Here is a 114,370-nt window from a genome sequence, read left to right as displayed (position 1 = left end):
TTCGTTAATAACAAATAAATTAGTTGCCGTACTTTGAAGTAGCAAGCTTAACACCAGGACCCATTGTTGATGTAACAGCAACAGACTTGATGTACTGACCCTTAGCAGCAGCAGGCTTAGCCTTAACAACTGCATCCATAAGAGTTTCTAGGTTTTCAGATAGCTTATCTGTACCAAAGCTCTTCTTACCGATTGGGCAGTGGATAATGTTTGTCTTATCTAGACGATATTCAATCTTACCAGCCTTAGCTTCCTTGATTGCCTTAGCAATGTCAGGAGTAACTGTACCGGCCTTTGGGTTTGGCATTAAGCCACGAGGACCTAGGATTCTACCTAGACGACCAACTAGACCCATACAATCAGGTGTAGTAACAAGAACATCGAAATCCATCCAATTTTCCTGCTGGATCTTCTGTGTCATATCTTCTGCACCAACAAAGTCTGCACCTGCATCCTTAGCTAGCTGTTCGTTTTCACCCTTACAGATAGCAAGAACTCTAACGTCCTTACCTGTACCGTTTGGAAGAACAACTGCACCACGAACCTGCTGATCAGCGTGACGAGAGTCAACACCTAGTCTAACATGAAGTTCGATTGTTTCGTCAAACTTTGCTTTTGCAGTCTGTAAACAAAGGTCAAGAGCTTCCTTTGTATCATATTGTTTATTTTTGTCGATAAGCTTTGCGCTATCAACATAATTCTTACCGTGTTTCATTTAAATCCTCCATCATTAGGTGGTCAAACGGATATTCCTCCCACCCGGAATAAATTATTCTTCTACTGTAACGCCCATGCTTCTGCAAGTACCTTCGATCATGCTCATAGCAGTTTCGATTGTTGCAGCGTTAAGGTCAGGCATCTTCTGTTCAGCGATTGCCTTAACCTGTTCTTTCTTAATTGTACCAACCTTCTTCTTGTTAGGTTCGCCTGAACCACTGTTTAGATTGATAGCCTTCTTAATAAGAACAGCAGCTGGTGGAGTTTTTGTTACGAATGTAAAGCTGTGGTCTGCATATACTGTAATAACTACAGGGATGATTAGACCAGCATCCTTCTGAGTTCTTTCGTTAAATTCCTTTGTAAATGCTACGATGTTAACACCGTGCTGACCTAGAGCAGGACCAACTGGTGGAGCCGGTGTAGCTTTGCCGGCAGGAATCTGAAGCTTAATGTAGCCGATTACCTTCTGTGCCATAATAAATTTCCTCCTAATTCGTGGTTTATAGTGGGCTTTAGCCCTCCCACTGGGGACACAAAATCCCTCTTATATAAAAAGTAGATTACTAATTATATACTCAGTCTTCTGTTACTGGTTCAACCTGACCTAAATCAAGTTCAACCGGAGTTTCCTTACCAAACATTGATACGATAACTCTTACATAGTCCTTATCAACATCCATTTCTTCTACAGTACCCACAAAATCTTCAAGTGGACCATAAGTGATTCTAACCTCATCACCAACTGAGTAAGAAACTTCAACTGTTTTCTTTTCTACACCCATACGATAAACTTCTTCATCTGAAAGAGGAATTGGTTTACTTGATGGACCGACAAAACCTGTACAACCTCTAATGTTGCGGACTACATACCAAGTTTCATCTGTGTAAATCATCTTTATGAAAACATATCCGGGATAAAGCTTATGCTCTGTTTCCTTCTGTTTGCCATTTACTTCTTCAACAACAGTTTCTGTTGGAACTTTTACATCGTGAATCATATCCTGAAGTCCACGGTTCTCAACAGTTGTTTCTAGAGTTGAGGCAACTTTGTTTTCATATCCTGAATAAGTATGAACAACATACCACTTTGCTTCTGGCATACTAAACCTTCTTTCTCAAAGTTATGCCTTAAGTGTTGGCAGTTTCCATTACAAGATCAAGCAATGCATAAAGACCTCTGTCTACACCAAAGATAACAAGTCCACAAAGAATGATTACGACAAGAACAATGCCGAAATTTCTTGTTGTGTGCTGCCATGTTGGCCAACTAATCTTTTTACATTCCCCGATACAAGCTCGGAAGTAAGAGATGATTCGTGAAAAGACATTTTTCTTCTTCTTTGTAGCTTTCTTAGAAGCCTTGTTCTTTTCAGCCATAACTATCCTCCGATTACTTTGTTTCCTTGTGCAGAGTATGCTTCTTGCAGAATCTGCAGTACTTGTTCATTTCAAGTCTGTCAGGATTGTTTTTCTTGTTTTTCATTGTGTTGTAATTACGCTGTTTGCACTCTGTGCAGGCCATTGTTACTTTTACTCTCATTAACGGCACCTCCCGATTATTCCTATTAGAATAATATAGCCTCCCTCATTGGGGCACAAAAAATAAACCCCTATTCGAGGTAATTAAGATTATATCATATGGCTGTCAATCAGTCAACCTTTTTGTAAAACTTTTTTTACTATTTTGTGATATATTGCAATTTTTTTGCTTTTGCTATATTACTTTACAACATTCTACATAAAGTTTTCCCTATTCTATCACACTTTCTCCTATTTTGCAAATTATTATTTTAATATTTTAATAAAAAATAAAGGATAGAGAATACCCTATCCTTTAGTCAATTACTTTTATTTTAGAAAAAAGTATGCTATTATAAGAAGAAAGATTATTTAATAATCTCACCGTATACTTCTCCAAATGCCATTGCTGCGTTACTTTCGTCAGTATCAATGTGCATTGCCGGAGCATAGTTTTCAGAAACACGAACAACAACTTCATCAAAAGTTAGTGAGCGTTCTGTGCCTTCAATTTTAACAGAAACAATCTGCTTATCCTCTACGCCACATTCCTTAGCGTTTTCAGGAGTAAAGTGAATGTGTCTTTTTGCAGCGATAACACCTTCAGAAATTTCATATTCACCTGCAGGACCAACTAACTTACAACCCGGTGTACCTTCGATACAGCCTGATTCTCTAACAGGAGCTGCGATACCTAGCTTTCTGGCATCTGTAAGTGAAACTTCAACCTGAGTAGCCTTTCTTGTAGGGCCTAGGATTGACATTTTCATTTCACCACGAGGACCAACAACAGTTACCTTTTCAACACAAGCAAACTGACCAGGCTGTGATAAATCTTTCTTGTTTGTTAATGTTGCACCCTTACCAAATAAAGCTTCTAAAGCTTCATCAGAAACATGAACATGGTGTGCAGATGTTTCTACTAATACCTTCATAATATATACCACCAATCAAAAATATTTGGGAATTTTATTTCCGTAATCATATTACACCCATTCGACAAAATTTTCAATATTTTAACGGAATTTTAGGAGAGAAAAATGATAGATAATTGGAATGAATTAAAAGAACAATGTTTAAACTGTAGAAAATGTGGTCTTTGTGAGACAAGAACCAATGTTGTATTTGGTGTTGGCAATCCAAATGCAGAAGTTATGTTTATCGGTGAAGGTCCGGGAGAAAACGAGGACCTACAAGGTGAACCTTTTGTTGGTCGTGGTGGAAAGTTACTTGATAAGATGCTTTATTCAGTTGACCTTTCAAGAGAAGAAAACATTTATATTGCAAATATTGTAAAATGTCGTCCACCAAAAAACAGAGACCCAAAACCTGAAGAACAAGTTGCTTGTACTGACTGGCTAAGAAATCAATACAAACTTATTAACCCAAAAATTATTGTTTGTCTTGGCAGAATTGCATCAGCAAAAATTATTAAACCTGACATTAAAATCACTAAAGAACATGGTCTTTTCTTTAAGAAAGGTGAGGTTCTAATGATGCCTATGTTACATCCTGCTGCTGTACTTCGTGACCCTAGAAAAAGACCGGAGGCTTTCAGAGATTTCCAAATTCTCAGAGAAAAGATTAAGGAAATCTGTACCGATACATATAAGAATATTGATGAAGAATAATTTTCTTATTGTAATTTATAATCTTGCTTGTGCTAATCTAAAAACAATTTAACAAATTAGGTTTTTTCAATTTTGTCTGTGGGTTAAGGTAAATTTGTTTTTTAGCTTTTATTGTGGTTTAAGAAAAGTTTATTTTTTATTTAATATAAAGAAAAATTTACAAAAATATCATACCTTATACCATCTTTAAAGTGTGGCTAACAGGTGTAGGGTCTTTCAACAAAAGTTTTTTACAAAAAACTTTTGCATAAGTTCACATTAGCAAATCAAACTTCGCCTATGGCTCGTTTTCTTTGATGTTCACTTAATTGATGTCCCGTTACAAACTAGCCTTTATATAGATACTTTGCCCTATATGGTAAGTTATAATTTTTAGTTTCTACATAGGACTAAGTTACATAAAACATTTTACTATTAAACGGGCGAACAATGTTCGCCCCTACAACCGTAAGCCAAAATACGATATAAAAATCGGTATTTTTTATGCTACAAACATTGTTGTAATATGAATTGTGCAACCACAAAATTTACATTTTATACAAGGACATAGTTTACACTTTTTATAATTTACAACATCCCCACAAACCCTAATTTATGGAATTACCTTAACACACAAAAGAATTTTTAAAAACAATTATATGGATATTAAAATCAAACAACTAGACAAAGTAATCAACAATTAATAATACAAAACAAAAAGGACTGATGGATAACAAATATCTTTCAGTCCTTTTATTCTTCTTTGATTTTTCTTTTTTTGATTGCTGATGTAATAACGAATGCAAGTGCTAAAAGTAACACAACCGAAGCTACAATTGCAATAACTGCAAATCCCATTTCTTTTGATAAACTGCTTTCATCATTAACATTAACTTTAGCCGGTTTCTGGTCACTAGGAGGAGTTTTTTCGTATACAACAGAATCGAACTCACTGTTATCTTTCCATTCTGCTATAGCACAATACTTACCGGGACTAACCGGATTACTCTGGGTCTCCCCATTACACACAACAATGTCACCAATACAACTTGAATCAAAATAAAGGTCATAAGTTTGGTTGCCAATATTATCACTAAAGATAACAGCATAAGTTCTGCCTTTCTTTAAGCCACCCTCTAGTTCATTACTGGCTTTTAACTTATCCAAGTCATAGTACCAAACATCATCTTTATATTTTTCGCACTTTTCACTTTTGGCTTGCCAGTTAAAAAACTCACCACCACCGGCTTCCCAAATGTGACAATATAATATTTGACCATTACCCCAAGCATTTTTGCCGGTTGTTGGCACTTTAAAATATATTACACTTTTATTTTTAATTGGTTCTGTCTTTTCTTCTTTTGCAGAAGCAAATGTAGTTAAACTAAAGATAGAAGAAAAAACTAACAGTGTCATCAGCAAACACCCAACAATTTTTTTCATCTTTACCTCAATATTACCAATACATCATACACCTATTATATCCTACTACAATAAATTATTATAACCATATACTTTAAGTTATAAAGCAAAATATATTAATTAATTATAAATAATTTATGAACAGGAACAAAAAAGTGGTAGATTAAAAATAACCTACCACTATCATTGTATAGAGTATTATGCCCAATTTAGTGTATCGTTATATACATTAATATAGTCTTGTGCACTTCTATCCCATGAGTTATCACTCATCATTGCACGCCACATTAACTGATGCCAACCCCAATCATCCTTGATACCGGCAAGTGCTCTCTTAACTGCATTGCACATATCAGCAATGTCATAGTTCTTAAATGTAAAGCCATTACCATAGTTATCAGCTGAGTCAAATACGGAGTCTTTTAGACCACCAACTTCACGAACAACAGGAATTGTACCGTAACGAAGAGCAATCATCTGTGATAGACCACAAGGTTCTTGCTTTGAAGGCATTAGGAAAATATCAGAACCGGAATAAATCTTTCTTGCTAATTCAGGAACAAAGCCATGGCAGAAAGAAACTCTGCCAGGATAATCCCAAGCTAACTGATTGAAGAAATCCTCATATTCCTGGTCACCTGAACCAAGAATAACAAACTGCATATTTTCTGTATTTAGTAGGTCACGAATACCACCACGAACAAGGTCAAGACCTTTGTGGCTAACCAGACGAGTAACCATAGAAACAATAGGAACATCCCATCTCTGTTCAAGGTTAAGTCTTTCCTGTAACTTCTGCTTACAAATGCCCTTACCTGACATATCATCCTTAGTATAGTTAGCATATAGCTGATAGTCAGTTGCAGGGTCATAAGATGCACAGTCAATACCGTTAAGAATACCACAAAGTTTCCAATGGTTTCTATTTAGTGATGCTTCCAAACCATAAGCAAACCAAGGGTCTTTGATTTCTGCTGCATAAGAAGGTGAAACTGTTGTAACTCTTGTTGAGCATTCAATAGCACCCTTCATCATATTTAGATTACCATCCATTTCGATAATCTTAGTTTCTGTTGGAGGAACACCAACACATTCTGTGTTAACTTCCCAACCATACTTACCTTGATACTGAATGTTATGGATAGTAAATACACTCTTAATGTTGTAGTACCATGGGTTCTTACTATAGAATAGATAGTAATAAACAGGTACAAGAGCTGTCTGCCAGTCGTTACAATGAATAATGTCTGGGTGGAAATCAATGTATGGTAACATTTCCATAATAGCACGAGAGAAGAAAGCAAATCTTTCTGCATCATCGTAATAACCGTATAGATTATCTCTGTTAAAGTAATATTCATTGTCAATAAAGTAATATGTACAACCGTTCCACTGTGCCCAGAAAAGACCACAATACTGGCTTCTCCAACCTACAGGAACCCAAAAGTTAGTAATGTACTGTAACTGACATCTTAGGTCATATGGCATTGAGCCATATAGAGGAACAACAATTCTGCAGTCCTGACCCTTTCTATTTAAAGTATGTGGTAAACTACCTGCCACATCAGCAAGACCACCACTACCACAAAACGGATTAGCTTCACTTGCACAATATAAAATTCTCATCTCAATTACCTCCTATTAAGATTATATTATAAGTATAACATATACTGAGAAAAATACAAGACTAAGAAATAACTGAGCCTTTTTCAATATATACCGGATAGTTAGGTGCACCCATTAGTTGTTCACCCTCAGCAATGTTACAGTCCTTATCAATAATAACATTATTGATTGTAGCATTGTCACCGATTACGCTATCCTGCATAATAATAGAGTTCTTAACCTTAGTATTCTGACCTATGTAAACACCCTTTGAGATAATACAGTTTTCAACTTCACCATTAATAATACAACCTTGAGCAATTAAGCTACCCTTAACTGAACAATCAAAGCCATATCTTGATGGTCTGTCATCTCTAACCTTAGTGTAGATAGGTCTTTCTGGATTGAACAAATCTGCTCTTACTTCAGGATTCATTAAATCCATAGAAATATTGTAGTAATCCTGCATTGAGCAAATTGTCTTTAAGAAACCTTTATGTTCATAACCACAAACCTTGTATTTTTCTAAATCAAAGTTTAGGAATAACTTTCTATAGTCAATGTTATTTGTACTTACACATTGCTTAACAATAGACATAAGTAGGTCTTTTTTAATTAAGATAGAACCGGAAATTAAGTTACATTCACCGGTAACAGGTGGATTAATCTGTAATTTTTTAATTCTCTTATCATCATCAATTTCAGCAACCATAGGATAAGACTTGTTGTTGTTAATATCCTGATACTGATAACAGAATGTAACATCAGCACCTGTCTGTGTGTGTTGATAATACATCTTTTGATAGTCAATATTTGCAATAAAGTTTGTGCTACAAATCAAAACTTCTTGTTCTGAACCATGTTCAATATAACCATGAAGGCTATCCAAAGTTTCCAGCACATTATCAAAACTTTTGCCACTAAAAGGTGGTAAAATTGTAAGTCCACTTTTTCTCTTTGATAAATCCCAAGCATTACCGTTACCCACATGGTCCATAAGGCTGAAGTAATGAGATGATGCAACAATACCAACATTGTTAATACCGGCATTGCTCATATTAGAAAGTGGAAAATCAATTAGTCTGTATTTCCCCCCAAAAGGTACACTAGCCATAGTTCTCTTGTTAGTTAGCTGACTAATACAACCCTCATTAGTGTTTGAGAAAATAAGACCAAGAACATTGTTACTTCTATTCATTATTCTGCCTCCAAATCTTCACCAATCATAGCTGCAGGTGGAACAACAACATTGTCACCAATATGTAGGTCATCACCGATAACTGCAATCCCCCATTTATCCTTATCTTCTGCATCTTCAGGGTTGCCACCGATTACTGCGTTACAACCGATTACAGTATTTTCAGATACAATAGAATATTTAATATCGGCATTAGCCTTAACAACTGTATTAGGCATAATAATAGAATAATCTACCTTAGCACCCTTTTCAATCTTAACACCGGGGAATAGGATTGAATTCTCAACTTCACCCTCAACAATACAACCATCAGAAATGTTAGAATTCTTGATAGTAGCAGTTTCAGATACATAGTGAGGTGGGAACATAGGATTTTTACTGTAAATATCTCTTAAGTCCAGCTTTAGGTTAGGGTCTAGAAGATCCATATTAGCATCCCAAAGTGACTCAACAGTACCTACATCTTTCCAGTAACCCTCAAATGGATAAGCAAACATTCTTTCACCGGCATTTAACATTGCAGGTAGAACATCCTTACCAAAGTCGTTACTGCTGTTTTCATTTTCAGCATCTTCAATTAAATATTTTCTTAGTTCTTTCCAACTAAATACATAAATACCCATTGAGGCATTTGTACTCTTTGGATGAGCAGGTTTTTCTTCAAATTCATAAATAGAACCATCTTCGTTAGTATTTAGAATACCAAAACGAGATGCCTCTTCAAGAGAAACATCAATAACTGCAATAGTACAAGCAGCATCGTGTTCTTTGTGGAACTTAATCATATCTGCGTAATCCATCTTATAAATATGGTCACCGGAAAGTACCACAACATACTCAGGGTTATACCTATCAATATAGCTTATATTCTGATAAATTGCATTAGCAGTACCAGAATACCATTCAGAGCCTTTCTTAGATTCATAAGGGCTAAGACAAGTAACCCCAGAATTCATACCATCAAGTTCCCATGGTTGACCATTGCCAATATATTCGTTAAGTACAAGTGGCTGATACTGTGTCAAAACACCAACAGCCTCAATACCTGAATTTGCACAGTTGGACAATGGGAAATCAATGATTCTGTATTTTCCTCCGAAAGGAACGGCAGGTTTAGCAATCTTCTTAGTTAGTACACCAAGACGAGAGCCTTGTCCACCGGCAAGAAGCATAGCTACTACTTCTTTCTTTGGTAACATCATAATTCCTCCAGTACATTAATTTCTAAACGGAAAAAGCCGTACAATATTTATTTTAACATTTAGGTTATGTCGTAAATTATCAAATTGTATTGAACCTATTATACTTTTCTTTCTCATTTTTATTAACCTTAACTATATTATATTACAAAAATTTCATTTTTGCTATTGATTTTATACATAACAAATTCTTCAATTTTTGTGCAATATAACATATACAATAATAATATATTTTTATATTTTCGTCAAGTAAATGAATTCATTATATAAAATAAACTATTTAAAAGGCAAAAATCCCATTACAATGGGATTTTTATATATTTTATTATTTTATTTTCTGGGAGTGTCACCTCTAGAGATTTCAATACTGTAACCAAAATTTTTCAAAGATTTTTCAAGTTCCTTAACCATCTCTCCCGATTCTTTACCTGTACTTAATTTGCCATCATATAAAGTGTAATTTTCCTTAGCAAATTGTGGAGATAAATTCGGCATTACAACATTTCCACCATACAAAATTCCAAGGATTCTACCTTTAGGGTCAATTGTACTAAGTGCAGTTGTTGATGGAAGTAACACATCATTAATCATAAGTCTGATTATCCCTAAAGTTCTTAAAGTCAACTTTAAGTCACCAATAGGTTTATCCCTAAAGTCAGTATCCTTATGTGGTACAAATGGTCCTATGCCAATCATATGTGGCATAAATTTCTGAAAAAATCTAAGGTCAAGAATAATATCATCAACAGTTTGATAAGGTGAGCCTATCATAATTCCACAACCTACTTGATAGCCGATTTCTTTCAGATTATATAAACATTGAATTCTATTTTCCAAACTCATTTCTTGTGGATGAAGTTTTCCATAATGTAATGGGTTTGAGGTTTCTTCTCTCAGTAAAAACCTGTCAGCACCTGCATCATAATATTTCTTGTAACTTTCATAACTTCTTTCACCTATTGACAAAGTTACTGCACAATCACCAAAGTTACTTTTTATTTCACTTACAATACTACAAATGTCATCATCAGAATAGTGAAAATCTTCACCACCTTGCAAAACAAAAGTCCTAAAGCCCAGCTCATAACCTTTTTTGCAACAATCAAGTATCTGTTCTTTTGTCAGTCTATATCTGCAAATATTTTTGTTACTTCTTCTGATTCCACAGTAATAACAATCATTCTTACAGTAGTTGCTGACTTCAATTAAACCTCTGATATACACATTTTTCCCAAATACTTTATCCCTAACTTTTTGTGCATACTTTTGCAAAGTTTTATCAACTTCACTGTCAGTAGTTAAAAGAATTTCTTTCAGTTCACTATCTGATAAGTTATGTTCTTTATATAATTTTTCTACCAAATTAACTGTACTCATATTTTTCACCTAAGAATATTTTACAGACAGTTTAAGAGAAAATCAACACCTTTCACAAAAGGAAATAGGCTATCCGTAAAGGATAGCCAAAGAAGGTATAATTTTAAGGTATTTTTGTAGATTATTATTTTTATATCAAACTAATGATGCACCAAGTGCTTTACAATTTGCAATAGCATCATCATCCGGTGCATCATTACAAATTACACTTTCTGTTGCAAGAACTGCACCGTCAGAAGTACAAGTTTCTTCCCAGTTACGCATCCATTCACCATCGCCCCAACCATATGAGCCGAATAAAGCGATTTTCTTACCATTTAGTGCTGATTCACAACCATTAAACATAGGTTCAAATTCTTCATCTTCAAGAACTTCAGCACCCATTGCAGGACAACCAAAAGCAATAGCATCAAAGTCATTGACCATATCACCGTTAAAGCTGTCAGCAGTATAAAGTGTTGCGTTACCACCATTTTCATTTACACCATCAGCTACTGCATTTGCCATAGCTTCTGTGTTACCTGTACCACTCCAGTACACAACTGCAATCTTACTCATTTATATCTCTTCCTTTCTAAGCTGAAACAGTAAGTTTTTCAAGTGAAAAACCTTGTTTCCATTTTAAGTAATAAATACGAGAGCATTTCTTAAATTTTGCAAATTTTTTCAAAGCTTCTTTCTCATCACCATAAACTTTCCAACAACCTGTACACTTTGAACAAGCACCCTTGTTGCAAATAAAACCGTAAACATCCTCAGGGGGATAACCGAGGAAAAGTCCGATTTCGTGGGGAAATTCTCTAGAAGTTTTTACTCTCCTCTTTAACTGAGCAATACAACTTTCAACATCAATACTGTTGTACCCTTGCATTCTAAGCAAAAACTCAGCATAAGGAGTTGATAAGTCACTTTTTAACTTATTTTTGCGATACAAGTATAGCAATGCTCTGTTGTTAGAATAGTTCAGCAGAATAAGTTTTATTCCTTTTTTAGAAAGTATCTTGTTGTATGTATTTACAAAATTTACGGCTTCCTTTTCACTACTGCAAGCGCAATTAAAAAGGTTGCCTGTTTTTAGTCCGGCTAATGTTGGTGAGCAATGCTTGACTAATAAATCCTCTGACATATTTATCATTCCTTTATTAAGGAAATTTTATAGTTAGCATTTGCTAACTATAAAGTAAAAATAAAAGTTTTTCATAAGAAAAACTTGAAAGCAAAATCATAATTTAGAGGGCTATGGTTTCCCATAGCACCTCTAAACTTAGGAACAGCTGTATGCAGAACTGTTCCTTTAAGGAGAAAAGAGTTTGCTGAACAATTAATTGGCATTTTAATTATTCGGCGAAGTTAGTTTTGTTGTCACATTTTCAGCAAGAAGTATACACCAAAAAAATAAATAGAGTTCACATGGGTTTGTTGTGACAACAAAGTAAAAACATAATGTAATAATGTTTCTGTACTTAGTTAGCTTTCGCTAACCACAACTATATATTACTCTATCCTTCCCTTTATGTCAATAAAAATTATATTAATTTTTTCTTTTGTAAGTTTGTACAAACAATGCAGTTAGCCTACACTAACTACTTGTGCATTTTGTTTTTTCTTGTACATTATAATTGTTTTTTTCAGTTTTGATTTTAGATAAAGATAAATTAGATAATTATATTTTTATATTTTGTTTGTATGTTAAGTATGGTTAGTTAAATTAGATTTTTTCAATTTTTCTGCTAAAAAAGGTGAAAATGATAAATTAGGGTTTGTCTTTTAAGTTTTGATTGTGGATAAAGGTGAATTTGTTTTTTAACCTTTATTGTGGTTAGAGAAAAGTATATTTTTATATAAAGGAAAATTCACAAAATATCATACCTATTATTATAACAATAGTGTGGCTAACAGTTGTAGGGCCTTTCAACAAAAGTTTTTTAAAAAACTTTTACATAAGTTCACATTAGTAAATCAATTTCGCCTATGGTTCGTTTTCTTTGATGTTCACTTAACTGTTGGACCGAGCAAATCAGCCTCTATATTGGCATATTGCCCTATGTAGTAAGTTATAATTTTTAGTTTCTACATAGGACTAATTTACATAAAACATTTTACTATTAAACGGGCGAACACTGTTCGCCCCTACTGTGTAACTCATAATTTTTCTTATATTTTATAGTTAGAGATATAGGAACGATTTTGAGTTACAGTTGTAGGGTCTTTCAACAAAAGTTTTTAAATTAAAAACTTTTACATAAATTCACATTAGCAAATCAACTTCGCCTATGGCTCGTTTACTTTGATGTTCACTTAATTGGTGGACCGTTAAAACTATTCTAAATAAAGGTATTATGCCCTATGTAGATATTTTCAATTTATAACCTGTAAACAGAACGATAATCCCATAGACATCACACTTTTTAACGGCTGAGCATAACAAAAAAGGCTTGTCATAAAGACAAGCCTTTCAAAGTATCAATGAAATTATAGTAATTCGATGATAGCCATTTCTGCAGCGTCACCACGACGAGGACCAATCTTAGTGATTCTTGTGTAACCACCATTCTTGTCTGCATACTTAGGAGCAATCTCTGTGAATAGCTTATGAGTAACTGATTCCTTAGTTACAAAACCCATAACCATTCTCTTATTGTGAAGATTGTCTTCCTTAGCTACTGTGATCATCTTTTCTGCCATTGAAGAAACATCCTTTGCACGAGCAAGAGTTGTTTCGATTTTACCATTTTCAAATAGGTATGTTACCATAGCTCTTAGCATTGCCATTCTGCTATCTGTAGCTCTACCTAGCTTTCTTGTTCTTGGCATTTATATCACTCCTTTACCCTAAATATTGGAATTATAAGTGTCTTTATTATTCGTCTTCGTCACGAAGTCCGAAACCTAAGCTTTCAAGCTTCTGAATTACTTCTTCAAGTGACTTACGACCAAGGTTTCTAACCTTCATCATATCGTCTTCACTCTTAGAAATAAGATCCTCAACAGTGTTGATTCCTGCACGCTTTAAGCAGTTGAATGAACGAACTGATAGGTCAAGTTCTTCAATAGTCATTTCAAGAACTTTTTCCTTACCCTTGTCGTCTTTCTCTACCATAATCTCAGTTGTTGAACCCTTGTCTGATAGGTCAACAAATAGATTTAGGTGTTCTGTTAGAACCTTAGCAGCTAGAGAAACTGCTTCCTGTGCATTGATTACACCGTTTGTCCAAACATCAAGGGTTAACTTGTCGTAGTCAGTAATCTGACCAACACGAGTGTTGTCAACAGTGTAATTTACTTTTAATACTGGTGTGTAAATAGAGTCAACAGGAAGTACACCAATAACATTGTTACCGGCAAGTTGCTTGTTCTTTTCGCCGGGAACATAGCCTCTGCCTCTGTCTAGTGTAATTTCCATATTAAGTGTTGCACCCTCACCAAGTGTTGCAATGTGAAGGTCCGGAGTTAGGACCTCAACATCGCTATCTGCCTTAATGTTGCTTGCTTTAACTTCACAAGGACCTGTTGCAGAAATTTCTACAGTCTTAGGACCATTGTCGTTTAGCTTACAAACAAGGCTTTTCATATTAAGAACAATCTCAGTAACATCTTCTTTAACTCCAGGAATTGTAGAAAATTCATGAAGCACACCGTCAATCTTAATTGACTGAACAGCTACACCCTCAAGGGATGAAAGAAGAACTCTTCTTAAACTATTACCTAGTGTGTTGCCGAAACCTCTTTCTAGTGGTTCAACAACAAATCTGCCGAATTTGCCGTCAGAAGATAGGTCTTCAACTTCAATTCTTGGCTTTTCAATTTCGATCATGAAATAACCTCCTAAACATATATGCACACATATATGTGCCTGTTTCTAATAACCTACGGATGCGTGGATTACTTGGAGTACAATTCGACGATTAGATGTTCTTCTACCTGATAGTCAATATCATCTCTTTCAGGCATTGCGATAACCTTACCGCCAAGTAGGTCAGCATCTTTTTCTAACCACTTAGGTGAAACCATTGACTTTGTTTCGCCTTCTGCAATTTCCTTAAATCTTGCCTTTGAACGGCTGCTATCCTTAACCTTGATTACGTCACCCGGTTTAGTCATATATGAAGGAATGTTTACCTTCTGACCGTTTACTGTAAAGTGAGCGTGGTTTACAAGCTGTCTAGCTTCTCTTCTTGAAGAAGCTAGACCTAGTCTAAATACAACATTATCAAGTCTGCGTTCGATAGTTGTTAGTAGGACTGTACCAGTCTTACCTTCCTTCTTAGCTGCCTGGTCGTAGTAACGACGGAACTGCTTTTCCATAATGCCGTAAATAAATTTAACTTTCTGCTTTTCGTTAAGCTGTAAGCAATATTCGCTCTTCTTTCTTCTCATATTGCCGTTAGAGTTTCTGTTAGTAGTCTTCTTGTTGTAACCCATAACAGAAGGTTCGATACCAAGCTTCTTACAACGCTTAGCGATTGGCTGCATATTCTTTGCCATAACTATTCCTCCTTCTATCTACTATACACGTCTTCTCTTTGGAGGACGGCATCCATTATGTGGGATTGGTGTAACATCTTTGATCATTGTTACTTCAAGACCTGCTGACTGTAAAGCTCTGATTGCAGCTTCACGACCCTGGCCAGGTCCTTTAACATAAACTTCTACGGATTTCATACCGTGTTCCATTGCAGCCTTAGCTGCTGTTTCAGCTGCTGACTGAGCTGCGAATGGTGTAGATTTTCTAGAACCTCTGAAACCTAGTTCACCAGCACTAGCCCAAGATACAGCGTTGCCCTGTGTATCAGAAATAGTAACAATAGTATTGTTAAATGTTGACTGGATATGAGCTGCGCCTTTTTCGATATTCTTTCTATCACGGCGACGGCGTACAGTCTTCTTAGTTGCTGCCATTGCTTAATCCTCCTTACTTCTTCTTGTTTGCCATTGTCTTACGTGGACCCTTACGAGTTCTTGCATTTGTCTTAGAACGCTGTCCTCTTACTGGAAGACCCTTTCTATGACGAACGCCACGATAACAACCAATTTCAATAAGTCTCTTAATGTCAAAAGCAATGTCACGACGAAGGTCGCCTTCAACAATACAATGCTTATCAATATATTCTCTTAACTTTGAAACATCTTCTTCAGTTAAGTCTCTTACTCTTGTATCAGGATTAACACCTGTTGCTGCAATAATGTCTGTTGCAGTCTTTCTACCAATACCATAGATATAAGTTAAACCGATTTCAACTCTTTTGTCTCTTGGTAAGTCAACACCTGCTATACGAGCCATTGTGCACCTCCATAAAATTTAAAAGTTTTTACTAATTAACCCTGACGCTGTTTATGCTTTGGGTTTTCACAGATTACCATGATTTTACCATGTCTTTTGATGATTTTGCACTTATCGCAAATTTTCTTTACTGAAGGTCTGACTTTCATTAAGTATCATTCCTTTCTTAAATTCTTGTATTTAATGAATTACTTTGTTCTCCAAGTAATTCTTCCTCTTGTCAGGTCGTATGGAGACATCTCCACTGTAACCTTATCACCCGGTAGAATACGAATGTAGTTCATTCTTAATTTACCTGAAATAACAGCCAAAATAACATGACCGTTCTGTAGTTCAACCTTAAACTGAGCATTTGGTAAAGCTTCAGTTACTGTACCTTCTACTTCTATAACATCTTGCTTAGACATTATAAACCTCCGAACTCTTTAATACTGTTTTTTATTTGTGGATTAGTTTTATAAGTTTTTGCACATCCATTTGTATGCTGTAAGTGAATCAACTTCTTTTTCTTAGGTTTCTCCACTTTTCTTCTTTTGCCGTTGGCAATGTAAGCATAACTACCATCAATACCAACTACAACGAACAAATCGTCTTTATCACGACCTGCCTTTGCTTTTACGATTGATCCTTCTTTAATCATCCTTACCTCACTTTAAGTCAGGAATTGTTAAAATCTCAGGACCATCGGAAGTAATGGCAATGGAATGCTCAAAATGAGCAGCAAGGCTACCGTCACAAGTAACTGTTGTCCACTCGTCAGGCATAACCTTTACCTTATAGTCACCTGCACAAACCATAGGTTCGATTGCAATAGTCATACCGGGAATTAGTCTTACGCCTCTTCCGGCAGTACCATAGTTAGGTACACTAGGGTCTTCATGTAGTTTCGCACCTACTCCGTGGCCGACAAAATCTCGTACAACCGAGTAACTGCGATCTTCGACATACTTCTGAACAGCTGAGCCAATATCGCCAACACGATTACCGGCCTTTGCTTGTTTGATACCTTCATACAAGCTTTCCTCTGTAGCCTTTAGAAGTGCCTCAGCTTCAGCACTAACCTTGCCACATTTAAAAGTGTAAGCATTGTCACCGTGGAAACCGTCAATAAAAGCACCAACGTCAACACTAACAATGTCACCCTCTTTAAGGATCTGTTTCTTGCTAGGTATGCCATGGATAACCACATTATTTACTGATATACATGCACTTGCAGGAAATCCACCATATCCGAGAAAGGAAGGGGTAGCCCCCTCTTTCTCGATATACTTGCGGACGATAGTATCAATTTCAAGTGTTGAAACACCCGGTTCAACTGCTTTTCCTGCTACTACTAAAGCATTAGCAGAAATTCTGCAAGCCTCTTTCATCTGTTGAAGTTCTCGTGATGATTTGATAACTACCATTCTAAAACCTTCTTACTTAAGTACTTCAAGTACTAGCTTTGTAGTACCGTCAATAGAGTCTGGACAGTCAATAAGCTTTAGCTTACCCTGTGCTTCGTAATAATCCTTAAGTGGTTCTGTTTCCTTATGATATGTTTCAAGACGAGTCTTTACTGTATCAATGTGGTCGTCCTTACGCTGAATAAGGGCACCTGTGCAAACATCACAAACACCTTCGATTTTTGAAGGCTTGTTGATTGTGTGATAAGTCTTACCACACTTTTCACAGACACGGCGTCCGGACATTCTGTTAATGATAATGTCGTCACTAACTTCTAGATCAATTACTAGGTCAATTTCAACACCCATAGAGTCCAGAGCCTCGGCCTGAGGAATAGTTCTTGGGAAACCATCTAGGATAAAGCCGTTCTTGCAATCGTCCTTTGAAAGTCTTTCCTTTACAATGCCGATTACAACTTCATCAGGTACTAAAGCACCTGATTCCATATAAGACTTAGCTTTAAGTCCCATCTCAGTACCGTTTTTCAGCGCTTCTCTTATCATATCTCCTGTGGAGATTGTTGGAATATTTAATTCTTTGCTGATGATTTCAGCTTGTGTGCCTTTACCGGCACCAGGAGCACCTAAAAATATTAACTTCATTTTTTTCTCCGTTTATTAATCAAGGAAACCCTTATAATGACGCATCATCATTTGGGATTCAAGTTGTTTTGATGTTTCAAGAGCAACACCTACGATGATGATAACTGATGTACCACCCATTGAAAGTCCTGTCATACCTGTTGCAGCTGTGTAAATTAGTGGAACAAGTGCGATAAGAGCTAGGAACATAGCACCGATTAGTGTAATTCTTGAAAGAATCTTTTGAATAAACTCAACTGTTGGCTGACCAGGTCTGATACCTGGAATTGTACCATTATTCTGCTTTAGATTATTGGCCATTTCAATAGGATTATACTGAATAGCTGTGTAGAAATAAGCAAAAGCTAGAATAAAGATGAAGTATAGTACCATATATAGCCAACCTTCAGTGCTGAACGCATTGAAGAAACTTACCCAGAAGCCTGACTTAGGCTGCCAGAACATCTGAATTGTACTAGGGATTGATAGGATTGAAGAAGCGAAGATGATTGGAAGAACACCACCAAGTGCAACCTTGATTGGAAGGTGACTTGACTGACCACCGTACATCTTTCTACCAACAACACGCTTAGCGTACTGAATAGGAATCTTTCTTTCTGAATCCTGCATAAATGTAATAACCCAGATAACTGCTAGGAAAATAACAACCCATAGTGGAACGAATACAAGCATTTCTGTTGAACCTTCAAGGCCTGTACTCCAGAAACCGGCTAGTCTGCTGATTGTGTAAGGGAATCTTGCGATGATACCGGCAAATAGTAGGATTGAAATACCATTACCAATACCATAGTTGTTGATTTGTTCACCCATCCACATCATTAGGGCAGTACCGGCTGTGAATACAAGAATGATGATGATAGCTGAGTAAACTAGATCAAAACCACTCTTATATACTGTAACATTACTGCGATATAAGTACCAGAAGTAAGCTGCACCTTGAATTAGACCAAGGATAACTGTTACATAACGAGTAATCTTACCGATTTTCTTTCTACCAACTTCACCGTCTTTAGCCATTCTTTCAAGTGGAGGAATAGCTACACATAGAAGCTGTAGAATGATTGAACTGTTGATATATGGTGTAACACCCATTGCAAACAATGTTGCATTTGAGAATGCACCACCGGAAAGTGTGTTTAGATAGCTAAGCATTGAGCCACTATCATCAACACCCTTCATTAGTGTATTTAGAGCACCCATATCTAAGAATGGAACAGGAATAACTGAACCGATTCTAAATACTAGAACTATTAATAAAGTGAAAAGGATTTTCTTTCTTAAGTCTGGAATAGCCCAAGCGTTTCTAATTGTCTTAAACAATTAAATCACCTCAGCCTTTCCACCTGCCTTTTCGATAGCTTCTTTTGCAGCTGCTGAGAAACCATCAACCTTAACAGTTAAACTCTTTGTTAATTCGCCGTTGCCTAAAATCTTGACACCGTCAAATGAGTTCTTTACAAGGCCAGCGTTTCTTAGAGCTTCTACATCAACAACAGCACCGTTGTCGAACTTAGCTTCTAGCTGCTTTAGGTTAAGAGCAACAATCTTCTTTCTGAAAATGTTGTTGAAACCTCTCTTTGGTACTCTTCTCTGTAGTGGCATCTGACCGCCTTCAAAACCAGGACGAATGCTACCACCTGAACGAGCCTTCTGACCCTTATGACCTTTACCGGAAGTCTTACCCCAACCAGAACCATGGCCACGGCCAATTCTCTTTACGCTCTTTTTAGAACCATCTACTGGTGAAAGTTCATGTAATTTCATTTACTTTGCACCTCCCTTAAGCATCAACCTTGATAAGGTGAACAATTTTAGCAATCTTGCCCTGTGTTGAAGGGTTGTCTGGCTGTTCTGTTGTGTCGCCAATCTTCTTTAGGCCAAGTGCATGGGCAGTTGCAATCTGATCCTTCTTAGTGCCGATTAGGCTTTTTACTAGAGTAATTTTCATTCTTAGCAACCTCCCTATTATAAAATTTCTTTAACTGATTTGCCACGAATAGCAGCAACTTCTTCAGCTGTTCTTAGATTCTTTAGACCTTCTAGTGTAGCTCTAACTACATTACAAGGGTTGTTTGAACGAAGAGCCTTTGTTCTGATGTCCTTGATACCTACAGCTTCAACAACTGAACGAACAGGACCACCAGCGATAACACCGGTACCAGGAGCAGCAGGCTTCATAAGAACTCTACCTGCACCAAATTCACCGATAATTTCGTGAGGGATTGTTGTGCCTCTTAGAGAAACCTTCATTAGGTTCTTCTTAGCATCTTCAATACCCTTTCTGATAGCGTCTGGAACTTCACCAGCTTTACCGATACCGAAACCAACAGTACCTTCGCCATCACCTACAACTACAAGAGCTGCGAACTTATAAATACGACCGCCCTTTACAGTTTTTGATACACGGTTGATTGTAACAACTCTTTCTGTAAATCTGTCGTCATTTCTATCATAATTAGCCAAAGTAATTCCTCCCCTTCCTTAGAAATTGAGGCCACCCTCACGGGCGCCTTCGGCCAATTCTTTAACACGGCCGTGATAGATATTACCGCCTCTGTCGAATACAACATCAACGATATTCTTCTCTGCTGCCTTAGCAGCAATTAACTTACCAACTGCTCTTGCAGCCTCTTTGTTTCCGCCATTGCCACTAATGCTCTTATCAAGAGTAGAAGCAGCAGCAAGTGTAACACCAGCAACATCGTCAATTAACTGAGCATAAATGTTGTTAGTAGAACGGAATACACAAAGGCGTGGACATTCTGCAGTACCGCTAATCTTACCACGAACTCTCTTATGGCGATTTAGACGGGCTTTTTTTGTATCAGGTCTTTTTACCATTTGTCATTCACTCCTTAATTACTTGCCTTTACCGGCTTTACCTTCCTTACGACGGATAACTTCATCCTTATACTTAATACCCTTACCCTTGTATGGTTCTGGTGGACGCTTTTCTCTAACTTCAGCAGCGAACTGACCAACCTTCTGCTTATCGCAGCCAAGAACAATGATATTATTAGGATCTGGAACTTCCATCTTAATGTCGTCTGTTTCTTCAACAATTACCTGATGAGAGAAACCTAGGTTCATAACAACTTTGTTGCCCTGCTTCTGAACTCTGTAACCAACACCGTTAACTTCTAGTTCCTTCTTGTAGCCTTCTGTAACGCCGATAACCATATTGTGGATTAAAGAACGAGTAAGACCATGTAGGCTTCTGTTTAGCTTGTCGTCATTAGGACGCTTTACTTCAACAACATCACCATTGATTTCAACTGTCATATTTGGGTGTACCTTCTGAGTTAATTCACCCTTAGGACCCTTAACAGTTACAACGCCTTCGTTTACTGAAACAGTAACGCCAGCGGGAATATTTATAGGTTTTCTTCCAATTCGAGACATCTCGGCACCTCCTTACCAAACAAATGCAAGAACTTCGCCACCGATATTTTCTTTACGAGCCTGACGGTCTGTCATGATACCCTTAGAAGTTGAGATGATAGCGATACCAAGGCCCTTCATAACCTTTGGTAGGTTTTCTGCATTGCTGTAAATACGTAAGCCTGGCTTTGAAACTCTTCTAAGACCTGTGATTACAGGAGTCTTATCTTCAGTGTACTTAAGTGTTACCTTAATTACGCCCTGCTTACCATCTTCCATTGTAGTAAATTCTTTAACATAACCTTCATCAACAAGAATCTGGCAAATAGCCTTCTTCATATTTGATGCTGGAATGTCAACTGTATCGTGTTTAGCAGAACTTGCATTACGAATTCTTGTAAGTAAGTCTGCAATTGTATCAGTAATCTGCATAACTTTACCTCCTTACCAGCTTGATTTCTTAACGCCTGGAATCTCACCCTTATAAGCGAGTTCACGGAAGCAGATACGGCAAATACCGTACTTACGGAGGTAAGCATGTGGTCTGCCGCAGATTTTGCAGCGAGAGTACTTTCTTGTAGAGTACTTAGGCTCTTTCTGCTGTTTTATTTTCATTGCTGTCTTAGCCACAACTATTCCTCCTTACTTTGTGAATGGAGCGCCCATTAAGCTTAGTAGCTCACGGCCCTCTTCATCTGTCTGAGCTGTAGTAACGAAACAAATGTCCATACCACGAACTTTATCAATCTTATCATATTCGATTTCAGGGAAAATTAACTGTTCCTTGATACCCATGTTATAGTTACCACGACCATCAAAAGAGTTACCGTTAATACCTCTGAAGTCACGAACTCTTGGTAGAGCAACATTGAATAGACGATCTAGAAATTCATACATTCTGTCGCCTCTTAGTGTTACTTTACAACCAATTGCCATACCTTCTCTTAGTTTGAAGTTAGCAACTGATTTTCTTGCTTTACAAATCATTGGCTGCTGGCCAGTGATAGCACGAAGGTCAGTACAAATTGAGTCGATAACCTTGTGGTTTTCCTTAGCTTCACCAGCACCAACATTGATAACAATCTTATCTAGCTTTGGAATCTGCATTACGCTCTTGTAAGAGAATTTCTTCATAAGAGCCGGTGCAACTTCTTCTTTGTAGAAAGTCTTTAATCTAGCCACTGTGAAATCCTCCTTTAAATTTCTTCTTTGCACTTAGCGCAAATACGATCCTTAGAGCCGTCAGCGTTAATCTTGTGAGCAACTCTAGTCTGCTTTTTGCATCTTGGGCATACTAGCTGAACTTTTGATGCATACATAGCACCTTCAGCCTTCTGGATACCACCTGCTTCACCCATTCTTCTAGGCTTAACATGCTTAGTTACCATATTGCACTTTTCAACGATAACTTTGCCTTCCTTTGGTGAAACAGCCATAACAGTACCCTGCTTGCCTTTGTCTTTACCGCTAATAATTACAACGGTGTCGCCTGTTTTAACATGAACTTTATTATTCATAACTTGACACCTCCAATTAAAGTACTTCAGGAGCTAGAGAAAGGATCTTTGTGAAGTCCTTTTCACGAAGCTCACGAGCAACTGGTCCAAAAATACGAGTGCCTCTTGGACTCTTATCATCTTTAATAATAACAGCTGCGTTTTCATCAAAACGGATGTATGTGCCGTCTTCACGACGAACACCCTTAGCTGAACGTACAACTACTGCACGAACTACATCACCCTTCTTTACAACGCCGCCTGGTGTTGCTTTCTTTACAGAAGCAACTACAACATCGCCAATGTTGGCATATCTTCTCTTAGTACCACCGAGAACACGAATGCACATAAGTTCCTTAGCGCCAGTATTGTCGGCTACCTTGAGATAAGTCTGCTGTTGAATCACAGTGTGTTCCTCCTTTTTCTCAAGCTAACTTATTTAGCTTTTTCAATGATCTCGACTAGTCTCCATCTCTTATCCTTAGAGAGTGGGCGAGTTTCCATGATCTTTACTCTGTCGCCTACACCTGCTGTGTTATTTTCATCATGTGCTTTATAGCGAACAGTTCTCTTAACAATCTTATTATAAAGCTTATGCTTTACGCTGTCTTCGATTGCAACGACAATGGTTTTATCCATTTTGTCAGATACAACCTTGCCGACAACAGTTTTTCTGTAATTTCTATCGCTCATTGTTGTATCCTCCTTAAGCTTCAGCTAATTCATCTTCACGAAGAATTGTTGAAATTCTAGCAATATCTTTCTTAACTGCCTTAATTCTTGTTGGGTTTTCTAGCTGATTAATAGCAAGCTGAAAACGAAGGTTGAATAGTTCTTCCTTCAAGTCTTTTAGCTTAGTCTGCTGTTCTTCAGTAGAAAGTTCTCTAATTTCCTTTGATGTCATTACTGTTCAACCTCCTTTGTAACAAACTTACACTTAATAGGTAGCTTATTAGCAGCAAGACGCATAGCTTCTCTTGCTGTAGCTTCGTCAACACCACCAAGTTCAAACATAACTCTGCCTGGCTTAACAACAGCTACCCAATATTCTGGGTTACCTTTACCTTTACCCATTCGAGTTTCAGCAGGTCTTGCTGTAACCGGCTTATCTGGGAAAATCTTAATCCAAACTTTACCGAAACGCTTGCAGTAACGAGTCATAGCTACACGGGCTGCTTCGATTTGGTTTGATGTAATCCATGATGGCTCTAAAGCCTGAAGGCCGAATTCACCGTAAGTAACCTTATTACCACGGTAAGCTTTACCTGTAAGACGACCTCTGTGTACTCTTCTGTACTTTACTCTCTTAGGTAATAACATTACTTCTTGCCTCCTTCTTTACGAGCTGGACGCTTCTGTACGTTACCGATTACTTCACCCTTGTAGATCCAAACCTTAACACCGATCTTACCGTATGTTGTGTTTGCTTCTGCAAAACCGTAGTCGATATCAGCACGAAGTGTCTGTAGAGGAATAGTACCTTCATGATACTGTTCACTTCTTGCAATTTCTGCACCGCCAAGTCTACCAGAACACATTGTCTTGATACCCTTAGCACCGAACTTCATTGATCTGCCGATTGCCTGTTTCATAGCACGACGGAATGAAATTCTCTTTTCTAGCTGTAGTGCAATGTTTTCTGCAACAAGCTGAGCATCTGTATCAGGATGCTTAACTTCAACAATGTTGATGTTAACAGGCTTGTTTAAGAACTTTTCACACTGAGCCTTTAGCTTCTCAATTTCACTACCGCCTTTACCGATAATCATACCAGGCTTAGCACAGTGAATGTGAAGTCTTACTTTTTTACCATCTCTTTCGATTTCAATCTTAGAGATGCCCGCTGTATAAAGCTGTTTCTTTAATACCTTACGAAGGTTGTAGTCTTCAACAAGTGTATCGCCGAAATCTTTCTTGCTGGCAAACCATCTAGAGTCCCAGTCTTTAATTACGCCTACACGAATACCGTGTGGATTAACTTTCTGTCCCATTGCTACAAACCTCCTTTATTCTTTCTCTTTTAGCACTAGAGTGATATGAGATGTTTTCTTATCAATTCTAAATGCTCTACCCTGAGCTCTTGGTCTAATTCTCTTAAGAATTGGGCCCTGGGATACTGAACATTCTGCAACATATAGTGCAGAAGTGTCCATGCTGTGGTTATTCTCAGCATTAGCAACTGCTGACTTGAGCAACTTAAGTAGTGGCTCACAAGCGGCCTTTGGGGTATGCTCGAGAATAGCCTTTGCAAGTTTTACGTCCTTACCACGGATAAGGTTTAGTACAACTGAAACCTTACGAGGTGAAATTCGAACATATTTTGCATATGCTTTTGCTTCCATCTTGCTTACTCCTTCCGCTTATTTAGATGTCTTACTACCAGCATGACCTCTGAATGTTCTAGTTGGAGCAAACTCACCAAGCTTGTGACCAACCATATCTTCAGTTACATATACTGGAACATGCTTACGTCCGTCATGGACTGCAAATGTGTGACCTACAAATTCAGGGAAAATTGTTGAACTTCTTGACCAAGTCTTTAGAATTCTCTTTTCTCCCTTTTCGTTCATATCAATGACTCTTTCGAGCAGCTTAGGCTGGACAAAAGGGCCTTTTTTAGTACTTCTACTCATATTAAATTAGCTCCTTCCGTCTTACTTACCGTTTCTTCTTCTTACAATTAGCTTGTCAGAAGCCTTGTGGTTCTTACGAGTCTTGTAACCAAGAGCAGGTTTACCCCAAGGAGTACATGGACCTGGACGACCGACTGGTGACTTACCTTCACCACCACCGTGTGGGTGGTCATTAGGGTTCATTACAGAACCTCTTACTGTTGGTCTCCAACCCATATTTCTCTTTCTACCAGCCTTACCAATCTTAACGTTTTCGTGATCTGAGTTACCTACAACACCGATTGTAGCCATACAGTTATCAGGAACGTTTCTTAGTTCGCCGGATGGTAGTCTAAGTAGAGCCATACCGTTTTCTTTAGCCATTAGCTGTGCCATATTACCAGCTGATCTAGCTAGCTGAGCACCTCTACCTGGGTAAAGTTCAATATTGTGGATGAATGTACCTGTTGGAATAGCACTTAGTGGTAGTGCGTTACCAGGCTTAATATCTGCACTAGGACCGGCAACAACTGTGTCGCCAACCTTGAGACCTTCCGGTGCAATGATGTATGACTTTTCGCCGTCTTCATACTGAATTAGTGCGATAAATGCTGAACGGTTAGGATCATATTCTAATGTCTTAACTGTTGCAGGAATGTCAAACTTCTGTCTCTTAAAATCAATTACTCTGTACTTTCTACGGTTACCGCCGCCTCTGTGACGAACAGTAATTCTACCATAAGAGTTACGACCAGCATTCTTCTTGATTGGCTGTAGTAGACTCTTTTCAGGTGCTACCTTTGAAAGAGATGAGTAATCAGTAACCGACATATTACGGCGTGCGTTTGTGGTCGGTTTATATACCTTAATGGCCATTTGATTTCACTCTCCTCATGATGGCTTTGCGGGGTTTATGGTGAAGCCCCATACATTCTGCCTATTAATTAGTAATTTTTTAGAATTCTTAATTAGGCTTACATCATGCCTTCAAAAAATTCAATGCTCTTGCTATCTTCTGTTAGAGTAACAACAGCCTTCTTCCAAGACTTTGTATAGCCCTGTGTTCTGCCCTGTCTCTTTAGTTTGCCACGAACAGAAACTGTGTTAACCTTAGCAACTTTAACTTTGAAAGCTTCTTCAACAGCGTTAGCAATATCAATCTTTGTAGCTGTCTTAGCAACTTCAAAGGTGTACTTCTTTTCTGCAATACCCATCATTGACTTTTCAGTGATGATTGGGCGAATAATGATGTCATGAGCGATCATGCGTACACCTCCTCAATCTTAGCAATTGCACCCTCAGCGATAACTAGCTTGTCTGCATTTAGAATATCATAAACATTGATTTCGTTGTACTGACAAGTCTTAACACCAGGAATGTTATTTGCTGACTTGATAACTTTGCTATCAACTTCTGGAAGAACGATTAGTGTCTTCTTTTCAGAGCCGATTGCTTTGAGCATCTCAACCATAGTTTTTGTTTTGTAGTCGTCACAAGCGATCTTATCAACAACGATAAGTTCATCTGCAGCAACCTTTGAAGATAGAGCTGACTTCATAGCAAGTCTCTTTACCTTCTTATTTACACTGAAGCTGTAGTCTCTTGGCTTTGGAGCAAATACGATACCACCGTGTGTCCACTGTGGAGATCTTGTAGAACCCTGTCTAGCACGACCTGTACCCTTCTGTCTCCATGGCTTTCTACCACCACCGGATACTTCTGAACGAGTTAAAGCACTCTGAGTACCCTGACGCTGATTAGCAAGATAGAGAACTACCATCTGATGCATTACTGCTTCGTTTGGTTCGATAGCGAAAATAGAATCGTTTAGTTCGATTGTCTTAGCGTTTGAACCCTTCATATCAACAACGTTAATACTTGGCATTTGTAGTCCCCCTTTCTTAAGCCTTTACAGAATCTTTGATTACAACATAGCCTTTGTTAGGACCTGGAATAGCGCCCTTAATAGCAATGAGGTTGTTTTCTACATCAATCTTAACGATTTCAAGATTCTGAACTGTTACTTTTTCAGCACCTAAGTGACCGGCCATCTTCTTACCCTTGAATACACGAGAAGGAGATGAACAGCAACCCATTGAACCACCGTCTCTTACACAAGGACCTGAACCATGAGTTTCCTTAAGTCTCTGGAAATTCCAGCGCTTAATTACGCCGGCAAAGCCTTTACCTTTGCTCTTACCAGTAACATCAACTTTGTTACCAGCTTCAAAAACATCTGCTTTGATGATGTCGCCTACGTTGTAAGCATCTGTGTCTTCAAATCTAAATTCTTTAAGAACTTTCTTTGGAGCAACATCAGCCTTGTCAAAATGACCCTTCATAGGCTTGTTTACTTTGTGAGGCTTCATATCGCCGTAGCCCATCTGAACTGCTGCGTAGCCATCACTCTCAACTGTCTTTTTCATTGAAACTACACATGGGCCAGCTTCAACAACAGTTACAGGAACGAAACGTCCCTTTTCGTCGAAAATCTGAGTCATACCGACTTTCTTTCCGATTAATGCCTTCTGCATTATGTTTTCCTCCTTTTAGGTTATTGGTTGGTTTCCCAACATTTACCCTGTCTACCGGTAGGTTGAAATGAAATTATAACTTAATTTCGATGTCAACGCCTGCAGGGAGTTCTAATTTCATAAGAGCATCAACAGTTTTGTTTGATGGTCTTAGAATGTCGATAAGTCTTTTGTGAGTTCTCATTTCAAACTGCTCACGGCTGTCCTTGTACTTATGAACAGCTCTTAGAATTGTAACAACCTGCTTCTGTGTTGGTAGAGGTACAGGACCTGAAACTCTAGCACCTGTTCTCTTGGCTGTTGCAACGATTCTTTCAGCTGATTGATCAACTAACTGATGATCGTAACCCTTAAGTCTTATACGAATTTTTTCCTTGACTGCCATAATAACGCCTCCTTAAATAGTTTTGAGTTGGCGGGCGTGCTTTTAACTGATAACACATCCGGGTGTTTCACACCCTTGCATTAAAAAAACCGGATGAATTTTATTCATTCGGGCAGTTCAAAGCGCATTAAGAGCATAGTGTTACCCTATTGGGTAATATTTGCTCAATCTTAACTTAATCGCCCGGTTTAAAATCGGACATACTCCACGGAAAAACCGACTAACTGTCGCAACCTCCCGCTTCTTCGCATATCTATCGCAGTCACGCAAGGCTTATTATACTAGATTTAATGGGCTTTTTCAAGGTTTTTGCATAATTATATCATTAGAAGTTTATAAATATTTTAAAAATATTTTTGTATATTATGCACAAAGATTATATTTTTATTGCACATAAAGAATTTTCAACCTTAAAAGCCCTATAAATCGGCATTTTTGCTGCTTTTAAAGAATAATTTTACAAAAAATTCATTAACTAAAGTAAGCAGCAGCAAAAACTGAACCTAAAATAAGCACTGCACATACAATGGCAACTATACGAATTATAACCATCTGTCTTTTTCTTTTCTTCTGATAATTCATAAAATCACTCCTTCTTTGTATTATAACACACTTGATTATTTTTTCAATGGGATATATTATTATATTAGAAAATAACTTATACTATTATATATAGAAAGGAATGTGCTATATGCTACACATTTACTATGGATATGGCAAAGGCAAAACCACCTGTGCTGTCGGTATTGCAATGAGAGCTGCCGGTAGTGACAGAAAGGTGCTATTCTCTCAATTCTTAAAAGGTAATGATTCCGGTGAAAGACGCTCAATGGAACTTATACCTAACATTACTCTTACTCCTTGTCCTGACCATGTTAAATTTGTCAGAGATATGACAGATGAAGAAAAATTACAATGTCGTCAACATTGCAGAAATACATTTGAGTATTGTGCTAAAGAAGCATTAGTAGGCAAATACAATATGGTTATCTTTGATGAAATATTTATTGCAATTGAAAACAATATGCTTTCCGAAAGTGAACTTTTTGACTTCTTAGCTAATGCTCCTAAGAATATCGAAATTGTTTTAACCGGTCACAACCCAAGTGAAAAGATACTTAAACTTGCTGACTACTGTACCGAAATGAGAAAAGTTGCTCATCCTTATGACAGAGGTATCTCTGCAAGAAAAGGAATTGAATTTTAAACTATACTATATAGGTAAAGCCCCACATAATAATATGTGGGGCTTCGTTCTACCTATCCTATATTAATTAATACTTTTCAGCTACTTCGCCTAATCTTTTATAGATTGAATTTTCTGCTACATAGCCTCTAACGAATGAAAGTGGATATACATTAGTATTCTTACCGATAACAGTACCTGGGTTTAGAACTGAATTACAGCCAACCTCTACATGGTCTCCTAGCATAGCACCAAACTTCTTAACACCTGTTTCAACCTTTTTACCGTCTAGCAAAACAGTTACAAAGGTTTTGTCACTCTTTAGGTTTGATGTAATTGAACCTGCACCTGTATGTGACATATGGCCTAGGATACTGTCACCAATATAGTTAAAGTGAGGAACTTGAACACCATTAAACAGAATAGCATTCTTAAGCTCTGTAGAGTTACCAACAGTAGCACCCTTACCTACAATAGCATTACCTCTAATAAATGCACACTGTCTAACTTCAGCATCTTCATCAATAATCAGTGGACCGTGTAAATATGCTGAGTCAAAAACTTTAGCTGACTTAGCAATCCAAATGTTGTCACCTTTCTTTTCGTAAATATCAGGGTCAAGTGTATTACCTAGCTTAATAATAAAGTCACCAATTAAAGGCAAAGCCTCCCAAGGATATGTAAGACCATCAAACAAATCTTTTGCAATAGTTTCGTCTAAATTGTACAACTTCTTAATTGTTAATCTTTCCATTACAAATTTACCTCTCAATAATATTTTTATGTATCAAAAATTCTTTAAAACCTGTTTTCTTCATTAAGAAGCATACCAACAATGCAATTAAAGAACCTACAATAGCACCAACAAGTACATCTGATGGGAAATGTACAAAAACATATAACCTAGATAAGGCAATAGCTGTTGCAAGGATATATCCCAAAATAGCCCATCTCTTTTTCTTTAAAGTTACAAGCAAAGCAGTTGCTGCTGCAAAAGCACTTGCTGAATGGTTTGATGGAAAACCATAGGAATCAGGTCTTGAAACAAGCATATCTATTGATATTTTTAAATCATTATAATTACAAGGGCGAACTCTACAAATAATATTCTTTAGTGTAAATTCTGTAATCAAAGTGTCTATACCCATTGCAAGTAAAATTGCAAAGCCACAATATCTTGTTTTCTTAAAACAGATTAGTATGATTGAAATTACAATCCACACCATACCACCCTCTTGGATAAATCCAAACAGTGGCATTAAGAAGTCAAGGAAAGAACATCTTAAATGTTCTTGAATATAGTACAGAATGCTAAAATCTATTTTTGTAATATAGTCGAAAAATCCCATCTTATCCCCTTACCGAAAAAAATGCAAAGACTAAAAATCTTCGCATTTTAGTTAATTATTATTTTTCTTTAAATTCTTTGAATTTCTCCTTAATCGGAGTATATATTGGTTCAACCTTTTCTATATAGAAAGGTTTTAATTTTAGCTTTTCTATAATATAGCTGATACCACCAAAGTGAATTCTATCTTTTATCTTAATTTTACTATTAATCTTGTTACCTAAATTAGAAAACAACTCCTGAGTATTTAGCTGAGGTAGTTCATTTTCATAGTCATCTCTGTTTTTTGACCGAGTTTTCTTTGTTTTATGTAACATAGCTATTGTATAAATATAGTCACATACAAAGATAATAGCCAAAACAATAGCTGACCAAAACTGATAATCTTCCGGAATAATAGAAATCATTTTCATAAAAGCAGGATGTACTGCTTTACATAAAAGCATACAAAGCGTACCAAAGCACAATGTACCTAAAAGGCAAATTCTACCTTGAAAGTTAAATCTAATATTGCTATAATCCCACCATTTTTTATGGAAACAATTTTCCAGTATAACTGCTACTAAATATTCAATAATTGTAGCAATAGCCATACCTCCAAAGAAAATCACCCAAGAATTATCTGTTCTACCATAAAAGCAAAACACCATTGCTACTGCCCCACCACCATAAATCGGACAGTAAGGACCTTTTAGAAATCCGGAAGAAATATATCTTCCTTCCTGAACTGTATATAGTGCAGTTTCATAGGCCCAGCCAATAATGCTATATAGCATAAACGCTAAAAAATATTGCACTAAGTTCACTTTTCTCCACCTACTTCTTAACTAAACCCCTTGTCATAAGTTTACGCAAGGACACTCCCCATTCTTTGAAAACTTCTTTTAGGGTACATGTCTTGTCAAAATAACAGATGACATACGCTTCCCTACATTTTGGTGGCACAACTGTAAGTGGCCACATATGTTTCTTAATAATTTCCTTTTCTTTATCATCCAAAACAAAAGCCTTTTCAGCATTTCTAAGTGCTATTCCCGGATGATAAAAACCATGTAGGTTTATTTCTAAATCCTTATCGTGCCAATCATAAAGGAACAAATCATGAAGAAGTCCTCCTCTTGCAGCAGCACGATAATCAAGATTAAATTTCCTACAAAACTGAAAACTTTTGAAAGAAACCATCAAACAATGGTCAAAGGTTGTTGTATCTCCATGCTGAGTAAAGTTGCACATTTTCTGTACTACTTCACTTTCAATCAAATCACTTATGCAATCAAGAAACAAATCAATCTCTGACTTTGTAATTATACCGAAACAATTCAACAGCTTATCGTTAATTGTAAACACTTCCTAATCTCATATGTTATTATTATACCATTTTTCTCGTTTTTCTTTCAACAGTAAAAAAATGGAAATACACAAACAATATACATTATCGTTTGTGTATATATAACAAATTGAAGTGTTAATTTAAAATTCATCCTCTAGAAGTTTCATACAATGGTTGTATTCTTCTTCACTGATACTACCTACTTTGTATAGGTTTTCTGTTTCTTTCTTAACTCTTTCAATCTCTGTTGAGTTGTTAATAAGCTGATTTTTCCAAAGAAGATAGTTGTCCTCAGATATAATCAAATTTGCCTTTGCTTTGTAAAGTGTTTCCAGTTTATCAAGCAAAGTGACTTCATCATTACTGATAAATTCTTTCAAAATTTGATGAGTATCCTGCAAAAGTTCTTCTTTTTCTTTTTCAAACTTTTCTCTATCTTTAGCACCAAAATGATACTTCTTATCAATAGCATTTAGTGCTACTCTGTATTCCTCAATTAAGTCCTCAGGCTTAAAATCAAAGTCAAGTTTAACCTTAGCGATTTTTACCAGCTTGTTTTCTTTCCAACCAATCTTTACTCCAACAAATTGATATATAACAGTTAGCAAAGAAGTAAAAACATTTAGTGCAACTTCAGCCCACATATACCAATTATAGTTAGGGTTAATAACTAATATAGCAGTTAATAATGCCATAATAATCAGTGAGCAAATTGAAATGGGCGTATTAAGATACTTTCTATTCAGGCAAAAAGAAAGAAAATTAAAAATAATACATAGTGTTGCTACTGTAATTAGGGCGATACTTCCCTTTACAATAGGAAAACAAGAATAAATTATGTACCCACTGTAAACCGTTGTAATAGCAGTCAGTATGCCATTAATTGCCCACAAAATATTTTTATTTACTTTATATTTATTTTTTATATTGCTTATAATCCCCATACAATCAAATCCTTTTACGGAAAATATATGTAATAAGTTTTAATATACAAGCACCAATCATAAATGATCCTACATAGGTCATTAGTTCTTGATAACTACAGAAATATCCCCAACCGGTAACTGCAAGGACTTTCCACCACAAAGCAAGTACCACACCAACAACACCAATGAAAAGTATATCCATCATAAGCTGTGGAATGTTTTTTGTACTTGATAAAACCATAACACTTATTACTGCACCTACAAGGGCCAGTGTTATGACTACTACAAAATTACTGTTAGTCAAAACTTGATTAGTAGTTTCTCTGCTTGTATTTGTAGTTATTTCGGAAAGAAGTGCATTCTTAAGGTTTACTCTGGCATATATGATTAGAGCCAAAACAAAATCGCAAATAGCAAGAGTGCTAATTTTCTTTATCATAACACCAACCTCCTTATTTTTAATGGTCCACCTGACAGGACTCGAACCTGCTATCCCCAGAATCGGAATCTGATGCGTTATCCAAGTACGCTACAGGTGGATTTTTATGAAATCATTATATCATAGTATAAGGTTGTTTCGTGCTTTAAAAGAATTATGATTATGTTTTGCAAATTTTCTAAAATACTTTTAGTACATATTGAACAAAACTATAAAATTAATTATGTGCATAATGTTAATTAGCAAGTAGAACACTACCACAACAAGCATCACAATGTTTACTATAAAAATCAGATTATCCGATGCATTCTTTATAGCATAAAAAATATAACCCACCAATAGTAAAGGCAAAATACACTTTATCACAAAGCAAAACATAGGTTTTTCCAGCAGATAAATCATTATAGGATTTATTTCTTTAAATCCATTGTACTGAATTATTGTAATTGTGCAGAGATAATCGGATATATTTAAAAAAAATAATAATAATAATTTTCTTCGACAATTAGCCACCTGTAGCCCAGTTATATTCACACTTTTCACCTCACTATAGTGTAACTAAAAGCTAATAAAAAATACTTTTCTTTATAAAGAATTAAAAAAGATTTAAAAAATTTCAAAAAAATTGTTGACAAAAATTTTTCCATATGGTATAGTAAGGGAGCGTTAGAGATACGGAAAGTTCACTAACACAAAACACTACATAAGCTGGTGTAGCTCAGTTGGTAGAGCAGCTGATTTGTAATCAGCAGGTCGGGGGTTCAAGTCCGTCCACCAGCTCCAAAACAAGCCTACTAAATACAGTAGGCTTTATATATGGGAGATTTCCCGAGTGGCCAAAGGGGACAGACTGTAAATCTGCTGGCAACGCCTTCGGTGGTTCGAATCCACCATCTCCCACCAATAAGAACCGTTCGTTTGAATGGTTCTTATTTTTTTGTTTTAATTTTTATATTCTATATTGTTACTGTAATTTATTGCCCTTTCCCCTATGTGTATTGCGATAAATTAGGGTTTTTCAATTTTGTCTGTGAGTTAAGATTAATTCGATAAATTTGGGTTTGTGGTGATGTTTAAATACTAAAAAGTGTATACTATGTCCTTTCTCTCTTGTATACCAAGTTATTGCACAATTAATAATATAACAATATTTTGTAGAATAAACAGTACCGATTTTTATATCATATTATGGCTCACAGATGTAGGGGCGAACATTGTTCGCCCGTTTAATAGTAAAATGTTTTATGTAACTTAGTCCTATGTAGAAACTAAAAATTATAACTTACCATATAGGGCAAAGTACCTATATACAGGCTAGTTTGTTACGGGACATCAATGATGTCCCCTACAACTGTGAGACATAGTTTTTATATTATTTTAGGTGCATATTCTCACTATAAATTTTTTCTTTATAGCCGATTGAATTTAAAAGAAATTTTCCTTTACACTCAATAAAAATTAAAAGACAAACCCTAATTTGCAGAACGGATAAATCTTTACCCACAAACAAAATTGAAAAAACTTCTCTCATAAACAAACAAAAATCAAAATATTTTCAATTTTGTATGTGCTAAAATGATATGACCCAATAAAAAAGAGGAGTAACTTCAAAATATGGTATAATGGAATCGCTAAAAAAACATTAACCTAAGAAAGAAGTACTCCTCATGAATATGATAACACAAGAAGCAAAGAAAAAGCAAGCCATAGTAAAATACGCACTAAAAAAAGGAAAAAGCAAAGCAAGTAGAATGTACGGTGTAAGTCTTTCAAGCGTAAAGAGATGGTGTAAACAATATGACGGTACCTGGCAATCGCTATTGCCTAAATCACACAGACCACATAGTCATCCTAACAGGCACACAAAAAGAGAAGAAAGACAAATTAGAAATTCTTTCAAAAAGTGCTATGAAAGATATGGATGGGATGGAGTATACAGTGATTTAAAGAGAAAAGGATATACAAGAAGCTACTCAGGAATGATATATGCAGCTAAAAGAATGGGCTTAGTAAAATATAAAAAGACCAAGAAAAAGAGCCGTAAGCATAGAAGATATCCGGAACTGTTAATACCTGGAGAAAAGGTGCAGATAGATGTAAAAGAAGTGCCATATAATTGCTTAAGAGGTAAGGCTTTAAGGGACGGAAAGCATTTTTATCAATGGACTGCAATAGATGAATGTACAAGGATGAGATTTGTATATGGGTTTGAAGAACATACACCTGAAAACTCAACCAAATTCTTGAAAATGTTATTGAAAGAATTTCCGTTTAAAATACAGACTATTCAAACAGATAACGGAATAGAGTTCACATATAAATATCAGAGCAGTGAAGTGAAAAGTCCTTTTGAAATAGAATTAAACAAACTAGGTATAAATCATAAATTAATACCACCACGAACACCTTGGCACAACGGAAAGGTAGAAAGAAGTCATAGAAACGACCAAAGATATTTCTATGAATGGGAAACATTCAGAAATATTGAAGAATTAAACACAAAATTAAAAGGACATTTGGAATGGAGTAATAACAAAACAATGAGAACACTTGATTACAAGAGTCCAATGCAGTTATTGAGTGAAAAGTTAGAATTGAAATCCATTCATTAATTAATATTCATAATCAAAAGTCAGTAAAACAAGCGAAATATTAAATCGTATTTTATTTTTACCCTAAAATGGGTCATATCTATTTACAACACAGAACAAAAATCAAAATATTTTCAATTTTTTCTTGACAACAGATTATTATTGTGTTATAGTAGTGGAGCGTCAGTAATTTGGAACGCAAATTACCGGATAAAACTACATAAGCTGGTGTAGCTCAGTTGGTAGAGCAGCTGATTTGTAATCAGCAGGTCGGGGGTTCAAGTCCGTCCACCAGCTCCAAAAACAAGCCTACTTAATATAGTAGGCTTTATAATATGGGAGATTTCCCGAGTGGCCAAAGGGGACAGACTGTAAATCTGCTGGCAACGCCTTCGGTGGTTCGAATCCACCATCTCCCACCAATAAGAACCGTTCGTTTGAATGGTTCTTATTTTTATATCTATTTTTTTCTGATTATCTTTTCAGCCACATATAATAATTTTATGCAAAATAAAAGGACTATCAAACGATAGTCCTAATTTAATATTAGATTGGGCAATTATGAGAAATTACCATACACAAGGTTTTCAGCTTCTTCAACAGAAATATCCATTGAACAAGAAAGTTCCGAAAATAGATTTCTTGATGAAATTCTCATATACTTTTCATCAATAGCAGAAAGGCTCTTCCCTACTCTCTGACGCTTTTTCTTTCTAGCTACAAAGTACTTTAGCATAGCAACCAATACTTCCGGAGTAGCCTCTTTCATACATTTTCTATATGCTTCATCTCTAAACCTATCAAATTTAACATCAATAGGATCAACTTGAGGAATATTGTCAATCAATCCCTCTGCCTCTGCCTTAGTCATAGGTGAACGCATATTCTCTTCATTTTCTTGTGGTATGTAATAAACATTATCACTTTTCTGAATATCGTGCATAACATAGTAATTTTTTCTAATCTTGCTATGAGGCATCTTCATTCTTTCAATTCTGTCAATTACACAGGCAACACCATTGCTGTTGATTACCTTGTCACCCTCTTGATACATCTTTCATTCTCCATTCATTCAAATAACACTGTTTAAATCTGAGTTTCTTAATAATTCGATTTATTACTCATATATTTCTTACATATATATTATATCACATTTTATAAAAATTTCACATACCTTTAAAAGTAAAATTTCTTGCGAAAAACCACTTAATTTTACAGAAAAATGCACAAAAAATAAACAATTAATTATTGACAAATTAGAGAACCACTGATATAATTAAAAATACTGTTAGGGCCAATAGCTCAGTTGGTCAGAGCCACCGGCTCATAACCGGTTGGTCCGGGGTTCGAATCCCTGTTGGCCCACCATAGAACGCATTAGCATTTGCTAGTGCGTTTTTTTATTGTATATAAATAGTTTTAGTTGTATAATTGTATTATTACACATAAAGGGGTTTTATTATGAATAATGAACTAAATTATAAATTAGTTAAAACTGATGATGAAATTCATTCTTTTTATCATCTTGCTGACAAGGTATGGCACGAGTATTTTCCTTGTATTCTTGAGAAAGAACAAATTGACTATATGGTAGAAATGTTCTTTAGTAAAGATGCTATGGATAAGCAGATTAAAAGTGGCTATGAATTTTATTTTGTACAGAAAGATAATGAAAACATAGGTTTCATTGTTGTTCATCCGGAAGAAGAAAAGTTATTTTTAAGCAAACTTTACCTAACACTAGAAAACAGAGGTAAAGGATACGCAAGTAAGATGATGAACTTTGTTATCGCAAGAGCTAAAGAGCTAAAGAAGAAATCAGTTTACTTAACTGTAAATAAATACAACAAGCACACAATTGATGTGTATAACCATTGTGGCTACAAAACAATAAGAAGTGAACAAACTGACATTGGCAAAGGTTATATTATGGATGACTATGTAATGGAACTTACATTATAAGCCAAAATACCCCTATTTATTTGACTACTGCACTTTAATGTGGTAAAATGATAAAGACTTTTTATTATGGAGGGGTATTATGACAACATCCAACATATGCATATTAATATCCATTGTAGCATATCTTTTCCTTGTGCTAATAATCGGTGTTGTATGTGCTAGACAAAACAATTCTGTAGATGACTTTTATTTAGGTGGCAGAAAACTAGGTCCACTTGTAACTGCAATGAGTGCTGAGGCCTCTGATATGAGTTCTTGGCTACTTATGGGACTTCCAGGTGTTGCATACCTAAGTGGTGCTAGTGAGGCTGTGTGGACAGCTTTAGGCCTGGCAATCGGTACATATTTTAACTGGCTAATTGTTTCTAAAAGACTTCGTAACTATAGCCAAAAGATTGACGCTATTACTATTCCGGAATTTTTCTCAAAAAGATTTGGTGAAAAGAATAAGGTTATTATGGCAATTTCAGCAGTAGTAATCATTGTATTCTTTGTTCCATATACTGCATCAGGTTTTGCTGCTTGTGGTAAGCTATTCAGTACAGTATTTGGTCTTGAATACCATTTAGCAATGGTAATCTCTGCACTTGTTATTGTGGGTTACACAACTATCGGTGGTTTCCTTGCAGCATCAACAACAGACTTTATGCAAAGTATCATTATGACAGTTGCATTAATTGTTATTCTTGGTTTTGGTATTTATTCTGCCGGTGGCTTTGAAAATGTTATTGCTAATGCTCAGTCACTTCCGGGTTACTTTAGCTTAACAGAAAGCTTTGATGCAGCTACAAAAACATCAACACCATTTAGCTTACTTTCAATATTCTCACTACTGGCTTGGGGTCTTGGTTACTTTGGTATGCCACATATCTTACTAAGATTTATGGCTATTGGTGACAGTAAGCAGCTAAAGCTATCAAGAAGAGTTGCAACAGTATGGGTTGTTATTTCACTTGCAATTGCAGTATTTATCGGTTTCGTTGGTCTTGCTATGACAAACAACGGCACTCTTGAACACTTAGCAGATAGTGAAACTATCATTGTAAGCATTGCAAATCTACTTTCTAAGAATGGTATTGTATTTGCTTTACTAGCCGGTGTTATCTTGGCCGGTATCTTAGCATCAACAATGAGTACTGCCGATAGTCAGTTATTAGCTGCTTCTTCCGGTGTATCTGAAAACATTGTTGGTGGATTATTTAAAGTTAAAACTTCCGAGAAATCAGCAATGATTATTGCCAGAGTTACACTTCTTGTAATCTCTGTTATAGCAGTTATTATGGCTTGGGACCCTAACTCATCAGTATTCCAAATTGTATCATTTGCTTGGGCCGGTTTTGGTGCAGCATTTGGTCCTGTTGTACTATGTGCTTTGTTCTGGAAAAGAGCTAACAAGTACGGTGCTTTCTCCGGTATGTTTGTAGGTGGTGCTATGGTATTTGTATGGAAGTACCTAATCGCTCCAATCGGTGCATCTAATCCGGACCTTTCATTCTTAAATATTTACGAACTACTACCTGCTTTCTTAGCCGGTTTAATCGTAATTATTGTTGTTAGCTTACTAACTAAAAAGCCTAGTCAGGACATTGTAGATACTTTTGAAGAAGTAAAGAAAATGAATTGATTTTAAATTATAGGAATTTATAATTTTACAATAAGTTTATTATAACAGATAAGGATACCATCACCGGTATCCTTATTTTTTTGCTATTTTGATTTTAACTAAGTATTCGTAAATTTACTATATTAACACTAGAACAATTGATACAGCCTAAATTTAAGGATATATAGGCATAGCAAAAGGCTATTGCCTCATTGCAACAGCCTCTGCTTATTTCTCGTCCGAATCATCTTTAACTATATGATTATAAACATCATCAATCTTTTTCATTTTTGGGTCATCAATTTCTGATGACTTTTTCTTTTCTTTTTCTAATCTTTCTTCCTCTTGAAGACGCTTAATAATATCATTAATATCAGCCTTAGGTTTTGCATTACCTGTAAGAACTCTTATGAAATTAACAAGTTCATCAAGGAAGATTAGTATAATCAGTAGCAAGAATATTACCAGACCCCATGGAGACAAAAACAAGTTATACAAAGAATTAACAAGTGGTATTTTTGTCACAAATTTTGCTTTAACTTGGCTTATCTTTATTGGATGGTCAGGTGTATTGTTGGCAACACCTTGAGTTTGCAACATTGTGTTGCCACTATCGTCTTTATAAGGAGGGTAGATTATAATAACAAGTGCAACACTAAAAAAATAGACAATATGAAAACCAACGTGTAAAATGTAGTTGCAACACCAAACATAATACGGAGGTAATCATATTGTCATATACACATCTTACACTAATTGAAAGAGAATGTCTACAAGAATTTTACGAAAAAGGATATAGCATAAGAAAAATTGCAAAAATACTTGAACGAAGTCCTTCTACAATCAGCAGAGAATTAAAACGGAATTTTAGTAAAAAACGCAAACACTATCATTCTTGGGGCGCACATGTAAAATATTTAGTAAGAAGAAAGGATTGTCATAGAAAAAATAATTTACTCATATACACAGATATATATAATTATGTATTTGATAAATTACATTCCTTTTGGTCACCGGAAATAATAGCCGATAAATGGAATTTAAATCATAATATAAAGATTTCTTTTCTTCTATTTATCGTGCAATTCGTTCCAAATTATTCCCGGTATTTCACCTGCATCACATCTTAGAAGAAGAGGAAAACCTTACAGAACTGAGCGTAAGACCTACACTAAACATTCTGAAAAATCAATTCATAATCGTGATTCTGTAATTGATGAGAGAGGAAGATTTGGTGATTATGAGGGAGATACAATTTACGGTTCAGTTGGAAAAGGCTATCTTGTTACTGCTATTGATAGAAAATCAAGATTTCTTGTAGCTGCTACCTGTAAAGATAAATCTATTTCATCAATTAATTCAGCTTTTAGAGAAGCTTTTGAAAAAGCTTCTTTAAAAATCAAGCCACTTACATTAACTTTAGATAATGGTTCTGAATTTAACGGATATGCTGATATTGAAAAAGATTTAGATTTAGAAATATATTTTGCAGATGTTCATGCTCCTTGGCAACGAGGTTCAAATGAAAATATCAATGGACTATTAAGATTTTTCTTTCCAAGAGGTACTGATTTCAGAAAAGTCACAAGAGCACAACTTGATGCAGTCCTTGATAAAATCAATAATAGACCTAGAAAATGTTTAGACCTTCTTTCACCTATTGACTATTTTAATCAAAGTGTTGCACTTGGTTTGACAATCTAAGGAGCCTTTGTTAAATATGCACTAATCTTTAGTACTCATAACAAAGGAAAAACAGTACTATCTTTTCAATCTAATCTTTACTACTTTATCTATCTCAGTACAAACACCTTGAAAATTTCTGTCCAAATCATAGTTAGAAATTCTTAAAACATACAATCCGATTTTTTCAAGGGTCCTTGTTCTCAAATCATCCTTTGCCTTCTCATCATCTCTATAATGTTGACTACCGTCCAATTCAATTACCAACTGGGCTTTAGCACAATAGAAATCAACAATGTAATTATCTATTACCTTTTGTCTTTGAAAGCGAATAGGATATTTGGATAAATAATCATACCATAAGTGCCTTTCTTGTGGTGTAAGATTATTTCTAAGATTAATAGCATTTTTGATTAATTTTGAATTATAATCTAGTGACATTATGTCTCTTTATCATCCTCAACTGAGAATGTCATAGACATTTTCATATGGCCACCAAGGATTTCGTTGATACATTCAGGGTCATTACCCTCAACCCACATTAGGACTGTATATTTATCAACTTGATTTGGCTTAAAGTTTTCACTTTTGGTTGTCATAATTTCTTTATCATTTATCCAAGCCTTAGAACTAAGTGATTTTGGAATAAACTTGCTATCGTCTTCCGGTTCATTACTTTTATGCTTTTTGTGAGCATAAACAGTAGGTTTACCGTTTTTGAAAACAATAATTCTAACTGCTTCATCCATACTCTTGGCAGCACCCTTATTAATAAGAGTTGCATCATAAGATAGGGACTGATTACCAACATTCTTACAATAGAATGTATAAGCTAAGTAGTTTTCACCGGCGTTATTAGTACCGGCAATTTTCTTTTTATTATTGTTACTGTCACCGTTATGACTACCACCGTCAATGGACTTATCCTTACTTGACACATATTTATCTAAATAAGAAATATCACCGTCTATTGTCATATTATCAGTTAGCCAAGCATATGTAATGTTGGTTACATTATCAACACCTTTACCGGATAAAACTGTTTCAGGATGTTTGAAGTCTGAAGTTTCAGAAAGGATAATACCCTTTTGGTCAGCTAGTCGGTCAACATCAATAACAAGGTCACCGGCTCTTGTCCACCAAAACATTAGTAACCACAAGCAAAGTAGAAAAGCTATTAAAAGTAAACTTAACCAAAACAGAAGTCTCTTTCTTCTTCTGGTTTTATCTAGGACTTCAGCATCTCTTGCTTGTCTAAACTCACCGTAGGAACTTTCCTTACCGGTTTCTCTAGCACCTTTTTGGGTTAATTTACTAAGGTCACTTGGAGTAAAGTCCACATTTTCATTTTTCTTTTTCTTAAACAACTTTTATCTCCTCCCTATCTTAGTAAATTTTATGAATTAACCTGCGTCAGCTTCCCCACCGAATGTTAGGATTGCTTCCATAGTTGATTCTTGGATTTTGTTAACACATTCAGGGTCTTCACCCTCAAACCAAACTCTAACAGTTACTTTCTGTGGAGTTAGTTTCTTAAGGTCACAAACCTTGTTTGCATCACTGTAAGTCATTGGCCTTGACAAATCAAATGTTGTTTGACCTGCAACTGCTGAACCTTTGTTTGGTTCATATATAATAGTTCTGCCTTCTTCATTAGTAAAGCTAAAGCGAACTGCCTTAACAATATCAGCCTTGTCACCTGTTTCTTTAGTAGAAACCTGAGTACCTTTGATTCTGTTTTCATTGTCAGCATCATTAGTAAGGTGAACTGTTAAATCTTTAGTTGAAATTAAGTAAAGGTCAAATTCTAGGAAAGTGTTTTTGTTTCTTTCCATATCTCTGCCACTTCTGCTTTTAAATGCTCTACCGTTTGAAGAAGTAACAGGATCAAGAATTTGGTCTTTCATTGTTGTATTAAATCTATCGGTTAGTTCCTTATCAATCATAGCACCTGTTACAGTCTTTACATATTGTTTAAAGTTACTACCGTGATTTTCTGTACTAATTCTAAGGTCCGGTGCAGTACCAATAGTCATATCTAACTTTTCAACATTAGCAAGTGTACTAATAGTAAACCAAGCGAATGTTACTAAAATTAAACTCATAAATGAAATGAATAACAACACTAGACTGGTCTTTCTACGAACACGCACATTGACTTTATCCATTATTTCTTTTTCAGCAAGAGCCTTTTGAAGTTCAAAGGTTAATTCATCTTTGTTATCCATCATTGCACCACCTTATTTCCCCTTTTAATAGATAGTTCACAAACCGTACATAAACTATCGGAACATTTATTATTATGCTACAATTTAGTTGTTTCTTCAACAATGTGTCCAAGTTTCTACCTTTTCCATAGTCAAAATTGCTACAATTTATGCAAAAGTTCACAAAACCATCAAATCAAGAGCAAAGTTGCACAATAAGAATAATTAATTTATTACAAAATGCACAAACAGAATTTACCATTTAAAACATATAGATATTTTGCATAAAATTCACACAATTTAAATTGTGAACATGTTGTAAACATACATAAGATAATTCTTTAACAAAATTATAATTGCGTACATTTCTACAGAACAAATATAATTTAAAAAAATATGTGTTAAATGTTTATTTTTGTCTGATTATGTGGTATCATAGAGAAAAACGATTTAGGAAGTATTATATATGAAAGTGAAATCAATTATTATTACAACTATACTTGTAATATTAGCTATCATTTCAGTTATTTGTGCCGGTCTTACCCTTTATGGTGTTGACATTGTTGAAGAAGCCAAAAATGTGCTGAACATAACTACAAATGCTCAGTCAGTTAGCTTTAAGACAAAAGAAATTACCTTAGGTGTTGGTCAAGAATCTTCTCTTGATGTTGTTCTTTCTCCTAAGGATGCAAAAAACACTTATAAACTTACTTCTACAGACAACAGCATTGTTAAAGTTTCCGGTAACAAAGTTGTGGCACTTAAGAAAGGCGACTGTTCTATTAAGGTAACAACTGATAATGACATTACTAATTATGCTGACATTACTGTTGTATCAGCACCTAAGAAAATCTCTGCACCTAAAAAAATAGTTATGGCTAATAACGAAAGCTACACCTTTAAACCGGATGACAGTGAAAATACACCTAGTGACTTCTATACATATAATATAGATAAAGAAAATATTGCTACTATTGATAAGAATGGCACAATAAAAGCAATATCAAAAGGTAATGCAACTATTACAATCACAAGTTACAATGGTATTGAAAAGAAAGTTAAGCTACAAATATTTAATGAACCTACTAGCTTTAAGCTAAACTTAGCTCGCACAACAATGGGTGTTGGTGGTACAATAAATATTGTTCCGGAATTTAATAAAAATGAAGGTACTTCAAGCTACACATTCACTACAGACAATGACCACATTGTTTCTGTTGATAATAAGGGTTTTGTAAAGGCACTTAGAGAAGGTGAGGCTAATGTTACCTGTACTTTATACAACAACCTTTCTGCTACTTGCAAAATTATTGTTACAGAACAAAAGGCTAAAATCCGTAAAAACCTAGACAGAACAAAACCTATGGTAGCACTTACATTTGATGATGGTCCTGATGCAAGTAACACAGAGCAAATTCTAAAATCACTAAAGAGTGTAAACGGTAGAGCAACATTCTTCCTAGTTGGTTCTAGAATTGAAGGTGAAGAAGATATTGTTCAACAAGAATTTAATGCCGGTCATGAAATCGGTAATCACTCTTGGGATCACCAATATGCAAGTAACATCAGTGAGAAAAAGCAAAGAGCTGAAATGAGCAAGACAAATGAGGCTATTAAGAAAGTAATCGGTGAATATCCTACTGTTTTCCGTTGTCCGGGTGGTATTACTTCTAATGTATATGAAACTGAAAACATTAACCCTATTATCCTATGGTCAATTGATACTCTAGACTGGAGTACAAAGAGCAGTCAGGCTACATTTAATGCAATTAAGAGTGTATTCAAGAAAGGTCAGAACCTTGATGGCGACATTGTTCTAATGCACGATATTCAAGACTCAACTCCAAAGGCAGTTGCAAACATTGTTAAGTATCTTGATAAAAAGGGTTATCAGCTGGTTACTGTTTCTGAACTTGCTTACTACAGAAACACAACTATGAAAAATGGTGAAACATATTCTTGTTTCTACCCTACAACAAACTATTCTCAAAAGAGAAACAACAGTAATACAAACAGTAACCAAACTGAGTTCAATACAAACCAAAGTAACAACTCAAACAATACAACAAGTACAACAGCAGCAAACAATCAAAATGATATGACAAATAATACAACACCTACTGTTGACTAAAACAAAAGAATTAAGGAGTGGCCAAAACGGTCACTCCTTTTTTGTTTGAAAAAATTTTAATTTTAAATAAACTTCTGTAAATCGAAGTTAGAAGTATCAACTTCTTTATCAAAATCGACTTTAGTTACCTTATCAAGGAAAATCTTATTTAATTCTCTATACTTTTCAATATCCTCATCAGCAATACCATCTGTAACTTGATGAATTAGGTTAAATAATTTTTCCTTTCGCTTAAGAATAACAGGTTCTGCAACTTCTTTATTAATGAAAATTCTTAGAACTCTTCTATTCTTTTCATCAACTGAGGTAGTTACATAGTTACCTTTTCTTAAAGTTTCTACTTCTCTTGAAATTAGGCCTTTGCTAAACTCTAGGCTATCTGCAAGGTCACTAACTGTGTTTAACTCCGGATAGTATCTTAGTGTTGTTAAAATCTGTAAACCACAAACGCTTACCTTTTCCCCTTCTACAGAAAGTTTGCTGAATGTACGGTAAGCCTTTAGTGTTGTTTTTACAACACGCATAACCTCTACACCGGTGTCATGTAAAAATTTTTCGTCCATCATAAACCACTCTTCCTTTTACATAGTAAACAATCCTACATCACTATGTTAACAAATATCTTTTTAGTTGTCAATGTTATCGTACTAAAAAGAAAACAAATAATAAATCAGCAATCTAATTTAAAATTCATTTATATATATTACTGCACATTTGTTTATTTTCATATAGTAAATATTGCATATACATATCATTATTTTTACATTTTGTTGTTGTTATATTCATTGGTATTGATATTTGTATTTTGAATTTTTTATTGTTCTATTCTATAAAATACTTTGACAAATTAGGTTTTTCAATTTTGTTTCTGCGTTACGATAAATTAATTTTGCAAATTTGGTTTTTTCAATTTTGTCTGTTGGTAAAGGTGAGAATGATAAATTTGGGTTTGTGGTACTAGATGTAAAGTGTTAAATTTTAGCAAATAAGGCTCCCTTGTGTAAAGGGAGCTGTCGCTCGTAAATTGGAAGAATGACAATTTACTCTTAAAGAGCGACTGAGGGATTGTTATAGTACATACTATTTACTATATCAATTTTATTCGATAGATAACTTTTATCTAATCGTACACATTTTATATAGAGAACACAATCTACCGTGACAATCCCTCTGTTTTGCATACGCAAAACATCTCCCTTTACACAAGGGAGGGTAGATTATAATAACAAGTGCAACACTAAAAAAATAGACAATATGAAAACCAACGTGTAAAATGTAGTTGCAACACCAAACATAATACGGAGGTAATCATATTGTCATATACACATCTTACACTAATTGAAAGAGAATGTCTACAAGAATTTTACTGGAAAGGATATAGCATAAGAAAAATTGCAAAAATACTTGAACGAAGTCCTTCTACAATCAGCAGAGAATTAAAACGGAATTTTAGTAAAAAACGCAAACACTATCATTCTTGGGGCGCACATGTAAAATATTTAGTAAGAAGAAAGGATTGTCATAGAAAAATAATTTACTCATATACACAGATATATATAATTATGTATTTGATAAATTACATTCCTTTTGGTCACCGAAATAATAGCCGATAAATGGAATTTAAATCATAATATAAAGATTTCTTTTCTTCTATTTATCGTGCAATTCGTTCCAAATTATTCCCGGTATTTCACCTGCATCACATCTTAGAAGAAGAGGAAAACCTTACAGAACTGAGCGTAAGACCTACACTAAACATTCTGAAAAAATCAATTCATAATCGTGATTCTGTAATTGATGAGAGAGGAAGATTTGGTGATTATGAGGGAGATACAATTTACGGTTCAGTTGGAAAAGGCTATCTTGTTACTGCTATTGATAGAAAATCAAGATTTCTTGTAGCTGCTACCTGTAAAGATAAATCTATTTCATCAATTAATTCAGCTTTTAGAGAAGCTTTTGAAAAGCTTCTTTAAAAATCAAGCCACTTACATTAACTTTAGATAATGGTTCTGAATTTAACGGATATGCTGATATTGAAAAAGATTTAGATTTAGAAATATATTTTGCAGATGTTCATGCTCCTTGGCAACGAGGTTCAAATGAAAATATCAATGGACTATTAAGATTTTTCTTTCCAAGAGGTACTGATTTCAGAAAAGTCACAAGAGCACAACTTGATGCAGTCCTTGATAAAATCAATAATAGACCTAGAAAATGTTTAGACCTTCTTTCACCTATTGACTATTTTAATCAAAGTGTTGCACTTGGTTTGACAATCTAAGGAGACTGGCGAATATGTACAAATTCAAGGTAACTACATAGGACAAAATAACAACAAACTATAGGCTTACAGTCGTAGGGGCGAACACTGTTCGCCCGTTTAATAGTAAAATATATTATGTAACTTTGTCCTATGTAGAAACTAGAAATTATCACTTGCTATATAGGGCAATGTACCTCTATAAAGGCTGATTTGCTCGGTCCACCAATGGTGGACCCTACACCTGTGAGTCATAGTTTCATATTATTTTAAGGTATATATTCTCACTATAAATTTATGTTTATAGCCGATTGAATTTAAAAGAAATATGCCTTAACACCACAACTAAAATTAAAAAGACAAACCCTAATTTGTGAAACAGGCATTCCTTTTTCTACATTCAAAATTAAAAATAAAAAACAAAAGAAAAGCCTTGGAAACTAAGTTTCCAAGGCGTGGCGCGCTGAAAGGGACTCGAACCCCCGACCTACTGGTTCGTAGCCAGTCACTCTATCCAGCTGAGCTATCAGCGCATTTCAGGGCAGTCATTTTCGACTGCCCATATATAATAACACATCTTTTTAAAAAAATCAACCCTTAATCCATAAAGAAATGTAAAAAAGCTAAATAAGCCATATAAACATCAACTTTACTTACGATTTCAAATGGAGCATGCATAGAAAGTACAGGCACACCAAGGTCAACTACATCAACATTCATATTAGCAACATACTTAGCGATAGTACCACCACCACCAAGGTCAACCTTGCCAAGTTCACCAACTTGCCAAATAATATTGTTGCTTTCAAGCATTGAACGAACTTCACCCATATATTCAGCTGAGGCATCACTTGTGCCACTTTTACCTCTAGCACCTGTATATTTAGAAATTACAACGCCTTCATTAATGTATGAACAGTTCTTTGGTTCAAAACAACTTTCATAAGTTGGGTCAACTGCTGCATTAACATCAGCTGATAGACACTTACTCTTTGAAAGAACTCTATAGCCTTCTTCACCCTCAGACTTAGCTAGGTCATAGATAAAGTATCTTAGGAAGTCACTCTGCATACCTGTGTTACCATCAGAACCTGTTTCTTCTTTATCAGTTAGATAAGTGATACAAGTCTTGTCAGGAATACCGGCATCAATAATAGCCATTAGTGCAGGGTAAGCACAAACTCTGTCATCATGGCCATATGAACCAATCATACTTCTGTCAAAACCAATATCTCTAGCCTTAAAAGCAGGTACTAAAGTTAGTTCTGCTGATAGGAAGTCATTTTCAGTAAAGCCATACTTATCATAAAGTAACTTCATTGTGTTTAGCTTTACCTGTTCACCATCTTCATCACTATATGGACGGCTACCTACTAGGCAGTTTAGATCTTCACCTGTAAAAGCTGAACCTAAAGTTTTCTTAGCCTGTTCTTGACCTAGATGTGGAAGAATATCTGTAATGCAGAAACATGGATCATTTTCATCATCACCAACAGAAATATCAACATAAGTACCGTCAGTCTTACAAACTCTACCGTGTAAAGCAAGTGGAATTGTTGTCCACTGATACTTCTTGATACCACCATAGTAATGAGTTTTAAATAAAGCCATACCGTCCTTTTCGTATAATGGGCTTGGCTTTAAGTCAATTCTTGGTGAGTCAATATGAGCAATAGAAAGTAGTACACCATCTCTTGTACCCTTTCTACCGATAACTGCAAGACCTACTGCTTTGTTACGGTTTACAATATAAATCTTATCACCGGCAGAGTAAGTTCTGTCAGGGTCATATTCTTCAAAACCGTTTTCTTTAGCCTGAGCAACTGCTTCAACAACAGCTTCTCTTTCTGTTCTTGATTTATTTAGGAAATCCTTGTATGGTTCACAAAATTCATCAGCTTTTTCAATTTCACTATTGCTGATTGAGTGAATTTTCCTTTTACCTGACATTAGGATTTCATCCATTAGTGTCTTTGAATCTTCATTAGACATAATATCATTACCTTTCCTTATATATTTCTATATATATTTTCTTGGCACTTTCAACCTTTTCCACATAATTCTCAGTTTCCGGATAAACTATAACACTTAAAGTTTTACCGTCAAGACTACATTCAGGGTCATTTAGCCAATTATCAACTGCACCGAAACCGGCATTATATGCTGCTACGGCAGTATTTTCAACATTATCATATCTATCTAACAGATAGCTTAAAAAGTATGTTCCAAACTTAATATTCACTTCAGGGTCGTACAAATCAGACTCTTTGTATTTTGTGTTGTCATTAGGAATATTATTCTGTAAAAAATCAAAACATTCCGGAGTAATCTGCATCAGACCTTTTGCACCTGCACCGGACTCACTATCCGGTTTAAAGTGACTTTCAGTACGGATAACTGCATATACAAGGTTATCATCCACACCATAAAGGTCACTGTACTTTTCTACAATCTGTGAATACTTCTTCGGGTACTGAATTTTTTTAATATCGTTTACCTTGTCATTAATAGAATCATTTCCACCAAAGATATGAAAACATAAAACTGTAACTAAGGCAACTATGGCTGTAAAGAACACCAACAAAATTAAGGTAGCACAACCACTCTTTTTCCTTTTTCTCTTGGGTTTTCTATTAATCATATTATAAACCTACTACTTAGTTTTAGATACCGAATTTTACAAAATAGCTTTTACAACACTTTCAACCTGTGACTTTACTTCATCAAGGCTACCGTTATTTTCAATTACATAATCAGCCTTTGCTCTGTAAAAATCATCACTATGCTGAGCATTTATCCTATCCATAGCTTGTTCTGTTGTAATAGCATCCCTAGAAATTATTCTCTTTACTCTGGTATCTAGGTTAGAGAGAATTGCAAGGGTGTTGTTGCAAAATCTTTCTCCATTACTTTCAAAAAGTACAGGAGCATCTAATATAAACTTATCGTAACCTTTGTGGGAATATTCCTCTATTTCCAAAAGTGCCTTTTCATATATATATGGGTGAGTGATTTGGTTTAGCTTTTTGGTTGAATTTTCATCAGCAAAAGCTCTTTTTGCCAGTAGCTTTCTATCAAGCACATTATCTTTAACCACATCATCACCAAAGGTTTCCTTGATTTTAGCTAAAACAGGACTTCCTTTTTCCATAATATTTCTTGCAATTTTGTCTGTATCTACTGTGTGGAAACCATACTGTGCAAACATTTTTGCAATAGTAGATTTTCCTGAACCTGTAGGTCCTGTTAATCCTAAAACATAAGCATCAGCATTAAAAATTCTAAAAGCTGATGAACGGATTAATCTGTTATAAACTGCAAGGGACACACCATCTGTTCTAGGTAAAGGAGCAAAAACCTTTTTGATTTTTTCTTCTTTATCTATCTTTCTAAGTACATCAAAAATCTTATGTGCGTGGGACTTATAATCGGTTTTTGAACCTATAGGGAATGTTTCACCATTAATATATTTTTCATCTTCATCAAAGCAAACTACTGCTGTACTTTCATCAATATCTCTGTTTACAAAGTCAACAAAGTTGTTGCCTCTGACTAAATACACTTGAGCCTTAGGTGCATAGTGCTTGTACTTCATTCCGGGAGAAGAGGCTTTCTTACCTTCAGCCAGTTTATGAAGAACTGCATCATCAACTGCAACTTCACCTAATACACTTTCAAGCTGTTCAAGTGTAATTCCACCTGGTCTTAAAAGTCTTGGTGGGTTTGTTGCTAAAGTGACAACTGTGCTTTCAACACCAACTTCACATTCACCACCATCAAGAATTGCATCAACCTTACCCATAAGGTCATTGATACAATGTTCTGCAGTAGTTGGGCTTGGTTTACCTGAAATATTTGCAGATGGTGCTGCAAGTGGCTTACCTGACTTTTCTATTAATGCTCTGGCAGTTTTGTGACTAGGGCATCTGACTGCTACTGTTTCAAGTCCTGCTGAAACCTCATCAGGAATACAGTCACCCTTTGGCAAAATAATTGTCAAAGGTCCGGGCCAAAATTTGTCAGCCAACTTCTTGGCATCTGCTATAAACTCTTTATAAAGTTTAAGGTCAATAGCCATTTGAGCTGATGAAACATGGACTATCAAAGGATTATCCATTGGTCTGCCTTTAGCTTGAAAAATCTTTCTAACTGCCTTTCCGTTTAAAGCATCTGCTGCTAAACCATAAACAGTTTCTGTTGGCATAGCAACAAGTCCACCCTCATTTATAATCTTTGCTGCAATAGAAATATCCTCAATGTTATCCTTTAATAATTTAGTATCCATTTTACTTATTTTCCATACTTTCTTTTAGTTTTTCTGCTCTATCGTATGCAATCAAAGCATCTATAATCTCATCAATATTACCGTTTAGAATATCGTCAAGTTTGTAAAGTGTAAGACCTATTCTGTGGTCGGTTACTCTTGATTGTGGGAAGTTGTAAGTTCTGATTTTTTCACTTCTGTCACCTGAACCAACCTGACTTTTTCTATTTTCGGAAATCTCTGCATTTTGTTTATCTTGTTCAATCTTCAGAAGTCTTGACTTTAGAACCTTTAGGGCTTTGTCCTTGTTTTTGTACTGACTTCTTTCGTCCTGACACTCAACAACCATACCTGTAGGTAAATGAGTAATTCTGATAGCTGATGAAGTTTTGTTAATATGCTGACCACCTGCACCTGATGAACGAAATGTATCAATCTGTAAATCATTAGGGTTAATGTCAATTTCAACATCATCTGCTTCAGGAAGAACTGCAACAGTTACTGCTGAAGTATGAACTCTGCCTGATGACTCGGTTTCAGGTACTCTCTGAACTCTGTGAGTACCACTTTCATACTTTAGCTTACTGTAAGCACCCTCACCGTTAACCATAAAGGAAATTTCTTTGTAACCACCTAAGCCTGTTTCGTTAGAAGAAAGAATTTCAATCTTAAAACCATGCTTATCGGCATACATAGAGTACATTCTGAAAAGATCACCTGCAAATAGGGAGCTTTCTTCACCACCTGTACCACCACGAATTTCCATAATAACATTTCTTTCATCGTTAGGGTCTTTAGGCAAAAGAAGAATTTTTAATTCTTCCTCAATACCGTCCAGTGAGTCCTTTGCCTCATCCATTTCCATTTGAGCAAGTTCTCTGATTTCCTTGTCTTTTTCTGTTTCCAAAATTTCAAGGCTATCTTTAATTGTCTGTTGTGCTTTCTTGTATTCTCTATACTTTAGCACAATTGGTTCAATAGACTTTACTTCCTTCATAATTTCATTAAACTTGGTTGCATCTGAGGCAACTGTTGGGTCATAAAGTCTGTTATTTAATTCATCATATCTTTTACTAAAAATTTCAATTTTATCAAACATATTATTCCCTGATTATCTTCTTAATATTTTTTTCTGCTTTACTGCGAGGTATCATAATTTCGTGACCACATTTGTCACATCTTATCTTGAAATCCATACCTACTCTTGTAACAGTAAAAATTTTGTTTTGACAAGGATGAGCTTTTTTCATTTCAATTTTATCATTAACTCTAACATCCATAAGTTTACACCCACCTTATTCAATATTTTTATTCATATAATTATATCATAATGTGCAATATATATCAAGAAAAGGCATTGCACAATTTAGTATTTTGTGTTAAAATCACTTTGGGTGAAAAAAATGGAATATAAAATCAAAACTAATTATACAAAAGATATGATAATCGACTTTAAGAGATTTACTCTAAACAAAAAGTCATTTCTAAAACCGGCAATTCTTTACTTGCTATGTATTGCAGTAATTGTATGTTCATTTATCTACAACAGAAAGTTTGAACTTAACTTTACTACAGTTATCTATCCGGCTATTGCAATTATCGGTGGTATTATCATCACAATGGTTTACTATGTAAAGCCTAAAAGTGATATTAGCCAACTTGAAAATAAAGAAGTTGAATACATATTTAACAACGAAGGTGTATTGCTTGGTGAAGATTTAGTAAAGTATGAAGATTTCTTTGGTATTTATGAAACTACTGATTACTTCTACTTCTTCGTTACTGACGGTGAAGGTTTCTTAATTGACAAAGAAGTATTAGACTTTGACCTAAAGTCAATTTTAGAAAACAGTAATATTAATAAGAAAAAGTTAAAATTACTTAAGAAAGCAAAATAAAAATTAAGTCCGTATTATTACGGACTTTTTTCATAGATTTTTTTATAATAGGTGACATATGGAAATTAAAATTTGTGGACTGACTTCTACTAAAGAAGCAGAATACTTAAATGAAAACAATGTTGACTTTGCAGGAATGGTAATGTTCTTTCCTAAAAGCAAAAGAAATATAGATGAAAATAAAGCAACTGAAATTATAAATACACTTGACAAGAACATTAATAAGGTTGCAGTTACAGTTTCCCCTACTTTAGAACAAGTTAAAATAATTGAAAAGTTAGGTTTTGACTACATTCAAATTCATGGTAAGTTAGAAAACAGTATTATTGAAAATACTGATATTCCAATACTGAAAGCCTTTAATGTAAAGGATATTGATGAATATGATAATTTCAAAAATATTAACAAAATAAAAGGTTTTGTTTTTGATGCTCAAGAACCGGGAAGTGGAAAAACATTTGATTGGAACACATTAAAAACTTTTCCTAAAAGTGATAAGCTGATGATACTTGCCGGTGGACTAAATCCTGAAAATGTAGCTAATGCAATAAAGGTTCTAAATCCTGATTGTGTTGATGTTTCTTCCGGTGTTGAGAATGAAAACGGTATAGGTAAAAGCAAAGAAAAAATAAATATGTTCGTTACAAATGCAAGAAAAGTCAGCCGTTAAGCTGACTTTTCTCTTTTTGGGATTTAAATATATGATTTAATAGGGTTATTTTGGGTAATTTTGTTTACATTACTTTGCTACTTCAAATCCGGTGTAAAGAACTTTTTCTTCAGATTCATTTGTGTTATCTTTAGAAACCTCTACTTCTGTTGTTTCTTCAACACCATCTTTGCCATTTTCACTTTCACTAATTCTTTTTTCTAACTCTTCACTTTCTTCTTTTGAAATAAATTTTGAACTACCAACAATAGTTTCTTCCTTTGTTGTACCGTCAGTAAACTTTGCCTTAACAGTTATTTTTAGGTCTTTCATAAAAATGCTCATAGCCTTTTGATACTGTTCATCATTAGATTCAGGCATAAAGCCTTTATCTAAAGTTTTAATTTCTGACTTACTTAAAGAAGATGAATCACCATAAAGATCTAAGTAAACAGTTTTGTATTTAGATAAATTTTTATAGCTTACAGTTTGTGATTTTTTCTGTTCAACTTCATCAACTATTTTATTTTTATCAAAATATTCAGGTCTCTCAGTACCATGAGCATATACAACTAAATCACCCTTACTTACTGTATAGGTGATTTCATCAATGTTTTTACCTTTGCAATTAACTGGGAATGTAAACTCATAGTTCCAATCAGCATCATTAGTATAGGGATCACCACCCTGATTAACTATATAGCAACCTGAACCGTCAAGAGAAACCTGTGAATCTTTGCTATTAGCTTTATTACTATCAGCAGTTTTCCTACTGATTTCTGCTGCATTAACATTAAGTACAAAACTGTTACTATTACCACTGGTTTTGTCTTTGCTACTCTTATTGTTGTCAAACTGACCTAAGGCAAATGTACTGCCAACTGCTACTGCACATACTAAACCTGCTGCTACAAATGCTAAAGGTTTCTTAACATTTCTCTTCTTTTCAAAACTCACAACATTATCCTCCTGATTTACCTTATCATAAAGGCTTTTAAGATTTTCTTTACTATCTTTAGGAAGGGTTGCTTTATCAAGTGCATTCTTGTAAATTTCTTTCATTATAATAACCTCCCTCAATAAGATTTTTCTTCAACTTATTTCTGCCTCGTTGTAATTTTGAACTGATAGTGTTCTGATTTTTCCCAAGAATTTCTGCAATTTCCTTTATTTTATATCCCTCATAATAATACAAGTAGATAATATTTCGGTAGTCCTTAGGTAGTTTCATAATTTCGTCCATAAGGACTTTTTCTTCGTCTGTATATGAAATCACCTGTGAATCAATAGGTACAGTATTTTTTCGGAAAAAAGATCGTCTTACATCAAGGCATTTGTTGATTGTCACTCTGATTAGCCAAGACTTTAAATGTTCAGAATCTTTGAAAATTTTACCCTTTGACTTTAGCAAAGAAATAAAAACTTCCTGAACAACATCCTCTGCATCAGCAATGTTACATAAGTTTTGATAAGCTATTCTAAAAATCATATCGGAGAATTCTTCAACAACTTTATTGTAATCATCTCTGGTAAGTGGATTAAACAATCTCTTAACCTCCTTTCATAAATAAAACGAATCAAAAGTCCTTTTTAGTGCAATAAATTTAAAAATTTTTATTTTCTACAATTAAATTCAAACAATTCTATTTTTTGCATTATATCTATCTTTCTATTATTATAGTATAATCCTTATTAAAAAAGTCAGCAGTTAAGCTGACTTTTCTTGTAATATTCAGTTATAGTCTTTGGTAATATGTTTCTTCATAAAGGCAAATTTTGGGGTGTGGGGGATGTTTTAATATTTAAAAGTGTAAACTATGTCCTTTCTCTCTTATATGCCAAGTTATTGCACAATCAATAATACAACACTATTTTGTAGCATAAACAGTACCGATTTTTATATCATATTAAGGTTTACAGTTGTAGGGGCGAACATCGTTCGCCCGTTAAAAAGTGTGATAAATAGGGGTTTTTCGTCCTATTTACAGACTATAAATTAAAAATATCTACATAGGGCAATATACCAATAAAGAGGCTGATTTGCTCGGTCCAACAATGTTGGACCCTACACCTGTTAGCCACAATATAAAGATAGTATAAGGTATGATATTTTTGTAAATTTTCCTTTATGTTAAATGAAAATAAACTTTTCTCTAACCACAATAAAAGCTAAAAAACAAATTTACCTTAACCCACAGACAAAATTGAAAAAAACAAATTTATCTTAACAAACAAAATTGAAAAACTAAAAACAAAAATTATTCCACAATATAATCTCTGATTTTGGAATACATTTCTTCGCTGATAACGGCATCAATTAAAAGACCATCAGCAACATATTCTTCGCTATTAAGGATACACTTTTCACGAATTTCAGCAGAGATACCTAACTTATCAAAAGGCAAAAGTGCCTTAACTCTCTTAACTTTAACAGGTAAGTTATCTTCTATTGCGTGTAAAAGTTCATCAATTCCCTTACCTTCTTTTGCAGAAATTCTAACACCTGTGCCTATCTGTGGTACTGTAACACCACCTGAAACAAGGTCACATTTATTCAGTACCGGAATAATCGGTGTGTCCTTGCAACCTAAACTTTCCAGAAGTTCTCTTGTTACCTTTAGGTGCAAAGATGCCTCTTCACTGCTAACATCACAAACATTTAGGATAATGTCTGCCTCTGCTGCCTCTTCCAAAGTTGAACGGAATGCATCAACCAAATGGTGAGGTAGTCTTCTCACAAGTCCTACTGTATCAATCAGCATAACAGTTACACCGTTAGGTAGCTTTAATGCTCTTGATGTTGGGTCAAGGGTTGCAAAAAGTTTGTTCTCTGCAAGTACACCTGCATCTGTTAGATAGTTCATAAGGGTACTTTTACCGGCATTTGTATAACCAACAATTGCTACTGTAATAACATTGTCTTTTCTTCTTCTTTTTCTAAGTTGTTCTCTATGGTGTTCAACATCTTTTAGTTGTTCCTTTAGAGTTTCCATTCTTCTTCTAATATGTCTTCTGTCAGTTTCAAGCTTAGTTTCACCCGGACCTCTTGTGCCGATACCACCACCAAGTCGGCTCATTGCAGTACCCATACCGGTAAGTCTAGGCATCATATACTTTAACTGTGCAAGTTCAACCTGTAATTTACCTTCTTTACTTCTTGCTCTCATTGCAAAAATATCAAGAATAAGCATTGTACGGTCAATTACTCTTACACCGGTTTCTTCTTCAATATTTCTAATCTGAGTTGGAGAAAGTTCACTGTCAAATATAAGCAAATCAATTTCTTGACTTTCACAAAATTCACTGATTTCAAGGAGTTTACCTTTGCCAACATATGTTGCAGTTTCAGGTCTGTCTAGGTTTTGCATAACAGTTGCTACTGTTTCAGCACCGGCAGTCTTTGCCAGTTCAACAAGTTCAAGCAGAGAAGTATCTGCATCATATTCACCTGTATTAACACTAATGAGAACTGCTCTTGTTACCTTTTCTTCATTACTTTTTAGTTCCATAATAACCCACCTTTCCTTAACTAATATGGTTATATAAAAAATATCTAACTTAAATTTCTTTATACACTTTAAATTATGTGTTTATTGTAGTATAATATAATTCAAATATTTTGTAAACTGCTAAATTAGTTTACGCAATTTATTAAAGAGGTCAAAGAAAATGGACAAACAATTTGATGTAGTTATAGTAGGTACAGGTGTTGCAGGACTTTATGGTGCTTTAAAGTACCCTGAGGATGTTTCTGTTCTACTACTTAGTAAAAAGGAACTTACTTTAAGCAACAGTAGTTTTGCACAAGGTGGTGTTGCAGCTGTTCTTGACAAAAACCACGACAACTATAAATTACATATAGCAGATACTTTAATCGCAGGTAAATATAAGAACAACCTTTCTGCAGTTGAAAAGCTGGTAACAGAAGGTCCTGATGATGTTCTAAAGTTAAAGGAACTTGGTGTTGACTTTGACAGAGATAAAGACGGCAACCTACTTGCAACTTTAGAAGGTGGTCATTGTCGTAACCGTATTGTACATCACAAAGACTCAACAGGTAAAGAAATTGTAGATAAGCTACTTCTTGATGTAGAAGCTAAGAAAAATATTACAATTTGGGACAATGCACTTGTTTATTCTATTGATAAGGTTGAACATGGTTTCTACCTTGGCGTTATGAGAAACGGTGAAGAATATTCTATCGGTACATCATACTGTGTACTTGCTACAGGTGGTATCGGCAGAGTATATAAATACACAACTAACTCAGCTATTGCAACAGGTGACGGTATTACATTTGCATATATGCTAGGTGCTAACATTAAGCATCTTTCAAGAGTTCAGTTCCATCCTACTGCTTTTGACAGTAAAAGTGACAGAGAAAGATTTTTGATTTCTGAGGCTGTTCGTGGCGAGGGTGCTATTCTTCTTAACCATGATGGCAGAAGATTTATGTTTGACTATGATGAGCGTGGAGAACTTGCTCCTAGAGATGTTGTTTCTCATGCAATTATGGAAGAACAGAAGAAAACAGGCAGTAGCAATTTCTACCTAGATATTACTGCTAAAGACCCTGAATTTGTAAAAAACAGATTCCCTATGATTTATTCAAGATGTCTTGAAAAGGGTATTGATATTACAAAGGATTGGATTCCTATTTATCCTTGTCAGCACTACCTAATGGGTGGTATCAATGTTGACCTAGATGCAAGAACATCTGTTGACAGACTATATGCTTGTGGTGAATGTTCTCATACAGGTGTACATGGTGCTAACAGACTTGCAAGTAACTCTCTACTTGAGGCACTTGTATTCTCCAGAAGAGCAGCAATTGACATTACAGACAGACTTCATAAGGGTGGCAAGAAACCTCTTGGTGAAGAACCTGATAACAAGAATATTGCCGGTGAAAAGCTACCTACAGGTATCCGTACAAGAATTAGAGAAATTATGCAGGATACATACTTTGTTATTCCTAACCTTGATAATGTTGACAATGCATATGAAGAAGTAAAGGATATTCTTAACAAGTTAAATAACACAAATTACGAAATCACTCCTGATTTTGTAGAGGCAAGAAGTCTTGCAACTGTTGCAAAAATTATTCTTGAAGAAATTAAGGAAGGTATCAACCTATGATATTAAATCAATTTTATGTAGATAATCTAATCAAAACTGCCCTACTAGAGGACATTAACTATGTTGACATTACAACAGATTACCTTATCCCAGAAGATCAGGAAAATGAAGCAAAGTTCCTAGCAAAAGCTGATGGTGTACTTTGTGGTATTGAAGTTGCATTAAGAGTATTTACTCTAATCCAACCTGATTTTCAGTATGAAGTTTTCATCCACGATGGTGAAGAAGTTAAGAAAGGTGACATTATCGCAAAAATCAAGGGCAAAACAAGAACTATCCTAAAAGGTGAAAGAACTGCTCTTAACCTACTTCAGCATATGAGTGGTATTTCTTCAATGACAAACAGAATTGTTAAGATTGTTGAAGGCACTAATGCATCTATTGCAGACACAAGAAAGACACTACCGGGTATGCGTCCATTACAGAAGTATGCAGTAACAGTTGGTGGTGGCAAGAACCACAGATTTAACCTAAGTGATGCTGCTATGCTAAAGGACAACCATGTTGATGCAGGTGGTGGCATTACTAATGCAGTAACAAAGTTACGCACAAAGTTAGGTCATATGGCAAAGGTTGAACTTGAAGTCAGAACTCTTGATGAACTAAGAGAAGCACTTTCTGTTGATGTTGATGTTATTATGCTAGACAATATGGATAATGACACAATGAGAGAAGCAGTTAAAATTGCTGACGGTAAAGCACTACTTGAAGCATCCGGTGGCATTACAGAAGAAACAATCCGTGGTGTTGCAGAAACAGGTGTTGATATTATTTCAATCGGTGCATTAACTCACTCAGTAAAAGCATTTGACATTTCACTAAAGATTATTTAATCTTAGTTTTTGATTTTCTGATTTTTAAACTAAATATATAAGTTATGCGATTATAATAATGCAGTAAATTTATTACTTTTTAGTATAAAAATCAAGATAAGTTATTGATGTTAATTATTGATATTAATTATTGATTTCAAGATATTTTTTCATAACTAATTTCCATAGAAAAAGGTGTGTAGTTTCCTACACACCTTTTTCTTCTTTATTATCTTTTTTAAAAACTAAAACATCTTCAACTTTGCAATCTAATATTGTACAAAGGTCGTTTAAAGTTACTGTACTAATAGGTTTATCATGTTTCAATCTATCAAGTAAACTTCTACTAATATTATATTGTTTTATTAGTTTGTAAGTAGAAATATTTTTTTCTTTTAAGGTTTTATATAGTGGTTCATAAGAAATTATAACAATCACCTCTATATAATTCTATTTCAATACTATTTTTGTTGACAATTGTCTATATATAGAGTATATTTATATTATCGGTATATAGAGCATATACAAGTATTTTATAAAATGAGGGATGAATATGACTACTGAAAAAATCAAGGAATATCTGGGTATGGTTCTAGATATGGAAATGTCTTTGTATGTTCAAGACAAAACTTTACAAAATCTTTATCGTGTATATAACAACTTAGGAAAGAAAAAAATAATACCTATTCCGGAGAAAGAAGTAAGTAAAAAAGATACCGGGGAATATATGAAAGGTGCAGGAATAATCATCGGATTTATCGTTGCAATGGTATATGGTATTTACAGAGTAGTAAATAATCATTCCTCAGGTGGTTTAAGTTCTATTTTTGATATTTTCGGAATGATGATAATGATATTTATTGTTGGCATAATTAGTGGTCTTGTTGGTGCTGCAATTGTAGGACCAATTATTAAGTCTATAGCAGAAGTAAATGAACAAAAAGAACTGGACAGAATATATAGTATCAAACTAAAAGAATACAATAGAAAGGTGGAAATTGATAATAAAAGAGTAAGAAGTGAAATGCCTGAAAAAAATAAAGTTTTATCTCAAATTGAAATATTAGATAAACAATATCAGGAAACTGAAAAGAATCTTATGGAATTGTATAGCTATAATATTATACATAATGATTACAAAAGAGATATTGTAGTTATCAGTTCATTCTATCAATATTTTTGTAAGGGAATAACATTAAGTTTACAATTTGACCCTAATACAGGTGATGATGGGGCTTACAAAATTTATGAAAATGAAAAGCGTTTAAATCTTATTATATCTAAAATTGATATAGCTATTCAAAAACTTAATGAAATTGCAACAACACAAACTGTTCTTTTTGATGCAATTAACAAGGCTAATCATACTATTGATAGATTGAGTAATGATATTAATAATAATCATAAACATTTATCTGCTCAAATCAATGAACAAACTGCTATTGAAGAATATCAGCACGAAAGAATATTAAAAGAACTAGAATATCACAATTTTATGGATGCTATTTATAGAAGAAAATAGTTATAAAAAAGGTGTGTAGTTTCCTACACACCTTTTTCTTCTTTTAATTTTGATTGTGGGTTATGATAAATCAGTTCTACAAATTTGGGTTTGTCTTTTTAATCTTGATTGTGGGTTAGGGTGAATTTGTTTTAAATTAAATCGGCTATAAAGAAAAATTCATAGTGAGAATATGTACATAAAATCATATAAAACCCTGACACACAGGTGTAGGGGACATCATTGATGTCCCATTACAAACTATCCTAAATAAATGTATTATGCCCTATGTAGATATTATAAATTTATAGTCTGCAAATAGGACAATAATCCCATAGGTATCACACTTTTTAACGGGCGAACAGTGTTCGCCCCTACAGTGTAACTCAAAATTCTTGTTACATTTAATAGTTAGACATAAAGGAAAATCTCAGCCTAGATGGAATTTTTCTTTATTTGAAATTATAAATTTTTAGAAAAATTATGAGTTACAGTTGTAGGGGACATCATTGATGTCCCGTTACAAACTAGCCTTTATATAGGTACTTTGCCCTATATGGTAAGTTATAATTTTTAGTTTCTACATAGGACTAAGTTACATAAAACATTTTACTATTAAACGGGCGAACAATGTTCGCCCCTACATCTGTGAGCCATAATATGATATAAAAATCGGTACTGTTTATTCTACAAAATATTGTTATATTATTAATTGTGCAATAACTTGGTATACAAGAGAGAAAGGACATAGTATACACTTTTTAGTATTTAAACATCACCACAAACCCAAATTTATCTAACTAACCTTTAAACTCAAACAGAATAAAGAACTAAATTATCTCCCCTAAAATTTCGATTGCTTTTTCTAATTTTTCTTTTTGGATACCGGAATAATTCACAATCATAAAGTGGTGGCAATCCTTATTTTCTTTATGATAATACTGACTTAAAAATCTTGCGTTTATATTCTTTTCTTTTAGTTCCTTGATAAACTGTTCATCGGACTTTTCTGTATTTATTTTCATTAGGAAGTGAAAGCCTGACATATTCTCAACAATGCTGATTTTGTCCTTAATTTCACTATTCTTAAACACATCCATAATTTCCTTTTTTCGTGATGAATACTGCTTTTTCATTCGTGAAATGTGTCGTTCAAAATACCCGTCACTAATGAAATTCGCCAAAGTATATTGCTCAAAACTAGGAACAGTACATGAAAGAAAATTCATTGTTTCTCTATATTTTTTCAATAAATGAAGTGGCAAAACCAAGTAACCTATTCTCATTGACGGTGCAATAGTTTTGCTAAATGTGTTTAGGTAAAGGACTCTTTCATTCTTATCGGCTGAAAACATTGTTTCAATAGGTTTGCTACCTTTGAACTCACTGTCATAGTCATCCTCAATTATATAACCGTCATTTTCATCAGCCCAGTTAAGAATTTCATTTCTTCTGTCTACCGGCATAACAATACCTGTTGGGTACTGATGGCTGGGACTTATATGCACAACACTTGCATTGCTTTCTTTTAACTTTTCATAGCTGATACCCTTATTGTCAACATCAATATATTCTGTTGCAACCTGATTCATTTGATAAATTTGACTAATTCTATTGTAGCCGGGATTTTCCAATGCATAGGTTTTGTTACTGCCTACAAGCCTAATAATTACAGAATAAAGGTACTCAGCACCTGCACCTATAATAACCTGTTCGGGATATACTTTCATACCACTATGGTGGAAAAGATACTGACAAAGTGCTTTCCTTAAAATTTCAGCACCGTTATACGGTATAGGGTTAAGCAATTCACTTTCATAATCAAGTAAAGCTTTTCTCATTAACTTACTCCAAACAGAAAATGGAAAGTCACTACTGTCTGTTGCATTACCACTAAAATCAAACCATGGTATAAACTCTTTAAAATCAAGTTCAGACAATTGGAAGTTAGTTACCTTTTGCTGAGTTTTAATAGGTACAACAAAGTAACCACTTTTAGGCTTAGTATATAAATAACCCTCAGATACCAAAAGTTCATAAGCACTCATTACTGTTACAACACTAACACCAAGGTGTGTTGACAGACTTCTCTTTGAAGGTAACTTTTCATCCGGCAAAAGGCTACCAGAAAGTATATCATCCTTTATACAATGATAAAGGTACTGATAGGCTGGAGTTTTCTCTCTTTTTGACATATCATAAGTTAACATAGCATCACCATCTGGTACTATATTTTAGTATTATATTGGTTATTCCCATAGTACCAACCCATATTATAATATGAAATGTAACATTATTCAAGGTTTTGCGTAATGATTATAAAATGAGGATGAAAGAGGAGAAAACAATGAAAACATCTAAACAACTTTACAACATTGTTGTTGCAGCTCTTTTTGCAGCAATGATATTCGTACTAACATTTTTCGTAAAAGTACCAACAGGTATTGGTTACATTCACCTAGGTGACTTAGCAATTTATCTTGCAGCATCTATGCTACCAACACCATATGCAATTGGTGCAGCAGCTATCGGTGGTGGTCTTTCTGACTTTGTTGGTGGTTATATGATTTATGTTCCTGTAACAATGGTAGTTAAGGCTCTACTTGCTCTATGTTTCTCTTGCAAGAAAGACACAATCATCAATGTAAGAAATATGGTTGCAGTACTAATTTGCTGTGGTATCACAGTTGGTGGTTACTTTGCATTTGAAATTTTCTACTACGGTGCAGGTGCTTTCGGTTCATTACTTCCTAACCTACTTCAGGCTGCAGGTAGTGGTGTGCTATATATTATCATTGGTTATGCTTTTGACAAGGCAAGAATTAAAAATAAGCTAATGGCTTACAACAAATAATTTCTAAAATAATTATGAAACAGAAGAGAATTCTTTGTATTAACGACATATCATCAATGGGTAAATGTTCACTTACAATAGCATTGCCTATCATATCATCACTTGGAATTGAGGCAGTAGTTTTACCTACTGCCCTTCTGTCTGCTCATACGGTTTTTAAGGGTTACACCTTTAAGGATACTACTGAGGAGATGAAAAACACCCTAAACCATTTTGACAGTTTAGGAGAAAAGTTCGATTGTATATACACCGGTTACTTAGGCAGTAAAGACCAGGTTAAGATAGTTCTTGACTTTATAAAAGGTCACAAAGAAAGCCTTATTATCACCGACCCTGTAATGGGTGACAACGGTAGACTATACAGTGGTTTTGAAAAGGACTATCCGGAATATATGCTTGAACTTTGCAATGTTTCAGATATAGTTATGCCTAACTTAACAGAGGCTTGTCTGCTGACAAACACACCATTTGTAGAAAATCCTACAGAAAGCCACCTTGAAAGAATTTCCGATATACTTACCAACTACAGTAAGAATGTAATTATCACAGGTGTTAAGGAAGAAAATTCTGTTGCAGTTTACTCTAAAAAAGGTGACAGTAATTTACAAAAAACTGCTACAAGCAAATTGATTGACAGGCAATTTCATGGTACAGGTGATGTATTTGCAAGTACACTTTCAGGTTTCTTAACAATGGGTAAAGATTTTGAAGAAAGCATTGTTCTTGCAACTAAATTTACAGAAATGTGTATTAATCACACTGCTAACGACAAAGACTCCCAGTGGTACGGTCTGAGATTTGAAGAATGTCTCCATTATTTATATGAAATGAAATAATTTTAGAACCAAGCATTTTATTTGCTTGGTTCTTTTTTATACCTTAGTAATACAGTATTTGTATGTGTTAAAATGATATGACCCAATAAAAAAGAGGAGTAACTTCAAAATATGGTATAATGGAATCGCTAAAAAACATTAACCTAAGAAAGAAGTACTCCTCATGAATATGATAACACAAGAAGCAAAGAAAAAGCAAGCCATAGTAAAATACGCACTAAAAAAAGGAAAAGCAAAGCAAGTAGAATGTACGGTGTAAGTCTTTCAAGCGTAAAGAGATGGTGTAAACAATATGACGGTACCTGGCAATCGCTATTGCCTAAATCACACAGACCACATAGTCATCCTAACAGGCACACAAAAAGAGAAGAAAGACAAATTAGAAATTCTTTCAAAAAGTGCTATGAAAGATATGGATGGGATGGAGTATACAGTGATTTAAAGAGAAAAGGATATACAAGAAGCTACTCAGGAATGATATATGCAGCTAAAAGAATGGGCTTAGTAAAATATAAAAAGACAAAGAAAAAGAGCCGTAAGCATAGAAGATATCCGAACTGTTAATACCTGGAGAAAAGGTGCAGATAGATGTAAAAGAAGTGCCATATAATTGCTTAAGAGGTAAGGCTTTAAGGGACGGAAAGCATTTTTATCAATGGACTGCAATAGATGAATGTACAAGGATGAGATTTGTATATGGGTTTGAAGAACACACACCTGAAAACTCAACCAAATTCTTGAAAATGTTATTGAAAGAATTTCCGTTTAAAATACAGACTATTCAAACAGATAACGGAAGAGAATTCACATATAAATATCAGAGCAGTGAAGTGAAAAGTCCTTTTGAAATAGAATTAAACAAACTAGGTATAAATCATAAATTAATACCACCACGAACACCTTGGCACAACGGAAAGGTAGAAAGAAGTCATAGAAACGACCAAAATATTTCTATGATTGGGAAACATTCAGAAATATTGAAGAATTAAACACAAAATTAAAAGGACATTTGGAATGGAGTAATAACAAGACAATGAGAACACTTGATTATAAGAGTCCAATGCAGTTATTGAGTGAAAAGTTAGAATTGAAATCCATTCATTAATTAATATTCATAATCAAAATTCAGTAAAACAAGCGAAATATTAAATCGTATTTTATTTTTACCCTAAAATGGGTCATATCTATTTACAACACAGATTTTTATACCTTAGTAATACAGTATTTTTCTTGTATATTCCCTTTTCTTATGATATAATAAAATGAAAACTTTTTGTTACAAAGAGGCTATTATGAAAGACAAACAAAGAATAGTAATCAAGGTAGGTACATCTACCTTAACATATGAAAACGGCAAAGCTAATTTACGAAAAGTAGAGAAACTTTGCAAAGTAATTTCTGACCTGGAAAATCAAGGTCACGAAATGGTATTGGTTTCTTCCGGTGCTTTAGGTGTTGGTATGGGTAAACTTGGAATTACTACTCGACCAACAGAAACAAACAAGAAACAAGCAATTGCTGCTGTAGGTCAATGTGAACTTATGTTTATGTATGACAAATTCTTCGGTGAATACAACAATGTTGTTTCTCAAATTCTACTTACAAAATATGTAGTAGAAACTCCCCACAAGGAAGAAACTGTTAGAAATACTTTTATGTCACTGATTGATATGGGTATTATCCCTATTGTTAACGAAAACGACTCAGTAGCTACTGATGAACTTGAGGGTAACAAGATTGGTGATAACGACCAACTTTCTGCTATTGTTGCAAAGATTATTGATGCCGATAAGTTGATTATTCTTACTGATATTGATGGTCTGTATGACAAAAATCCTGCCACAAACAGTGACGCAAAGAAAATCAATACAGTTGAACTTATTACAGATGAAATCAAAGCAATGGCCGGTGGCAGAGGTAGCAACCGTGGTACAGGTGGTATGGCTACAAAAATTCTTGCTGCTGAAATTGCAACAGAAGTTGGCATTGATGTACAGATTATATCCGGTGAAAACCCTGAAACTATTTATGATGTTTTTGAGGGTAAACCTGTGGGTACTATTTTTATGGGAAAGGAAAAAGACAATGACTGTAATTGAACAAATGGGTGCTAAAGCAAAGGAAGCTGCAAGAGTACTTTCTGTTGCCGGTAGCAAAAAAGATTTAGCACTAAATTCTATTGCTGATGCACTAATTGAACATAAAGATGAAATCATTAAGGCTAATAACATTGACATTAAGTATGGCAAAGAAATCGGTCTTACTCCATCACTGATTGACAGACTTACACTTGGTGAGGACAGAATCAAAGGTATGGCTGACGGTGTCAGAAAGGTATCTTCCCTACCTGACCCTATAGGTAATGTAATCAGTGGTAACACTTTGCCTAACGGCTTAACAGTTACCAGAGTAAAAGTACCTTTAGGTGTTATCGGTATTATCTTTGAAGCTAGACCAAATGTTACTGCCGATGCAGCATCACTATGCTTAAAAGCCGGTAATGCAGTTATTCTTCGTGGTGGTAAAGAGGCTATTAACTCCAACAAAGCTATTGCAAAGATTATGCGTGATGCAGTTGAAAAGGTAGGACTGCCTAAAGACAGTATTCAGTTAATTGAAGATACAACAAGACAGTCCTCAACTGAGCTTATGCAGTTAAGTGACTACCTGGATGTACTAATTCCTCGTGGTGGTGCAGGACTTATTAAGGCAGTTGTAGAAAACAGTAAAGTACCTGTTATTGAAACAGGTGTTGGCAACTGTCATGTTTATGTTGACAAATATGCAGATATTGATATGGCAAGTGAGATTATTTTCAATGCAAAAACAAGCAGACCATCTGTTTGCAATGCTATTGAAACTATATTAGTTCACAAAGATATTGCAAAAGATGCTCTGCCAAAAATTAAAGAAAAGTTAGACACAAAGAATGTTCAAATCAGAGGTTGCAAAACTACTAAAGAAATTCTTGGTGATGACATTGTTGATGCAGAAGAAAGCGACTATTACACAGAGTTTCTTGACTATATTCTTGCTTGTAAGGTTGTTGACTCTATTGATGAGGGTATTGCCCACATTGCAAAGTACTCCAGTGGTCACTCAGAATGTATCATCACTAACGACTATGCAAGAGCAAATAAATTCAAAAAAGAAGTTGATGCCGCAGCAGTTTATGTAAACGCATCAACTAGATTTACTGATGGTGGAGAATTTGGTCTTGGCGCTGAAATCGGTATTTCAACTCAGAAACTTCACGCAAGAGGACCTATGGGTATTAACGAATTAACCTCATCAAAGTTTATTGTTGAGGGCAATGGTCAAATCAGAGTTTAAATCAAAAGATAGATTAATGCCATTATTAACATAGGGTCACAGTTATCGTCATAGAGAAAGAATATCATAAGAATTATTATGGTAGCTTCCTTATCCTTTAACAAAGTATCAAGAATATCACCTTGCTTTTCTTTAGGTTTATTTTGACTTTGTTTAGGTATATTAACCTTCTTATCCTTAAGCTTTTCGCTACTTTTATTTTCATCAGTAGTTGTTTCCTTAGGTTTAGGTTTTGAACTTTCTTTATGTACATTTCTGTCTGAGTAGAAAGCACCTCGCATTTTTTCTGCTCTGCGAAGTGCTTCCCTTTCCATTTCATCCACGATACTACTCCTAAAACAAACCTAGATTTTTTATGTTAGGCAACAATTTCATAATTACCATCATTTTGCGAATTTTCTGCAATTTCTCTCTCCTTTCTTCTGAGAGGAAAGGTATCATTGCATCAAACAGTCTGGTGGTGTCATCTTCCTTGTTAATGGAAGAGAAAATTGGTGCTAACTTTCCAATAATATTTGGGTCAATCCCACCGAAATCACCTAAAGGACCAAGAGAATTATTATTCTGACTTTTGTTAGGACTTGATATAGGTACTGCATTTTGATTATTTGTACTACTGTTGTTACTGACTTCATCAGTATTCAGTCCCATCATTTTCCCTAAGTTTTGGATTTCCTTTAGTTTTTCAGGATCTGACATAATCTCGTTAATTTTAGAAGTTAAATCGTCCATTAACCCATCAACTTTTTAATAATAGCCTGAGCTTGTGGAGAATTTAGGATTTTCTCACTTTGCTCTTTGTTATCAAGTATTTTTTGAATACGCTTTGCTTGATGGCTATTCATTTTGTTTAAGATATTATTTAGGTTACCTTTCTCAATGTTCTCTTTGAGGACTTCAGGTGGGGTATCTAGCCTTTGGCTAAGTCCGTTTAATAAATTATTAATTTCACTATTATTTAACATAGTATATTTCCTTTCTCTGTGCTATTAATATATTATGCAGAGTTTGGCTTTTTATGAAGGAGTAATTATGAAAATTCTTGTTTTCTCAGATACACACGGTGATGTTACAAAAATGGAAAGAGCTATTCGCTCACATTCCGATGCAGAAGCTATTATCCATTGTGGTGACGGTGAAATGGATGTTGAATATGCAAAGAGGAACTTTCCTGACAGAGCTTTTCTAAATGTTAAGGGTAACTGTGACTGGGGCAGTAGCCTTGACCCTACAATTGAAATCACCCTTGAAGGCAAGAAAATTTTTGTAACTCACGGTCATCTTTACAATGCAAAAATGGGTTTGCAAAATCTAATTTATGCCGGTAAAGAAAAGAATGCCGATATTGTACTTTACGGTCACACACACATTTCTATGAATGAATATATTGACGGTATGTATGTTATGAATCCCGGTTCTTGTCATGGTTATGGTGCTACATATGGCATTATTGATATTAGCGACAAGGGCATTTTAACCAACATTGCCTCAGCAAAATAAGGATGTGAAGTTTTGAACTTTTCCGAATTTAACGAAACAATTAAATCTCAACTAAATAATCTAACTTCACACAACAGACTACCTCATGCAATTATTATTACAGGTGGTAATGAAGAATTAAGGGACAGTGTGGCTGATTACTTATGTGTTTATGCAGTATGCAGTGAAGAAAATAAACCTTGCTACAACTGTAAAAATTGCAAGAAAGCTATGTCCCACATTCATCCGGATATTTCATATGTACAAGGCAGTACAAAATCAAAGAATTTAATTTACAATAAGGAAGTTATGGAAGAAGTTATCGGTGACACTATAATTATTCCTAACGAATCCGATACTAAGGTTTATGTGTTTAAAGATGTTGACGAAAAGTTACCTGTAATTTCACAAAATGCTTTTCTAAAAACTCTTGAAGAACCACCACAAAATATACTTTTTGTGATGACTTGTAAAGATGCAAGTGTTTTGCTGGAAACTATCCTATCAAGAAGTACAGTAATTAATATTCAAAAGGAAGATGAATTTTCTACCGAAGGTGTTTCTATTGCAGAAGAAATTGCACTTGCATTACTTGATATAAACGAATACAAACTTTTAAGTGCAACTTATAAAGTAAATAACAAGGATAGTTTTAATCAGACTATACCTTATCTTAAACTACTGATTAGAGATACTTTGTCCCTTACAGTAGGTGGTGACAAACTAAGTAACAGTTCTGTCCCTGAAAAATTAACAAGAAAATTAACAAGAGAAAAGTCACTTTCTCTTTTAAATACAATTGAAAAAGCACAAAGAATGATGAAAAGTAATGTTAACCAAAACTTACTTTCCACATGGTTGTGCTCAGAATTTAGGAGGATAACATGGCAACAGTAATAGGTGTTAGATTTAAAGAAGTAGGTAAAATCTACTACTTTGACCCTACTGATATAGATTTTAAGCAAAATGACAAAGTAATTGTAGAAACCTCTCGTGGTGTAGAATGTGGTACAGTTGCTTTAGCCAATAAAGAAGTGGAAGAGGACAAGATTGTTCATCCACTAAAGAAGGTTTTGCGTCAAGCAACAAAGAAAGACCTTGAACATCTTGCAGAAAACAAGAAAAGAGAAGTTGATGCACTAAAGATTTGTGAAGAAAAAATCAAGGCAAATAACCTTGATATGAAACTTGTTGATGTTGAATATACATTTGACAATAGCAAGATTTTATTTTACTTTACTGCTGATGGCAGAGTTGACTTCCGTCAGCTTGTAAAAGACCTTGCAAATGTATTTAGAACAAGAATCGAACTAAGACAAATCGGTGTCAGAGATGAAGCCAAAATGCTAGGTGGCTTAGGTGTATGTGGCAGACCATGTTGTTGCAACAGTTTCCTAGGTGAATTCCAGCCTGTATCTATCAAAATGGCTAAGGAACAAGGACTTTCACTTTCTCCTGTAAAGATTAGTGGTACTTGTGGCAGACTAATGTGTTGTCTAAAATACGAACAAGAGGCATATACTGACCTTATCAAGAAAACTCCAAAGGTTGGTGCTACTGTTAAGACACCTGAGGGCAAGGGTACTGTTGTTGATACTGCTTTACTTACCGGTACAATTAAGGTTAAACTTGACTCAACTCCTAGTGAAGCAGCTCCTCATGTTTATAACATTAAGGAAATTCGTCCACTGGGCAAGAACTTCCCTACTGAAAATATTGAGGAAGAACCACTAATTGAAGATGAACTGACTGATGACTTAGCAAAACTAGAAGAAGAGGAAATTGTAGCAGAAACTACTCAAGCACCTCAAAGACCTAACAAAGGTGAACGCAAGAGAAACCCTAACCATAAGTATCAAAACAGAAAGAATAACGGTGGTCACAACCAAAACCACAACCAAGGCAAAAAGCCTTATCGTAAGCCACAACAAAGAAAGCCAAGACCAAATAACAGAAACAAAAATACAAACAAAGAAGGAAATAAAAACACTTAATAATTGGAAAAAGTAGATTTTACACAAAATTTCATTGATTTTTTCCTTTTATCGTGTTACAATAGGATAAATTAATAAGGAGGTGTTCTGAATGGCATATGCTATTTCTGATGAATGTATCAGCTGTGGCGCTTGTGCAGATGGTTGTCCTGTAGGTGCAATCTCTGAAGGTGATGGCAAGTACGAAATCAACGCTGACGAATGTATCAGCTGCGGTGCTTGTGCAGACACATGCCCTGTAGGTGCTCCTGCAGAAGCATAATTTAAGATAGCGAAGTTAGTTAAACAGCAAGGTTTTTTGACCTTGCTGTTTTTCTTATATTGTAGTATAATTTTCTAGGAAACACTATTTTTAGGGGGACTGTATGCTAAATCCAAATGAACATTTTGAGCCACTTGGCAATAACATTGAAATTATTGTAAGCGACATTCATCATTTTTCTACCGACACTATAATACTTAACTACTTTTGCAACGCTAAGAAAAATGACAAAGTAATTGAACTTGGCACAGGTTGTGGAACAATCCCCTTACTTATGAAGAAAGACGATAAAGCAAAAGAAATTATTGCAGTAGATATTCAGGAAGATGCTTGTTCACTGCTTGAAAGAAGTATAAAGCATAATAATCTTGAAAATGTTACTGTAATCAACTCTGACCTTAAATACCTAAAAGGCAAAGTGCCTTTCGGTTACTTTGACCTTGTGGTATGTAACCCACCATACAAAGAAAACGGCACAGGACTGCATAACCCACATTCAGGGAAAAAAACTGCCAGACATGAGGTAGAATGTTCTTTGGAAGATATTGTAAAGGTCAGTTCTTCCCTACTTAACTTCGGAGGTAGGTTTTGTCTTTGTCAACGACCTGAAAGGCTAACTGATATTCTTGTACTTATGAGGCAATACAAAATTGAACCTAAAAGGCTAAGGCTTGTACAACAAAGGCTAAATAAGCCACCTAAGCTGGTATTAGTAGAAGGCAGAAAAGGTGGCAAAAGAGGCTTTATGACTACAGAAGAAACCTTAATGATAGAAAATAGCCAAGGAGAATATTCAGAAGAAATGCTAAAGGTTTACGGAAATTATAAGGAGCAATTATGAGTGTATTATATGTAGTAGGTACTCCAATAGGTAACCTAAATGACTTTTCCCCACGAGCAATAGAAACACTTGAAAAAGTTGATTTTATTGCTGCTGAGGACACAAGAGTAACACTAAAGCTACTAAACCATTTTGGTATAAAGAAAGAAATGGTTAGCTACTTTGAACATAACAAACTTCAAAGAGGTGAAATAATCACAAATAGAATTCTTAACGGTGAAACCTGTGCTATTGTTACAGATGCAGGTATGCCTTGTATCAGTGACCCGGGGGAACTTCTCATTATGCAATGTGAAGAAAAGGGAATTCCTACAATTGTTATTCCCGGACCAACTGCCTTTGCCTCGGCATTGGCTATTTCAGGACTACCAACAGGCAGATTTACATTTGAGGGTTTCTTAAGTGTAAACAAGAAAAGCCGTAAGGAACACCTGGAAAGTCTTATAAATGAAGAAAGAACAATGCTTTTCTATGAAGCACCACACAAACTTTCCAACACACTAAAAGACTTTGCAAATTACTTTCCAAACAGAAAGCTATCTATTGTTAGAGAAATAACCAAAATTCACGAAGAGGTTATTCGCACAACAACAGACAAAGCCTATGAAGATTATGGAGAAACAGGACTAAAGGGAGAAATAGTCCTTGTACTTGGTGGCAAACCACATAAGGAAGAAGAAGAAACATACACCCTTAGTGATGCAGTAGAGATGGCTAAAAAGCTAATTGAAAACGGAGAAAAGGCTACTACTGCCAGTAAAGAAATTGCATCACTAACCGGATTTAAGAAGAATGAGATTTATAAGGAATTACTATGACATATACTGAAGCATTAGAGAAAATACATGGTCTTTTACATTTTGGTTCAAGACCGGGACTGGACAGAATTTTAAAGTTACTTGACCTTATTGGCAACCCACAGGACAAATGCAAATTTGTTCATGTAGCCGGTACTAACGGCAAAGGTTCTGTTTGCCAAATGATTAGTTCTGTACTTACTGAGGCTAAGTACAAAACAGGACTTTTCATCTCACCTTTCATCACAGACTTTAGAGAGAGAATTCAGATTAACGGTGAAATGATACCAAAGCAGAAGTTAGCCGATATTGTAGAATACATTTATCCATTTGTAGAACAAATGGCTGAAAATGATGAAATCATTACAGAATTTGAATTTGTAAATGCTATTGCATTTTACTACTATTACATTGAAAAGTGTGACATTGTTGTACTTGAAACAGGTATGGGTGGTTTGCTTGATTGTACAAACACTATCCCTGCACCATTATGTTCAGTTATCACACCGATTGACCTTGACCATACTGCTGTACTTGGTGATACAATTGAGAAAATCACATACCAAAAGTGTGGCATCATTAAGAAAGACTCCAACACAGTTATCGGTGAACAAACTCACAAAGAAATTGAAAAGCAAATTGTAAAGGATTGTGTAGAAAAGCACAATATGTATCACTTTGCCGAGGACTGCAAAGTAAAAGTAAAACTTTCCACATTAGACGGAACAATTGTTAAATATAAAGGAAAAGAGTTTACTTTACACCTTGTAGGACTACACCAAATCAGCAACCTAAAAACTGCTTTAACTGCTATTGAAGTACTGAATAATGAGCATTACTTTGGCATCACACCTACTGGTATTGAATATGGTATTGCAAAAGCTAATAATCCGGCAAGATTTGAAGTTCTCTCAAAAGAACCTACTGTTATTCTTGATGGTGCTCACAACCCTAACGGTATGGAAGCATTTGCAAAAAGTGTTGATGAATACACAACTGCACCTAGAGTATTGATTATGGGTATGCTAAAGGATAAGGATATTACTCATTCACTTAATTTTATTGACGGTAAGTTTGACACAGTATTCACACTAACTGTTGACAATCCAAGAACAATCAGTAATGTTGAATTAGCAAAAATGTGTGAAGGCAAATTCAACAATGCTATTCCTTGTGATACACCTACTGAGGCTATTGACAAAGCTCTTGCATTAGCTGATGAAATTAAGGGTACAGTAATGATTTGTGGTTCACTTTACCTAGCCGGTGAAATCAGACCTATCTTAATGAATAAATTTAAAAAATAATTTCTATCCAACAGAATAATACAAATTTTTCAGTTCATACTATTTATTATAATAGTATGAACTTTTTTATGCTCAAATTTCAGAAAAGGAAGTTGAAAATGATTAACTCAACATATGAAAACAAGTCTCTCACAGTATTTTTAAACGGTGAGATTGACCAACACACAAGTACATCATTAAGACAAGAAATTGACTCCCAAACAGAGGCACTACGACCACAAAAGCTATCATTAGACTTTTCCAATGTAAAGTTTATGGACAGTAGTGGCATAGGCTTAATTATGGGAAGATTTCGTCAAATGTCATTAATCGGTGGAAAGCTAGAAGTTGTTAACCTACCACTTAATCTAAAAAGAATGGTGAACCTAGCAGGTATACAAACATTGGGGGTAGTAAAATGAATATTGTAAATTCTATGGAACTGAAAATCCCCTCAAAAAGTATCAACGAAAGTTTTGCAAGAAGTGTTGTGTCTGCATTTGTACTGCAACTTGACCCTACAATTAATGAACTTTCCGACATAAAAACTGCTGTATCCGAGGCCGTTACAAACAGTATTGTACATGGCTACAGAGACAGCAGTGGGATAATTTACATAAAAGGTGAAATCTCAGAGGACAACCTAATCACCATCAAAATTCGTGACAAAGGCAGAGGTATTCCTGACATAAAGAAAGCTATGGAACCACTTTTTACAACAGGTGGTGAAGAAAGAGCCGGTCTTGGCTTTGCAGTAATGGAAAGCTTTATGGACAAAGTAAAGGTAAAGTCAAAGGAAAACCAAGGCACAACAGTAACCCTATACAAGAAGATTATTAGAACAAAATATGAAAAGTCGTAATAAAATTGTAGAAGAAAATTTAGGACTTGTACATTCTTGTTGCAAAAGATTCAAGGGCAAAGGCATTGAATATGAGGACCTATATATGGCAGGTTGTGTGGGACTTATAAAGGCAGTTGATAAGTTTGATGACACATTAGGCTATAAACTAAGTACATATGCAGTACCGGTGATTTTAGGTGAAATTAAAAGGCTTTTCAGAGAAGGTGGCACAGTAAAGGTCAGCCGTAGCCTAAAGGAACTTTATCTAAAAATAAACACCCTTACCGAGAAAGAAAATAACCTTACTATAAGTGAAATAGCAGAAAAATTAGACACCACAGAAGAAAAGGTAAATGATGCACTAAATGCCGGTAGGTTGCCTATTTCATTAACCACAGAAGAAAATACTGAAATTGACCTTACAGTAAACTCTTGTGAAGAAGAATGTACCGAAAAAATCTCACTAAAAAAGGCTTTAGAGGACTTATGTGATGAGGATAACAAACTTATTGAGCTAAGATACTTTAAGCATATGACCCAGAAAGAAACAGGCAAAACTCTAAATATGACACAAGTACAAGTCAGCAGAAAAGAAAAAAGAATTTTACATAATATTCGCTCAAAAATGCTTTGCTAAATTTCCCTCCGGTAAAGCAAAAACACCTATCAGAACCAACTGATAGGTGTTTTTATTTGCGTTACTTATTAAGTTCATTTAAGTCAAATGGTGTTTGCTGATATACAAAGTAGTTTAGCCAATTTGCAAAAAGCAAGAAAGCTGTACTTCTCCACTTTTTATCAGGAATACCATCAACATTATCCTTTGGAAAATAACTGAAAGGAATTTTAGGGTTAATACCCTTTTTCAAATCTCTCTTATATTCATCAGCCAAAGTCATTCTGTCATATTCTGCATGACCAAAAACAAAAATCTTTCTGCAAGTTTTGTCAGCAACAATAGCAACACCGGCTTTTTCACTGGTAGCAAGTACATCAAGGTTAGGGTTGCTATAAATTTCTTCCGGAATACTCTCGGTGTATCTTGAATGAGGCATCATAAACACATCATCAAGTCCACGAAGTAAAGGATGATACTTAGCAGAAATTCTGTGACGGAAGATACCACTTAACTTTTCGTCAAGTTCTCTCTTATGAATACCATAGTAATGGTAAAGTCCTGCTTGAGCACCCCAACAAATATGGAATGTTGACCAAACATTTTTCTTTGCCCAATCCATAATTTCCGTTAATTCTTCCCAATAGTCAACTTCTTCAAATTCCATATGTTCTACCGGTGCACCGGTAATAATCATACCGTCATACCTAGTGTCCTTAATTTCATCAAAGGTTTTATAGAAAGTATCTAGATGATGTTGGCTAACATTCTTAGCCAAGTGACTTTTCATATGAAGTAAGTCAACATCAACTTGCAAAGAAGTGTTACTTAATAATCTAATAAGTTGGGTTTCTGTTGCAATTTTGGTTGGCATAATATTTAGAATAACAATTTTGAGGGGTCTAATATCCTGAGTAATTGCTCTGTCTTCCGGCATTACAAAAATATTCTCTTCCTCAAGTATCTTAATAGCTGGTAAATTGTTTGCTACCTTAATTGGCATAATACCCCTCCTTTTCTAAAAATTTTTAATTATTAAAGTATTTATTAATACTGCTTACCCCAGAATACCATATGCTTTGCAGGTTTGCCACAGCATACACAAGTATCTGCAATATGTTCTTCATTAAATGGAATACATCTTGACTTAACGCCATGTGTAACTTCCTTTAGCTTTTCTTCACAAGCAGTATCTCCACACCACATAGCCTTAATAAAGCCAGGGTGATTCTCGGCAATATCAATAAACTCATCATAAGTTTTAGCAGTAAATGTCTTTTCCTGCATATTCTTTAGAGCCTTTTCATACATACTGTCATGAATTGCCTGTAGAGTTTCGGCAATCTTGTCCTCTAGCTGATCCAGTGGAACAAAAATCTTTTCTCTGTTATCTCTACGAACAATAACACATTGATTGTTCTCAATATCCTTAGGGCCAAGTTCAACTCTTACAGGAACACCCTTCATTTCATATTCAGAGAACTTCCAACCAGGTGAGTTGTCACTGTCATCAAGTTTTACTCTAAACTGCTTCTTTAGTCTGTCATAAAGTTCATTTGCCTTATCAAGCACACCTTCCTTATGCTGAGCAATAGGAATAATAGCTACCTGAATTGGAGAAATCTTTGGTGGAAGTACAAGACCTTCATCATCACCATGTACCATAATAATAGCACCAATCATTCTTGTAGATACACCCCAAGAAGTCTGATGTGGATAATGAGGCTTATTGTCTCTACCTTGGAAAGTAATGTCAAACTGCTTTGCAAATCCATCACCAAAGTAGTGAGATGTACCACCCTGAAGTGCAACACCATTGTGCATCATTGGTTCAATAGTATAAGTTTCTTCAGCACCGGCAAATTTTTCTTTTTCTGTCTTTCTACCGATAACAGCAGGAATAGCAAGTGTTTCCTTATAGAAATCAGTATAAACCTGTAACATTCTTAGAGTTTCTTCTCTTGCCTCTTCCTCAGTTTCGTGCATTGTGTGACCTTCCTGCCATAGGAATTCACTTGTTCTTAGGAATGGACGAGTTGTCTTTTCCCATCTTACAACTGAACACCACTGGTTGTATAGCTTTGGCAAATCTCTGTATGTTTCAATAATCTTGCTATAGTGTTCACAGAAAAGTGTTTCTGATGTTGGACGAACACAAAGTCTTTCTTGTAGCTTTTCCTGTCCACCAACAGTAACCCAAGCACATTCAGGAGCAAAACCATCAACATGATCCTTTTCCTTCTGTAGTAGGCTTTCCGGAATAAACATAGGCATATAAACATTTTGGTGACCTGTTTCTTTAAATCTTCTGTCAAGGTCAGCCTGAATGTTCTCCCAAATAGCATAACCATAAGGACGGATAATCATACATCCCTTAATACCACTATAATCAGTTAATTCTGCTTTTTTTACAATGTCAGTGTACCATTTTGCGAAATCTTCATCACGACTTGTAATGGCAGAAACAAATTTTTTATTTTTACCCATTAATATAAACTCCCTTCAAGTCTATTACGCATTATTTTTATTATACAAAATAGGAGTAGTTTTTTCAAGTGTTTATAACGGTTTTTCCGTAAATTTACCATAAAATAAAACAAGGGTTGGCAAAAAGCCAACCCTATCGTGAACAATTAAAATTAAGAGTTCTGTTCGATATAAGCTACAAGTGAGCCTACTGTCTTAATGTTTTCAACATCTTCGTCAGGAACTTCAATGCTGAATTCGTCTTCAATTGACATTAGTAGGTCAACAACATCAAGAGAGTCTGCACCTAGATCGTCCTGTAGAGAAGTTTCTTCTGTAATTGTATCCTCTTCAACATCAAACTGTTCTGCTAGAATGCTTTTTACTTTTTCTAGTACCATAGTAATTATCCTCCTATTAAATTAACAAAATAATCCTCAGCTTTTATGGACAAATTATCATATATTTGATAAAATATATCCATAGCCGTTACAATTATAGTATAAGCAAATTGTAACTTTGTCAATATTTATTTGAAAATTTTTATATTTTATTACATTTTTAATAAGAGAATTTAAGGAGAAATTATGGCTAAACAAAAATATGCAGTAATCGGACATCCAATCGGACATACTATGTCACCATTCATTCATAAAAGACTTTTTTCTCTTTCCGGAATTGATGCAGAATATAGTGTTTATGATATTCCACCGGAAGAACTAGAAAAAAAGTTTAAGGAAGAATTACAGTACCTAAACGGTTTTAACATTACAATTCCTCATAAGCAAGGTATTATCCCACTTATTGATGAACTAGACCCAAAGGCTAAATTATATGGTAGTGTTAACACTGTATTTAACGACAACGGTACTCACAAGGGATATACTACTGACCCTGACGGTTTCTTAAAAGCACTTGAAAGTGCAGATATTCCTTTTAGTGGCAGAGTTGTAATCCTAGGTTGTGGTGGTGTTGCAAGAACAATGGCTTATGAAGCAGTTTTAGCTGACAATGACCTAACTCTTGCAGTTCGTAAAGATGATGTTAATATGGCTAAGGAACTAAAGAAAGAACTAGAGTCAATTAAGGAAACAGAAGTTAAGGTTTGCCTACTTGATGAACTAACCGGTAAAATTGATGTTCTTGTAAATGCAACACCTGTTGGTATGTTCCCTAAAGTTGACAACTGTCCTGTTAATGATGAAATCATCAAAAATTCTAAGGCAGTATTTGATGCAATCTATAATCCTTTAGAAACTCAGCTTGTACAGAAAGCTAAGGCTTTTGGCAACAAGGCTATCGGTGGTATGGCTATGTTAGTATGGCAAGCAGTAGTAGCTCAGCAAAAGTGGAATGATGTTACTTTCAACAAAGATGACATTAACCAGCTTTGCATAGACTGTCTTGAGGAGTTAAAGAATAAGTAATGAAAAATATAATTCTATGTGGTTTTATGGGTTGTGGTAAAACAACTGTTGGTGAAAACCTAAAGAAAAAGTCAGGAATGAACCTTATTGATACTGACGCATATATTGAAGAAACCGAAGGTATGACAATCTCAAAAATCTTTGAAAAATATGGCGAAAGCTACTTTAGAGATTTAGAGTACAAGGCTTGTAAAGAACTATCTAAAAAGTCAGGTATTATTATTTCTACAGGTGGTGGTGCTTTAACATTCCAAAGAAATGTTGATGTACTAAAAGAGAACGGTACTATTGTACTGATTGATGTACCACTTGAAGTACTAAAAGAAAGACTAAAGAACGACACTACTCGTCCACTACTTCAGAGACCTGACAAAGATAAGGCTATGAAAGAGCTTTATGAAAAAAGGATGCCTCTATACAAAAATGCAAGTGATGTTGTTATTAATGGTGACAACAGTCCTTTAAAGGTAGCTTCTGACATACTTAATGCAGTAAAATAAAGGTTTTTTGTATGTGCTAAAATGATATGACCCAATAAAAAAGAGGAGTAACTTCAAAATATGGTATAATGGAATCGCTCAAAAACATTAACCTAAGAAAGAAGTACTCCTCATGAATATAATAACACAAGAAGCAAAGAAAAAGCAAGCCATAGTAAAATACGCACTAAGAAAAGGAAAAAGCGAAGCAAGTAGAGTGTACGGTGTAAGTCTTTCAAGCGTAAAGAGATGGTGTAAACAATATGACGGTACCTGGCAATCGCTATTGCCTAAATCACACAGACCACATAGTCATCCTAACAGGCACACAAAAAGAGAAGAAAGACAAATTAGAAATTCTTTCAAAAAGTGCTATGAAAGATATGGATGGGATGGAGTATACAGTGATTTAAAGAGAAAAGGATATACAAGAAGCTACTCAGGAATGATATATGCAGCTAAAAGAATGGGCTTAGTAAAATATAAAAAGACCAAGAAAAAGAGCCGTAAGCATAGAAGATATCCGGAACTGTTAATACCTGGAGAAAAGGTGCAGATAGATGTAAAAGAAGTGCCATATAATTGCTTAAGAGGTAAGGCTTTAAGGGACGGAAAGCATTTTTATCAATGGACTGCAATAGATGAATGTACAAGGATGAGATTTGTATATGGGTTTGAAGAACATACACCGGAAAACTCAACCAAATTTTTGAAAATGTTATTGAAAGAATTTCCGTTTAAAATACAGACTATTCAAACAGATAACGGAAGAGAGTTCACATATAAATATCAGAGCAGTGAAGTGAAAAGTCCTTTTGAAATAGAATTAAACAAACTAGGTATAAATCATAAATTAATACCACCACGAACACCTTGGCACAACGGAAAGGTAGAAAGAAGTCATAGAAACGACCAAAGATATTTCTATGAATGGGAAACATTCAGAAATATTGAAGAATTAAACACAAAATTAAAAGGACATTTGGAATGGAGTAATAACAAAACAATGAGAACACTTGATTACAAGAGTCCAATGCAGTTATTGAGTGAAAAGTTAGAATTGAAATCCATTCATTAATTAATATTCATAATCAAAAGTCAGTAAAACAAGCGAAATATTAAATCGTATTTTATTTTTACCCTAAAATGGGTCATATCTATTTACAACACAGACGCTTTAAAGTGATAAAATATTATAACTACTACACAAATCATAAATTTTGTGTTATAATGTATTTTATATGTATGATATAAATGAGTATAAGGATAGGAAATGAGGAAATAAAAAAATGATTATAGTTCTTAAAAGAGGATTAGACAAGAAAACTATTGAGGATTTTTCTACTTCTCTAAAAAAGAAATACAATGTTGAAGTAAATCAGTGGCAAGGTGTTAACGAAACTGTTTTAGGTCTTATCGGTGACACTACTGCTATTGATATTGGCACAATTAATGCTCAGGATGTTGTTTATTCTGTAAGAAGAGTTCAAGAACCATATAAGAAAGCTAACAGAAAGTTCCATCCTGATGATACTGTTATTACACTATCTAACGGTACAAAAATCGGTGACGGTAGCTTAACACTAATGGCAGGTCCTTGCTCTGTAGAATCAGCAGAACAGGTAACAGAAATTGCAAAGGCAGTTAAAGTTTCAGGTGCTAATGTACTTCGTGGTGGTGCTTTTAAGCCAAGAACTTCACCTTATTCTTTCCAAGGTCTAAAGGCTGAGGGTCTTGAACTACTACTAAAGGCAAAGGAAGAAACAGGTCTTCCTATTGTTACAGAAATTATGAGTGAATCTGACATTGACCTATTTAAGGATGTTGATATTATCCAAGTTGGTGCAAGAAATATGCAGAACTTCACTCTACTAAAGAAACTAGGTAAACTTGATAAACCTATCTTACTAAAGAGAGGTCTTTGTGCAACTATTGAAGAATGGCTAATGAGTGCCGAATACATTATGGCTGAGGGTAATGAAAAGGTTATCCTTTGCGAAAGAGGTATTCGTACATATGAAAAATATACAAGAAACACTCTTGACCTTTCAGCTATTCCTATTGTTAAGAGTTTGAGCCACCTACCTGTTGTTGTTGACCCAAGTCACGCTACCGGTATGAACTGGCTTGTTGAACCATTAGCAATGGCAGCAGTAGCTTGTGGTGCAGACGGTCTTATTATTGAAGTACACAACGACCCACCTCACGCACTATGTGACGGTGCACAGTCACTTACACCTGAAGAATTTGACTCAGTTGTAAAGAAAGTAAATAAAATCAAGTCAGCCCTATAAAGGATGAATAAAATGAAAATAGCAGTTGTTGGTTTAGGTATTATTGGTGGTTCTTACTGTAAGGCCATTAAGAAATACACAGACCACTATGTAATTGGTATAAACAGAAGTCCACTTCCACTGGAGAAAGCACTAAAGTGTGGAGCTATAGATAAGATTGGTTCTGCTGATGACCTATCCGATATAGATATAGTTATCCTTGGTGTTTATCCCGGTGCTGCTGTTGACTTCATTAGAAAAAACGGTGACAAAATCAAGAAAGGTGCTATTGTTACAGATACTTCCGGTATTAAGACAGAAATCTGTGATGACTTAACTGCACTTAGCAAAGAGTTTGGCTTTACATTTGTTGGTGTTCATCCAATGGCAGGTAAAGAGAAAAACGGCTTTGATGTTTCTGACGGTGACCTTTATAAAAATGCCAGTTGCATTATTGTACCTTGTGGTGCAGATGATGAATCGGTAAAGAAAGTTGCTGACTTTAACCTTTCTATCGGTTTTGGTGGTATCAAAATCACCACACCGGAAGAACATGACAGAATGATTGCTTTTACAAGTCAGTTACCTCATGTACTTGCTTGTGCATATGTTCTTTCTCCTAACTGTATGAACCACAAGGGGTTTTCTGCCGGTAGTTACCGTGATGTATCAAGAGTAGCTAATATTAACGCAGAACTTTGGAGTGAGCTTTTTATGGAAAACAAAGCACCACTACTAAAGGAACTTGAAACTTTAATCAAAAACATCAGAGATATAGAAGATGCTATATCAAAGGATGATAAAGAAAAACTTATGTCCTTACTACAAAAAGGACATGAAATTAAGGAGGCTTTAGGCGAATGAAAAAGCTTAAAGTAAATACAGGAAGAAAGTATGAGATTATAATTGACAGAGGAATAATCAACCACTGTGGTGAATACATCAAAAAGGTTTCTTCCCCAACAAGAATTGCTGTTGTAACAGATAGCAATGTTCACGCATTATATAGTCAAAGTGTTATCACTTCCTTAAAGCAATCCGGATTTATTGTTTCAGAATTTGTCTTTAAGGCCGGTGAAACATCAAAGAACTTTAGAACTATTGAAGCAATTTATAGTCACTTAGCTGACAACAATATCACAAGAAAAGATATGATTCTTGCTCTTGGTGGTGGTGTTACGGGAGATATGGCAGGTTTTGCTGCTGCAACATACCTAAGAGGTATTGAGTTTGTACAAGTACCTACTTCCCTATTGGCACAGGTTGATTCATCAGTTGGTGGCAAAACAGGTTATGACATCCCACAAGGTAAGAACCTTGTAGGTGCTTTCTGGCAACCTAGTGTTGTACTTATTGACCCTGATACACTTTCTACTTTACCTGAAAGATACCTAAATGACGGTATGGCAGAAGTGATTAAGTATGGTTGCATCAAGTCTGCCGGTTTATTTAGACTACTAAAGAAAGGCAGAGATGAACTTGATATTGAAAACATTATCCACAGATGTGTTTCTATCAAGAGAGATGTTGTTCAGAAAGATGAAAAAGAAAGTGGCGAAAGAAAGCTACTTAACTTTGGTCATACTATCGGTCATGCACTTGAGAAAATTTACGAATACAAGAAACTTTCTCACGGTGAGGCTGTAGCCATTGGTATGGTTATGATGACTAAAGCCAGTGAAAAGGATGGTTATTCTCCTAAGGGTACTGCTAACAAAATTGCAGAACTTTGTGAGATGTACAACCTACCTACTCATGATGACAGTGAAGTTAGAGATATTGCTTTTGCTGCACAAAGTGACAAGAAAAGTTCTGGTCACAACATTGATGTAGTAATACTAAAGTCTATTGGGGATGCTACAGTATCAACAATGGATTTGAGAGATTTTCAACAATATATTGATGTTCCGGAGGAAGTATAAATGACAACTGTACAGATAACACCTGCTAAACTAAAAGGCACTGTTACCATACCTGCATCAAAAAGTGACTGTCACAGAGCTATTATCTGTGCTACACTTTCTATGGGTAAATGTACAATTTCTCCTATTACACTTTCTCAAGACATTGAGGCAACTATATCTTGTGTCAATGCTCTTGGAGCTAAAACAGAAGTTAAGGGTGACACGCTGACTATTGACAGCAGTCACCTTTTTTCTAGTGGTAGGGGTACTTTTGATTGTTGTGAAAGTGGTAGCACATTAAGATTTTTTATTCCTGTAGTCAGTGCTTTGGGAATTAGTGGTCACTTTGTTGGCAAAGGCAGACTTCCACAAAGACCTATCGGTATTTACCTTGATTTACTACCTACTCATGGGGTAGAGTGTGAAACTGAGGGTGGTTTGCCTCTTGATACTAAGGGTAAATTGCAGAGTGGTACATATTCCCTACCGGGTAATGTATCAAGTCAGTTTGTAACAGGACTACTACTTGCTTTACCTTTACTTGATGGTGACAGCAAGATTGTACTTACTTCACCTCTTGAAAGTGTGGGTTATGTAAATATGACAATTGACACCATGAAAAGATTTGGTGTAACAGTTGAAGAAACCGAATACGGCTACTTTGTAAAGGGTAATCAGCACTACACTCCTCACGACTACACAGTACAAGGTGACTGGAGTCAGGCAGCATTCTTTATGGTTGCCGGTGCATTTGGTGGTGAAATCACCGTAAAAGGAATTGACCCAAATTCCACACAAGGTGACAGAGAAATTTGTAATTTAATTAAAAAATTCGGTGCTGATATTGAGATTGGCACAGACTTTGTAAAAGTTAAGAATAAAGGTGACTTAAGAGGAATTAACATTGATGCAAGTCAAATTCCTGACCTTGTACCTGTACTTGCAGTATGTGGCAGTGGTGCTTATGGTGTCACAAAAATCTACAATGCAGAAAGACTGAGAATCAAAGAAAGTGACCGACTAAAGACCACTTGTGAGGCTATTAATAACCTAGGTGGTATGGTAGCTGAGGTTGATGACGGTTTAATTATTCAAGGTGCAGGTATGCTAAACGGTGGCAAAGCTGAAGGCTGTAACGACCACAGAATAGTTATGGCAAGTGCAGTTGCATCAATTATTTCAAGAAACAAAGTTACTGTTACTGACGCACAAGCTATCAACAAAAGTTATCCTAACTTTTTTGAGGACTTTAAGAAACTGGGAGGTAATGTAAATGTCATCAACAATAGGTGAAAAAATTAAAATTTCAGTATTTGGTGAAAGTCACGGCAAGGCTATCGGTGTTGTTGTTGACGGTTTACCTACCGGTATGAAAATAAATATGGACAAGGTTCTTCACGAAATGAAGAGAAGAGCTCCCGGTAATGACAAAACTGCTACTCCAAGAAAAGAAGCTGACTTTCCTGAAATTCTTTCAGGTGTAGTTGATAATGTACTTACAGGTGCACCACTTTGTGCAATTATCCACAATAACAATACAAAGAGTAAGGACTACTCCGATATTAAAAGATGCCCTAGACCCGGACATAGTGACTATCCGGCATATGTAAAGTACAATGGCTTTAATGATATTGCCGGTGGTGGTCATTTTAGTGGCAGAATTACTGCTCCTATAGTTTTTGCCGGTGCAGTATGTAAGCAACTGCTTGAAGAAAAAGGCATTAAAGTTACTGCTCATATTAACAGTATCGGCAATGTGTATGACGAAGAATTTAATCCTTGCAACATAGATGATGAAACAATAGACAGACTACTTAACAGTTCTTTCCCACTTATTGATGAAAGCAAGGAAGAATCTATGCGTAAGGTTGTTGCAGACGCATCAGCAGACAAAGATTCTGTTGGTGGCACTATTGAATGTGGTGTTGTTGGTGTTAAAGCCGGTATTGGCGAACCAATGTTTGATGGTATTGAGGGCAGAATTGCCAAAGCTGTATTTGGTATTCCGGCAATGAAAGGCATTGAATTTGGCAAGGGCTTTGACCTTGCAGAAATGCGTGGCAGTGAAAGCAATGACAATTTCCGTTATGATGAAAATGGAAATGTATATACAAAGACAAATAATTGTGGTGGTATTCTTGGTGGCATTACAAACGGTATGCCTATTGTATTTAAGGTTGCAGTAAAGCCAACACCATCTATTGCTCAAAAGCAAGAAACTATCAATCTTGAAACTAAAGAGAATGATATTCTTGAAATCAAAGGCAGACATGACCCATGTATTGTCCTAAGAGCAGTACCGGTTATTGAGGCAATCACAGCTATTACAATACTAGATTTACTTTCATAAGGTGTGAAGATAATGAGAGATTTAAAAGAAATAAGAGAAGAAATCAACGAAATTGATGAAAAACTTATAGAACTTTTTAAACGCAGAATGGAATGTGCTAAGGATGTTGGCAACTACAAAAAGGCAAACAATATTCCTATTCTTAACCAAGACAGGGAAAATGAAATTCTTGATGATGTTCTTGTTCGTGGTGGAGAATACGGCTATGCAGCACAGTTACTGTTTAGCAATATTATGGAGCTTTCAAGAGCATTACAACACAATATTGTTGGCTCAGGTAAAGAGATGAAAGAGCTTATTGAAAATTCTTCTCCTAACATTCCATACAACAAAAATACTAAGGTAGCTTGTCAAGGTATTGCAGGTGCTAACAACCATGAGGCTACTCTAAAGATTTTTCCTGACTGTGAACCTCAGTTTTGTAAAAGTTTCAAAGATGTATTTATGGCTATTGAAAATGGTGAGGCTGACTATGGTGTGCTACCGGTAGAGAATTCTACTGCCGGTTCGGTAAGTGATGTTTACGACTTAATCTTAAAGCACAGATTCTATATTATTAAGTCACTTGACTTGCCAATTCACTACTACCTAGCATCAATCCCACAGGCTAATTTAGAAGATATTGAAGAAGTATGGTCACATCCACAAGCACTTGCACAATGTAGCGACAAAATAACTGCCAACAACTACAAGACTTTACAATCTGCTAATACTGCAGTAGCTGCAAGAGATGTTGCAAACAGTAAGAGAATTAACCTTGCAGCAGTTTGTAACGGTAGTGCCGTAAAGGAATATGGCTTAAAGGTACTTGCTGAAAATTACGAAAACAGAAGTGACAACACAACAAGATTTATTGTTATTTCTAAAAAACTATACATTCCTGAAAATGCTGAGAAAATCAGCCTATGCTTTGGCCTACCTCATGTTACAGGTACACTTTACAGTGTGCTATGTAGATTTAGTTCCCTAGGTCTTAACTTAACTAAAATTGAGTCAAGAACAATGGCTAACAAGCCTTTTGAATATCTATTCTATCTTGACTTTACAGGTAATGTTAAAAATGATGAAGTTACAAAACTTTTATGTGCATTAAGTACAGAATTACCTGAATTCAGCTTTCTAGGTAACTATGAAGAAGACTTCGCATAATCATTTTGAGTATATTCTAACAATATAAAATTTAAAATAAGTTTTTAAAACCACTATTGTATTACACAATAGTGGTTTCCTTTTGCCGATTTTTTATTATTTTCGTTTGCACTACAAATTAGGGTTTGTAGTGCTAGATGTAAAGTGTTAAATTTTAGCAAATAAGGCTCCCTTGTGTAAAGGGAGCTGTCGCTCGTAAATTGGAAGAATGACAATTTACTCTTAAAGAGCGACTGAGGGATTGTTATGGTACATACTATTTACTATATCAATTTTATTCGATAGATAACTTTTATCTAATCGTACACATTTTATATAGAGAACACAATCTACCGTGACAATCCCTCTGTTTTGCATACGCAAAACATCTCCCTTTACACAAGGGCGACTGGCGAATATGTACAAATTCAAGGTAACTACATAGGACAAAATAACAACAAACTTTTGGCTTACGGTCGTAGGGGCGAACACCGTTCGCCCGTTAAAAAGTGTGATACCTATGGGATTTTTGTCCTATATGCAGACTATAAATTTATAATAACTACATAGGGCAAAGTACCTATATAAAGGCTAGTTTGTAACGGGACATCAATTAAGTAAACATCAAAGAAAACGAGCCATAGGCAAAGTTTGATTTGCTAATGTGAACTTATGCAAAAGTTTTTTGTAAAAAAACTTTTGTTGAAAGACCCTACACCTGTTAGCCACACTTTAACGATGGTATAAGGTATGATATTTTTGTAAATTTTTCTTTATGTTAAATGAAAAATAAACTTTTCTCTAACCACAATAAAAACTAAAAAACAAATTCACCTTAACCCACAATCAAAATTAAAAAGACAAACCCTAATTTATTAAATTAATCTTAACCCACAAACAAAATTGAAAAACCAAAAAATTCACATAACAATAGGGAGTACAATGTACTCCCTTAATTATTACATTAATTTCAGATTATTTATATTTTACTAGGTCTAGAGATCCGGAAGATAGTTTAGCATTGATTTTGTTACTACCTTTTTTATAAGTTGCAGTACCCTTATCATTGTCCAAAGAATTATTAAGGTCAAATTCACTATCAATACTACCTGAACTTTTTTCGTAACTTAACTTAAAACCGGTAATTGTATCCGGAATAATATAATCAACACTACCGGAAGAAATATCAATATCAGAATATTTAGGAACACTTTCACTATTGATTTCAACACTACCACTTGATACTTTTACCTTAGTTTTGCTGAAATCGCCTTGTAAAGTAGTATCACCTGAACCGGAAACAGTATCTAAACTTTTGGCAATAACATTATTACCATCTATAGAACCACTGGAAACATTTGTTTTTAGTTCATCACAAGTTAGGTTTACTAAATTTACACTACCACTTGAAATATAAGTTCTAAGGGATTTACATTTTAGATTACTAAAATCACAATCACCTGATGACATATCTAACTGAATATCATTAATGCCTAAATCTGACTTCATAGATACTGAGCCTGAACCGGTCTTTATTGTTAAATATTTTGTACCGTCATAAACAGAACTGCTTTTCTTTGATTTGTCATATTTATAATAAACATCATCAGCTAAATAAATATTAGTAGTCTGATTAAAATATCCAAATAAGCAAAAACCACTATTGGGATTAGCAGTAATATTCACAAATCCGGCATAATACTTTGTTAACTTTGTATCTTTATTTAAAGAACCCAAATATCCTCTGTATTCACAATTGTATTCAATATAGCTATAATCAGTAGGACTTTTATAGAAATTAACATCACCACTACCGTTCTTTAAGTCTATAGTGTGAATACCATCATTTGCATTACAATTGAATTTTGTTATTCTTGTAAATTTACCATTTTGTCCAAAAACAGAAGAAATACAAAGAATTAATAGAAAGGCACAAAAAATTGAACCTACAATAATAATTGTATTTCTAAAAATATGACTTTCTTTCTCAGGTTCTACTGTTGCACTGTAACCATCTTGCTCTATATTAATATCTTCTTGTGGATGATTTTTACTATCTATTATATTGGCTATATAATAGAACAAAGGTATTGTTAAAAACAGTAGCCACATTGGATGCCACAAGTTGGTGTACAAACCTAACACTAAATATACCCAAGTAATGAATACCGGATAACAGAAAATATTTACTTTCTTTTTCTGTATAGCCTTTACTGTTGTGTAGTATAGTGGAATAATTAAGAACCACAACCAGCTGGTTACCCAACCACCTAAAATATCTAAGAAACCAAATAAAAAGAATGCCACAACTGAAACTAACCAAATTGGAAATTCCATAGCAGGATTTTTTTTGCCATTCTTTTTGTAATCTTTGTCACCGTATATATGACCGTTTTCATCGGTATAGACTTTTTGTTTACCACTTTCATCAACAACATTTATGCCGTTACGGTCAATATGTACCTTTGCACCGTCACTACTGTCTACATGAATACCGTTTCTAAAACTTATATCAACTTTATCTTTACCGTCATCAACATGGATACCGTTTTTAAAAGATACTTTTGCTTTTGATTTTTCATCAGTTTCATTATTTTCCGGTTCTTTTTCAGTATCTGTTTGGGTATTTTCTTCAGTTTTATTATCTTCTAAATCTTGCTTATTTCTATTTAAAATTTCTTCAGGGTCACCTGTTAAAAGTTCATCAAGAGTTACCCCATATACCTTTGCCAATAGAATAAGATTGTCAGTATCAGGTGAAGCCTCTGCTCTCTCCCACTTACTGACAGCTTGCCTACTGACACCGATTTTTGATGCTAATTCTTCCTGACTTAGACCACTTTTCTTTCTATATTGCAAAAGTATGTTTGCCGTTTCAATATTCATAAACGCCCTCCTTTTTTGATGAGTTCATTATACATTTTTGCCCTTTGGTAGCACAACATATTCTAGTTTGCAATTACGCAACTATTGGTTGCATTGGCTTAAACACTGGACTACAAGGGTTTTACAAAATGAATATTTCTGCTGACTTCTTTAAAGCCAATAGCTTTATGAAACTGTTCACTAGCTAGATTATCCACTTCACAATCTGAGGCAAATTCAGTACAACAGTGTTCCTTTGCCCATTTTTCGCACATATTTATAAGTGCCTTTCCTACACCTTTTGAAGTATATTCTTCCTTTACTGCAATGCCTTCAAGGTAAGCTACAGGTAAAGTTTTTGTCCCCTCAATATATTCAAATCTTAACCCAACTGATGCAAACCCTATATAAATATTATGCTCCTCTGCAACAAACATTACAGAGGAGTCACTGTCCATATCCGAGAACTGCAAGTACAAGTCAAGGGAAGATTTTACTGAAGTCCATACACTTTGCACTAAGGGTAAAATTCCGTCTAAGTCACTTGATTTTGCTACACGAATATTCATTAATATTCCAGTCCTTTAGTTGTCTTTAGGAACTGATAGAACTGATTGTAGATTTTCTCTACACCATCAACTGAATCACTTTCAATGTTAAGTGGCATAATAGGGTCATGTACAGAAAGTCTTAATAAGAACCAACCGTCACCATTTTCTTTATCAAATGATACTCTGATACCTTCTCTGTTATCATCTGCAACAATCCAATTAGGTTCATTTTCAGCATACTTTTCAAGGTCGGCAATAATCTTTTCGCCACAACCTCTAAAGTCTTCTTCAGTAATCTTAAAACGAATTTCCTTGCTTTCTGCAGGTTCTTTAAGGTCCTTAAGCATCATATCAATTGTTTTGTTTTCCTTAGCAAGTTGAGCCATTTTAATGATAATTTTTGTACATAGATAAGCACCATCATCAAGGAAATAGTTTTCCTTCATAGCAGCATGACCTGATGTTTCAATAGCTAATGGGCAGAACTCACCATTGTTATTTAGTTCAATGCCCTTATCAATAACATTCTTGTAGCCTCTTCTATATCTATAGTGCTTACCACCAAGATGATTTTCAATAAAGTCCTTTAAACCTGATGAAGTTACTGAGTCAGTAACAATTGTACCACCATCAGTATCTTCAAGTGCAATAGCTGATGCTAAAGCTACAAGTCTGTTTCTGTTGATTTCTTTACCAAAGCTATCTACTGCACCACCTCTGTCAACATCAGTATCAAAGATAACACCTAAATCAGCTTTGCTATCTAATACTGCCTTAGATATTGACTCCATAGCAGTTTTATCTTCCGGATTAGGAATATGGTTAGGGAACATTCCGTCAGGATCAAGGTAAACAGAGCCTTCTGTGTCAGCACCAAGAACTTTTAGTACCTTATCAGCATAGAATCCACCAACACCATTACCGGCATCTACAACGATTTTAAAGCCCTTTAGAGGGTGGTCATAGTCCTCAGCATTAACACCTTTCTTAATAATATCACATAGGTGGTTGCTATATCTTGACATATAGTCCATTTCTTCTACTGTACCGTTATCAGTAATTTCAGGCTTTTTATCATCCTGTGCGTACTGTAAAATTTCTTCAATATCACTGGCTTCAAGTCCACCATTAGGAGTAAAGAACTTTAGACCGTTTCTATTAAATGGATGATGAGAGGCAGTAATCTGTACTGCACCGTCACAACCAAGGTCAACAGTAGTCATAAACATTGATGGTGTTGATGATAGGTTAGTGTAAATTACCTTTACACCGGCTTTCTTAAAGCTATCTATAACATCATTTGCAATTCTTTCGCCACTAATACGGCTATCTCTACCAACTGAAATTGTCATTTCACTTGCCTTTTTGTCAGCAACCTTTTCTAGCCATAGTACAAAGCCAAAAGCCATTTTCTTCACAACATCATCAGTTAGGTTAACATTTTGACCTTCAACACCCTCAGATGCTACACCACGAATATCTGTACCACTTTTGAAGTTTTTATAAAAATTATCAAGCATAAAATATACCCCTTAAATTAATTTTCTAAAACTATTATACAATATAACAAAGTTCAATACAATAAAAATAAGTATATAATTTCACCTATTTTTAGTATTGTAAAGAGTTTTTTTTAAAATTTTTTGATTTTATTTTTACTTATTTTTAGTCGGTTATAACATAAAGAAAAGCCCATTCTGATGGGCTTTTTCGGTGCTTTTATGGTCTTTTTATTCCAGAACAGAAAATTTCATTTTTGTAATTTGTATGATTGTTCAAATTTATTTTCTTTTAGAGAATAAATTTGATAATATTCACTAAAAGAATTTACACAAACTTTAACTAGTTAAAATTACTGTTAAATGTTTTGTAGCATATTGCACAATAATTATACGCCGTAATTGTACAGTTTTGATATTTAGTAGTCACCTTGTACAAAGAAAGCGGTACTTATTTGTTGACATTCACTAAAGAATATGTATAATAGTAAGTGTCAAGTAAATAGTCCACTTGATATCGCAAACATTCGTTAGCGATTCATTCACAGCCAAATGGTAAATGGCAGCACGAAAAATCGTATATAATTTAAGGAGGAAAATTTTATGACACCTATGATCAATCTACATGACATTGATGTTACCAAGTTCCTTGCCGTGCTCGACACTTGCGAAGGTAATGTATATCTAGTTACTAGCGAGGGAGACCGTTTGAATCTAAAAAGCAAACTATGTCAGCTCGTTGGTTTAACAAAGCTAATCGAAGGCGGCAAAATCGCAGAAGCTTGCATTTATTGTGATAACAAGAATGATGAAAGCAAATTATTCAGATTCAACCTACTTGGTGATACAGGTAATGCTGAAATTGCTTAATCAGTAACATTGATAACAAGTCGCGTTTAGAACGCATTAATTTCAAAAATCCTAAACAGAAAAGGCACTCAGCTGAGTGCCTTTTTTGCTATGCAATTTAATACATAAATATGGAAATTGAAATGAAAATTATTTATAATCAAATTCATCCGGATGATTTTTTTTGAAAATATCAAAAATTTTCTGTACCAAATCATCGTCATCAATACCGGTATAAACCTCTTCTTGGTCATCATAACTGTCTATCTTAAGAATAGTTAAGTCCTCAACATCCTCAACATTCTCAATTAAAACAGCATATTCATCATTTTTATAGTTAATAACATCAAGCAATTCAAACTCAGTTTCATTGCCTAAATCGTCTTCTAAAGTGAAAATTACATTCTTTTCCATAGTATCCTCCTAAAAAGTTATATAAATAGTGTACAATACTTTAAATAAAATTGCAATAATCCTAACCTATTTTCTGTCATTAGCTTTTATTATACCTTAATTATCTGCTAAAAAGGTCTGCTACCTAGTAACAGACCTTTTATCTCTCTTATAAATTACTTCTTTAGCTTATAAACTGCAACAGATGCTACTGAACCAAATAGTAGTGCTAAAACTACTGCAGTATATGTATCTTCATTACCGGTTTTAGGTGAACTCATTTCTGAACCTACTTCATCGGAAGTTGACTCTTTTGGTGCAGGATTACCACTAGAATAAGCCATTTCATCATCTGTAGCTAGATTGTCCTCATCATCCTCATCACCGTGTTCCCTGTAATATTCATCAGCAAGGTCATCATCGTGTCCATCCATATCAACGAAATCTTCATCGTTAAAATCTTCATTTTCAGTATCATCCTGATTAGTTACAAGGGTAGTTTCATTATTATTTACTTCATCAGCACTAAAAGAATTAATGCTGAAAGCAAACATAGAAATCATCATTATAACTGTGACAAGGCACATTAATTTTTTCATTCTAAACACTCCTTAGATAATAATAAATTAGCCTCTGTAATAATTACATTTACCGTTTGCACCGTTATTGGAGAACTTAACCTTGCTATAGGAAATACCTTTCTTGTATGCACCGATACCGTACTTACCACAATTTGCAATCTTACCACCTGTTACTTTACCGGAACAGTTGTAAGAATAAAGACCAAATTCTTTTGCATTAGTAATATTAGTATTTTTCAAAGTAATGGTACTGTTCTTACTTGCAATACCATGCTTAGTTTTTGCTTTATCAAGTGAACAACCGTCAAATGTAACATTGACACTTTCAAGATAAATATGTTGCTTATATGAATTATAAACAGTAGTATTTTTGAAAGTTACTTTCTTGCTATTCTTACATAGGATACCACTGTTAAAATTCTTGATTTTGTTGCCACTAACAGTTACATTTTCATTTAGCTGATCCGGAACACTATCCATTGTTAAGCCATAGTAATCTGATTTTTGATTGCCGTTAAATGTAATATTATTGTTAGAGAATGTTGAGTTTCTGATGCCTGTATAAAAGACAGCAGTCATATTCTTAACAGTAATGTTATTTTTAGTAATTGTTAAGCCATTAATTCTGTGGTCACCCTTTAGATAGCCTTGATAACCGGATAGTCTGTTAGCTGAGTTAAGACCTTTTTTATAAATCGCAGGTTTTGAAATTTTGTTACCGTTAATGTACAAAGCTCTGCTATCTTTAGATTTTGGGCTATTAATTGTAATTGTATTACCTGAAATAATGGAATTATCCTTAGAAGAATTAACCTTTAAATTCCAGTTGTTTACAACATATGTACCGGTATAGCCTGTATAATTAGGCTTAGAATTTACAAACAAAATACCTGAACCACAGTTTAGAATTTTATTATTCTGAATTCTGCTATTTCTATAATTAATAGCACCGATAGCATAACTCTTAATATTCTTGAAGGTATTGTTTGTAAACTTCATATTTGTGAAATAACAACCATCAATACTATTATGAGAACCAATGCCTCTGCCTAGGTTTGTAAAATTACATCTATCAACAGTTACATTTTTGTTTTGGTATTTATCATAATTACCGATAGCAGTTGTTTCATATAGATTTACATCAAGTTGTAAAGCTTCTTCATGCTCATAGTAATCATTCTTATTTTTATGAGCCTTAAAGTAGCACTTATGATTCTTGAAATTCACCCTAGAAATTGTTAAGCCATTAACAGCACCTGCCTCAATCATATGACCTTCAAGGTCGTTTTGAATTGTCATATTAAGGAACTTAACATTCTGAGAATGATTTACTTTAAATGTACAGAAACCTGTATCTTTACTTCTAACATTACCATCCCAAATACCACCTTGAATTGTAATATTCTTATAATAATATCCTGAAGCAGAAGAACCCGGTTTACCTACTCTGAATGTTGTACCACCATCACCTGCAGGTAAATTACGAATAATTTTTACATTTTTATCAACAACAATCATAGTGTTTGAATAAATGCCTACAGATTGATTAATTCTTAAATCCTTTGTAATATGTATTTTATAAATATGATTAGCAGTGCCTTTGTCTTTTGCATTTAGCAATGCTTGTTGAAAGTCTGCAAAACTACCGTTAGAAATTGTTTCATCATATGCAGTAGCACCTTCTACAGTTTGAAAGCCAAATAAAGTACATATCATTGATAAACATAAGCACAACGGTATAAACTTCTTAAATATGTTCATAATTATCCCTCCAAATATATTGTAACTACATTATACCACTTATATTTTTAACTGTAAATGTATATTAAAACACCACAATAACTTTGTGCAAAGTGTATTACAAGGATATTACCACTTTGTATAATTTCACAACAAGAATTTATAATTAATAAGAAACAAACGCAAAAAGTCCCTTGTCAAAAGACAAGGGACTAAATTACTTAGGTAAATAATTATATTAAATTATAATTATTCGTTGATAGATGTAACAGCACCTGAACCAACTGTTCTACCACCTTCACGGATAGCGAAACGAAGACCTTCTTCGATAGCGATAGGAGTGATTAGTTCAACTGACATTTCAACGTTATCACCAGGCATGCACATTTCTGTACCTTCTGGAAGTGTGATTGTACCTGTTACGTCTGTTGTTCTGAAATAGAACTGTGGACGGTAGTTGTTGAAGAATGGAGTATGACGGCCACCTTCGTCCTTTGTTAGAACGTAAACCTGGCCACTGAACTTCTTATGTGGGTGAATTGTACCTGGCTTTGCAAGAACCTGACCTCTTTCGATTTCAGATCTCTGAACACCTCTTAGAAGTGCACCAACGTTATCACCACATTCAGCATAGTCTAGAGACTTTCTGAACATTTCAAGACCTGTAACAACAACCTTACGGATTTCGTCTGTTAGACCAACGATTTCAACTTCATCATTTACGTTGATAACGCCTCTTTCAACTCTACCTGTTGCAACAGTACCACGACCTGTGATTGTGAATACGTCTTCAACTGGCATGATGAATGGCTTATCAGAATCTCTTTCTGGAGTTGGGATGAATTCGTCAACAGCATCCATTAGTTCGTGAATACACTTGTATTCAGGAGCGTTTGTATCTGTTGATGTGCTTGTTAGAGCAAGATATGCTGAACCCTTGATGATTGGAGTGTCATCGCCTGGGAAGTCATATTCGTTTAGTAGGTCACGAATTTCCATTTCTACTAGTTCTAGTAGTTCAGGATCGTCAACTTGGTCAGTCTTGTTCATGAATACAACGATGTATGGAACACCAACCTGACGAGATAGAAGGATGTGTTCTCTTGTCTGTGGCATAGGACCATCAGCAGCAGAAACAACAAGGATAGCACCGTCCATCTGAGCAGCACCAGTGATCATGTTTTTAACATAGTCAGCATGGCCTGGGCAGTCAACGTGAGCATAGTGTCTCTTATCTGTTTCATATTCAACGTGAGCTGTGTTGATTGTAATACCTCTTTCTCTTTCTTCTGGAGCCTTATCGATATTAGCATAATCAACGAAGTCTGCTTCACCGTTTAGGTTAAGAACCTTTGTGATAGCAGCTGTAAGTGTAGTTTTACCATGGTCAACGTGACCGATAGTACCAATGTTTACGTGTGGCTTATTTCTTTCAAACTTTTCTCTTGCCATTTTTATAATCCTCCTTAGATTAAAATCTTGGTAGTTATTATTGTAACAATTTTTTAATAAAATTGCAACCCTTTTGTTGATATATAATCAACAAAAGAGTATTAATTTATAAGATATTAGTCTTCAGACTTCTTATTACGCTTTGACATAATGTCTTCAGCGATTGACTTTGGAACTTCCTGATATGTGTCTGGTTCCATTACGTACTGACCACGGCCCTGAGTCTTAGAACGCATATCAGTAGCATAACCGAACATTTCAGATAGAGGAACATGAGCGTTGATACGCTGAGCATTACCAACAGCTTCCATACCCTGAATCTGACCACGACGAGAGTTAAGGTCACCGATAACGTCACCCATATACTCTTCAGGAACAATAACTGTAACCTTCATTAGTGGTTCAAGTAGAACAGGATCTGCCTTCTTCATAGCTTCCTTGAAAGCCATAGAACCGGCAATCTTAAATGCCATTTCAGATGAGTCAACTTCATGGTAAGAACCATCATATAGTTCAACCTTACAGTCAACTACATTGTAGTTAGCTAAGATACCTGACTGCATAGCACCCTGGATACCTTGGTCAACTGCTGGAATGTATTCCTTAGGAATAGCACCACCAACGATAGAGTTAACAAATTCGTAGCCCTTGCCTGGGTTAGGAGAAACACGAATCTTAACATGACCGTACTGACCTTTACCACCTGACTGACGAGCATACTTCATATCAACATCTGCTTCAGAACGGATTGTTTCTTTATAAGCAACCTGTGGAGCACCGATGTTAGCTTCTACCTTGAATTCTCTTAGTAGTCTGTCAACGATAATTTCTAGATGAAGTTCACCCATACCGGCAATGATTGTCTGGCCTGTTTCTTCATCTGTATATGCCTTAAATGTTGGGTCTTCTTCTGCAAGTTTTGCAAGAGCAATACCCATCTTTTCCTGACCTGCTTTTGTCTTAGGTTCAATAGCAACTCTAATAACAGGTTCTGGGAATTCCATTGATTCAAGGATGATAGGGTGCTTTTCGTCACAAAGAGTATCACCTGTTGTAGTATTCTTTAGACCAACAGCAGCAGCAATATCACCGGCATAAACTGTATCAATGTCTTTTCTATGGTTAGCATGCATCTGTAGGATACGACCAAGTCTTTCGTTCTTATCCTTTGATGCGTTGTAAACTGTCTGACCAGCATTAACAACACCGGAATATACTCTGAAGAAACATAGCTTACCAACGAATGGGTCAGTTGCAATCTTAAATGCAAGAGCTGCAAATGGTTCATCGTCAGAAGAATGTCTTACATCTTCTTCGCCTGTGTCTGGGTTAACACCCTTAATTGATGGAATGTCAACAGGAGCTGGCATATAGTCAACGATAGCATTAAGAAGTAGCTGAACACCCTTGTTACGGTATGAAGTACCACAAGTTACAGGTACCATTTCGTTAGCGATAGTAGCCTTACGAATAGTCTTCTTAATTTCGTCAATTGTTAGTTCTTCGCCTTCGAAATATTTTTCCATTAGAGCATCATCAAGTTCTGCAACAGAATCAATTAGCTGTTCATGGTATTTCTGAGCGATTTCCTTCATATCTTCAGGAATTTCTTCTTCTCTAATGTCTGTACCGTCATCATTGTAATATACTTCAGCCTTCATTGTAACTAGGTCAACAATGCCTCTGAATGTATCTTCAGCACCGATTGGTAGCTGAATTGGAACTGCGTTACAGCTTAGTCTGTCTTTCATCATCTGAACAACTCTGTAGAAGTCAGCACCCATAATGTCCATCTTATTTACATAAGCCATTCTTGGAACATGATAGTTATCAGCCTGTCTCCAAACTGTTTCTGACTGTGGTTCAACACCACCCTTAGCACAAAGTACTGTTACAGAACCGTCAAGTACACGAAGTGAACGTTCAACTTCAGCAGTGAAGTCAACGTGACCAGGTGTGTCGATGATGTTGATTCTGTGGTCCTTCCAGAAACATGTAGTAGCAGCAGATGTAATTGTTACACCACGTTCTTGTTCCTGAACCATCCAGTCCATAGTAGCAGCACCATCATGTGTTTCACCAATCTTATGGTTAACACCTGTGTAGTACAGAATTCTTTCAGTAGTTGTAGTTTTACCGGCATCAATGTGAGCCATGATACCGATATTTCTTGTCATTTCAAGTGAAACCTGTCTTGCCACGGTTAATATCCTCCTTTATAAGTTATTTCTAATAAGTCCTGCTATTACCATCTGTAATGAGCGAAAGCCTTATTAGCTTCAGCCATCTTATGAGTATCTTCACGCTTCTTAAATGCGCCACCTGTACTGTTGATAGCATCAAGGATTTCACCAGCAAGTCTTTCTTTCATTGTTCTTTCTGAACGCTGTCTTGAATATGCTGTGATCCAACGAAGACCTAGAGTCTGTCTTCTTTCTGCTCTAACTTCCATAGGTACTTGGTAAGTTGCACCACCTACACGACGAGCTTTAACTTCAAGAACCGGCATAACATTTTCCATTGCGTTCTCGAATGTTTCTAGTGGATCGTTACCTGTCTTTTCCTGGATGATGTCGAATGCACCGTAAACGATTTTTTGAGCAACACCCTTCTTACCATCAAGCATAATGTTGTTGATTAGACGAGTAACTAGTTTTGAATTATACATTGGGTCTGGCAAAACATCACGTTTTGCGATTGAGCCTCTTCTTGGCACTTTACTTCCCTCCTTCACAATATTTGAGATATCATAGGTACTCGAAAGCGACAAACTTCCGTACTGCCAACAGAAACTCTATAATCTATATAAAGTCTGCTTTTGCAGTAACTGTTTAACATAAAAGTGTTAGTTTGTCAATTCCTTATTTACCTGCTTTTGGGCGCTTTGCGCCATACTTTGAACGAGCCTGATTTCTGTTAGCAACGCCCTGAGCATCAAGTGTGCCACGAACGATATGGTAACGTACACCAGGTAAGTCTTTTACACGGCCACCACGGATAAGAACAACTGAGTGTTCCTGTAGGTTATGACCAACACCAGGGATATAAGAACTAACTTCAATACCGTTTGAAAGTCTTACTCTGGCAATCTTTCTAAGAGCTGAGTTAGGCTTCTTTGGTGTAGCAGTTGACACTTTAGTACATACGCCTCTCTTTTGTGGGGAAGCATTATCAGTAGCCTGTCTCTTCTGTGAGTTCCAACCCTTTAAAAGAGCAGGTGCCTTTGCCTTCTTTTCAGTAACTTCTCTACCCTTGCGAACAAGCTGGTTAAATGTAGGCATTTTTTTCCTCCTTCTTAAGTTATTTCGGTTTTCCGATATTTTAGCACGGATTTTACTGTAATTTTACGCAATTACCCTATTCCACGCTTACCGTCATTCTATCACATAAGTTACAACATTGTCAATAATAAATTTCATATTTTTTCTTTTTTTCTGCAAAAAAGAGGCTACCCATAAGGGTAACCTCTAATTCAAACAGTTATATATTAGTCAAGTGGCTGTACCTGCTGTGGCTGAACATAGTTTTCTTCCAGTTCAACACCGTTGTATCTGTGCATACCTGTACCGGCAGGAATTAGCTTACCAATGATAACATTTTCTTTTAGACCTACCAGTGGGTCAACCTTACCCTTAATAGCAGCATCTGTAAGAACTCTTGTTGTTTCCTGGAATGAAGCAGCTGATAGGAATGAATCAGTAGCAAGAGCTGCCTTTGTAATACCAAGAAGTAACTGAGTATACTTAGCAGGTTTAAGACCTTCTTCACCGTTCTTAATTCTTTCTTCAATCATCTTGTTTTCGTAAAGAACTTCGTTACGGTCATAGTTCTGACCTGCCATAAAGCTAGTAGAACCACTGTCTTCAATCTTAACCTTCTTCATCATCTGACGAACAATAACTTCGATATGCTTATCGTTAATATCAACACCCTGTAGACGGTATGTTGACTGTACTTCAGAGATTAGGTAGTTCTGAACAGCCTTTGGACCAAGGATTGAAAGAATATCAGCCGGATAAATAGCACCATCAGTAATCTTGTCACCGGCCTTGATAACCTGACCTTCTTCAACATTTACTCTAAAGCCGAATGGGATTAGGTACTGTCTTTCTTCACCTGTTGCCTTATTATAAACAACTGCGTGACGAGCCTTCTTAATTTCTTCAAATCTAACTTCACCATCGATTTCAGAAATAATAGCAAGTGACTTAGGCTTTCTGGCTTCAAATAGTTCTTCAACTCTTGGAAGGCCCTGTGTAATATCTTCAGCAGAAGCAACACCACCGGTGTGGAATGTTCTCATTGTTAGCTGAGTACCAGGTTCACCGATTGACTGAGCTGCGATAATACCAACAGCTTCACCAACAGTAACAGGCTGACCGTTTGCAAGGTTAGAACCGTAGCACTTTCTACATACGCCATGCTTGCAATGACAACCAAGGATACTTCTGATTTCGATTTCTTCTGTACCGGCATTAACAATAATGTCAGCTTCTTCTTCGCCCATCATCTTGTCCTTAGATACAAGAACATTGCCATTTTCATCACAGAAGTCATGAACAAGGTATCTACCGATAAGTCTTTCACGAAGACCTTCGATAACATTGTTACCTGACTTAATATCGAAGATTTCAAGACCTTCATCAGTATGACAATCATCTTCACGAATAATAACATCCTGAGAAACGTCAACAAGTCTTCTTGTTAGGTAACCTGAGTCGGCAGTTCTTAGAGCAGTATCGGCCAGACCCTTACGAGCACCTCTGGAAGAAATAAAGTATTCCATGATGTTTAGACCTTCACGGTAGTTAGCTCTGATAGGGATTTCAATTGTTTTACCTGATGTGTTGGCAATCAAACCACGCATACCGGCTAGCTGACGAATCTGTGACATACTACCACGAGCACCAGAGTCAGCCATCATATAGATTGGGTTGAATCTATCTAGGTTATCCTGTAGTTTTGCAGTAACATCATCAGTAGCTTTTTCCCAAACTTTAAGAACATTTTGGTAACGTTCGTCGTTTGATAGGAAACCCATCATATATTCGTTACGGATACCATCAACTTGTTCTTCTGCAGCTGAGATAATTGCTTTCTTCTCAGGTGGAATCTTAGCATCACAAACAGCTACTGTGATAGCACCTCTTGTTGAATATTTATAACCTTGAGCCTTGATATGGTCAAGAACAACTGAAGTAGTCTGTGTGCCGTGTACTCTGATACAAGCATCAATAATCTTACCAAGTTGTTTCTTGCCTACAAGGAAGTCGATTTCTAATTTAAATTTGTTTTCTTCCAAACTTCTGTCAACAAAGCCTAGATCCTGAGGAATTGGGTTATTGAAAATAATCTTACCAACTGTTGTATCAACTAGGCCTGATTCTTTAACACCGTTGAATTCCTTAGTCATTCTAACCTTAATCTTAGAATGAAGTGTTAGGTAACCTGTCTGATAAGCCATCATAGCTTCATCAACATCTCTAAATACCTTACCTTCACCCTTTTCTCCGTCCTTATCAAGTGTTAGGTAATAAGAACCAAGAATCATATCCTGTGTAGGTACACAAACAGGACGACCATCAGAAGGCTTTAGTAGGTTACCGGCAGCAAGCATTAGGAATCTTGCTTCAGCCTGAGCTTCTGCAGATAGTGGTACATGGACAGCCATCTGGTCACCATCGAAGTCAGCGTTGTAAGCAGTACATACAAGTGGATGTAGCTTTAAAGCACGACCTTCAACAAGTACAGGTTCAAATGCCTGAATACCAAGTCTATGAAGTGTAGGAGCACGGTTTAAAAGAACCGGATGACCCTTGATAACAACTTCAAGTGCATCCCAAACTTCAGGCTTTGCTCTTTCAACTGCTTTTCTTGCAGCCTTAATATTTACAACAGCCTTTGTTTCTACAAGTCTCTTCATAACGAAAGGCTTAAATAGTTCAAGTGCCATTTCCTTAGGAAGACCACACTGATACATCTTTAGTTCAGGACCAACAACGATAACTGAACGACCTGAGTAGTCAACACGCTTACCTAGTAGGTTCTGACGGAAACGACCTTGCTTACCCTTTAGCATATCAGATAGTGACTTAAGAGGTCTGTTGTTAGGACCTGTAACAGGTCTGCCCTTTCTGCCGTTGTCAATTAGTGAGTCAACAGCTTCCTGTAGCATTCTCTTTTCGTTTCTGATAATAATATCAGGAGCTTGTAGTTCAAGTAGTCTTGCAAGACGGTTGTTTCTGTTAATAACTCTTCTATATAGGTCATTAAGGTCAGATGTTGCAAATCTACCACCATCAAGCTGAACCATAGGTCTGATGTCCGGTGGAATAACAGGAACAACATCAAGAATCATCCATTCAGGTCTGTTACCTGACTGACGGAATGATTCAACAACTTCCAATCTCTTTAGAAGTCTAACTCTCTTCTGACCTGATGCACCTTCAAGATCAGTAGTAATCTGAGTATATAGCTGGTCAAGGTCGATTTCTGTTAGAAGTTCCTTGATAGCTTCAGCACCCATACCTGCTCTAAAGTCATCTTCATACTTTTCATACAAATCTCTGTATTCTGTTTCAGTAAGAATCTGCATTTTAGAGATTTCTCTAGCTTCACCCGGATCAATAACAATGTAAGATGCAAAGTATAGAACCTGTTCTAGGGCTTTAGGAGAAATATCAAGCATTAGGGAAATTCTTGAAGGAATACCCTTAAAGTACCAAATGTGTGATACAGGAGCAGCTAGTTCAATATGACCCATTCTTTCTCTACGGACCTTGGATCTTGTAACTTCAACACCACATCTATCACAAATTTTGCCTTTAAAACGGATTTTCTTATATTTACCACAGTGACATTCCCAGTCCTTAGTAGGTCCGAAAATTCTTTCACAGAATAGACCGTCTCTCTCAGGCTTTAATGTTCTGTAGTTAATTGTTTCTGGTTTCTTAACTTCACCATATGACCATTCTCTAATCTGGTCAGGGGAGGCAAGACCAATTTTAATTGAATCAAATGTATTGTTTTCCATTATAAACTGCCTCCTTATTATAATTCATCTGAACCAAAATCATCAAAGTTTAACATATCGTCATTATCTTCAACGATTGAGTTTTCATCAAACATATTACCCTCGCCATCAGAATCTTCGTCTAGTACGAAACCTTCCATACCTTCGGAAGTCATAACATTATCTTCTTCAAGGGTTTCTTCGTTATTAGCAACTTCAGGAATATCATCATCAAAATGTTGCTTTAGGTCGATTTCATTCTTATCTTCGTCAAGTACCTTAACATCAAGAGCAAGTGACTGTAATTCCTTAATAAGAACCTTAAATGATTCAGGAATACCAGGAGTAGGAATGTTCTGACCCTTAACGATTGATTCGTAAGTTTTAACTCTACCAACAACATCATCAGACTTAACTGTTAGGATTTCCTGTAGAGTATAAGCAGCACCATAAGCTTCAAGTGCCCAAACTTCCATTTCACCGAAACGCTGACCACCGAACTGTGCTTTACCACCAAGTGGCTGTTGAGTAACTAGTGAGTATGGGCCTGTTGAACGAGCATGAATCTTATCATCAACAAGGTGATGCAACTTCAAGTAATACATATAACCAACGGTAACAGGGTTATCAAATCTTTCACCTGTACGGCCATCAACCAGCCATGTTTTACCGTCTTCGCTATAACCGGCATCTTTTAGACACTGGAAAATATCCTGTTCATGAGCACCGTCAAATACCGGTGTCATAATCTTCCAACCCAGAGCCTTAGCAGCATAACCTAGGTGAACTTCAAGAACCTGTCCGATGTTCATACGAGATGGAACACCTAGAGGGTTTAGAACAATGTCAAGTGGAGTACCGTCAGGTAGGAATGGCATATCTTCCTGAGGTAGAATTCTGGAAACAACACCCTTGTTACCATGACGACCTGCCATCTTATCACCAACAGATAGCTTTCTCTTCTGAGCTAGGTAAACTCTAACAACCTTGTTAACACCCGGTTGTAGTTCTGAAGCACTTTCTTCACGAGTAAATACCTTAACATCAACAACTATACCTGTTTCACCATGAGGTACTCTAAGTGAAGTATCTCTAACTTCTCTTGCCTTTTCACCGAAGATAGCTCTTAGTAGTCTTTCTTCAGCAGTTAGTTCAGTTTCACCCTTTGGAGTTACCTTACCAACAAGAATATCACCTGAACGAACTTCAGCACCGATGTGGATAATACCGTTTTCGTCAAGGTCCTTAAGCATATCTTCACCAACATTTGGAATGTCACGAGTGATTTCTTCAGGGCCTAGCTTTGTATCACGAGCTTCTGTTTCATGTTCTTCAATATGAATAGATGTGTACATATCTTCACGTACAATCTTTTCGTTAATTAGAACAGCATCTTCGTAGTTATAACCTTCCCAAGTCATAAATCCGATAAGTGCGTTCTTACCAAGAGCAAGTTCACCGTTGTCTGTAGCAGGACCATCAGCAAGAACTTCGCCCTTAACAACTCTTTGACCTCTGTCAACAACAGGAATCTGATTGATACAAGTACTCTGGTTAGAACGAAGGAACTTGATTACATCAAAGTTCTGAATTCTACCACTGTCATACTGAACACAAATCTTGTCAGCAGAAACAGAAAGTACAATACCGTCTTCTTCAGCAAGAATACAGTTACCTGAGTCAACACCGGCTTTGTATTCCATACCTGTACCAACGATAGGAGATTCTGTAACAAGTAGAGGCACAGCCTGACGCTGCATGTTAGCACCCATAAGAGCACGGTTTGCGTCATCGTTTTCTAGAAAAGGAATTAGAGATGTAGCAACAGAAACAACCATCTTAGGAGAAATATCCATAAAGTCGAATTCTTCAGGAGCAAGTTCTACAAATTCTTCTCTGCAACGACCAACAACCTTCTTGTTAACAAAACGGCCGTTTTCGTCAAGTGGTTCGTTAGCCTGAGCAACCTTGAAACCATCTTCAACATCAGCTGTCATATAAACAACTTCGTCAGTAACGATACCTGTTTCTTTATCAATCTTTCTATATGGAGCTTCAATGAAGCCGTATTCATTAATCTTTGCAAAAGTAGCTAAGTAAGAGATTAGACCGATGTTAGGACCTTCAGGAGTTTCGATAGGACACATACGACCATAGTGAGTATAGTGAACATCTCGAACTTCGAATGATGCACGGTCTCTTGAAAGACCACCCGGACCTAGGGCTGAAAGTCTTCTCTTATGTGTTAGTTCAGCAAGAGGGTTGTTCTGGTCCATAAACTGTGATAGAGGGGAACTACCGAAGAACTCTTTGATAGCTGCTGTTACAGGACGAATGTTAATTAGTGTATTTGGTGAAAGTGCCTCAGGGTCTTGAGCCTGAAGTGTCATTCTTTCACGGATAACTCTTTCAAGACGGCTAAAACCAATTCTAAACTGGTTCTGTAGTAGTTCACCTACGCAACGGATTCTTCTGTTAGCAAGGTGGTCAATGTCGTCTGTTACACCAATACCCTGTGCTAGGGAATTCATATAGTTAATAGTAGCAAATATATCATCAATAGTAATGTAGTTAGGGATTAGCTCTGCTTTGTTATCAATTAGAGCGTCCTTTAACTCTTCTTCTGTTTCACATTCTTCAAGAATTGGGAAAAGTACAGATGCTCTTACTTTTTCGTTAATACCACATTCTTTGTCAGCATCAAAGTCAACATAAGCATTAATGTCAACCATACCGTTTGAGATAACCTTTACAGGAATATCGTCATCGCTCTTAACATAAGCAAGTGTAACACCGGCATTTTCAATTTCAAAAGCCTTTTCTCTTGTGATAACTTCATCAGCAAGAGCCATAACTTCACCTGTTCTTGGGTTAGCAATAGGAGATGCTAACTTGTAACCTTCAAGACGGTGAGCAATACCAAGCTTTTTGTTGTACTTATATCTACCTACTCTTGACATATCATATCTTCTATCGTCAAAGAATAGATTTGATAGATGAGTCATAGCAGATTCAATTGTTGGAGGTTCAGATGGTCTTAGCTTTTTGTAAACTTCAATCAGACCTTCTGCAGCGTTAGTAGTAGTATCCTTTTCGATAGTAGCCTTCATCATATCGTTCATATCGAAGATATCAATGATTTCGCTATCCTTACCGATTACAGTAAGGTCAACATCTTCAAGGTTCCACTTTTCACCGTTCATTTCCTTTTCTTCTCTGTCTTTTAGCAAAGCTTCAAGACCGATTAATGAACGGATAAATACTGTTACAGGAATCTTTCTGTTCTTATCAATACGAACATAGAAAACATCGTTAATGTCGTTTTCGTATTCTAGCCAAGCACCACGGTTAGGAATAACAGTTGAGGAATAAAGTTCCTTACCTGTCTTATCACGGTCCATCTTGTAGTAAACACCAGGGCTTCTAACAAGCTGAGAAACAATAACTCTTTCTGCACCGTTGATAACGAATGTACCACTGTCTGTCATAAGAGGAAAATCACCCATGAATACATTAGATTCCTTGATTTCGCCTGTTTCCTTATTTAACAGTCTTGCAGTAACCCTAAGGGCTGCTGAATATGTGGCATCTCTTTCTTTACATTCAATAACTGAATAATTTGGCTTATCAACATCCAGCTCATAATCCATAAAGTCAAGAACAAGGTTACCTGTGTAATCAGTAATACCTGATACATCTTTAAAGACTTCCCTTAGTCCTTCTTCAAGGAACCACTGGTAAGACTTTCTCTGGATATCAAGAAGATGAGGCATCTGGATAACTTCATCAATCTTACCAAAGGACATTCTTTCGTTTCTGCCAAGCTTAACTGGTTTGACATCTACCACTTTAGTTCACTCCTTTTGTATATTTGCACTACTTTTATATAACTTTATTACTGAGAGTCGCTTTAAATATTACCACTTGACAAGTAAAAAAACTTGTGGTAATATTCACCCATAAGAAAGGCATACTAGCGATACTATCTCATAATATTATGCCGTACTATTATACACAAGAAGTTTTTGAATGTCAAGAGATTTTTGCAAAAAATGCGAAAATCTTTATTTTTTTAGAAAAATATGACCTTTGGGCTATTTTTAAGCTCAAAGGTCTTTTTTGTTGTACTGCTGTACGGTTAACTAAACACCCGTTACAGTTGTTAGTTTTAAATAATTAATTTTACAATAATTTTTACTGTTTATTCTTCAAAGCCAAACATAGCTTTCTGCTGAGAGGAATAAATTGAAAGGTTTCCGTTTACTATATATGCAATTATACAAACTATAGCTATAGGCAAAACATTGGCTACACCAAAAACCTCTACCCCTAAAAGTATAGGTGCAATTAAAGTATTTGTTGCACTGCCAAATACTGCAACATATCCAATAGCTCCACACACAATTGGGGAAATACCAAATAAATTACCCAGCACAACTCCAAGTGTTGCACCTATTGAAAATAAAGGTGTAACCTCACCACCTTGGAAACCTATAGCCAAGGTTACGATAGTCAGCAGTAGCTTTACAATAAAATCATAGTAATGAACTTCCCCACCACTAAATGATGCTGAAATCAGATTTGTACCAAGTCCACTATATCTGCCACCATAGAAGAAAATTAAAATTATTGCCAGTGGAACAGAAACTACACCTATTCTCACATATGGATTCTTGATTTTATTTTTCATAAAGTCCTTTGACTTTTGTAGTAGATAAGAAAACAATCTACCTACTAGCCCAAAAGCAATACCCATTATCACTAGGAAAATTATCACTTTGTAATCTGTTAGATCAAGGGTATCTGTAACATTAACTGAGAATTTCTCCAGTCCTAAAGTATGAGAAGTTATACAAGCAACTATTGATGCAATAAAAGCCGGTAGTAATGCTTCATACTCCAAATATCCGGCAACAATAACTTCAAGTGCAAAGAAAACTGCACCTAATGGTGTCTGAAACAATCCACCAAAACCTGCTGACATACCGGTAATAAGCAACACTCTCTCATTATTAGAAAAGTGAAACTTTCTACCTATTCTATGGGATAAGGTTGCACCGATTTGTACTGCAACACCTTCCCTACCGGCACTACCACCAAACAAATGGGTAATCCAAGTGCCTATCATTACAAGTGGCACTAATGGTAAGGGTATTGAATTTCTCTTACTTTGACCTGTTTCAAAAACAAGTGACATACCCTTTAGGCTAACTGCACTAAACTTATTGTACATCCAGGTAATTAATAGTCCGGCTAATGGCAAAAAGGGTAATAGGAAAAGATAATAGTCTGTTCTAAAATCTGTAATAGCTATTAACACTCTGCCAAACAAAGTATCAATTGCACCAACCAATACACCTATCACCACACCAAAGGCTATGTATTTTAGTACAGTAAATGATTTCTTCTTAAAATTCTCCACAATATTCCTCCTTACACGAAAAAAAGCTGATAACCCTGCAAAATGCAGAAGTCATCAGCTTAAAAAGCAGTTTAAGTAATAATTACTAAGGGAGACATTCATTCCCTAGGTGCTATTATATTATCTTTCAGTAATATTGTCAAGATTTATAGACAACTATCTACAAATGCCCTAAAAATCATTCTGCTGTACTTATCGGTAGTATAAGAAAATTCAGGATGCCATTGTACTGCCCACACAAACTTTTTACCGGGCATATACACACTTTCAACCAAATTATCAGTAGCATATGCCATAGGCTTTAAGTTATCGGCAAGTTTCTTTACTCCTTGATGATGATAACTGTTCACCGGTAGGTTATCAGTTTTCAAAAGATTTTGTAACGGAGAACCTTTAACTAAATTTACAATGTGACTGGGTTTTCCATATGGTGGCTTTTGTTTGTGGAAAACTTTTGTCTTTGTTTCAGCTATTAAGTCCTGATAAATTGTACCACCTAAATAAGCATTAAAAAACTGAATACCTCTACAAATGCCTAAAGCTGATTTATCATTTTCCAAAACTTTTGCAAATAGAATTTTCTCCATAGTATCTCTTTCTTCACACACTTCACCACATAAACTTGACTTATCTTCACTATACAAACTAGGCGAAATATCTTGACCACCTGTAAACAGAAATCCATCACACATATTTACCAATGTATCTATATCAGCTTTATTACAAGTAAGTGGCAACATTATTGGAATACCACCATTTACTTCAATACCTTTCATATATCCCGGTACTAGCCAATAACTCTCCCTTTGAATATCAACCAGTGGTGTTACACCGATTATAGGTTTCTTCATAAAAATCTCTCCTTATACAAAAAGAGACTTTCCATTACGGAAAGCCTCTTTGCTTTATTCACTGTATATTCTGTTTAGGTAGTTAAACATATTTTCGTTTAACATATTTTCGATTTCTTCCGGATTATCCGGAATACAAATTATCGTTTGTTTTCCTGACCTTAGAATATATCCGTCAAAATCTCCAACTTCATTCTTTAGCCTTTTAGGAATGATATTTGTTGAGGAATTTGCAAGTGCTTTAGACAGTACATTTGAAATTGCTCTAACATCATTATCCCTTAACCCACCAACAACAAAGATTAGATTCACACAATTTAGTGCATCTGTCAGTTGCATACCTAAACTATCAGGTGTAGTAGAAGCAGTAACAGAATTTAGCTGATAAATAGTAGTGGCAAAAAGCTCTTTTATCTTCTTTTCACACAATGCAGTTTTCTTTGCAAGATAAAAAATTAAATCGCATTTCATAGTTATCAATCCTCTTCTATTTCTTCTGTTGCCGGTTCAGTAGTATGTGTTGTAGTTGGTACAGTTGTCTTAGGTACTGTAGTTGGCTTTGGCTTTGTTGGTTTTGGTGTAGTTGGCTTTGGTTTATGCTGAGGTATCCTTACCTTAGCATAAATCGGCTTAATTACAAGGTTACTGTTTACACGGTTAAATCTATTGCTCCACCTTACAAACTTATATCTATAGTACCTTGTAGATGCTTTTGATGGTGCTTTCGGTGCAGAGGCACTATGACCTTTCTCCACTCTTTGAAGTTTAATAGTCTTACCGTTTGCATTTACAAATTTAACTGTATAGTAAACCTTTCTTGGTCTTGTAGTACTTGGTTTAGTAGCTTTTGTGGTGGATGTTTTTGTAGTAGGTTTAGTTGTTGATGTTGAAGAAGTTTTCTTTGTGCTGGAACTTGGTTTCTTAGTTGTAGTAGAAGTTCTGTCAATAACATACTTACCACCTGTTAACTTTTGATTACCTCTTAGGTTACCCTTACCGTCATACCAAGAAATAGTACCTTTCTTTAGTTCTGTTCTAAAGGAAGTTAGCTTTGGCTGAGTCCCACCAAAACGATAATAATAACTTGATGGGAAATAAGGATTTTTGTTCTTTACTGCTGAAGAAACATTTACCTTTTCACTTTCGCCTTTTCTGACTTTTCTTCCTACCACAACAGTTCTGTAATTTTCGTGAACCTCATAGGAACAAGTTGATAAGGTTACAAGTGTATCATTTTCGTTTATATCAACAGGTGTATCTATAAGTGATCTAGCCTTTATGTTATACACATAGTTCATAAATTCTGCATCACTTGTAAAGTCACCTTGTAGATAGTTAAAGAAATCTTTTTCGTTTTTATCACCGGTAGTTTTGTAAACAGAAATAATCTTGTAAACTTCATCACCGTCATCCGGTGTTGTAACTGTAAAGGTAGGACTTTTCTTGTAGAAATTCATATCAATAGAGGTTTTGCCGTACTTCAATAGGTTGGCAAACATACTACCATCCATCATATGATGTCCATGCATAATAACATTCTTACTCTTTACACCTTGTTGACTTCTAAAGTCAATAAATATACTACCGTATTGAGAATAGTTCTTTTCATAGTTATTGTACAAATAATACTGACTATGTAAAGTGTCCTCTTTATGATAAAGTACAGGA

The 114,370-nt window shown here is 35.3% G+C and carries 126 protein-coding genes, 7 tRNA genes, 3 pseudogenes and 1 riboswitch (1 of these 137 only partly in view); of the genes and pseudogenes, 44 read left to right on the top strand and 92 right to left on the bottom strand.

Annotated features, from left to right (window positions below):
* Window positions 1-19 precede the first annotated feature (19 nt).
* The 6 genes from rplA to E5Z56_RS07125 form a co-directional block, all read right to left on the bottom strand.
* Window positions 20-715 carry a 50S ribosomal protein L1 gene (gene rplA / locus E5Z56_RS07150; protein ID WP_138157196.1) on the bottom strand — a complete coding sequence of 232 codons (696 nt, stop codon included), beginning with the start codon at window positions 713-715 and terminating at the stop codon, window positions 20-22.
* A gap of 54 nt (window positions 716-769) precedes the next feature.
* Window positions 770-1,195, bottom strand: coding sequence for a 50S ribosomal protein L11 (rplK, locus tag E5Z56_RS07145; protein WP_022505352.1), 426 nt, complete (start codon window positions 1,193-1,195; stop codon window positions 770-772).
* 100 nt (window positions 1,196-1,295) lie between these two features.
* Window positions 1,296-1,820 (bottom strand): transcription termination/antitermination protein NusG, encoded by a 525-nt coding sequence (nusG, locus tag E5Z56_RS07140; protein WP_138157195.1) that lies wholly within the window; start codon window positions 1,818-1,820, stop codon window positions 1,296-1,298.
* Window positions 1,821-1,848: 28 nt separating this feature from the next.
* Complete coding sequence (gene secE / locus E5Z56_RS07135; protein WP_022505354.1) at window positions 1,849-2,097, bottom strand: preprotein translocase subunit SecE; 249 nt, start codon at window positions 2,095-2,097, stop codon at window positions 1,849-1,851.
* Between the two features lie 13 nt (window positions 2,098-2,110).
* Window positions 2,111-2,260, bottom strand: a complete 150-nt coding sequence (rpmG, locus tag E5Z56_RS07130) for a 50S ribosomal protein L33 (protein ID WP_022505355.1) — start codon at window positions 2,258-2,260, stop codon at window positions 2,111-2,113.
* Between the two features lie 346 nt (window positions 2,261-2,606).
* Window positions 2,607-3,173 (bottom strand): PduL/EutD family phosphate acyltransferase, encoded by a 567-nt coding sequence (locus E5Z56_RS07125; protein ID WP_022505356.1) that lies wholly within the window; start codon window positions 3,171-3,173, stop codon window positions 2,607-2,609.
* A gap of 105 nt (window positions 3,174-3,278) precedes the next feature.
* Between E5Z56_RS07125 and E5Z56_RS07120 the strand changes: the two genes are divergently transcribed.
* The gene (locus tag E5Z56_RS07120; protein WP_175405410.1) at window positions 3,279-3,869 is read left to right on the top strand and encodes a uracil-DNA glycosylase; all 591 of its coding nucleotides are present in this window, start codon (window positions 3,279-3,281) and stop codon (window positions 3,867-3,869) included.
* 732 nt (window positions 3,870-4,601) lie between these two features.
* Here E5Z56_RS07120 and E5Z56_RS07115 read toward each other — a convergent pair.
* The 39 genes from E5Z56_RS07115 to rpsJ form a co-directional block, all read right to left on the bottom strand.
* Window positions 4,602-5,264: a hypothetical protein gene (locus tag E5Z56_RS07115; protein ID WP_138157194.1), complete on the bottom strand. Its 663-nt coding sequence runs from the start codon at window positions 5,262-5,264 to the stop codon at window positions 4,602-4,604.
* A gap of 204 nt (window positions 5,265-5,468) precedes the next feature.
* Complete coding sequence (gene glgA, locus E5Z56_RS07110; RefSeq protein ID WP_022505491.1) at window positions 5,469-6,896, bottom strand: glycogen synthase GlgA; 1,428 nt, start codon at window positions 6,894-6,896, stop codon at window positions 5,469-5,471.
* A 61-nt stretch (window positions 6,897-6,957) separates the two neighbouring features.
* On the bottom strand, window positions 6,958-8,073 hold the full coding sequence (gene glgD, locus E5Z56_RS07105) for a glucose-1-phosphate adenylyltransferase subunit GlgD (protein WP_138157193.1): 1,116 nt from the start codon (window positions 8,071-8,073) through the stop codon (window positions 6,958-6,960).
* Complete coding sequence (locus tag E5Z56_RS07100; RefSeq protein WP_138157967.1) at window positions 8,073-9,272, bottom strand: glucose-1-phosphate adenylyltransferase; 1,200 nt, start codon at window positions 9,270-9,272, stop codon at window positions 8,073-8,075. The genes glgD and E5Z56_RS07100 overlap by 1 nt, the downstream gene beginning before the upstream one ends.
* A 330-nt stretch (window positions 9,273-9,602) precedes the next feature.
* Complete coding sequence (gene hydE, locus E5Z56_RS07095; protein ID WP_175405409.1) at window positions 9,603-10,649, bottom strand: [FeFe] hydrogenase H-cluster radical SAM maturase HydE; 1,047 nt, start codon at window positions 10,647-10,649, stop codon at window positions 9,603-9,605.
* A 135-nt stretch (window positions 10,650-10,784) separates the two neighbouring features.
* Window positions 10,785-11,207 carry a flavodoxin gene (locus E5Z56_RS07090; RefSeq protein WP_138157191.1) on the bottom strand — a complete coding sequence of 141 codons (423 nt, stop codon included), beginning with the start codon at window positions 11,205-11,207 and terminating at the stop codon, window positions 10,785-10,787.
* A 16-nt stretch (window positions 11,208-11,223) separates the two neighbouring features.
* The gene (locus E5Z56_RS07085) at window positions 11,224-11,775 is read right to left on the bottom strand and encodes a DUF3793 family protein (RefSeq protein ID WP_138157190.1); all 552 of its coding nucleotides are present in this window, start codon (window positions 11,773-11,775) and stop codon (window positions 11,224-11,226) included.
* A 1,346-nt stretch (window positions 11,776-13,121) separates the two neighbouring features.
* A complete protein-coding gene (rplQ, locus tag E5Z56_RS07080) occupies window positions 13,122-13,463 on the bottom strand; it encodes a 50S ribosomal protein L17 (RefSeq protein ID WP_022505497.1) in 342 nt (113 codons plus the stop codon).
* Window positions 13,464-13,509: 46 nt separating this feature from the next.
* Window positions 13,510-14,463 carry a DNA-directed RNA polymerase subunit alpha gene (locus tag E5Z56_RS07075; protein WP_138157189.1) on the bottom strand — a complete coding sequence of 318 codons (954 nt, stop codon included), beginning with the start codon at window positions 14,461-14,463 and terminating at the stop codon, window positions 13,510-13,512.
* A 68-nt stretch (window positions 14,464-14,531) separates the two neighbouring features.
* Window positions 14,532-15,134 (bottom strand): 30S ribosomal protein S4, encoded by a 603-nt coding sequence (gene rpsD, locus E5Z56_RS07070; RefSeq protein ID WP_022505499.1) that lies wholly within the window; start codon window positions 15,132-15,134, stop codon window positions 14,532-14,534.
* A 21-nt stretch (window positions 15,135-15,155) separates the two neighbouring features.
* Window positions 15,156-15,548 (bottom strand): 30S ribosomal protein S11, encoded by a 393-nt coding sequence (rpsK, locus tag E5Z56_RS07065; protein WP_022505500.1) that lies wholly within the window; start codon window positions 15,546-15,548, stop codon window positions 15,156-15,158.
* 13 nt (window positions 15,549-15,561) lie between these two features.
* Window positions 15,562-15,930, bottom strand: a complete 369-nt coding sequence (gene rpsM / locus E5Z56_RS07060; protein WP_138157188.1) for a 30S ribosomal protein S13 — start codon at window positions 15,928-15,930, stop codon at window positions 15,562-15,564.
* Between the two features lie 35 nt (window positions 15,931-15,965).
* The gene (rpmJ, locus tag E5Z56_RS07055; RefSeq protein ID WP_022505502.1) at window positions 15,966-16,079 is read right to left on the bottom strand and encodes a 50S ribosomal protein L36; all 114 of its coding nucleotides are present in this window, start codon (window positions 16,077-16,079) and stop codon (window positions 15,966-15,968) included.
* A gap of 39 nt (window positions 16,080-16,118) precedes the next feature.
* Window positions 16,119-16,337: a translation initiation factor IF-1 gene (gene infA, locus E5Z56_RS07050; protein ID WP_022505503.1), complete on the bottom strand. Its 219-nt coding sequence runs from the start codon at window positions 16,335-16,337 to the stop codon at window positions 16,119-16,121.
* Complete coding sequence (locus E5Z56_RS07045) at window positions 16,337-16,570, bottom strand: KOW domain-containing RNA-binding protein (protein ID WP_022505504.1); 234 nt, start codon at window positions 16,568-16,570, stop codon at window positions 16,337-16,339. The genes infA and E5Z56_RS07045 overlap by 1 nt, the downstream gene beginning before the upstream one ends.
* Window positions 16,571-16,577: 7 nt before the next feature.
* Window positions 16,578-17,336 (bottom strand): type I methionyl aminopeptidase, encoded by a 759-nt coding sequence (map, locus tag E5Z56_RS07040; RefSeq protein WP_138157187.1) that lies wholly within the window; start codon window positions 17,334-17,336, stop codon window positions 16,578-16,580.
* Between the two features lie 12 nt (window positions 17,337-17,348).
* The gene (locus E5Z56_RS07035) at window positions 17,349-17,978 is read right to left on the bottom strand and encodes an adenylate kinase (protein ID WP_022505506.1); all 630 of its coding nucleotides are present in this window, start codon (window positions 17,976-17,978) and stop codon (window positions 17,349-17,351) included.
* A gap of 15 nt (window positions 17,979-17,993) precedes the next feature.
* Window positions 17,994-19,298 carry a preprotein translocase subunit SecY gene (gene secY, locus E5Z56_RS07030; protein WP_138157186.1) on the bottom strand — a complete coding sequence of 435 codons (1,305 nt, stop codon included), beginning with the start codon at window positions 19,296-19,298 and terminating at the stop codon, window positions 17,994-17,996.
* Window positions 19,299-19,742: a 50S ribosomal protein L15 gene (gene rplO / locus E5Z56_RS07025; RefSeq protein WP_138157185.1), complete on the bottom strand. Its 444-nt coding sequence runs from the start codon at window positions 19,740-19,742 to the stop codon at window positions 19,299-19,301. It abuts the gene before it with no gap.
* 16 nt (window positions 19,743-19,758) lie between these two features.
* Window positions 19,759-19,926: a 50S ribosomal protein L30 gene (gene rpmD / locus E5Z56_RS07020; RefSeq protein ID WP_408638764.1), complete on the bottom strand. Its 168-nt coding sequence runs from the start codon at window positions 19,924-19,926 to the stop codon at window positions 19,759-19,761.
* 17 nt (window positions 19,927-19,943) lie between these two features.
* Window positions 19,944-20,441 (bottom strand): 30S ribosomal protein S5, encoded by a 498-nt coding sequence (gene rpsE / locus E5Z56_RS07015; protein ID WP_022505510.1) that lies wholly within the window; start codon window positions 20,439-20,441, stop codon window positions 19,944-19,946.
* Between the two features lie 18 nt (window positions 20,442-20,459).
* On the bottom strand, window positions 20,460-20,819 hold the full coding sequence (rplR, locus tag E5Z56_RS07010) for a 50S ribosomal protein L18 (RefSeq protein ID WP_022505511.1): 360 nt from the start codon (window positions 20,817-20,819) through the stop codon (window positions 20,460-20,462).
* Between the two features lie 18 nt (window positions 20,820-20,837).
* Window positions 20,838-21,380, bottom strand: coding sequence for a 50S ribosomal protein L6 (gene rplF / locus E5Z56_RS07005; RefSeq protein WP_138157183.1), 543 nt, complete (start codon window positions 21,378-21,380; stop codon window positions 20,838-20,840).
* A gap of 12 nt (window positions 21,381-21,392) precedes the next feature.
* Window positions 21,393-21,791, bottom strand: coding sequence for a 30S ribosomal protein S8 (rpsH, locus tag E5Z56_RS07000; protein ID WP_022505513.1), 399 nt, complete (start codon window positions 21,789-21,791; stop codon window positions 21,393-21,395).
* 12 nt (window positions 21,792-21,803) lie between these two features.
* Entirely contained in the window at window positions 21,804-21,989 is a 186-nt protein-coding gene (locus tag E5Z56_RS06995; RefSeq protein ID WP_022505514.1) for a type Z 30S ribosomal protein S14, read from the bottom strand.
* A 12-nt stretch (window positions 21,990-22,001) separates the two neighbouring features.
* A complete protein-coding gene (rplE, locus tag E5Z56_RS06990; RefSeq protein WP_022505515.1) occupies window positions 22,002-22,541 on the bottom strand; it encodes a 50S ribosomal protein L5 in 540 nt (179 codons plus the stop codon).
* 14 nt (window positions 22,542-22,555) lie between these two features.
* Complete coding sequence (gene rplX, locus E5Z56_RS06985; protein ID WP_022505516.1) at window positions 22,556-22,876, bottom strand: 50S ribosomal protein L24; 321 nt, start codon at window positions 22,874-22,876, stop codon at window positions 22,556-22,558.
* Window positions 22,877-22,892: 16 nt separating this feature from the next.
* A complete protein-coding gene (rplN, locus tag E5Z56_RS06980; protein ID WP_022505517.1) occupies window positions 22,893-23,261 on the bottom strand; it encodes a 50S ribosomal protein L14 in 369 nt (122 codons plus the stop codon).
* Window positions 23,262-23,290: 29 nt separating this feature from the next.
* Window positions 23,291-23,548 carry a 30S ribosomal protein S17 gene (gene rpsQ / locus E5Z56_RS06975; RefSeq protein ID WP_022505518.1) on the bottom strand — a complete coding sequence of 86 codons (258 nt, stop codon included), beginning with the start codon at window positions 23,546-23,548 and terminating at the stop codon, window positions 23,291-23,293.
* Between the two features lie 13 nt (window positions 23,549-23,561).
* A complete protein-coding gene (gene rpmC / locus E5Z56_RS06970; RefSeq protein ID WP_022505519.1) occupies window positions 23,562-23,759 on the bottom strand; it encodes a 50S ribosomal protein L29 in 198 nt (65 codons plus the stop codon).
* Complete coding sequence (gene rplP, locus E5Z56_RS06965; RefSeq protein ID WP_022505520.1) at window positions 23,759-24,175, bottom strand: 50S ribosomal protein L16; 417 nt, start codon at window positions 24,173-24,175, stop codon at window positions 23,759-23,761. The genes rpmC and rplP overlap by 1 nt, the downstream gene beginning before the upstream one ends.
* Window positions 24,175-24,846, bottom strand: coding sequence for a 30S ribosomal protein S3 (gene rpsC / locus E5Z56_RS06960; protein WP_022505521.1), 672 nt, complete (start codon window positions 24,844-24,846; stop codon window positions 24,175-24,177). Before rpsC ends, rplP begins: the two co-directional genes overlap by 1 nt.
* A gap of 15 nt (window positions 24,847-24,861) precedes the next feature.
* Window positions 24,862-25,197 (bottom strand): 50S ribosomal protein L22, encoded by a 336-nt coding sequence (gene rplV / locus E5Z56_RS06955; RefSeq protein ID WP_138157182.1) that lies wholly within the window; start codon window positions 25,195-25,197, stop codon window positions 24,862-24,864.
* Window positions 25,198-25,215: 18 nt separating this feature from the next.
* A complete protein-coding gene (gene rpsS, locus E5Z56_RS06950) occupies window positions 25,216-25,488 on the bottom strand; it encodes a 30S ribosomal protein S19 (protein ID WP_022505523.1) in 273 nt (90 codons plus the stop codon).
* A gap of 21 nt (window positions 25,489-25,509) precedes the next feature.
* A complete protein-coding gene (rplB, locus tag E5Z56_RS06945; RefSeq protein WP_022505524.1) occupies window positions 25,510-26,343 on the bottom strand; it encodes a 50S ribosomal protein L2 in 834 nt (277 codons plus the stop codon).
* A 98-nt stretch (window positions 26,344-26,441) separates the two neighbouring features.
* Window positions 26,442-26,732, bottom strand: a complete 291-nt coding sequence (gene rplW, locus E5Z56_RS06940) for a 50S ribosomal protein L23 (RefSeq protein WP_022505525.1) — start codon at window positions 26,730-26,732, stop codon at window positions 26,442-26,444.
* Window positions 26,729-27,352: a 50S ribosomal protein L4 gene (gene rplD / locus E5Z56_RS06935; RefSeq protein ID WP_022505526.1), complete on the bottom strand. Its 624-nt coding sequence runs from the start codon at window positions 27,350-27,352 to the stop codon at window positions 26,729-26,731. The genes rplW and rplD overlap by 4 nt, the downstream gene beginning before the upstream one ends.
* A 16-nt stretch (window positions 27,353-27,368) precedes the next feature.
* Window positions 27,369-28,001, bottom strand: a complete 633-nt coding sequence (gene rplC / locus E5Z56_RS06930; RefSeq protein ID WP_022505527.1) for a 50S ribosomal protein L3 — start codon at window positions 27,999-28,001, stop codon at window positions 27,369-27,371.
* Window positions 28,002-28,074: 73 nt separating this feature from the next.
* The gene (gene rpsJ / locus E5Z56_RS06925) at window positions 28,075-28,386 is read right to left on the bottom strand and encodes a 30S ribosomal protein S10 (RefSeq protein ID WP_022505528.1); all 312 of its coding nucleotides are present in this window, start codon (window positions 28,384-28,386) and stop codon (window positions 28,075-28,077) included.
* Window positions 28,387-29,077: 691 nt separating this feature from the next.
* On the opposite strand from rpsJ, the gene E5Z56_RS06920 reads away from it, so the two are divergent.
* Window positions 29,078-29,593, top strand: coding sequence for a cob(I)yrinic acid a,c-diamide adenosyltransferase (locus E5Z56_RS06920; protein ID WP_138157180.1), 516 nt, complete (start codon window positions 29,078-29,080; stop codon window positions 29,591-29,593).
* A 67-nt stretch (window positions 29,594-29,660) separates the two neighbouring features.
* Here the strand turns inward: E5Z56_RS06920 and E5Z56_RS06915 are convergent, their stop codons facing one another.
* The 8 genes from E5Z56_RS06915 to E5Z56_RS12195 form a co-directional block, all read right to left on the bottom strand.
* Window positions 29,661-30,326 carry an LbetaH domain-containing protein gene (locus E5Z56_RS06915; protein WP_138157179.1) on the bottom strand — a complete coding sequence of 222 codons (666 nt, stop codon included), beginning with the start codon at window positions 30,324-30,326 and terminating at the stop codon, window positions 29,661-29,663.
* A 7-nt stretch (window positions 30,327-30,333) separates the two neighbouring features.
* The gene (locus tag E5Z56_RS06910) at window positions 30,334-30,921 is read right to left on the bottom strand and encodes a phosphatase PAP2 family protein (protein WP_138157177.1); all 588 of its coding nucleotides are present in this window, start codon (window positions 30,919-30,921) and stop codon (window positions 30,334-30,336) included.
* 58 nt (window positions 30,922-30,979) lie between these two features.
* Window positions 30,980-31,726 carry a putative ABC transporter permease gene (locus tag E5Z56_RS06905; RefSeq protein WP_138157175.1) on the bottom strand — a complete coding sequence of 249 codons (747 nt, stop codon included), beginning with the start codon at window positions 31,724-31,726 and terminating at the stop codon, window positions 30,980-30,982.
* 10 nt (window positions 31,727-31,736) lie between these two features.
* Complete coding sequence (locus tag E5Z56_RS06900) at window positions 31,737-32,267, bottom strand: HD domain-containing protein (RefSeq protein ID WP_232842413.1); 531 nt, start codon at window positions 32,265-32,267, stop codon at window positions 31,737-31,739.
* Between the two features lie 123 nt (window positions 32,268-32,390).
* Window positions 32,391-33,194 carry a hypothetical protein gene (locus tag E5Z56_RS06895; RefSeq protein ID WP_138157174.1) on the bottom strand — a complete coding sequence of 268 codons (804 nt, stop codon included), beginning with the start codon at window positions 33,192-33,194 and terminating at the stop codon, window positions 32,391-32,393.
* A 4-nt stretch (window positions 33,195-33,198) separates the two neighbouring features.
* Entirely contained in the window at window positions 33,199-33,615 is a 417-nt protein-coding gene (locus E5Z56_RS06890) for a hypothetical protein (protein ID WP_138157172.1), read from the bottom strand.
* 23 nt (window positions 33,616-33,638) lie between these two features.
* Window positions 33,639-33,715 (bottom strand) — tRNA-Arg (locus tag E5Z56_RS06885).
* Between the two features lie 89 nt (window positions 33,716-33,804).
* On the bottom strand, window positions 33,805-34,128 hold the full coding sequence (locus tag E5Z56_RS12195) for a DUF5658 family protein (protein WP_408638887.1): 324 nt from the start codon (window positions 34,126-34,128) through the stop codon (window positions 33,805-33,807).
* A gap of 194 nt (window positions 34,129-34,322) precedes the next feature.
* Here E5Z56_RS12195 and E5Z56_RS06880 point away from each other — a divergent pair.
* The 5 genes from E5Z56_RS06880 (at window position 34,323) to E5Z56_RS06860 (ending at window position 36,628) form a co-directional block, all read left to right on the top strand.
* Window positions 34,323-34,398: transfer RNA gene (locus tag E5Z56_RS06880), tRNA-Thr, on the top strand.
* 35 nt (window positions 34,399-34,433) lie between these two features.
* A tRNA-Tyr gene (locus tag E5Z56_RS06875) sits at window positions 34,434-34,518 on the top strand.
* A 770-nt stretch (window positions 34,519-35,288) separates the two neighbouring features.
* The gene (locus E5Z56_RS06870) at window positions 35,289-36,227 is read left to right on the top strand and encodes a DDE-type integrase/transposase/recombinase (protein ID WP_175405408.1); all 939 of its coding nucleotides are present in this window, start codon (window positions 35,289-35,291) and stop codon (window positions 36,225-36,227) included.
* A 203-nt stretch (window positions 36,228-36,430) separates the two neighbouring features.
* Window positions 36,431-36,506: transfer RNA gene (locus E5Z56_RS06865), tRNA-Thr, on the top strand.
* Window positions 36,507-36,543: 37 nt separating this feature from the next.
* Window positions 36,544-36,628 (top strand) — tRNA-Tyr (locus E5Z56_RS06860).
* 137 nt (window positions 36,629-36,765) lie between these two features.
* Here the strand turns inward: E5Z56_RS06860 and E5Z56_RS06855 are convergent.
* Window positions 36,766-37,260, bottom strand: coding sequence for a CarD family transcriptional regulator (locus tag E5Z56_RS06855; protein ID WP_022505684.1), 495 nt, complete (start codon window positions 37,258-37,260; stop codon window positions 36,766-36,768).
* 237 nt (window positions 37,261-37,497) lie between these two features.
* On the opposite strand from E5Z56_RS06855, the gene E5Z56_RS06850 reads away from it, so the two are divergent.
* From E5Z56_RS06850 to E5Z56_RS06840, 3 genes are all read left to right on the top strand, one after another.
* Window positions 37,498-37,574 (top strand) — tRNA-Ile (locus tag E5Z56_RS06850).
* 93 nt (window positions 37,575-37,667) lie between these two features.
* Complete coding sequence (locus E5Z56_RS06845) at window positions 37,668-38,168, top strand: GNAT family N-acetyltransferase (protein ID WP_138157169.1); 501 nt, start codon at window positions 37,668-37,670, stop codon at window positions 38,166-38,168.
* 79 nt (window positions 38,169-38,247) lie between these two features.
* Window positions 38,248-39,792 (top strand): sodium/proline symporter, encoded by a 1,545-nt coding sequence (locus E5Z56_RS06840; protein WP_138157168.1) that lies wholly within the window; start codon window positions 38,248-38,250, stop codon window positions 39,790-39,792.
* Window positions 39,793-39,999: 207 nt separating this feature from the next.
* On the opposite strand, the gene E5Z56_RS06835 is transcribed toward E5Z56_RS06840, so the two are convergent.
* Window positions 40,000-40,371, bottom strand: coding sequence for a hypothetical protein (locus E5Z56_RS06835; protein WP_138157166.1), 372 nt, complete (start codon window positions 40,369-40,371; stop codon window positions 40,000-40,002).
* A gap of 131 nt (window positions 40,372-40,502) precedes the next feature.
* On the opposite strand from E5Z56_RS06835, the pseudogene E5Z56_RS12315 reads away from it, so the two are divergent.
* Window positions 40,503-41,475 (top strand): annotated as a pseudogene (locus E5Z56_RS12315) (IS30 family transposase).
* A 57-nt stretch (window positions 41,476-41,532) separates the two neighbouring features.
* Here E5Z56_RS12315 and E5Z56_RS06820 read toward each other — a convergent pair.
* Genes E5Z56_RS06820 through E5Z56_RS06810 form a run of 3 tightly spaced genes read right to left on the bottom strand, consistent with a single transcriptional unit; the run spans window position 41,533 to window position 43,685 of the window.
* On the bottom strand, window positions 41,533-41,895 hold the full coding sequence (locus E5Z56_RS06820; protein WP_138157164.1) for an endonuclease domain-containing protein: 363 nt from the start codon (window positions 41,893-41,895) through the stop codon (window positions 41,533-41,535).
* Window positions 41,895-42,821, bottom strand: coding sequence for a hypothetical protein (locus E5Z56_RS06815; protein WP_138157162.1), 927 nt, complete (start codon window positions 42,819-42,821; stop codon window positions 41,895-41,897). The genes E5Z56_RS06820 and E5Z56_RS06815 overlap by 1 nt, the downstream gene beginning before the upstream one ends.
* Window positions 42,822-42,857: 36 nt before the next feature.
* Window positions 42,858-43,685, bottom strand: a complete 828-nt coding sequence (locus E5Z56_RS06810; RefSeq protein WP_138157161.1) for a hypothetical protein — start codon at window positions 43,683-43,685, stop codon at window positions 42,858-42,860.
* Between the two features lie 442 nt (window positions 43,686-44,127).
* On the opposite strand from E5Z56_RS06810, the gene E5Z56_RS06805 reads away from it, so the two are divergent.
* The gene (locus tag E5Z56_RS06805) at window positions 44,128-45,792 is read left to right on the top strand and encodes a polysaccharide deacetylase family protein (protein WP_138157159.1); all 1,665 of its coding nucleotides are present in this window, start codon (window positions 44,128-44,130) and stop codon (window positions 45,790-45,792) included.
* A 62-nt stretch (window positions 45,793-45,854) separates the two neighbouring features.
* On the opposite strand, the gene E5Z56_RS06800 is transcribed toward E5Z56_RS06805, so the two are convergent.
* The gene (locus E5Z56_RS06800) at window positions 45,855-46,358 is read right to left on the bottom strand and encodes a helix-turn-helix domain-containing protein (protein ID WP_138157157.1); all 504 of its coding nucleotides are present in this window, start codon (window positions 46,356-46,358) and stop codon (window positions 45,855-45,857) included.
* A 747-nt stretch (window positions 46,359-47,105) separates the two neighbouring features.
* Here E5Z56_RS06800 and E5Z56_RS12310 point away from each other — a divergent pair.
* Window positions 47,106-48,076: pseudogene (locus E5Z56_RS12310) on the top strand (IS30 family transposase).
* Window positions 48,077-48,511: 435 nt separating this feature from the next.
* On the opposite strand, the gene E5Z56_RS06785 reads toward E5Z56_RS12310, so the two are convergent.
* The 6 genes from E5Z56_RS06785 to E5Z56_RS06760 form a co-directional block, all read right to left on the bottom strand.
* Window positions 48,512-48,588: transfer RNA gene (locus E5Z56_RS06785), tRNA-Arg, on the bottom strand.
* Window positions 48,589-48,652: 64 nt separating this feature from the next.
* Entirely contained in the window at window positions 48,653-50,047 is a 1,395-nt protein-coding gene (locus E5Z56_RS06780; RefSeq protein ID WP_138157155.1) for an aminopeptidase, read from the bottom strand.
* 7 nt (window positions 50,048-50,054) lie between these two features.
* Complete coding sequence (locus E5Z56_RS06775; protein WP_138157153.1) at window positions 50,055-50,696, bottom strand: lytic transglycosylase domain-containing protein; 642 nt, start codon at window positions 50,694-50,696, stop codon at window positions 50,055-50,057.
* Window positions 50,697-50,732: 36 nt separating this feature from the next.
* A complete protein-coding gene (locus tag E5Z56_RS12070) occupies window positions 50,733-52,340 on the bottom strand; it encodes an L-threonylcarbamoyladenylate synthase (RefSeq protein ID WP_175405405.1) in 1,608 nt (535 codons plus the stop codon).
* A 1-nt stretch (window position 52,341) separates the two neighbouring features.
* Window positions 52,342-53,418, bottom strand: coding sequence for a peptide chain release factor 1 (gene prfA, locus E5Z56_RS06765; RefSeq protein WP_138157151.1), 1,077 nt, complete (start codon window positions 53,416-53,418; stop codon window positions 52,342-52,344).
* A 1-nt stretch (window position 53,419) separates the two neighbouring features.
* Window positions 53,420-53,599: a DUF951 domain-containing protein gene (locus E5Z56_RS06760; protein WP_138157149.1), complete on the bottom strand. Its 180-nt coding sequence runs from the start codon at window positions 53,597-53,599 to the stop codon at window positions 53,420-53,422.
* Window positions 53,600-53,722: 123 nt separating this feature from the next.
* On the opposite strand from E5Z56_RS06760, the gene E5Z56_RS06755 reads away from it, so the two are divergent.
* The gene (locus E5Z56_RS06755) at window positions 53,723-54,217 is read left to right on the top strand and encodes a YcxB family protein (RefSeq protein WP_138157147.1); all 495 of its coding nucleotides are present in this window, start codon (window positions 53,723-53,725) and stop codon (window positions 54,215-54,217) included.
* Window positions 54,218-54,275: 58 nt separating this feature from the next.
* The gene (locus tag E5Z56_RS06750) at window positions 54,276-54,887 is read left to right on the top strand and encodes a phosphoribosylanthranilate isomerase (protein ID WP_138157145.1); all 612 of its coding nucleotides are present in this window, start codon (window positions 54,276-54,278) and stop codon (window positions 54,885-54,887) included.
* A gap of 69 nt (window positions 54,888-54,956) precedes the next feature.
* On the opposite strand, the gene E5Z56_RS06745 is transcribed toward E5Z56_RS06750, so the two are convergent.
* The 3 genes from E5Z56_RS06745 to hflX form a co-directional block, all read right to left on the bottom strand.
* Window positions 54,957-55,928, bottom strand: a complete 972-nt coding sequence (locus E5Z56_RS06745; RefSeq protein WP_138157144.1) for a hypothetical protein — start codon at window positions 55,926-55,928, stop codon at window positions 54,957-54,959.
* Window positions 55,900-56,412 carry an RNA polymerase sigma factor gene (locus E5Z56_RS06740; RefSeq protein ID WP_138157142.1) on the bottom strand — a complete coding sequence of 171 codons (513 nt, stop codon included), beginning with the start codon at window positions 56,410-56,412 and terminating at the stop codon, window positions 55,900-55,902. The genes E5Z56_RS06745 and E5Z56_RS06740 overlap by 29 nt, the downstream gene beginning before the upstream one ends.
* Window positions 56,413-57,124: 712 nt before the next feature.
* Window positions 57,125-58,375: a GTPase HflX gene (gene hflX, locus E5Z56_RS06735; protein WP_138157141.1), complete on the bottom strand. Its 1,251-nt coding sequence runs from the start codon at window positions 58,373-58,375 to the stop codon at window positions 57,125-57,127.
* A 160-nt stretch (window positions 58,376-58,535) separates the two neighbouring features.
* Here hflX and nadB point away from each other — a divergent pair, with 160 nt between their 5' ends.
* Window positions 58,536-60,005 (top strand): L-aspartate oxidase, encoded by a 1,470-nt coding sequence (gene nadB / locus E5Z56_RS06730; protein ID WP_138157139.1) that lies wholly within the window; start codon window positions 58,536-58,538, stop codon window positions 60,003-60,005.
* Window positions 60,002-60,838, top strand: a complete 837-nt coding sequence (gene nadC / locus E5Z56_RS06725) for a carboxylating nicotinate-nucleotide diphosphorylase (protein ID WP_022505206.1) — start codon at window positions 60,002-60,004, stop codon at window positions 60,836-60,838. The genes nadB and nadC overlap by 4 nt, the downstream gene beginning before the upstream one ends.
* Window positions 60,839-61,024: 186 nt before the next feature.
* Here nadC and E5Z56_RS06720 read toward each other — a convergent pair whose 3' ends face one another.
* Window positions 61,025-61,255, bottom strand: coding sequence for a helix-turn-helix domain-containing protein (locus tag E5Z56_RS06720; RefSeq protein ID WP_232842412.1), 231 nt, complete (start codon window positions 61,253-61,255; stop codon window positions 61,025-61,027).
* A gap of 115 nt (window positions 61,256-61,370) precedes the next feature.
* Here E5Z56_RS06720 and E5Z56_RS06715 point away from each other — a divergent pair, with 115 nt between their 5' ends.
* Window positions 61,371-62,339 (top strand): hypothetical protein, encoded by a 969-nt coding sequence (locus E5Z56_RS06715; RefSeq protein WP_138157138.1) that lies wholly within the window; start codon window positions 61,371-61,373, stop codon window positions 62,337-62,339.
* Window positions 62,340-63,148: 809 nt separating this feature from the next.
* Here the strand turns inward: E5Z56_RS06715 and pdxR are convergent.
* The gene (pdxR, locus tag E5Z56_RS06710) at window positions 63,149-64,528 is read right to left on the bottom strand and encodes a MocR-like pyridoxine biosynthesis transcription factor PdxR (protein ID WP_138157136.1); all 1,380 of its coding nucleotides are present in this window, start codon (window positions 64,526-64,528) and stop codon (window positions 63,149-63,151) included.
* A 137-nt stretch (window positions 64,529-64,665) separates the two neighbouring features.
* On the opposite strand from pdxR, the gene E5Z56_RS06705 reads away from it, so the two are divergent.
* The 6 genes from E5Z56_RS06705 (at window position 64,666) to E5Z56_RS06680 (ending at window position 69,341) form a co-directional block, all read left to right on the top strand.
* Window positions 64,666-65,172, top strand: coding sequence for a TIGR04002 family protein (locus tag E5Z56_RS06705; protein WP_175405404.1), 507 nt, complete (start codon window positions 64,666-64,668; stop codon window positions 65,170-65,172).
* Window positions 65,173-65,186: 14 nt separating this feature from the next.
* Entirely contained in the window at window positions 65,187-66,008 is an 822-nt protein-coding gene (locus E5Z56_RS06700; protein ID WP_138157133.1) for a pyridoxamine kinase, read from the top strand.
* 246 nt (window positions 66,009-66,254) lie between these two features.
* Window positions 66,255-66,572, top strand: coding sequence for a hypothetical protein (locus E5Z56_RS06695; RefSeq protein WP_138156060.1), 318 nt, complete (start codon window positions 66,255-66,257; stop codon window positions 66,570-66,572).
* A 14-nt stretch (window positions 66,573-66,586) separates the two neighbouring features.
* Entirely contained in the window at window positions 66,587-66,997 is a 411-nt protein-coding gene (locus E5Z56_RS06690; protein ID WP_175405403.1) for a DDE-type integrase/transposase/recombinase, read from the top strand.
* 303 nt (window positions 66,998-67,300) lie between these two features.
* Window positions 67,301-68,107: a glutamate 5-kinase gene (gene proB / locus E5Z56_RS06685; protein ID WP_138157131.1), complete on the top strand. Its 807-nt coding sequence runs from the start codon at window positions 67,301-67,303 to the stop codon at window positions 68,105-68,107.
* Window positions 68,094-69,341 carry a glutamate-5-semialdehyde dehydrogenase gene (locus E5Z56_RS06680; protein ID WP_138157130.1) on the top strand — a complete coding sequence of 416 codons (1,248 nt, stop codon included), beginning with the start codon at window positions 68,094-68,096 and terminating at the stop codon, window positions 69,339-69,341. The genes proB and E5Z56_RS06680 overlap by 14 nt, the downstream gene beginning before the upstream one ends.
* On the opposite strand, the gene E5Z56_RS06675 is transcribed toward E5Z56_RS06680, so the two are convergent.
* The 3 genes from E5Z56_RS06675 to E5Z56_RS06665 are packed head-to-tail and all read right to left on the bottom strand — an operon-like array spanning window position 69,338 to window position 70,306.
* The gene (locus tag E5Z56_RS06675) at window positions 69,338-69,664 is read right to left on the bottom strand and encodes a hypothetical protein (protein ID WP_138157129.1); all 327 of its coding nucleotides are present in this window, start codon (window positions 69,662-69,664) and stop codon (window positions 69,338-69,340) included. The genes E5Z56_RS06680 and E5Z56_RS06675 overlap by 4 nt on opposite strands.
* 10 nt (window positions 69,665-69,674) lie before the next feature.
* Entirely contained in the window at window positions 69,675-70,073 is a 399-nt protein-coding gene (locus E5Z56_RS06670) for a hypothetical protein (RefSeq protein WP_138157128.1), read from the bottom strand.
* Window positions 70,073-70,306: a hypothetical protein gene (locus tag E5Z56_RS06665; RefSeq protein WP_022506029.1), complete on the bottom strand. Its 234-nt coding sequence runs from the start codon at window positions 70,304-70,306 to the stop codon at window positions 70,073-70,075. Before E5Z56_RS06665 ends, E5Z56_RS06670 begins: the two co-directional genes overlap by 1 nt.
* Before the next feature lie 67 nt (window positions 70,307-70,373).
* On the opposite strand from E5Z56_RS06665, the gene E5Z56_RS06660 reads away from it, so the two are divergent.
* From E5Z56_RS06660 to E5Z56_RS06615, 10 genes and pseudogenes are all read left to right on the top strand, one after another.
* On the top strand, window positions 70,374-70,841 hold the full coding sequence (locus E5Z56_RS06660; RefSeq protein ID WP_138157127.1) for a metallophosphoesterase: 468 nt from the start codon (window positions 70,374-70,376) through the stop codon (window positions 70,839-70,841).
* Between the two features lie 12 nt (window positions 70,842-70,853).
* Window positions 70,854-71,717 carry a hypothetical protein gene (locus E5Z56_RS06655; protein WP_138157126.1) on the top strand — a complete coding sequence of 288 codons (864 nt, stop codon included), beginning with the start codon at window positions 70,854-70,856 and terminating at the stop codon, window positions 71,715-71,717.
* A pseudogene (locus E5Z56_RS11895) lies at window positions 71,705-72,499 on the top strand (PSP1 domain-containing protein); the annotation flags it as partial. The gene E5Z56_RS06655 and the pseudogene E5Z56_RS11895, both read left to right, overlap by 13 nt.
* A 406-nt stretch (window positions 72,500-72,905) precedes the next feature.
* Window positions 72,906-73,076, top strand: a complete 171-nt coding sequence (locus E5Z56_RS06645) for a DUF362 domain-containing protein (protein ID WP_022506025.1) — start codon at window positions 72,906-72,908, stop codon at window positions 73,074-73,076.
* A 103-nt stretch (window positions 73,077-73,179) separates the two neighbouring features.
* Window positions 73,180-73,917: a tRNA1(Val) (adenine(37)-N6)-methyltransferase gene (locus tag E5Z56_RS06640; RefSeq protein ID WP_138157124.1), complete on the top strand. Its 738-nt coding sequence runs from the start codon at window positions 73,180-73,182 to the stop codon at window positions 73,915-73,917.
* Window positions 73,911-74,735, top strand: coding sequence for a 16S rRNA (cytidine(1402)-2'-O)-methyltransferase (rsmI, locus tag E5Z56_RS06635; RefSeq protein ID WP_138157123.1), 825 nt, complete (start codon window positions 73,911-73,913; stop codon window positions 74,733-74,735). The genes E5Z56_RS06640 and rsmI overlap by 7 nt, the downstream gene beginning before the upstream one ends.
* Window positions 74,732-76,021: a bifunctional folylpolyglutamate synthase/dihydrofolate synthase gene (locus tag E5Z56_RS06630; RefSeq protein ID WP_138157122.1), complete on the top strand. Its 1,290-nt coding sequence runs from the start codon at window positions 74,732-74,734 to the stop codon at window positions 76,019-76,021. The genes rsmI and E5Z56_RS06630 overlap by 4 nt, the downstream gene beginning before the upstream one ends.
* A gap of 98 nt (window positions 76,022-76,119) precedes the next feature.
* Complete coding sequence (locus E5Z56_RS06625) at window positions 76,120-76,422, top strand: anti-sigma factor antagonist (protein WP_022506021.1); 303 nt, start codon at window positions 76,120-76,122, stop codon at window positions 76,420-76,422.
* On the top strand, window positions 76,419-76,862 hold the full coding sequence (gene spoIIAB, locus E5Z56_RS06620) for an anti-sigma F factor (RefSeq protein WP_138157121.1): 444 nt from the start codon (window positions 76,419-76,421) through the stop codon (window positions 76,860-76,862). Before E5Z56_RS06625 ends, spoIIAB begins: the two co-directional genes overlap by 4 nt.
* A complete protein-coding gene (locus tag E5Z56_RS06615; protein ID WP_138157120.1) occupies window positions 76,849-77,481 on the top strand; it encodes a sigma-70 family RNA polymerase sigma factor in 633 nt (210 codons plus the stop codon). Before spoIIAB ends, E5Z56_RS06615 begins: the two co-directional genes overlap by 14 nt.
* A 61-nt stretch (window positions 77,482-77,542) precedes the next feature.
* On the opposite strand, the gene metA is transcribed toward E5Z56_RS06615, so the two are convergent.
* From metA to acpP, 3 genes are all read right to left on the bottom strand, one after another.
* Entirely contained in the window at window positions 77,543-78,463 is a 921-nt protein-coding gene (gene metA, locus E5Z56_RS06610) for a homoserine O-acetyltransferase MetA (protein WP_138157119.1), read from the bottom strand.
* A 44-nt stretch (window positions 78,464-78,507) separates the two neighbouring features.
* Window positions 78,508-79,947: a proline--tRNA ligase gene (proS, locus tag E5Z56_RS06605; RefSeq protein WP_138157118.1), complete on the bottom strand. Its 1,440-nt coding sequence runs from the start codon at window positions 79,945-79,947 to the stop codon at window positions 78,508-78,510.
* Window positions 79,948-80,099: 152 nt separating this feature from the next.
* Complete coding sequence (gene acpP / locus E5Z56_RS06600; RefSeq protein ID WP_022506016.1) at window positions 80,100-80,327, bottom strand: acyl carrier protein; 228 nt, start codon at window positions 80,325-80,327, stop codon at window positions 80,100-80,102.
* 186 nt (window positions 80,328-80,513) lie between these two features.
* On the opposite strand from acpP, the gene aroE reads away from it, so the two are divergent.
* The 9 genes from aroE to E5Z56_RS06555 all read left to right on the top strand — a co-directional run bounded on the left by aroE (window position 80,514) and on the right by E5Z56_RS06555 (window position 89,508).
* The gene (aroE, locus tag E5Z56_RS06595) at window positions 80,514-81,353 is read left to right on the top strand and encodes a shikimate dehydrogenase (protein WP_138157117.1); all 840 of its coding nucleotides are present in this window, start codon (window positions 80,514-80,516) and stop codon (window positions 81,351-81,353) included.
* Window positions 81,353-81,853 (top strand): shikimate kinase, encoded by a 501-nt coding sequence (locus E5Z56_RS06590; protein WP_138157116.1) that lies wholly within the window; start codon window positions 81,353-81,355, stop codon window positions 81,851-81,853. Before aroE ends, E5Z56_RS06590 begins: the two co-directional genes overlap by 1 nt.
* 112 nt (window positions 81,854-81,965) lie before the next feature.
* Window positions 81,966-82,910 carry a DDE-type integrase/transposase/recombinase gene (locus tag E5Z56_RS06585; RefSeq protein WP_138157115.1) on the top strand — a complete coding sequence of 315 codons (945 nt, stop codon included), beginning with the start codon at window positions 81,966-81,968 and terminating at the stop codon, window positions 82,908-82,910.
* A gap of 211 nt (window positions 82,911-83,121) precedes the next feature.
* Window positions 83,122-84,126 (top strand): 3-deoxy-7-phosphoheptulonate synthase, encoded by a 1,005-nt coding sequence (gene aroF, locus E5Z56_RS06580; RefSeq protein WP_138157114.1) that lies wholly within the window; start codon window positions 83,122-83,124, stop codon window positions 84,124-84,126.
* Between the two features lie 12 nt (window positions 84,127-84,138).
* Window positions 84,139-84,969 carry a prephenate dehydrogenase gene (locus E5Z56_RS06575; RefSeq protein WP_138157113.1) on the top strand — a complete coding sequence of 277 codons (831 nt, stop codon included), beginning with the start codon at window positions 84,139-84,141 and terminating at the stop codon, window positions 84,967-84,969.
* On the top strand, window positions 84,966-86,027 hold the full coding sequence (gene aroB / locus E5Z56_RS06570) for a 3-dehydroquinate synthase (RefSeq protein ID WP_138157112.1): 1,062 nt from the start codon (window positions 84,966-84,968) through the stop codon (window positions 86,025-86,027). Before E5Z56_RS06575 ends, aroB begins: the two co-directional genes overlap by 4 nt.
* Window positions 86,028-87,302, top strand: coding sequence for a 3-phosphoshikimate 1-carboxyvinyltransferase (aroA, locus tag E5Z56_RS06565; protein WP_138157111.1), 1,275 nt, complete (start codon window positions 86,028-86,030; stop codon window positions 87,300-87,302).
* Window positions 87,283-88,359 carry a chorismate synthase gene (aroC, locus tag E5Z56_RS06560; protein ID WP_138157110.1) on the top strand — a complete coding sequence of 359 codons (1,077 nt, stop codon included), beginning with the start codon at window positions 87,283-87,285 and terminating at the stop codon, window positions 88,357-88,359. The genes aroA and aroC overlap by 20 nt, the downstream gene beginning before the upstream one ends.
* 12 nt (window positions 88,360-88,371) lie before the next feature.
* Window positions 88,372-89,508: a chorismate mutase gene (locus E5Z56_RS06555; RefSeq protein WP_138157109.1), complete on the top strand. Its 1,137-nt coding sequence runs from the start codon at window positions 88,372-88,374 to the stop codon at window positions 89,506-89,508.
* A gap of 954 nt (window positions 89,509-90,462) precedes the next feature.
* Here the strand turns inward: E5Z56_RS06555 and E5Z56_RS06550 are convergent.
* From E5Z56_RS06550 to E5Z56_RS06540, 3 genes are all read right to left on the bottom strand, one after another.
* On the bottom strand, window positions 90,463-92,373 hold the full coding sequence (locus tag E5Z56_RS06550) for a helix-turn-helix domain-containing protein (RefSeq protein WP_138157108.1): 1,911 nt from the start codon (window positions 92,371-92,373) through the stop codon (window positions 90,463-90,465).
* Between the two features lie 110 nt (window positions 92,374-92,483).
* Window positions 92,484-92,921, bottom strand: coding sequence for an aminoglycoside 6'-N-acetyltransferase (aac(6'), locus tag E5Z56_RS06545; protein WP_138157107.1), 438 nt, complete (start codon window positions 92,919-92,921; stop codon window positions 92,484-92,486).
* On the bottom strand, window positions 92,921-94,423 hold the full coding sequence (locus E5Z56_RS06540; RefSeq protein WP_138157106.1) for a phosphohexomutase domain-containing protein: 1,503 nt from the start codon (window positions 94,421-94,423) through the stop codon (window positions 92,921-92,923). Before E5Z56_RS06540 ends, aac(6') begins: the two co-directional genes overlap by 1 nt.
* A 582-nt stretch (window positions 94,424-95,005) precedes the next feature.
* Between E5Z56_RS06540 and E5Z56_RS06535 the strand changes: the two genes are divergently transcribed.
* Window positions 95,006-95,272 (top strand): hypothetical protein, encoded by a 267-nt coding sequence (locus tag E5Z56_RS06535; RefSeq protein ID WP_022504808.1) that lies wholly within the window; start codon window positions 95,006-95,008, stop codon window positions 95,270-95,272.
* A 129-nt stretch (window positions 95,273-95,401) separates the two neighbouring features.
* On the opposite strand, the gene E5Z56_RS06530 is transcribed toward E5Z56_RS06535, so the two are convergent.
* The 13 genes from E5Z56_RS06530 to srtB form a co-directional block, all read right to left on the bottom strand.
* Entirely contained in the window at window positions 95,402-95,665 is a 264-nt protein-coding gene (locus E5Z56_RS06530; RefSeq protein ID WP_022504809.1) for a DUF1292 domain-containing protein, read from the bottom strand.
* A gap of 155 nt (window positions 95,666-95,820) precedes the next feature.
* The gene (locus tag E5Z56_RS06525) at window positions 95,821-96,243 is read right to left on the bottom strand and encodes a hypothetical protein (RefSeq protein ID WP_138157105.1); all 423 of its coding nucleotides are present in this window, start codon (window positions 96,241-96,243) and stop codon (window positions 95,821-95,823) included.
* Window positions 96,244-96,270: 27 nt separating this feature from the next.
* Window positions 96,271-97,986, bottom strand: coding sequence for a right-handed parallel beta-helix repeat-containing protein (locus E5Z56_RS06520; protein ID WP_138157104.1), 1,716 nt, complete (start codon window positions 97,984-97,986; stop codon window positions 96,271-96,273).
* Window positions 97,987-98,214: 228 nt separating this feature from the next.
* Complete coding sequence (gene tuf / locus E5Z56_RS06515) at window positions 98,215-99,417, bottom strand: elongation factor Tu (RefSeq protein ID WP_138157103.1); 1,203 nt, start codon at window positions 99,415-99,417, stop codon at window positions 98,215-98,217.
* 116 nt (window positions 99,418-99,533) lie between these two features.
* Window positions 99,534-101,618, bottom strand: coding sequence for an elongation factor G (gene fusA, locus E5Z56_RS06510; protein ID WP_138157102.1), 2,085 nt, complete (start codon window positions 101,616-101,618; stop codon window positions 99,534-99,536).
* 44 nt (window positions 101,619-101,662) lie between these two features.
* Window positions 101,663-102,133, bottom strand: a complete 471-nt coding sequence (gene rpsG / locus E5Z56_RS06505) for a 30S ribosomal protein S7 (RefSeq protein ID WP_138157101.1) — start codon at window positions 102,131-102,133, stop codon at window positions 101,663-101,665.
* Window positions 102,134-102,278: 145 nt separating this feature from the next.
* Window positions 102,279-102,698, bottom strand: a complete 420-nt coding sequence (rpsL, locus tag E5Z56_RS06500) for a 30S ribosomal protein S12 (protein WP_022504815.1) — start codon at window positions 102,696-102,698, stop codon at window positions 102,279-102,281.
* A 206-nt stretch (window positions 102,699-102,904) separates the two neighbouring features.
* Entirely contained in the window at window positions 102,905-106,450 is a 3,546-nt protein-coding gene (rpoC, locus tag E5Z56_RS06495) for a DNA-directed RNA polymerase subunit beta' (protein ID WP_138157100.1), read from the bottom strand.
* A 17-nt stretch (window positions 106,451-106,467) separates the two neighbouring features.
* Window positions 106,468-110,277 (bottom strand): DNA-directed RNA polymerase subunit beta, encoded by a 3,810-nt coding sequence (gene rpoB, locus E5Z56_RS06490; protein ID WP_138157099.1) that lies wholly within the window; start codon window positions 110,275-110,277, stop codon window positions 106,468-106,470.
* A 353-nt stretch (window positions 110,278-110,630) separates the two neighbouring features.
* A complete protein-coding gene (locus tag E5Z56_RS06485) occupies window positions 110,631-111,851 on the bottom strand; it encodes a chloride channel protein (protein ID WP_138157098.1) in 1,221 nt (406 codons plus the stop codon).
* Between the two features lie 38 nt (window positions 111,852-111,889).
* Window positions 111,890-111,966, bottom strand: a riboswitch (Fluoride riboswitch).
* A gap of 31 nt (window positions 111,967-111,997) precedes the next feature.
* A complete protein-coding gene (locus E5Z56_RS06480; RefSeq protein WP_138157097.1) occupies window positions 111,998-112,702 on the bottom strand; it encodes a gamma-glutamyl-gamma-aminobutyrate hydrolase family protein in 705 nt (234 codons plus the stop codon).
* Between the two features lie 54 nt (window positions 112,703-112,756).
* Entirely contained in the window at window positions 112,757-113,173 is a 417-nt protein-coding gene (locus tag E5Z56_RS06475) for a hypothetical protein (protein ID WP_138157096.1), read from the bottom strand.
* 5 nt (window positions 113,174-113,178) lie between these two features.
* Window positions 113,179-114,370 carry the 3' portion of a class B sortase gene (gene srtB / locus E5Z56_RS06470; protein WP_175405402.1) on the bottom strand. Its footprint extends 929 nt past the window's final position, so 1,192 of the gene's 2,121 nt are visible here — the last part of the coding sequence; its start codon lies beyond the right edge, outside the window — the gene reads right to left on this strand; it ends in the stop codon at window positions 113,179-113,181.

Origin of the sequence: Ruminococcus bovis (genome assembly GCF_005601135.1) — a bacterium.
Classification (GTDB): Bacteria; Bacillota; Clostridia; order Oscillospirales; family Acutalibacteraceae; genus Ruminococcoides; species Ruminococcoides bovis.
Note: the sequence above shows the minus strand (reverse complement) of the source record. Positions and strands in the feature narration are given on the sequence as shown.

Bases quoted from the DNA above. Each gene is read 5' to 3' on its own strand.
- E5Z56_RS06910 (WP_138157177.1), bottom strand. From the start codon at position 30,921: ATGGGATTTTTCGACTATATTACAAAAATAGATTTTAGCATTCTGTAC.
- E5Z56_RS06615 (WP_138157120.1), top strand. From the start codon at position 76,849: ATGAAAAGTCGTAATAAAATTGTAGAAGAAAATTTAGGACTTGTACAT.
- E5Z56_RS06645 (WP_022506025.1), top strand. From the start codon at position 72,906: ATGGCATATGCTATTTCTGATGAATGTATCAGCTGTGGCGCTTGTGCA.
- metA (WP_138157119.1), bottom strand. From the start codon at position 78,463: ATGCCAATTAAGGTAGCAAACAATTTACCAGCTATTAAGATACTTGAG.
- E5Z56_RS12070 (WP_175405405.1), bottom strand. From the start codon at position 52,340: ATGGATACTAAATTATTAAAGGATAACATTGAGGATATTTCTATTGCA.
- rplQ (WP_022505497.1), bottom strand. From the start codon at position 13,463: ATGCCAAGAACAAGAAAGCTAGGTAGAGCTACAGATAGCAGAATGGCA.
- E5Z56_RS06660 (WP_138157127.1), top strand. From the start codon at position 70,374: ATGAAAATTCTTGTTTTCTCAGATACACACGGTGATGTTACAAAAATG.
- rpsH (WP_022505513.1), bottom strand. From the start codon at position 21,791: ATGCAGATTACTGATACAATTGCAGACTTACTTACAAGAATTCGTAAT.
- rplK (WP_022505352.1), bottom strand. From the start codon at position 1,195: ATGGCACAGAAGGTAATCGGCTACATTAAGCTTCAGATTCCTGCCGGC.
- E5Z56_RS07115 (WP_138157194.1), bottom strand. From the start codon at position 5,264: ATGACACTGTTAGTTTTTTCTTCTATCTTTAGTTTAACTACATTTGCT.
- rpsC (WP_022505521.1), bottom strand. From the start codon at position 24,846: ATGGGACAGAAAGTTAATCCACACGGTATTCGTGTAGGCGTAATTAAA.
- hydE (WP_175405409.1), bottom strand. From the start codon at position 10,649: ATGAGTACAGTTAATTTGGTAGAAAAATTATATAAAGAACATAACTTA.
- E5Z56_RS06750 (WP_138157145.1), top strand. From the start codon at position 54,276: ATGGAAATTAAAATTTGTGGACTGACTTCTACTAAAGAAGCAGAATAC.
- tuf (WP_138157103.1), bottom strand. From the start codon at position 99,417: ATGGCAAGAGAAAAGTTTGAAAGAAATAAGCCACACGTAAACATTGGT.
- E5Z56_RS06665 (WP_022506029.1), bottom strand. From the start codon at position 70,306: ATGTTAAATAATAGTGAAATTAATAATTTATTAAACGGACTTAGCCAA.
- E5Z56_RS06800 (WP_138157157.1), bottom strand. From the start codon at position 46,358: ATGATGGACGAAAAATTTTTACATGACACCGGTGTAGAGGTTATGCGT.
- rplP (WP_022505520.1), bottom strand. From the start codon at position 24,175: ATGTTATTACCTAAGAGAGTAAAGTACAGAAGAGTACACAGAGGTCGT.
- nadC (WP_022505206.1), top strand. From the start codon at position 60,002: ATGATATTAAATCAATTTTATGTAGATAATCTAATCAAAACTGCCCTA.
- pdxR (WP_138157136.1), bottom strand. From the start codon at position 64,528: ATGTTAACTTATGATATGTCAAAAAGAGAGAAAACTCCAGCCTATCAG.
- E5Z56_RS06705 (WP_175405404.1), top strand. From the start codon at position 64,666: ATGAAAACATCTAAACAACTTTACAACATTGTTGTTGCAGCTCTTTTT.
- prfA (WP_138157151.1), bottom strand. From the start codon at position 53,418: ATGTTTGATAAAATTGAAATTTTTAGTAAAAGATATGATGAATTAAAT.
- E5Z56_RS06895 (WP_138157174.1), bottom strand. From the start codon at position 33,194: ATGGGGATTATAAGCAATATAAAAAATAAATATAAAGTAAATAAAAAT.
- E5Z56_RS06890 (WP_138157172.1), bottom strand. From the start codon at position 33,615: ATGATAAAGAAAATTAGCACTCTTGCTATTTGCGATTTTGTTTTGGCT.
- E5Z56_RS07085 (WP_138157190.1), bottom strand. From the start codon at position 11,775: ATGTCAGAGGATTTATTAGTCAAGCATTGCTCACCAACATTAGCCGGA.
- rpsS (WP_022505523.1), bottom strand. From the start codon at position 25,488: ATGAGTAGAAGTACTAAAAAAGGCCCTTTTGTCCAGCCTAAGCTGCTC.
- rplC (WP_022505527.1), bottom strand. From the start codon at position 28,001: ATGCAGAAGGCATTAATCGGAAAGAAAGTCGGTATGACTCAGATTTTC.
- rplW (WP_022505525.1), bottom strand. From the start codon at position 26,732: ATGATCGCTCATGACATCATTATTCGCCCAATCATCACTGAAAAGTCA.
- rpoC (WP_138157100.1), bottom strand. From the start codon at position 106,450: ATGGAAAACAATACATTTGATTCAATTAAAATTGGTCTTGCCTCCCCT.
- acpP (WP_022506016.1), bottom strand. From the start codon at position 80,327: ATGGTACTAGAAAAAGTAAAAAGCATTCTAGCAGAACAGTTTGATGTT.
- E5Z56_RS06835 (WP_138157166.1), bottom strand. From the start codon at position 40,371: ATGTTGCAAACTCAAGGTGTTGCCAACAATACACCTGACCATCCAATA.
- E5Z56_RS06915 (WP_138157179.1), bottom strand. From the start codon at position 30,326: ATGGAAAGATTAACAATTAAGAAGTTGTACAATTTAGACGAAACTATT.
- aroB (WP_138157112.1), top strand. From the start codon at position 84,966: ATGAAAAAGCTTAAAGTAAATACAGGAAGAAAGTATGAGATTATAATT.
- E5Z56_RS06760 (WP_138157149.1), bottom strand. From the start codon at position 53,599: ATGGATGTTAGAGTTAATGATAAAATTGAAATGAAAAAAGCTCATCCT.
- E5Z56_RS06640 (WP_138157124.1), top strand. From the start codon at position 73,180: ATGCTAAATCCAAATGAACATTTTGAGCCACTTGGCAATAACATTGAA.
- spoIIAB (WP_138157121.1), top strand. From the start codon at position 76,419: ATGAATATTGTAAATTCTATGGAACTGAAAATCCCCTCAAAAAGTATC.
- E5Z56_RS07125 (WP_022505356.1), bottom strand. From the start codon at position 3,173: ATGAAGGTATTAGTAGAAACATCTGCACACCATGTTCATGTTTCTGAT.
- E5Z56_RS06855 (WP_022505684.1), bottom strand. From the start codon at position 37,260: ATGTATCAAGAGGGTGACAAGGTAATCAACAGCAATGGTGTTGCCTGT.
- E5Z56_RS06745 (WP_138157144.1), bottom strand. From the start codon at position 55,928: ATGAAAGAAATTTACAAGAATGCACTTGATAAAGCAACCCTTCCTAAA.
- E5Z56_RS07035 (WP_022505506.1), bottom strand. From the start codon at position 17,978: ATGAAGTTAATATTTTTAGGTGCTCCTGGTGCCGGTAAAGGCACACAA.
- aroE (WP_138157117.1), top strand. From the start codon at position 80,514: ATGGCTAAACAAAAATATGCAGTAATCGGACATCCAATCGGACATACT.
- rpmG (WP_022505355.1), bottom strand. From the start codon at position 2,260: ATGAGAGTAAAAGTAACAATGGCCTGCACAGAGTGCAAACAGCGTAAT.
- E5Z56_RS07045 (WP_022505504.1), bottom strand. From the start codon at position 16,570: ATGATTAAAGAAGGATCAATCGTAAAAGCAAAGGCAGGTCGTGATAAA.
- E5Z56_RS06550 (WP_138157108.1), bottom strand. From the start codon at position 92,373: ATGAATATTGAAACGGCAAACATACTTTTGCAATATAGAAAGAAAAGT.
- rplB (WP_022505524.1), bottom strand. From the start codon at position 26,343: ATGGCCATTAAGGTATATAAACCGACCACAAACGCACGCCGTAATATG.
- E5Z56_RS06695 (WP_138156060.1), top strand. From the start codon at position 66,255: ATGTACGGTGTAAGTCTTTCAAGCGTAAAGAGATGGTGTAAACAATAT.
- aroF (WP_138157114.1), top strand. From the start codon at position 83,122: ATGATTATAGTTCTTAAAAGAGGATTAGACAAGAAAACTATTGAGGAT.
- rplO (WP_138157185.1), bottom strand. From the start codon at position 19,742: ATGAAATTACATGAACTTTCACCAGTAGATGGTTCTAAAAAGAGCGTA.
- E5Z56_RS06555 (WP_138157109.1), top strand. From the start codon at position 88,372: ATGAGAGATTTAAAAGAAATAAGAGAAGAAATCAACGAAATTGATGAA.
- E5Z56_RS07120 (WP_175405410.1), top strand. From the start codon at position 3,279: ATGATAGATAATTGGAATGAATTAAAAGAACAATGTTTAAACTGTAGA.
- E5Z56_RS06575 (WP_138157113.1), top strand. From the start codon at position 84,139: ATGAAAATAGCAGTTGTTGGTTTAGGTATTATTGGTGGTTCTTACTGT.
- rpsL (WP_022504815.1), bottom strand. From the start codon at position 102,698: ATGCCTACATTTAACCAGCTTGTTCGCAAGGGTAGAGAAGTTACTGAA.
- rpsK (WP_022505500.1), bottom strand. From the start codon at position 15,548: ATGGCAGCAACTAAGAAGACTGTACGCCGTCGCCGTGATAGAAAGAAT.
- E5Z56_RS07090 (WP_138157191.1), bottom strand. From the start codon at position 11,207: ATGAGTAAGATTGCAGTTGTGTACTGGAGTGGTACAGGTAACACAGAA.
- rpsM (WP_138157188.1), bottom strand. From the start codon at position 15,930: ATGGCTCGTATAGCAGGTGTTGACTTACCAAGAGACAAAAGAGTTGAA.
- E5Z56_RS06805 (WP_138157159.1), top strand. From the start codon at position 44,128: ATGAAAGTGAAATCAATTATTATTACAACTATACTTGTAATATTAGCT.
- proS (WP_138157118.1), bottom strand. From the start codon at position 79,947: ATGGGTAAAAATAAAAAATTTGTTTCTGCCATTACAAGTCGTGATGAA.
- rplX (WP_022505516.1), bottom strand. From the start codon at position 22,876: ATGAATAATAAAGTTCATGTTAAAACAGGCGACACCGTTGTAATTATT.
- E5Z56_RS06530 (WP_022504809.1), bottom strand. From the start codon at position 95,665: ATGGAAAAGAATGTAATTTTCACTTTAGAAGACGATTTAGGCAATGAA.
- secE (WP_022505354.1), bottom strand. From the start codon at position 2,097: ATGGCTGAAAAGAACAAGGCTTCTAAGAAAGCTACAAAGAAGAAGAAA.
- rplD (WP_022505526.1), bottom strand. From the start codon at position 27,352: ATGCCAAGTATTAACGTTGTTGATATGAAGGGTTCAAACGCTAAGACA.
- E5Z56_RS06475 (WP_138157096.1), bottom strand. From the start codon at position 113,173: ATGAAATGCGATTTAATTTTTTATCTTGCAAAGAAAACTGCATTGTGT.
- E5Z56_RS06590 (WP_138157116.1), top strand. From the start codon at position 81,353: ATGAAAAATATAATTCTATGTGGTTTTATGGGTTGTGGTAAAACAACT.
- glgD (WP_138157193.1), bottom strand. From the start codon at position 8,073: ATGAATAGAAGTAACAATGTTCTTGGTCTTATTTTCTCAAACACTAAT.
- E5Z56_RS06680 (WP_138157130.1), top strand. From the start codon at position 68,094: ATGACTGTAATTGAACAAATGGGTGCTAAAGCAAAGGAAGCTGCAAGA.
- rplF (WP_138157183.1), bottom strand. From the start codon at position 21,380: ATGTCTCGAATTGGAAGAAAACCTATAAATATTCCCGCTGGCGTTACT.
- nadB (WP_138157139.1), top strand. From the start codon at position 58,536: ATGGACAAACAATTTGATGTAGTTATAGTAGGTACAGGTGTTGCAGGA.
- E5Z56_RS06585 (WP_138157115.1), top strand. From the start codon at position 81,966: ATGAATATAATAACACAAGAAGCAAAGAAAAAGCAAGCCATAGTAAAA.
- rpsQ (WP_022505518.1), bottom strand. From the start codon at position 23,548: ATGAGCGATAGAAATTACAGAAAAACTGTTGTCGGCAAGGTTGTATCT.
- E5Z56_RS06715 (WP_138157138.1), top strand. From the start codon at position 61,371: ATGACTACTGAAAAAATCAAGGAATATCTGGGTATGGTTCTAGATATG.
- hflX (WP_138157141.1), bottom strand. From the start codon at position 58,375: ATGGAACTAAAAAGTAATGAAGAAAAGGTAACAAGAGCAGTTCTCATT.
- rpsJ (WP_022505528.1), bottom strand. From the start codon at position 28,386: ATGGCAGTCAAGGAAAAAATTCGTATAAGACTTAAGGGTTACGATCAT.
- E5Z56_RS06870 (WP_175405408.1), top strand. From the start codon at position 35,289: ATGATAACACAAGAAGCAAAGAAAAAGCAAGCCATAGTAAAATACGCA.
- E5Z56_RS07075 (WP_138157189.1), bottom strand. From the start codon at position 14,463: ATGATCGAAATTGAAAAGCCAAGAATTGAAGTTGAAGACCTATCTTCT.
- E5Z56_RS06755 (WP_138157147.1), top strand. From the start codon at position 53,723: ATGGAATATAAAATCAAAACTAATTATACAAAAGATATGATAATCGAC.
- rplA (WP_138157196.1), bottom strand. From the start codon at position 715: ATGAAACACGGTAAGAATTATGTTGATAGCGCAAAGCTTATCGACAAA.
- glgA (WP_022505491.1), bottom strand. From the start codon at position 6,896: ATGAGAATTTTATATTGTGCAAGTGAAGCTAATCCGTTTTGTGGTAGT.
- E5Z56_RS06535 (WP_022504808.1), top strand. From the start codon at position 95,006: ATGACACCTATGATCAATCTACATGACATTGATGTTACCAAGTTCCTT.
- rpsD (WP_022505499.1), bottom strand. From the start codon at position 15,134: ATGGCAAAGAATATGCAGCCAATCGCTAAGCGTTGTAAGAAGCTTGGT.
- E5Z56_RS06480 (WP_138157097.1), bottom strand. From the start codon at position 112,702: ATGAAGAAACCTATAATCGGTGTAACACCACTGGTTGATATTCAAAGG.
- E5Z56_RS06840 (WP_138157168.1), top strand. From the start codon at position 38,248: ATGACAACATCCAACATATGCATATTAATATCCATTGTAGCATATCTT.
- nusG (WP_138157195.1), bottom strand. From the start codon at position 1,820: ATGCCAGAAGCAAAGTGGTATGTTGTTCATACTTATTCAGGATATGAA.
- E5Z56_RS06775 (WP_138157153.1), bottom strand. From the start codon at position 50,696: ATGATTAATAGAAAACCCAAGAGAAAAAGGAAAAAGAGTGGTTGTGCT.
- E5Z56_RS06525 (WP_138157105.1), bottom strand. From the start codon at position 96,243: ATGAAAAAATTAATGTGCCTTGTCACAGTTATAATGATGATTTCTATG.
- E5Z56_RS06820 (WP_138157164.1), bottom strand. From the start codon at position 41,895: ATGTCACTAGATTATAATTCAAAATTAATCAAAAATGCTATTAATCTT.
- rplR (WP_022505511.1), bottom strand. From the start codon at position 20,819: ATGGTAAAAAGACCTGATACAAAAAAAGCCCGTCTAAATCGCCATAAG.
- E5Z56_RS06625 (WP_022506021.1), top strand. From the start codon at position 76,120: ATGATTAACTCAACATATGAAAACAAGTCTCTCACAGTATTTTTAAAC.
- rpmC (WP_022505519.1), bottom strand. From the start codon at position 23,759: ATGACATCAAAGGAAATTAGAGAACTTTCTACTGAAGAACAGCAGACT.
- aroA (WP_138157111.1), top strand. From the start codon at position 86,028: ATGACAACTGTACAGATAACACCTGCTAAACTAAAAGGCACTGTTACC.
- rpmD (WP_408638764.1), bottom strand. From the start codon at position 19,926: ATGAAAATTACTCTAGTAAAAAGCCTAATCGGCACTAAGAAGGATCAG.
- E5Z56_RS06700 (WP_138157133.1), top strand. From the start codon at position 65,187: ATGAAACAGAAGAGAATTCTTTGTATTAACGACATATCATCAATGGGT.
- E5Z56_RS06520 (WP_138157104.1), bottom strand. From the start codon at position 97,986: ATGAACATATTTAAGAAGTTTATACCGTTGTGCTTATGTTTATCAATG.
- rpmJ (WP_022505502.1), bottom strand. From the start codon at position 16,079: ATGAAAGTCAGACCTTCAGTAAAGAAAATTTGCGATAAGTGCAAAATC.
- E5Z56_RS06780 (WP_138157155.1), bottom strand. From the start codon at position 50,047: ATGTCTAATGAAGATTCAAAGACACTAATGGATGAAATCCTAATGTCA.
- E5Z56_RS06845 (WP_138157169.1), top strand. From the start codon at position 37,668: ATGAATAATGAACTAAATTATAAATTAGTTAAAACTGATGATGAAATT.
- rplV (WP_138157182.1), bottom strand. From the start codon at position 25,197: ATGGAAGCAAAAGCATATGCAAAATATGTTCGAATTTCACCTCGTAAG.
- E5Z56_RS06540 (WP_138157106.1), bottom strand. From the start codon at position 94,423: ATGCTTGATAATTTTTATAAAAACTTCAAAAGTGGTACAGATATTCGT.
- E5Z56_RS06810 (WP_138157161.1), bottom strand. From the start codon at position 43,685: ATGATGGATAACAAAGATGAATTAACCTTTGAACTTCAAAAGGCTCTT.
- infA (WP_022505503.1), bottom strand. From the start codon at position 16,337: ATGTCTAAGCAAGATGTTATAGAAGTAGAAGGTACAGTAACTGAAGCT.
- E5Z56_RS07100 (WP_138157967.1), bottom strand. From the start codon at position 9,272: ATGTTACCAAAGAAAGAAGTAGTAGCTATGCTTCTTGCCGGTGGACAA.
- map (WP_138157187.1), bottom strand. From the start codon at position 17,336: ATGGTAGTTATCAAATCATCACGAGAACTTCAACAGATGAAAGAGGCT.
- aroC (WP_138157110.1), top strand. From the start codon at position 87,283: ATGTCATCAACAATAGGTGAAAAAATTAAAATTTCAGTATTTGGTGAA.
- proB (WP_138157131.1), top strand. From the start codon at position 67,301: ATGAAAGACAAACAAAGAATAGTAATCAAGGTAGGTACATCTACCTTA.
- E5Z56_RS06920 (WP_138157180.1), top strand. From the start codon at position 29,078: ATGCTACACATTTACTATGGATATGGCAAAGGCAAAACCACCTGTGCT.
- E5Z56_RS06630 (WP_138157122.1), top strand. From the start codon at position 74,732: ATGACATATACTGAAGCATTAGAGAAAATACATGGTCTTTTACATTTT.
- E5Z56_RS06670 (WP_138157128.1), bottom strand. From the start codon at position 70,073: ATGGACGATTTAACTTCTAAAATTAACGAGATTATGTCAGATCCTGAA.